101 protein-coding genes and 14 pseudogenes (2 of these 115 only partly in view) are annotated in these 115,343 nt (G+C 33.4%); 83 read left to right on the top strand and 32 right to left on the bottom strand.

Annotated elements, in window-relative coordinates:
* A protein-coding gene (gene ligA, locus ACZZZT_RS18580; RefSeq protein WP_463461494.1) for an NAD-dependent DNA ligase LigA crosses the window boundary here: on the top strand, positions 1 to 1,516 show its 3' portion. The gene continues 491 nt to the left of window position 1, outside the view; the window shows 1,516 of its 2,007 coding nt (coding positions 492–2,007); its start codon lies beyond the left edge, outside the window; it ends in the stop codon at positions 1,514 to 1,516.
* An 87-nt stretch (positions 1,517 to 1,603) separates the two neighbouring features.
* Positions 1,604 to 2,197, top strand: a complete 594-nt coding sequence (locus ACZZZT_RS18575; protein WP_463462465.1) for a lysoplasmalogenase family protein — start codon at positions 1,604 to 1,606, stop codon at positions 2,195 to 2,197.
* Here ACZZZT_RS18575 and ACZZZT_RS18570 read toward each other — a convergent pair.
* Both ACZZZT_RS18570 and ACZZZT_RS18565 read right to left on the bottom strand, forming a co-directional pair.
* Entirely contained in the window at positions 2,183 to 3,094 is a 912-nt protein-coding gene (locus ACZZZT_RS18570) for a bifunctional metallophosphatase/5'-nucleotidase (protein WP_463461493.1), read from the bottom strand. The two genes, ACZZZT_RS18575 and ACZZZT_RS18570, sit on opposite strands and share 15 nt — an antisense overlap.
* Positions 3,095 to 3,201: 107 nt before the next feature.
* A pseudogene (locus ACZZZT_RS18565) lies at positions 3,202 to 3,980 on the bottom strand (5'-nucleotidase C-terminal domain-containing protein).
* A gap of 46 nt (positions 3,981 to 4,026) precedes the next feature.
* On the opposite strand from ACZZZT_RS18565, the gene ACZZZT_RS18560 reads away from it, so the two are divergent.
* The 17 genes and pseudogenes from ACZZZT_RS18560 (at position 4,027) to ACZZZT_RS18480 (ending at position 20,394) form a co-directional block, all read left to right on the top strand.
* Positions 4,027 to 4,539: a DUF6913 domain-containing protein gene (locus tag ACZZZT_RS18560; protein ID WP_463461492.1), complete on the top strand. Its 513-nt coding sequence runs from the start codon at positions 4,027 to 4,029 to the stop codon at positions 4,537 to 4,539.
* A 14-nt stretch (positions 4,540 to 4,553) separates the two neighbouring features.
* Positions 4,554 to 5,447, top strand: coding sequence for a 4-hydroxy-tetrahydrodipicolinate synthase (gene dapA / locus ACZZZT_RS18555; RefSeq protein ID WP_073393722.1), 894 nt, complete (start codon positions 4,554 to 4,556; stop codon positions 5,445 to 5,447).
* 124 nt (positions 5,448 to 5,571) lie between these two features.
* Complete coding sequence (locus ACZZZT_RS18550) at positions 5,572 to 6,366, top strand: outer membrane protein assembly factor BamD (protein ID WP_463461491.1); 795 nt, start codon at positions 5,572 to 5,574, stop codon at positions 6,364 to 6,366.
* Between the two features lie 9 nt (positions 6,367 to 6,375).
* Positions 6,376 to 6,693: a DNA-directed RNA polymerase subunit omega gene (locus tag ACZZZT_RS18545; RefSeq protein ID WP_007807938.1), complete on the top strand. Its 318-nt coding sequence runs from the start codon at positions 6,376 to 6,378 to the stop codon at positions 6,691 to 6,693.
* Positions 6,694 to 6,702: 9 nt separating this feature from the next.
* Positions 6,703 to 7,909, top strand: a pseudogene (coaBC, locus tag ACZZZT_RS18540) (bifunctional phosphopantothenoylcysteine decarboxylase/phosphopantothenate--cysteine ligase CoaBC).
* Positions 7,910 to 7,985: 76 nt separating this feature from the next.
* Positions 7,986 to 8,873: a type IX secretion system protein PorD gene (porD, locus tag ACZZZT_RS18535; protein WP_073393724.1), complete on the top strand. Its 888-nt coding sequence runs from the start codon at positions 7,986 to 7,988 to the stop codon at positions 8,871 to 8,873.
* A gap of 54 nt (positions 8,874 to 8,927) precedes the next feature.
* On the top strand, positions 8,928 to 10,580 hold the full coding sequence (gene recN, locus ACZZZT_RS18530; protein ID WP_463461490.1) for a DNA repair protein RecN: 1,653 nt from the start codon (positions 8,928 to 8,930) through the stop codon (positions 10,578 to 10,580).
* A 16-nt stretch (positions 10,581 to 10,596) separates the two neighbouring features.
* Positions 10,597 to 11,118, top strand: a complete 522-nt coding sequence (locus ACZZZT_RS18525; RefSeq protein WP_463461489.1) for a hypothetical protein — start codon at positions 10,597 to 10,599, stop codon at positions 11,116 to 11,118.
* Positions 11,119 to 11,136: 18 nt separating this feature from the next.
* Positions 11,137 to 12,326: pseudogene (gene fabV / locus ACZZZT_RS18520) on the top strand (enoyl-ACP reductase FabV).
* A gap of 126 nt (positions 12,327 to 12,452) precedes the next feature.
* Positions 12,453 to 13,451: a glycosyltransferase family 2 protein gene (locus tag ACZZZT_RS18515; RefSeq protein WP_073393728.1), complete on the top strand. Its 999-nt coding sequence runs from the start codon at positions 12,453 to 12,455 to the stop codon at positions 13,449 to 13,451.
* 1 nt (position 13,452) lies between these two features.
* Positions 13,453 to 14,049 (top strand): dephospho-CoA kinase, encoded by a 597-nt coding sequence (coaE, locus tag ACZZZT_RS18510; protein WP_073393729.1) that lies wholly within the window; start codon positions 13,453 to 13,455, stop codon positions 14,047 to 14,049.
* Positions 14,050 to 14,108: 59 nt separating this feature from the next.
* Positions 14,109 to 15,694: pseudogene (locus tag ACZZZT_RS18505) on the top strand (sensor histidine kinase).
* A gap of 3 nt (positions 15,695 to 15,697) precedes the next feature.
* Positions 15,698 to 16,414 (top strand): response regulator transcription factor, encoded by a 717-nt coding sequence (locus ACZZZT_RS18500; RefSeq protein ID WP_042564360.1) that lies wholly within the window; start codon positions 15,698 to 15,700, stop codon positions 16,412 to 16,414.
* A gap of 613 nt (positions 16,415 to 17,027) precedes the next feature.
* On the top strand, positions 17,028 to 17,789 hold the full coding sequence (locus ACZZZT_RS18495; RefSeq protein ID WP_073393730.1) for a hypothetical protein: 762 nt from the start codon (positions 17,028 to 17,030) through the stop codon (positions 17,787 to 17,789).
* Positions 17,779 to 19,168, top strand: a pseudogene (locus tag ACZZZT_RS18490) (RtcB family protein). The gene ACZZZT_RS18495 and the pseudogene ACZZZT_RS18490 overlap by 11 nt, the downstream one beginning before the upstream one ends.
* A 13-nt stretch (positions 19,169 to 19,181) precedes the next feature.
* On the top strand, positions 19,182 to 19,871 hold the full coding sequence (gene prfH / locus ACZZZT_RS18485; RefSeq protein WP_463461488.1) for a peptide chain release factor H: 690 nt from the start codon (positions 19,182 to 19,184) through the stop codon (positions 19,869 to 19,871).
* The gene (locus tag ACZZZT_RS18480) at positions 19,858 to 20,394 is read left to right on the top strand and encodes a hypothetical protein (RefSeq protein WP_463461487.1); all 537 of its coding nucleotides are present in this window, start codon (positions 19,858 to 19,860) and stop codon (positions 20,392 to 20,394) included. The genes prfH and ACZZZT_RS18480 overlap by 14 nt, the downstream gene beginning before the upstream one ends.
* Positions 20,395 to 20,676: 282 nt before the next feature.
* On the opposite strand, the gene ACZZZT_RS18475 is transcribed toward ACZZZT_RS18480, so the two are convergent.
* The 7 genes and pseudogenes from ACZZZT_RS18475 to ACZZZT_RS18445 form a co-directional block, all read right to left on the bottom strand.
* Entirely contained in the window at positions 20,677 to 21,423 is a 747-nt protein-coding gene (locus ACZZZT_RS18475; RefSeq protein WP_463461486.1) for an acyl-[acyl-carrier-protein] thioesterase, read from the bottom strand.
* Positions 21,424 to 21,483: 60 nt separating this feature from the next.
* Positions 21,484 to 22,404, bottom strand: coding sequence for a tRNA (adenosine(37)-N6)-dimethylallyltransferase MiaA (gene miaA / locus ACZZZT_RS18470; protein WP_463461485.1), 921 nt, complete (start codon positions 22,402 to 22,404; stop codon positions 21,484 to 21,486).
* A 152-nt stretch (positions 22,405 to 22,556) separates the two neighbouring features.
* The gene (locus ACZZZT_RS18465; RefSeq protein ID WP_042564367.1) at positions 22,557 to 23,399 is read right to left on the bottom strand and encodes an ion transporter; all 843 of its coding nucleotides are present in this window, start codon (positions 23,397 to 23,399) and stop codon (positions 22,557 to 22,559) included.
* 31 nt (positions 23,400 to 23,430) lie between these two features.
* Positions 23,431 to 24,791, bottom strand: a pseudogene (locus tag ACZZZT_RS18460) (exonuclease domain-containing protein).
* An 84-nt stretch (positions 24,792 to 24,875) separates the two neighbouring features.
* The gene (locus tag ACZZZT_RS18455) at positions 24,876 to 25,532 is read right to left on the bottom strand and encodes a YggS family pyridoxal phosphate-dependent enzyme (RefSeq protein WP_463461484.1); all 657 of its coding nucleotides are present in this window, start codon (positions 25,530 to 25,532) and stop codon (positions 24,876 to 24,878) included.
* 12 nt (positions 25,533 to 25,544) lie between these two features.
* On the bottom strand, positions 25,545 to 26,438 hold the full coding sequence (locus tag ACZZZT_RS18450) for a 3-hydroxyacyl-CoA dehydrogenase family protein (RefSeq protein ID WP_042564370.1): 894 nt from the start codon (positions 26,436 to 26,438) through the stop codon (positions 25,545 to 25,547).
* Positions 26,439 to 26,526: 88 nt separating this feature from the next.
* The gene (locus ACZZZT_RS18445; protein ID WP_463461483.1) at positions 26,527 to 27,492 is read right to left on the bottom strand and encodes a Gfo/Idh/MocA family protein; all 966 of its coding nucleotides are present in this window, start codon (positions 27,490 to 27,492) and stop codon (positions 26,527 to 26,529) included.
* Between the two features lie 143 nt (positions 27,493 to 27,635).
* Between ACZZZT_RS18445 and ACZZZT_RS18440 the strand changes: the two are divergent.
* Positions 27,636 to 28,276 (top strand): annotated as a pseudogene (locus ACZZZT_RS18440) (protein-L-isoaspartate(D-aspartate) O-methyltransferase).
* A gap of 28 nt (positions 28,277 to 28,304) precedes the next feature.
* Here ACZZZT_RS18440 and ACZZZT_RS18435 read toward each other — a convergent pair.
* The 3 genes from ACZZZT_RS18435 to smpB all read right to left on the bottom strand — a co-directional run bounded on the left by ACZZZT_RS18435 (position 28,305) and on the right by smpB (position 30,562).
* Positions 28,305 to 29,309 (bottom strand): helix-turn-helix domain-containing protein, encoded by a 1,005-nt coding sequence (locus tag ACZZZT_RS18435; RefSeq protein ID WP_463461482.1) that lies wholly within the window; start codon positions 29,307 to 29,309, stop codon positions 28,305 to 28,307.
* A gap of 84 nt (positions 29,310 to 29,393) precedes the next feature.
* A complete protein-coding gene (locus tag ACZZZT_RS18430; RefSeq protein WP_042564374.1) occupies positions 29,394 to 30,032 on the bottom strand; it encodes a DUF4136 domain-containing protein in 639 nt (212 codons plus the stop codon).
* 74 nt (positions 30,033 to 30,106) lie between these two features.
* Positions 30,107 to 30,562, bottom strand: a complete 456-nt coding sequence (gene smpB / locus ACZZZT_RS18425; RefSeq protein ID WP_042564375.1) for an SsrA-binding protein SmpB — start codon at positions 30,560 to 30,562, stop codon at positions 30,107 to 30,109.
* A 160-nt stretch (positions 30,563 to 30,722) separates the two neighbouring features.
* On the opposite strand from smpB, the gene ACZZZT_RS18420 reads away from it, so the two are divergent.
* Positions 30,723 to 31,361: a hypothetical protein gene (locus ACZZZT_RS18420; RefSeq protein WP_463461481.1), complete on the top strand. Its 639-nt coding sequence runs from the start codon at positions 30,723 to 30,725 to the stop codon at positions 31,359 to 31,361.
* Positions 31,362 to 31,461: 100 nt separating this feature from the next.
* Complete coding sequence (locus tag ACZZZT_RS18415; protein WP_463461480.1) at positions 31,462 to 31,689, top strand: VF530 family protein; 228 nt, start codon at positions 31,462 to 31,464, stop codon at positions 31,687 to 31,689.
* Here ACZZZT_RS18415 and ACZZZT_RS18410 read toward each other — a convergent pair whose 3' ends face one another.
* The 3 genes from ACZZZT_RS18410 to ACZZZT_RS18400 form a co-directional block, all read right to left on the bottom strand.
* Complete coding sequence (locus ACZZZT_RS18410; RefSeq protein ID WP_463461479.1) at positions 31,690 to 32,244, bottom strand: DUF3575 domain-containing protein; 555 nt, start codon at positions 32,242 to 32,244, stop codon at positions 31,690 to 31,692.
* Between the two features lie 134 nt (positions 32,245 to 32,378).
* Positions 32,379 to 32,927 (bottom strand): GNAT family N-acetyltransferase, encoded by a 549-nt coding sequence (locus tag ACZZZT_RS18405; RefSeq protein ID WP_463461478.1) that lies wholly within the window; start codon positions 32,925 to 32,927, stop codon positions 32,379 to 32,381.
* 10 nt (positions 32,928 to 32,937) lie between these two features.
* Positions 32,938 to 33,789: an aldose 1-epimerase family protein gene (locus ACZZZT_RS18400; RefSeq protein WP_463461477.1), complete on the bottom strand. Its 852-nt coding sequence runs from the start codon at positions 33,787 to 33,789 to the stop codon at positions 32,938 to 32,940.
* Positions 33,790 to 33,973: 184 nt separating this feature from the next.
* On the opposite strand from ACZZZT_RS18400, the gene ACZZZT_RS18395 reads away from it, so the two are divergent.
* From ACZZZT_RS18395 to ACZZZT_RS18320, 16 genes and pseudogenes are all read left to right on the top strand, one after another.
* On the top strand, positions 33,974 to 36,241 hold the full coding sequence (locus ACZZZT_RS18395) for a M1 family metallopeptidase (protein ID WP_463461476.1): 2,268 nt from the start codon (positions 33,974 to 33,976) through the stop codon (positions 36,239 to 36,241).
* Positions 36,242 to 36,792: 551 nt separating this feature from the next.
* Entirely contained in the window at positions 36,793 to 37,434 is a 642-nt protein-coding gene (locus ACZZZT_RS18390) for a GNAT family N-acetyltransferase (protein ID WP_042564381.1), read from the top strand.
* A gap of 64 nt (positions 37,435 to 37,498) precedes the next feature.
* The gene (locus ACZZZT_RS18385; RefSeq protein ID WP_042564382.1) at positions 37,499 to 38,692 is read left to right on the top strand and encodes an argininosuccinate synthase; all 1,194 of its coding nucleotides are present in this window, start codon (positions 37,499 to 37,501) and stop codon (positions 38,690 to 38,692) included.
* Complete coding sequence (argC, locus tag ACZZZT_RS18380; protein WP_463461475.1) at positions 38,685 to 39,662, top strand: N-acetyl-gamma-glutamyl-phosphate reductase; 978 nt, start codon at positions 38,685 to 38,687, stop codon at positions 39,660 to 39,662. Before ACZZZT_RS18385 ends, argC begins: the two co-directional genes overlap by 8 nt.
* A 151-nt stretch (positions 39,663 to 39,813) precedes the next feature.
* A complete protein-coding gene (locus ACZZZT_RS18375) occupies positions 39,814 to 40,953 on the top strand; it encodes an aspartate aminotransferase family protein (RefSeq protein ID WP_463461474.1) in 1,140 nt (379 codons plus the stop codon).
* 85 nt (positions 40,954 to 41,038) lie between these two features.
* Positions 41,039 to 42,232: a glutamate-5-semialdehyde dehydrogenase gene (locus tag ACZZZT_RS18370; protein ID WP_463461473.1), complete on the top strand. Its 1,194-nt coding sequence runs from the start codon at positions 41,039 to 41,041 to the stop codon at positions 42,230 to 42,232.
* Between the two features lie 201 nt (positions 42,233 to 42,433).
* Positions 42,434 to 43,195, top strand: coding sequence for a glutamate 5-kinase (proB, locus tag ACZZZT_RS18365; protein ID WP_463461472.1), 762 nt, complete (start codon positions 42,434 to 42,436; stop codon positions 43,193 to 43,195).
* Between the two features lie 107 nt (positions 43,196 to 43,302).
* The gene (locus ACZZZT_RS18360; protein WP_073393751.1) at positions 43,303 to 43,704 is read left to right on the top strand and encodes a GxxExxY protein; all 402 of its coding nucleotides are present in this window, start codon (positions 43,303 to 43,305) and stop codon (positions 43,702 to 43,704) included.
* A 75-nt stretch (positions 43,705 to 43,779) separates the two neighbouring features.
* Positions 43,780 to 44,727: an N-acetylornithine carbamoyltransferase gene (locus ACZZZT_RS18355; protein ID WP_456312620.1), complete on the top strand. Its 948-nt coding sequence runs from the start codon at positions 43,780 to 43,782 to the stop codon at positions 44,725 to 44,727.
* A 95-nt stretch (positions 44,728 to 44,822) separates the two neighbouring features.
* On the top strand, positions 44,823 to 45,599 hold the full coding sequence (gene argB / locus ACZZZT_RS18350) for an acetylglutamate kinase (protein WP_463461471.1): 777 nt from the start codon (positions 44,823 to 44,825) through the stop codon (positions 45,597 to 45,599).
* A 215-nt stretch (positions 45,600 to 45,814) separates the two neighbouring features.
* The gene (locus ACZZZT_RS18345; RefSeq protein ID WP_463461470.1) at positions 45,815 to 46,885 is read left to right on the top strand and encodes a M20 family metallo-hydrolase; all 1,071 of its coding nucleotides are present in this window, start codon (positions 45,815 to 45,817) and stop codon (positions 46,883 to 46,885) included.
* An 85-nt stretch (positions 46,886 to 46,970) separates the two neighbouring features.
* A pseudogene (gene argH / locus ACZZZT_RS18340) lies at positions 46,971 to 48,250 on the top strand (argininosuccinate lyase).
* 332 nt (positions 48,251 to 48,582) lie between these two features.
* Positions 48,583 to 49,158 carry a hypothetical protein gene (locus ACZZZT_RS18335; protein WP_302095618.1) on the top strand — a complete coding sequence of 192 codons (576 nt, stop codon included), beginning with the start codon at positions 48,583 to 48,585 and terminating at the stop codon, positions 49,156 to 49,158.
* 144 nt (positions 49,159 to 49,302) lie between these two features.
* Positions 49,303 to 50,304, top strand: coding sequence for a DUF2157 domain-containing protein (locus ACZZZT_RS18330; protein WP_463461469.1), 1,002 nt, complete (start codon positions 49,303 to 49,305; stop codon positions 50,302 to 50,304).
* Positions 50,305 to 50,494: 190 nt separating this feature from the next.
* A complete protein-coding gene (locus ACZZZT_RS18325; RefSeq protein ID WP_463461468.1) occupies positions 50,495 to 50,902 on the top strand; it encodes a hypothetical protein in 408 nt (135 codons plus the stop codon).
* Positions 50,903 to 50,991: 89 nt separating this feature from the next.
* Positions 50,992 to 51,462 carry a hypothetical protein gene (locus ACZZZT_RS18320; RefSeq protein ID WP_463461467.1) on the top strand — a complete coding sequence of 157 codons (471 nt, stop codon included), beginning with the start codon at positions 50,992 to 50,994 and terminating at the stop codon, positions 51,460 to 51,462.
* Between the two features lie 85 nt (positions 51,463 to 51,547).
* Here the strand turns inward: ACZZZT_RS18320 and ytxJ are convergent, their stop codons facing one another.
* Positions 51,548 to 51,937: a bacillithiol system redox-active protein YtxJ gene (ytxJ, locus tag ACZZZT_RS18315; RefSeq protein ID WP_042564394.1), complete on the bottom strand. Its 390-nt coding sequence runs from the start codon at positions 51,935 to 51,937 to the stop codon at positions 51,548 to 51,550.
* A gap of 209 nt (positions 51,938 to 52,146) precedes the next feature.
* Here ytxJ and clpB point away from each other — a divergent pair, with 209 nt between their 5' ends.
* The 7 genes from clpB to ACZZZT_RS18280 all read left to right on the top strand — a co-directional run bounded on the left by clpB (position 52,147) and on the right by ACZZZT_RS18280 (position 59,368).
* Positions 52,147 to 54,750, top strand: coding sequence for an ATP-dependent chaperone ClpB (gene clpB / locus ACZZZT_RS18310; RefSeq protein WP_073393759.1), 2,604 nt, complete (start codon positions 52,147 to 52,149; stop codon positions 54,748 to 54,750).
* A gap of 330 nt (positions 54,751 to 55,080) precedes the next feature.
* Complete coding sequence (locus ACZZZT_RS18305; protein ID WP_463461466.1) at positions 55,081 to 55,389, top strand: T9SS type A sorting domain-containing protein; 309 nt, start codon at positions 55,081 to 55,083, stop codon at positions 55,387 to 55,389.
* A 21-nt stretch (positions 55,390 to 55,410) separates the two neighbouring features.
* Positions 55,411 to 56,451 carry a hypothetical protein gene (locus ACZZZT_RS18300; RefSeq protein WP_463461465.1) on the top strand — a complete coding sequence of 347 codons (1,041 nt, stop codon included), beginning with the start codon at positions 55,411 to 55,413 and terminating at the stop codon, positions 56,449 to 56,451.
* Between the two features lie 156 nt (positions 56,452 to 56,607).
* Positions 56,608 to 56,730: a hypothetical protein gene (locus ACZZZT_RS18295; protein WP_042564396.1), complete on the top strand. Its 123-nt coding sequence runs from the start codon at positions 56,608 to 56,610 to the stop codon at positions 56,728 to 56,730.
* Between the two features lie 54 nt (positions 56,731 to 56,784).
* Positions 56,785 to 57,675, top strand: coding sequence for a DUF808 domain-containing protein (locus ACZZZT_RS18290; protein ID WP_463461464.1), 891 nt, complete (start codon positions 56,785 to 56,787; stop codon positions 57,673 to 57,675).
* A gap of 123 nt (positions 57,676 to 57,798) precedes the next feature.
* Positions 57,799 to 58,212 (top strand): hypothetical protein, encoded by a 414-nt coding sequence (locus ACZZZT_RS18285; protein WP_463461463.1) that lies wholly within the window; start codon positions 57,799 to 57,801, stop codon positions 58,210 to 58,212.
* Between the two features lie 265 nt (positions 58,213 to 58,477).
* The gene (locus ACZZZT_RS18280; RefSeq protein ID WP_042564399.1) at positions 58,478 to 59,368 is read left to right on the top strand and encodes a carbon-nitrogen hydrolase; all 891 of its coding nucleotides are present in this window, start codon (positions 58,478 to 58,480) and stop codon (positions 59,366 to 59,368) included.
* A gap of 122 nt (positions 59,369 to 59,490) precedes the next feature.
* Here the strand turns inward: ACZZZT_RS18280 and ACZZZT_RS18275 are convergent, their stop codons facing one another.
* Together ACZZZT_RS18275 and ACZZZT_RS18270 are read right to left on the bottom strand one after the other, a co-directional pair.
* Positions 59,491 to 60,756: an OmpA family protein gene (locus ACZZZT_RS18275; RefSeq protein WP_463461462.1), complete on the bottom strand. Its 1,266-nt coding sequence runs from the start codon at positions 60,754 to 60,756 to the stop codon at positions 59,491 to 59,493.
* Between the two features lie 225 nt (positions 60,757 to 60,981).
* Complete coding sequence (locus ACZZZT_RS18270; RefSeq protein WP_463461461.1) at positions 60,982 to 62,505, bottom strand: choice-of-anchor I family protein; 1,524 nt, start codon at positions 62,503 to 62,505, stop codon at positions 60,982 to 60,984.
* 187 nt (positions 62,506 to 62,692) lie between these two features.
* Between ACZZZT_RS18270 and ACZZZT_RS18265 the strand changes: the two genes are divergently transcribed.
* Positions 62,693 to 63,733: an agmatine deiminase family protein gene (locus ACZZZT_RS18265; protein WP_463461460.1), complete on the top strand. Its 1,041-nt coding sequence runs from the start codon at positions 62,693 to 62,695 to the stop codon at positions 63,731 to 63,733.
* A 232-nt stretch (positions 63,734 to 63,965) separates the two neighbouring features.
* Complete coding sequence (locus ACZZZT_RS18260; protein ID WP_463461459.1) at positions 63,966 to 65,144, top strand: endonuclease/exonuclease/phosphatase family protein; 1,179 nt, start codon at positions 63,966 to 63,968, stop codon at positions 65,142 to 65,144.
* A gap of 90 nt (positions 65,145 to 65,234) precedes the next feature.
* Here ACZZZT_RS18260 and fahA read toward each other — a convergent pair.
* A pseudogene (gene fahA / locus ACZZZT_RS18255) lies at positions 65,235 to 66,517 on the bottom strand (fumarylacetoacetase).
* Positions 66,518 to 66,625: 108 nt separating this feature from the next.
* On the opposite strand from fahA, the gene glyA reads away from it, so the two are divergent.
* From glyA to ACZZZT_RS18225, 6 genes and pseudogenes are all read left to right on the top strand, one after another.
* Positions 66,626 to 67,900 carry a serine hydroxymethyltransferase gene (glyA, locus tag ACZZZT_RS18250; RefSeq protein ID WP_073393767.1) on the top strand — a complete coding sequence of 425 codons (1,275 nt, stop codon included), beginning with the start codon at positions 66,626 to 66,628 and terminating at the stop codon, positions 67,898 to 67,900.
* 153 nt (positions 67,901 to 68,053) lie between these two features.
* The gene (locus ACZZZT_RS18245) at positions 68,054 to 68,647 is read left to right on the top strand and encodes a MiaE family protein (RefSeq protein WP_073393768.1); all 594 of its coding nucleotides are present in this window, start codon (positions 68,054 to 68,056) and stop codon (positions 68,645 to 68,647) included.
* 238 nt (positions 68,648 to 68,885) lie between these two features.
* A pseudogene (locus ACZZZT_RS18240) lies at positions 68,886 to 69,925 on the top strand (GMP reductase).
* Positions 69,926 to 69,944: 19 nt separating this feature from the next.
* Complete coding sequence (locus ACZZZT_RS18235; RefSeq protein WP_463461458.1) at positions 69,945 to 70,445, top strand: GNAT family N-acetyltransferase; 501 nt, start codon at positions 69,945 to 69,947, stop codon at positions 70,443 to 70,445.
* Between the two features lie 84 nt (positions 70,446 to 70,529).
* Complete coding sequence (locus tag ACZZZT_RS18230) at positions 70,530 to 71,096, top strand: TetR/AcrR family transcriptional regulator (protein WP_463461457.1); 567 nt, start codon at positions 70,530 to 70,532, stop codon at positions 71,094 to 71,096.
* Between the two features lie 38 nt (positions 71,097 to 71,134).
* Positions 71,135 to 72,555, top strand: a pseudogene (locus tag ACZZZT_RS18225) (MFS transporter).
* A gap of 7 nt (positions 72,556 to 72,562) precedes the next feature.
* Here the strand turns inward: ACZZZT_RS18225 and ACZZZT_RS18220 are convergent.
* Positions 72,563 to 73,141 (bottom strand): pentapeptide repeat-containing protein, encoded by a 579-nt coding sequence (locus ACZZZT_RS18220; RefSeq protein ID WP_463461456.1) that lies wholly within the window; start codon positions 73,139 to 73,141, stop codon positions 72,563 to 72,565.
* A gap of 441 nt (positions 73,142 to 73,582) precedes the next feature.
* On the opposite strand from ACZZZT_RS18220, the gene ACZZZT_RS18215 reads away from it, so the two are divergent.
* The 5 genes and pseudogenes from ACZZZT_RS18215 to ACZZZT_RS18195 all read left to right on the top strand — a co-directional run bounded on the left by ACZZZT_RS18215 (position 73,583) and on the right by ACZZZT_RS18195 (position 78,839).
* On the top strand, positions 73,583 to 74,626 hold the full coding sequence (locus ACZZZT_RS18215; RefSeq protein ID WP_463461455.1) for a BamA/TamA family outer membrane protein: 1,044 nt from the start codon (positions 73,583 to 73,585) through the stop codon (positions 74,624 to 74,626).
* Positions 74,627 to 74,959: 333 nt separating this feature from the next.
* A pseudogene (locus tag ACZZZT_RS18210) lies at positions 74,960 to 75,633 on the top strand (response regulator transcription factor).
* A 411-nt stretch (positions 75,634 to 76,044) separates the two neighbouring features.
* Positions 76,045 to 77,046, top strand: coding sequence for a HAMP domain-containing sensor histidine kinase (locus ACZZZT_RS18205; protein WP_463461454.1), 1,002 nt, complete (start codon positions 76,045 to 76,047; stop codon positions 77,044 to 77,046).
* Positions 77,047 to 77,123: 77 nt separating this feature from the next.
* The gene (locus tag ACZZZT_RS18200; protein ID WP_463461453.1) at positions 77,124 to 77,846 is read left to right on the top strand and encodes a hypothetical protein; all 723 of its coding nucleotides are present in this window, start codon (positions 77,124 to 77,126) and stop codon (positions 77,844 to 77,846) included.
* Positions 77,847 to 77,891: 45 nt separating this feature from the next.
* Positions 77,892 to 78,839, top strand: a complete 948-nt coding sequence (locus tag ACZZZT_RS18195) for a bestrophin family protein (RefSeq protein WP_042564414.1) — start codon at positions 77,892 to 77,894, stop codon at positions 78,837 to 78,839.
* A 344-nt stretch (positions 78,840 to 79,183) separates the two neighbouring features.
* Here the strand turns inward: ACZZZT_RS18195 and ACZZZT_RS18190 are convergent.
* Positions 79,184 to 80,600 (bottom strand): annotated as a pseudogene (locus ACZZZT_RS18190) (aminotransferase-like domain-containing protein).
* A 102-nt stretch (positions 80,601 to 80,702) separates the two neighbouring features.
* On the opposite strand from ACZZZT_RS18190, the gene ACZZZT_RS18185 reads away from it, so the two are divergent.
* Both ACZZZT_RS18185 and ACZZZT_RS18180 read left to right on the top strand, forming a co-directional pair.
* Positions 80,703 to 81,617, top strand: coding sequence for an EamA family transporter (locus tag ACZZZT_RS18185; protein ID WP_463461452.1), 915 nt, complete (start codon positions 80,703 to 80,705; stop codon positions 81,615 to 81,617).
* Between the two features lie 403 nt (positions 81,618 to 82,020).
* Positions 82,021 to 84,282, top strand: coding sequence for an acyl-CoA dehydrogenase family protein (locus ACZZZT_RS18180; protein ID WP_463461451.1), 2,262 nt, complete (start codon positions 82,021 to 82,023; stop codon positions 84,280 to 84,282).
* 386 nt (positions 84,283 to 84,668) lie between these two features.
* Here ACZZZT_RS18180 and ACZZZT_RS18175 read toward each other — a convergent pair whose 3' ends face one another.
* Positions 84,669 to 85,415: an NUDIX hydrolase gene (locus ACZZZT_RS18175; protein ID WP_463461450.1), complete on the bottom strand. Its 747-nt coding sequence runs from the start codon at positions 85,413 to 85,415 to the stop codon at positions 84,669 to 84,671.
* Between the two features lie 305 nt (positions 85,416 to 85,720).
* On the opposite strand from ACZZZT_RS18175, the gene ACZZZT_RS18170 reads away from it, so the two are divergent.
* Together ACZZZT_RS18170 and ACZZZT_RS18165 are read left to right on the top strand one after the other, a co-directional pair.
* Positions 85,721 to 86,782: a glycoside hydrolase family 3 protein gene (locus ACZZZT_RS18170; RefSeq protein ID WP_463461449.1), complete on the top strand. Its 1,062-nt coding sequence runs from the start codon at positions 85,721 to 85,723 to the stop codon at positions 86,780 to 86,782.
* 32 nt (positions 86,783 to 86,814) lie between these two features.
* On the top strand, positions 86,815 to 88,170 hold the full coding sequence (locus ACZZZT_RS18165) for a glycoside hydrolase family 3 C-terminal domain-containing protein (protein WP_463461448.1): 1,356 nt from the start codon (positions 86,815 to 86,817) through the stop codon (positions 88,168 to 88,170).
* 151 nt (positions 88,171 to 88,321) lie between these two features.
* On the opposite strand, the gene ACZZZT_RS18160 is transcribed toward ACZZZT_RS18165, so the two are convergent.
* Entirely contained in the window at positions 88,322 to 88,666 is a 345-nt protein-coding gene (locus ACZZZT_RS18160; protein ID WP_463461447.1) for a 5-carboxymethyl-2-hydroxymuconate Delta-isomerase, read from the bottom strand.
* 201 nt (positions 88,667 to 88,867) lie between these two features.
* On the opposite strand from ACZZZT_RS18160, the gene ACZZZT_RS18155 reads away from it, so the two are divergent.
* The 5 genes from ACZZZT_RS18155 to ACZZZT_RS18135 all read left to right on the top strand — a co-directional run bounded on the left by ACZZZT_RS18155 (position 88,868) and on the right by ACZZZT_RS18135 (position 94,797).
* Entirely contained in the window at positions 88,868 to 89,044 is a 177-nt protein-coding gene (locus tag ACZZZT_RS18155) for a hypothetical protein (protein ID WP_463461446.1), read from the top strand.
* 149 nt (positions 89,045 to 89,193) lie between these two features.
* Positions 89,194 to 90,510 carry a DUF6377 domain-containing protein gene (locus ACZZZT_RS18150; RefSeq protein WP_463461445.1) on the top strand — a complete coding sequence of 439 codons (1,317 nt, stop codon included), beginning with the start codon at positions 89,194 to 89,196 and terminating at the stop codon, positions 90,508 to 90,510.
* 206 nt (positions 90,511 to 90,716) lie between these two features.
* Positions 90,717 to 92,933 (top strand): glycoside hydrolase family 3 C-terminal domain-containing protein, encoded by a 2,217-nt coding sequence (locus ACZZZT_RS18145; protein ID WP_463461444.1) that lies wholly within the window; start codon positions 90,717 to 90,719, stop codon positions 92,931 to 92,933.
* A gap of 363 nt (positions 92,934 to 93,296) precedes the next feature.
* Positions 93,297 to 94,427 (top strand): acyltransferase family protein, encoded by a 1,131-nt coding sequence (locus ACZZZT_RS18140; RefSeq protein ID WP_463461443.1) that lies wholly within the window; start codon positions 93,297 to 93,299, stop codon positions 94,425 to 94,427.
* A complete protein-coding gene (locus ACZZZT_RS18135; protein WP_463462502.1) occupies positions 94,378 to 94,797 on the top strand; it encodes a hypothetical protein in 420 nt (139 codons plus the stop codon). Before ACZZZT_RS18140 ends, ACZZZT_RS18135 begins: the two co-directional genes overlap by 50 nt.
* 15 nt (positions 94,798 to 94,812) lie before the next feature.
* Here the strand turns inward: ACZZZT_RS18135 and ACZZZT_RS18130 are convergent.
* Both ACZZZT_RS18130 and ACZZZT_RS18125 read right to left on the bottom strand, forming a co-directional pair.
* Positions 94,813 to 95,915, bottom strand: a pseudogene (locus ACZZZT_RS18130) (NADH:flavin oxidoreductase).
* Between the two features lie 6 nt (positions 95,916 to 95,921).
* Positions 95,922 to 96,224, bottom strand: a complete 303-nt coding sequence (locus tag ACZZZT_RS18125; RefSeq protein WP_041518777.1) for an ArsR/SmtB family transcription factor — start codon at positions 96,222 to 96,224, stop codon at positions 95,922 to 95,924.
* Positions 96,225 to 96,523: 299 nt separating this feature from the next.
* Between ACZZZT_RS18125 and ACZZZT_RS18120 the strand changes: the two genes are divergently transcribed.
* Both ACZZZT_RS18120 and ACZZZT_RS18115 read left to right on the top strand, forming a co-directional pair.
* Complete coding sequence (locus tag ACZZZT_RS18120; protein ID WP_463461442.1) at positions 96,524 to 97,015, top strand: TlpA family protein disulfide reductase; 492 nt, start codon at positions 96,524 to 96,526, stop codon at positions 97,013 to 97,015.
* Positions 97,016 to 97,267: 252 nt separating this feature from the next.
* Complete coding sequence (locus ACZZZT_RS18115; RefSeq protein ID WP_463461441.1) at positions 97,268 to 97,741, top strand: hypothetical protein; 474 nt, start codon at positions 97,268 to 97,270, stop codon at positions 97,739 to 97,741.
* 8 nt (positions 97,742 to 97,749) lie between these two features.
* On the opposite strand, the gene ACZZZT_RS18110 is transcribed toward ACZZZT_RS18115, so the two are convergent.
* The 3 genes from ACZZZT_RS18110 to ACZZZT_RS18100 are packed head-to-tail and all read right to left on the bottom strand — an operon-like array spanning position 97,750 to position 98,888.
* A complete protein-coding gene (locus ACZZZT_RS18110; RefSeq protein WP_463462464.1) occupies positions 97,750 to 98,028 on the bottom strand; it encodes a helix-turn-helix domain-containing protein in 279 nt (92 codons plus the stop codon).
* Between the two features lie 53 nt (positions 98,029 to 98,081).
* A complete protein-coding gene (locus ACZZZT_RS18105) occupies positions 98,082 to 98,615 on the bottom strand; it encodes a chromate resistance protein ChrB domain-containing protein (protein ID WP_463461440.1) in 534 nt (177 codons plus the stop codon).
* Between the two features lie 18 nt (positions 98,616 to 98,633).
* Positions 98,634 to 98,888, bottom strand: coding sequence for a hypothetical protein (locus ACZZZT_RS18100; RefSeq protein ID WP_463461439.1), 255 nt, complete (start codon positions 98,886 to 98,888; stop codon positions 98,634 to 98,636).
* Positions 98,889 to 99,236: 348 nt separating this feature from the next.
* Here ACZZZT_RS18100 and ACZZZT_RS18095 point away from each other — a divergent pair, with 348 nt between their 5' ends.
* From ACZZZT_RS18095 to ACZZZT_RS18085, 3 genes are all read left to right on the top strand, one after another.
* Complete coding sequence (locus ACZZZT_RS18095; protein ID WP_463461438.1) at positions 99,237 to 99,650, top strand: hypothetical protein; 414 nt, start codon at positions 99,237 to 99,239, stop codon at positions 99,648 to 99,650.
* Positions 99,593 to 102,052, top strand: a complete 2,460-nt coding sequence (galA, locus tag ACZZZT_RS18090) for a beta-galactosidase GalA (RefSeq protein ID WP_463462463.1) — start codon at positions 99,593 to 99,595, stop codon at positions 102,050 to 102,052. The genes ACZZZT_RS18095 and galA overlap by 58 nt, the downstream gene beginning before the upstream one ends.
* Before the next feature lie 329 nt (positions 102,053 to 102,381).
* Positions 102,382 to 103,956 carry a Na+/H+ antiporter gene (locus tag ACZZZT_RS18085; protein WP_463461437.1) on the top strand — a complete coding sequence of 525 codons (1,575 nt, stop codon included), beginning with the start codon at positions 102,382 to 102,384 and terminating at the stop codon, positions 103,954 to 103,956.
* A gap of 279 nt (positions 103,957 to 104,235) precedes the next feature.
* Here ACZZZT_RS18085 and ACZZZT_RS18080 read toward each other — a convergent pair whose 3' ends face one another.
* A complete protein-coding gene (locus ACZZZT_RS18080; protein WP_463461436.1) occupies positions 104,236 to 105,258 on the bottom strand; it encodes an MBL fold metallo-hydrolase in 1,023 nt (340 codons plus the stop codon).
* Positions 105,259 to 105,360: 102 nt separating this feature from the next.
* Entirely contained in the window at positions 105,361 to 105,948 is a 588-nt protein-coding gene (locus ACZZZT_RS18075; protein WP_463461435.1) for a Crp/Fnr family transcriptional regulator, read from the bottom strand.
* A gap of 194 nt (positions 105,949 to 106,142) precedes the next feature.
* On the opposite strand from ACZZZT_RS18075, the gene ACZZZT_RS18070 reads away from it, so the two are divergent.
* The 4 genes from ACZZZT_RS18070 to ACZZZT_RS18055 all read left to right on the top strand — a co-directional run bounded on the left by ACZZZT_RS18070 (position 106,143) and on the right by ACZZZT_RS18055 (position 109,208).
* Positions 106,143 to 107,015: a helix-turn-helix domain-containing protein gene (locus tag ACZZZT_RS18070; RefSeq protein WP_463461434.1), complete on the top strand. Its 873-nt coding sequence runs from the start codon at positions 106,143 to 106,145 to the stop codon at positions 107,013 to 107,015.
* A gap of 184 nt (positions 107,016 to 107,199) precedes the next feature.
* Positions 107,200 to 107,610 carry a (R)-mandelonitrile lyase gene (locus ACZZZT_RS18065; RefSeq protein WP_463461433.1) on the top strand — a complete coding sequence of 137 codons (411 nt, stop codon included), beginning with the start codon at positions 107,200 to 107,202 and terminating at the stop codon, positions 107,608 to 107,610.
* A gap of 24 nt (positions 107,611 to 107,634) precedes the next feature.
* A complete protein-coding gene (locus ACZZZT_RS18060; protein WP_042564436.1) occupies positions 107,635 to 108,042 on the top strand; it encodes a cupin domain-containing protein in 408 nt (135 codons plus the stop codon).
* 113 nt (positions 108,043 to 108,155) lie between these two features.
* The gene (locus ACZZZT_RS18055; RefSeq protein WP_463461432.1) at positions 108,156 to 109,208 is read left to right on the top strand and encodes an NAD(P)-dependent alcohol dehydrogenase; all 1,053 of its coding nucleotides are present in this window, start codon (positions 108,156 to 108,158) and stop codon (positions 109,206 to 109,208) included.
* Positions 109,209 to 109,348: 140 nt separating this feature from the next.
* Here ACZZZT_RS18055 and ACZZZT_RS18050 read toward each other — a convergent pair whose 3' ends face one another.
* A complete protein-coding gene (locus ACZZZT_RS18050) occupies positions 109,349 to 109,936 on the bottom strand; it encodes a DUF4142 domain-containing protein (protein WP_463461431.1) in 588 nt (195 codons plus the stop codon).
* Between the two features lie 185 nt (positions 109,937 to 110,121).
* Here ACZZZT_RS18050 and ACZZZT_RS18045 point away from each other — a divergent pair, with 185 nt between their 5' ends.
* From ACZZZT_RS18045 to ACZZZT_RS18015, 7 genes are all read left to right on the top strand, one after another.
* Entirely contained in the window at positions 110,122 to 110,766 is a 645-nt protein-coding gene (locus ACZZZT_RS18045) for a hypothetical protein (protein WP_463461430.1), read from the top strand.
* 206 nt (positions 110,767 to 110,972) lie between these two features.
* Positions 110,973 to 111,467: a hypothetical protein gene (locus ACZZZT_RS18040; protein WP_463461429.1), complete on the top strand. Its 495-nt coding sequence runs from the start codon at positions 110,973 to 110,975 to the stop codon at positions 111,465 to 111,467.
* Positions 111,468 to 111,513: 46 nt separating this feature from the next.
* Positions 111,514 to 111,915, top strand: coding sequence for a hypothetical protein (locus ACZZZT_RS18035; RefSeq protein WP_463461428.1), 402 nt, complete (start codon positions 111,514 to 111,516; stop codon positions 111,913 to 111,915).
* A gap of 34 nt (positions 111,916 to 111,949) precedes the next feature.
* Positions 111,950 to 112,399: a DoxX family protein gene (locus tag ACZZZT_RS18030; RefSeq protein ID WP_463461427.1), complete on the top strand. Its 450-nt coding sequence runs from the start codon at positions 111,950 to 111,952 to the stop codon at positions 112,397 to 112,399.
* Positions 112,400 to 112,623: 224 nt separating this feature from the next.
* Positions 112,624 to 112,860, top strand: coding sequence for a Rho termination factor (locus ACZZZT_RS18025; RefSeq protein WP_463461426.1), 237 nt, complete (start codon positions 112,624 to 112,626; stop codon positions 112,858 to 112,860).
* 28 nt (positions 112,861 to 112,888) lie between these two features.
* Complete coding sequence (locus tag ACZZZT_RS18020; RefSeq protein ID WP_302095662.1) at positions 112,889 to 113,974, top strand: DNA topoisomerase IB; 1,086 nt, start codon at positions 112,889 to 112,891, stop codon at positions 113,972 to 113,974.
* Positions 113,975 to 114,131: 157 nt separating this feature from the next.
* Complete coding sequence (locus ACZZZT_RS18015) at positions 114,132 to 114,779, top strand: DUF5661 family protein (RefSeq protein ID WP_463461425.1); 648 nt, start codon at positions 114,132 to 114,134, stop codon at positions 114,777 to 114,779.
* A gap of 71 nt (positions 114,780 to 114,850) precedes the next feature.
* On the opposite strand, the gene ACZZZT_RS18010 is transcribed toward ACZZZT_RS18015, so the two are convergent.
* Positions 114,851 to 115,343: the 3' portion of a hypothetical protein gene (locus tag ACZZZT_RS18010; protein ID WP_463461424.1), read on the bottom strand. Its footprint extends 149 nt past the window's final position; the window shows 493 of its 642 coding nt (coding positions 150–642); the start codon falls outside the window, past its right edge; the stop codon is at positions 114,851 to 114,853.

Here is a 115,343-nt window from a genome sequence, read left to right as displayed (position 1 = left end):
ATTCGATATTCGTGGCGAAATTATTTTGCCATATAAAGGTTTCGAAAAAATGAATCAGGAATTAATCGAAATTGGCGAGACTCCTTATTCAAATCCAAGAAATACAGCATCGGGAAGTTTAAAATTACAAGACAGTGCTGAGGTTGCAAAACGGCCTTTAGAATGTTTATTATATACAGTAACCAGCAACAATTTGCCCTTTTCAACACAGTTTGAAGGATTAGAATCTGCAAAAAAATGGGGTTTTAAAGTGCCAAGCGAAGCAAAATTGGTAAATAACCTTCAGGAAGTTTTCGATTTTATTGATTATTGGGATGTACACCGTCACAAATTACCATATGAAACCGATGGAGTTGTAGTAAAAGTAAACAGCATTCAGCATCAGCAGGAATTAGGTTATACTGCAAAATCACCACGCTGGGCAATTGCTTATAAATTTAAGTCAGAACAAGTTTCGACCAAATTAAATTCTATTACGTATCAGGTTGGCCGTACCGGAGCCATAACGCCCGTTGCTAATTTAGTGCCGGTTCAATTGGCAGGAACCATTGTAAAAAGAGCATCTTTACACAATGCAGATCAAATTGAGAAATTAGATATCAGAATAAATGATACCGTTTTTGTTGAAAAAGGAGGTGAAATTATTCCGAAAATCATTGCAGTAGATTTAGAAAAACGTCCTGAGAATTCAGAGCCAACACAATACATTACATATTGTCCCGAATGTCATACCGAGTTGGTTAGAAATGTTGGGGAAGCCAATCATTATTGCCCTAATTTTTACGGTTGTCCTCCGCAGATTATTGGACGAATCCAACATTATATTTCAAGAAAAGCAATGGATATTGAAGGTCTTGGCGGCGAAACTGTTGCCTTGCTTTTCAAAAATGGCTTAGTTCATAATTATGCCGATTTATACGAATTAAAAGTAAATGATATTTTGCACTTAGAAAGAATGGCGCAAAAATCAGCCGAGAATTTGGTAAACGGCGTTGAGAAATCAAAAGAAATTCCGTTTCAAAGTGTTCTTTTTGCGCTCGGAATTCGATTTGTTGGAGAAACCGTAGCCAAAAAACTAGCCAAACATTATAAAAATATCTATGCGCTAAGCAAAGCTACTTTAATGGATTTAATTTTAGTTGATGAAATAGGGGAAAGAATTGCCAGAAGTGTAGTTGAATTTTTTGAAAATGATGAAAACCAAATAATAATTGAACGCTTAAAAAGTTACGGAGTTCAATTTGAAATTGTTGAAAATATAAATCCGGATGCAACAGAAAAATTCATTGGAAAAACATTTGTCGTTTCAGGTGTTTTCGAGCAGTTTTCAAGAGATGATTTAAAGAAAACAATCGAGGACAACGGGGGAAAAGTGGGAAGTTCAATTTCTGCAAAAACAGATTTTGTAGTTGCCGGAGATAATATGGGGCCAGCCAAATTAGAAAAAGCCACTAAATTAAATATACCTATATTATCTGAACAGGATTTTATAAATAAACTAAATGAAAGCGAATAAACCGTCGTTAATTTTATATTTTTTAGCACTGCTGTTTACAATTATTTTTAATTGTATGCAGCATGATGTTATGGCAGTTTACGCTAAATCTATTGTGTTGCCTGCTATTTTTTTTACTTTTTAATCAGTAGTGATTATAAAATAGGAAAAACCGAAGCACTAGTTTTCTTATTTTGTTTTATTGGCCAGGTTTTCGAATTGATGGATGTAGAAATTTCAGAAATTGGCGGTGTATTAAGTTTTCTGATTGTTTATATATTGCTTTTAAGAATTTTCATTACCAGACACGAAAGAATAAAATTCAGGAAAAGAGATATTTTGCCAATATCAATAGTAGTAATTTTTATTGTTTATTTATTGATTTCTGTCCTGAGTTTGCAATCAGACAATATGAAAAAGTTTAACTGGCTTTATACTTTTTACGGAATAATTCTAAGTCTTTTATGTTATTATGCATTTGTAAATTACATCACAAAAGGTACTTATATAGCTTTTTTAATGAGCCTGATGGCTATTAGCTATATGTTGTCGGATATGTTTTTTATTTTCTGCGAATACTTCTCGTACTCCATTGTACTTATTTTAATTCGTGATATAACCCAAATTCTGGCATACTATTTTATGGTTGCCTATTTTCTTAAAAAAGCAAAATCGCATAAAAAAATGTTATACGATAATTGATTTCCCTTGGTTTGTATGTGCTTTATTCTTATCAAAATAAAAGTCAATTCGGCCTAAATTTATTCCGTAACAGCCCACTTGGTTGACTAATACATTTTCGCCCGCTTTGTTTTTTACGATCGTTGGTTTATCTAAAAAAGTATGCGTATGTCCGCCAATAATCAAATCAATATCCTGAGTTAACGCTGCGAATTTTAAATCAGAAATTTTAGATTCATCTTCTTTGTAGTTATAACCTAAATGCGAAAGACAAATTACCAAATCACATTTTTCTTCCTTCTTTAATAATTGTGTCATATCCTGTGCAATTTCTACAGGATTATTATATACAGTTTCCTTATACATTTGTTTGTCTACCAAACCTGCAAGCTCAATTCCCACACCAAAAACGCCTACTTTAATTCCGTTTTTATTGAAAACTTTGTACGGTTTTACAAGCCCGTTCATTACCGTATTCTTAAAGTCGTAGTTTGAATTGATAAACTCAAAAGTTGCATGAGGCATTTGTGCATACAAACCATCAAGACCATTGTCAAAATCATGATTCCCAATAGTTGAGGCATCATATTTCATCATACTCATTAATTTAAACTCCAATTCTCCACCATAATAATTAAAGTACGGAGTTCCCTGAAAAATATCGCCCGCATCCAATAAAAGCACATTTGGGTTTTCTCTGCGAATAGTTTCAATAAGTGCCGCACGACGAGAAACACCGCCTTTATTCGGATTAAGAGGATCATCAGCCGGAAAAGGATCAATATGACTGTGAACATCATTTGTGTGTAAAACAGTTAAATGCTTAATATCGTTAGTTTCAAAACTGCTTAATGATAAACCTAAACTTAATAAGGCAGTACTTGCAGCTGTTTTTTCGATAAATTCTCTTCTTTTCATTGTATATATATTTTCAGGAAAGATCTTGTAGCTTGTTTTTTTGCCACAAATTGCACGAATTGGTACTAATTTTTTTAAAATAATTCGTGAATTCGTGGCTAATTTTTTTATTCTTCAGTAATTCGAATATCTCTAGGAACCGGAATTGTATCAATTTCCTTAAAATAATCAATAAATACATTTCGAATTTTATAATTTAAATCAAATTTTTGAACACTTTTAGCAAAGAAAACCATGCTGTCACCGCCATTAGCCAAATAGTCATTTGTGACAACATAATAAATTTTATTAAGGTCAAGAGGTTTTCCCTGAATTAAAATGTTTTTTGCAGTCTTGTCTTTTGCAATTGTAAAAGTCATTCCAGACAATGGCTGTGCTTTTTGTACCTTAATAATATAAGAAGTTATTTCAAGAATCTGTTCTCCTTTTAACGCCATTACGACCAGACTGTTTTCAAAAGGCATAATTTCAAAAGCAGTTCTGCTAGTCACATTTCCTTTAGGTAAAACCGCTCTTATTCCGCCATGATTCAGTAAACATAAATCGATACTTTTTTTCTCACGGGCTGTAAAAACAAGATTTCCTCTTTCTATACAAACATCAGCCATTAAATTACCAATCGTAGTTTGCCATTTTCCCGTACTTTTATCCAAAGTTTCAGGACAATATGCCAGAACACTGTCCAGATCTTTATTAATATGATCTCTATATGGTTTTATGAAATTCTCAATTTCAGGGGTTTCGGCCTGTTTTTCGGTAACTGGAAGCTGCTTCCCTTCGATTTTTGTTAAGTTGTAGTTTTTGTTACTGCAGGAAACTATAAAAAAAGTGTTAAGAATATAACAAAAAGTTTTAAAACTCCGTTATACTTTTTTAGATTTACCATCTTAAATGCGACTTAAATAATTAATTTTGTAATTTGTAAAAGTACTATGTTTTTAAATTATATAAAGGAATTTTTTGTAAAAAAATCATTAAAAAATAACTTACATAAAGTAAAAAACGAAGTATTTACAAGTAATATACAAACAATTGGATTGCTGGTTGATGAAAGTAAAATTCGATATTCTAAAGAGTTAATTAACGAATTAATCTTAAAAGGAATTAAACCGGAGAACATAAAAATTGTTCAGTATAGAGGCAAATTAAAGAAGAAAAAAACGTATTCAGAAACTACTTTTGGTAAAAAACATATCAATTGGAAAGGCAGAATTACGGTAGATTTCTTAAATGAATTTGTCGAGACAGAATTTGACCTTTTGATTAGTTATTATGAAGTTGAAAAACCAATTTTGATGATGATAACCAGCAAATCAAAAGCGAAGTTTAAAGTCGGGTTTGTATCAGTCGATGAAAAATTAAATCGATGGATGATAAATACTGATTTAGAGAATTATAAACTTTTCATTTCCGAATTGTTTAAGTATTTAAAAAGTATAAAATAAATTATAAATAGAATATGCAATCATTAATAGGAACAGGCGTTGCACTTGTAACACCATTTAAAAAAGATTTCTCAATTGATTTTGAAGCGTTACAGCGAATAGTAAATTTTTCGATTGATGGAGGAGTTGAATATCTTGTAGTAATGGGAACAACGGCAGAAAATGCTACCCTGACACAAGACGAAAAAGAACAGGTAATTAATGCGGTAATTGATATCAATAAGGGAAGATTGCCAATTGTACTTGGTGTTGGAGGAAACAATACTATGCAGGTTGTAGAAGAATTAAAAACAAGAGATTTTTCTGCTTTTGAAGCTATTCTGTCTGTTTCACCATATTATAATAAACCAACTCAGGAAGGTATTTATCAGCATTTTAAGGCTGTTGCCGAAGCGTCTCCAATTCCGGTAATTTTATATAATGTACCAGGAAGAACGTCAAGTAATATGCTGCCATCGACAGTAGTACGTCTTGCCAAAGATTTTGACAATGTAGTGGCTATAAAAGAAGCTGCCGGAGATGTTGTGCAGGCAATGCAATTAATAAAAAATGCGCCAAAAGATTTTCTTGTGATTTCAGGAGATGATATGATCGCTTTACCAATTGTTTTAGCGGGTGGAGCAGGTGTAATTTCCGTAATCGGGCAAGGTTTTCCTAAAGAATTTTCAGAAATGATTCGTTTAGGACTTAATAAAAAAGTAAATGAAGCGTTTAAAACACAATACTTTTTATCAGATTGTATTGATATGATTTTCGAACAGGGAAATCCTGCAGGAATCAAACAAGTGTTTCAAGCCCTTGGTATTGCTGAGAACACAGTACGTTTGCCATTAGTTTCTGTAGACGATTCGTTGGCAAACAGATTAAACGAATTTGTAAAACACAGTATCAAAGTAGAGCAGGATTAAGGGTATTTTAATATACCAAAAAATATTTTGTAGTAGCTAAATTAATAACTAAATTTGCCACCGGAACTTCGGTGTGATTTTGCTTTGGCACAATTGTCTAAGAAATCATAATAAAAGTAAGAAAATGAAAAAAATAGTATCTCTATTAATTGTTGTTGTCCTTTTTTGTTCTTGTAGTGATTACCAAAAAGCATTGAAAAATGAAGATGTTGCGGCAAAATTTGAAATAGCAACAAAAATGTATGAGGCAGGTAAATATAATAAAGCTATTCGTCTTTTTGAGCAACTAGCGCCAACTTATAGAGGTAAACCTCAGGCAGAGAAATTGTTTTATATGTTTTCTCAGTCGTATTATAAAACAAAACAATATTATTTGGCCGGTTATCAGTTTGAAAGTTTTGTTTCTGGGTATCCACGAAGCGAAAAAGTTCAGGAAGCAGCATTTTTAGGAGCTTTCAGCTATTCAAAATTATCACCAATTTATAGCCTGGATCAAACAGATACAGTAAAAGCGTTAGAAAAATTACAGGCTTTTATAGACAATTATCCAAATTCAGAATATCTTCCTCAGGCAAATGCAGCCGTACAGATTTTGAACGGTAAACTTGAGAAAAAAGCATACGAAAATGCAAAAGGGTATAATACGATTTCAGATTATAAATCGGCATTAATTGCGTTTGATAATTTTATCGCTGATTTTCCCGGAACACCTTTTAAAGAAGATGCATTGTTTTACAAATACGATTCAGCATACCAATTAGCAATAAATAGTGTTCCTTCAAAAATGCAGGAACGTTTAAATGTTGCCAAAGCAGCTTACAATAACTTAATTAAGTTTAACAGCGCTACAAAATACATAAAACAGGCAGACGAAATGAATGCCAGAGTTGAAACTGATTTACAAAAATTTACTAAATAAAATAAAGTCATGGATTTAAAAAAGACGAATGCTCCTGTAAATACAATAACATACAATAAAACAGTTATTGAAGAGCCAACAGGAAATGTGTATGAAGCAATTACCATTATGGCTAAAAGAGCAAACCAAATTAATTCTGAAATTAAAAAAGAATTAACTGAGAAATTAGAAGAGTTTGCTACTTATAATGACAGTCTTGAAGAAGTTTTTGAAAATAAAGAACAAATCGAAGTTTCTAAATTTTACGAAAAATTGCCTAAACCACACGCTTTAGCTGTTCAGGAATGGTTAGACGGTAAAACTTACCACAGAGGTTCAAACAAATAATATAGTATAATGTCAGTTTTAAACGGAAAAAAATTTTACTGGGAGTTTCTGGTGGAATTGCAGCGTATAAAACAGCCACATTAGTACGACTCTTTATAAAAGCAGGTGCACATGTCCAAGTGATAATGACACCTGCTTCTAAGGATTTTGTAACTCCACTTACGTTATCTACGTTATCAAAAAATCCTGTACACTCTACCTTTTTTAATGAGGATGATCAGGATGCAGTTTGGAACAATCATGTTGAATTAGGTCTTTGGGCTGATTTAATGATAGTTGCTCCCGCAACTGCCAATACATTATCTAAGATGGCAACAGGAAACTGTGATAATCTTTTAATTGCTACTTATTTATCGGCTAAGTGTCCTGTTTATTTTGCTCCGGCAATGGATCTGGATATGTACAAACATCCTTCAACACTATCAAGTTTTAAGGCTTTAAAGCAATTTGGTAATGTCATGATTCCTGCAGAAAATGGCGAATTGGCCAGCGGTTTATCCGGAGAGGGAAGAATGGCAGAGCCTGAAAATATCATTGCTTTTCTTGAAGCTGATCTGGAAAGTAAGTTGCCATTAAAAGGAAAAAAATACTAATAACAGCCGGCCCAACATATGAAGCAATAGATCCTGTACGTTTTATAGGTAATCATTCTTCTGGAAAAATGGGTTTTGATATTGCAAATGCCGCAGCCAATTTGGGTGCCCAGGTTATTTTAGTTTCGGGACCAACACATTTTAAGGCAAAAAACACTTTAATTAAAGTAGTAAATGTAATTTCTGCACAAGAAATGTACGATGCCTGTCATGCACATTACAACGATGCAGATGTTGCGATTGCTGCTGCTGCCGTTGCTGATTATAAACCTAAAACAGTTGCTCTTCAAAAGATTAAGAAAGCTGCTAATGAGTTTTCGATTGAACTCGAAAAAACAAAAGATATTCTGCAATCATTGGGAGCCATTAAAAAAAATCAGTTTTTAATTGGATTTGCTTTAGAGACCGAAAATGAAATTGAAAATGCTAAGTTGAAAATTCAGAAAAAAAACTTAGATTTGATAGTTCTTAATTCTTTGCAGGATGAAGGTGCAGGTTTTAAAAAAGAAACCAATAAAGTTACCTTTATTGATAAAGATTTTAAAATTGAACCAATGGAATTAAAAACAAAAGAATCGGTTGCGGTTGATATTTTAAATAAAGTAATTTTACATTTTTCTTAAATACCACAGATTTTTTAATCAAAAAACGGAATAAGAATAGCTAAATCGAATTTCGATAAAGCAAACATTACCTTGTATGAACAATAGAATAGTTACTCTTTTAGTATTTTTAATATTTGGCTTTGCCCAGGCGCAACAGCTAAATTGTACTGTAACTATAAATACTGAAAGACTCCCAAACCCTAATCAACAGGTTTTTAAAACACTTCAGACCTCATTATCTGAATTTGTAAATAAAACAGACTGGACAGGAGCGCTTTTAAAACAAAATGAAAGAATTAATTGCTCAATGTATATTACACTTTCGTCAAATAGTTCAGACCAGTTTACAGGTACAATTCAGGTGCAATCTTCCAGATTAATTTATAATTCGACATATTCTTCGCCTGTCTTAAATTATAATGATAAAGACTTTAATTTTACTTATACAGAGTATCAGCCTTTATTGTTTAATCCAACTACATTTGAATCAAATTTAGTATCTGTTATCTCTTTTTATAGCTATATAATTTTGGGATTAGATGCCGATACTTTTCAAATGGGTGCCGGAAGTCCGTATTTTGAAACTGCTCAGAATATTGCAAACGTTGCGCAGCAAGGAGGTTCTAAAGGCTGGAGTCAGACTGATGGACTTCAAAATCGTTATTATTTAATAAATGATTTAGTTTCACCAACATATAGTGATTTGCGTCAAACCAGTTTTTTATATCACACAGGATTGGATAATATGACTGTTGATTTAAAAACATCAAAAGAAAAAGTGAAATCGTCTATAGCATTAATAGGGAAATTAAACTCAGTTAAGCCAAATGCTTTTTTAACCCGGGTATTTTTTGATGCTAAATCAGATGAAATTGTTTCTATTTTTTCTGGTGGGCCAAGTATTTCGGTTACAGATTTAACAGACGTTTTGAATAAGGTTTCGCCATTAAATTCTACTAAATGGTCACAAATTAAATTTTAATTGACTTTTCAATTTTAACTTTATTCATTAATTTTATTTTCACATATTTATCCTATGATAACTTCGCTGTCGATTAAAAACTACGCCCTGATTGAAAAATTGTCTATTGATTTTTCAAAAGGTTTTTCTATAATTACAGGTGAAACAGGAGCTGGTAAATCTATTATATTAGGTGCTTTAGGATTGGTTTTAGGAAAAAGAGCCGATTTGACTTCCTTAAAAAATAAAGAAGAAAAATGCGTAATTGAAGCTCATTTTGAAATTTCAAAATATAACTTAAAAGAATTTTTTGAAGCAAATGATCTTGATTATGAGGATGACACTATAATCAGACGTGAAATTTTGCCTTCGGGAAAATCACGTGCTTTTATAAACGATAGTCCTGTAAATCTTCAGGAATTGCAAGACTTAAGTTTGTTTTTGATTGATATACATTCGCAGCAGCAAACTCAGGAATTATCAGATGAAAGTGTTCAGTTTAAAATAATTGATGCCATTGCTAATAATTTTGATACAATTTCAGCTTATCAAAAATTATTAAAAACATATAAATCAGATAAATCTAAATTAAACGCTTTATTAAAAAAGCAAAGTGATTCTGGCAAAGAACAGGAATACAATACTTTTTTATTGAATGAATTGGTTGCCGCCAAATTAAAATCAGGTGAACAAGAAGAATTAGAAGCCGATTTTGAGAAGCTTAATAATGTTGAAATTATTAAAGAATCAATTGATAAATCATTAGTAATTGCAAACGAAGAGCAATTTGGTGTTTTTCATAATCTGAATGAAATCAAGGCTTCTTTGCAGAAAATCACACCATTTTCGGTAGAGTATCAAAATTTATTTGAAAGAATTACAAGCATAACAATTGAATTTGATGACGTTTCAAGAGAATTGCAAAATGCTTCTGAGAAATTATTAAATGATCCTGAAAAATTAGAATTAACCAACCAAAAATTGCAGTTAATTTATAATTTACAGAAAAAACATCAGGCAAATACTGTTGGTGAATTATTGGAAATTCAGGCAAATCTTGAAAATGCAGTTATTGAATTGGGTAATATAGAAGAAGAAATTGAAATTCTTTCGAAAGCAATTGAGCAAAAAGGGCAGGAATTAGATGTTTTTTCAGAAACAATTCGCCAAAACAGACTAAATTCAATTCCGGTATTATCAAGCCAGTTAATTTCTATTTTAGAAACATTGGGAATGGCAAATGTTCGATTTAAAATGGAACTTTTGCCATCTGAAACGTATTTTCAAAATGGTAAAGACGAATTGCAATTTTTATTTTCTGCGAATAAAGGAACTGATTTTGGTTTACTGAAAAAAGTAGCCTCAGGCGGAGAAATGTCTCGTATTATGCTGGCTGTAAAAGCAATTTTGGCACAGTATTCAAAATTGCCAACTTTAATTTTTGATGAAATTGATACTGGAGTTTCTGGAGAAATTGCCATTCGAATGGGCGAAATCATGAAAGAAATGAGTGCAAAGATGCAGATATTTGCCATTACGCATTTACCGCAAATTGCAGCAAAAGGTGATTCTCATTTTAAAGTGTTCAAATCTACTGTTGCAGATGATACACAATCAGAATTAAAACTTTTATTGCCGGATGAGCGTATTACAGAAATTGCACAAATGCTGTCGGGAGCCAATATTTCTGATTCGGCATTAAATCATGCAAAAGAATTATTAAATTAAGATATAAGGTATAGGTATGGAAAGTTTAAGCTTTTACGAAAATCAATTTATTAAGGCAGATTCATTAATATCTGAAGGAAATATTGCCGACGGAAAAGAGATGCTGGAAGAAATATTATCTCAATATCCTGATTTTGGAAAAGCCCACAATCATTTAGGATGGATTTATTATAATAAGTTAAGTAATTATGATAAAGGGATTTATCATTATAAACTGGCGATGAAATTTGAGCAAAAATATCCTGCCCCTTATTTAAACTACACTTATTTGTTAATAGATATTGGCCGATATGCAGAAGCAAAAGAGCATATTGATTTTACATTTAATAATCTTGAAAATGTAGATTATTCTTCATTTAACAGTGAATTAGGAAGGATGGCAGAGTACGAAAGCGATTATATTGCGGCATATAATTTCTATAAATTAGCGAAGAAAAATGCTTTAAATCCAAATTTTATAGACAATATGAATGCCAACATGAAAAGGGTTAAGGATAAAATGTCTATTTTTGAAAAATTAAAACTGAAATTGAATTAATACAATAAATAATACAAGATGATTATAGAACCTAGAATGCGAGGATTTATTTGTTTGACTGCACACCCAAAAGGAAGCGAGCAAAATGTAAAAAATCAAATAGAATATATAAAATCAAAAGGTCCAATTAACGGAGCAAAAAAAGTACTGGTTATCGGTGCTTCAACAGGTTTCGGATTGGCTTCAAGAATCACAAGTGCTTTCGGGTCTGATGCAGCTACAATTGGAGTGTTTTTGAAAAACCGCCAGTTGAAGGTAAAACGGCTTCTCCGGGTTGGTATAATTCAGCAGCTTTTGAAACTGAAGCTCACAAAGCAGGTTTATATGCAAAAAGTATCAATGGAGATGCTTTTTCAAATGAAATCAAAAGAGAAACTTTAGATTTAATAAAAGCAGATTTAGGACAAGTTGATCTTGTAATTTATAGTTTGGCTTCGCCAGTTCGTGTGCATCCAACTACAGGAGTGACGCATCGTTCTGTTCTAAAACCAATCGGACAAACATTTACAAATAAAACAGTTGATTTTCACACAGGAAACGTTACAGAGGTTTCAATAGCTCCTGCAAATGAGGAAGATATTGAAAATACTGTAGCAGTAATGGGAGGTGAAGACTGGGCTATGTGGATTGATGCTTTAAAGGCTGAAAATTTACTGGCTGAAGGAGCTACAACAGTTGCTTATTCTTACATTGGGCCATCATTGACAGAAGCTGTATACAGAAAAGGTACAATTGGTCGTGCAAAAGACCATTTAGAAGCTACTGCATTCTCTATTACAGATAGTTTGGCATCAATAGGAGGTAAGGCTTATGTTTCTGTAAATAAAGCATTAGTTACCCAGGCAAGTTCTGCAATTCCGGTTATTCCATTGTATATTTCTCTTTTGTATAAAATTATGAAAGAAGAAGGAATACATGAAGGTTGCATCGAGCAAATCCAGCGTTTGTTTAAAGACAGATTATACTCAGGATCAGAAGTTCCTGTAGATGAAAAAGGAAGAATCAGAATCGATGATTGGGAAATGCGTGATGATGTTCAGGCAAAAGTAGCTAAACTTTGGTTAGAAGCAACGACTGAAACTTTACCTGCAATTGGTGATTTGGCAGGATATAGAAATGATTTCTTAAATCTATTTGGTTTTGAATTTGCAGGAGTTGATTATAAAGCCGAAGCAAATGAAGTTGTAAATATTGAAAGCATAAAATAAGTACAAATTAGTACTACATATAAGAAACCATTCGTTGCGGCGAATGGTTTTTTTGTTAATATAACATATCTTTGCTGAAATTTTGAAATTTAAAACAATCGCCACTTTAATAACGCATATTCCATTATGATTTTTTCTTTAATTATACCCGTGTATAATCGTCCGGATGAAGTTGATGAACTTTTAGAAAGCCTAACCAAATCTGATTATAGTGAAGCTTTTGAAATTGTTCTGATAGAAGATGGTTCTTCCATTCCCTGCAAAGATGTTGTGATGACATATCAGGGAAAGCTAAATATTTCTTATTATTTTAAAGAGAATTCAGGGCCGGGAGATTCAAGAAATTTTGGTATGCAAAAAGCCAGAGGTGATTATTTTATCATTTTTGACTCAGATTGTATTATTCCACCAAATTACTTAACCGAAGTTCATAAAGAGTTAGATAAAAATTATGTAGATTGTTTCGGTGGACCAGACAGGGCATTAGCCAGTTTCTCAGATATTCAGAAAGCCATTAACTTTGCAATGACTTCGTTTCTTACAACAGGTGGAATTCGTGGAGGATCTGAAAAAATCAATAAATTTCAGCCTCGCAGCTTTAATATGGGGATTTCTAAGAAAGCATTTGAGGCTTCAAAAGGTTTTGGAAACATTCATCCTGGCGAAGATCCCGACTTATCTATTCGTTTATGGAACCTTGGCTTTCAAACCAGACTGTTTCCTGAGGCTTTTGTGTACCATAAACGCAGAATTGACTGGGAAAAATTTGCTGTTCAGGTAAACAAATTTGGCAAGGCAAGACCAATATTAAATAGTTGGTATCCAGAACATAATAAGCTTACCTTCTTCTTTCCGACCGTGTTTATATTAGGTTTATTATTAGCTTTTTTACTGTTAATTTTTAATATTGATATTTTATTACAATTATATTTCGTATATTTCGTTATAATATTTCTTACAGCAAGTATTCAGAATAAAAGTATCAAAATTGGATATTTATCTGTTATTGCTGTCTGGAAACAATTTTACGGATACGGAACAGGCTTTTTAGAATCTTTTATTAAAATTATCCTTTTAAAGAAAAAACCACAAGAAGCTTTTCCTCGTATGTTTTTTAAAGTATAGTATGACAAAAGTTATTGGTTTGACAGGAGGAATTGGTAGTGGTAAAACAACCATTGCAAATTACTTTAATGAAATGGGAGTTCCAGTTTATATCGCAGATGATGGTGCAAGAAATGTAATGAAATCTGAAGATATTATTGATCAGATAAAAAGATCATTTGGTGAAACCTTATTTGAAAATAACATTTTGAACCGTGCTAAACTTGCTGAAATTGTATTCAATGATAAAGATAAGCTGGCTGAATTAAACGCAATAGTACATCCTGCTGTAAAAAAAGATTTTGAGGTATGGTTATTGCAACATAAAAGTTACCAATATGTAATTTATGAAGCTGCTATATTATTTGAAAGCGGGCGTTATAAAGAATGTGATTTAATTATAACAGTTACTGCGCCCGAAGAAATTAGAATTGAAAGGGTCTTAAAACGCGACAATACCACAAGAGAACAAGTTTTAAGCCGAATGAAAATGCAATGGAATGATGAAAATCGAATTTCCAGAAGCAATTTTGTTATTAATAACGATAATCTTAAAAATGCTAAAGAAGAAGTTGTTAAAATTCTTAAAATTTTAGATATTAAACAAAATCAGTCTTAAATGTTAATATTTGGTTAATGTATTATTTAGTATATTGTTAAAATATTAATTTTGTTTCGATGAATAAATTATTTTTTAGAATACTTGTTTTATTGATGAGTTTGTCCTTAATAGGGATAATTCTGGTTCAGGTATTTTGGTTCAACTCTTCGTTTAAAAATAACGACGAACAATTTAAATACCACGTTACCCAAGTGATTGGGAGTGTTGCTGATAAACTTGAACAGCAGGAAGAGTATAGTTTTTACGACAAATACAATCGCATAAAAGACAGTACAGGTAAAATCCCAAAGAAAGAAGATTTACTGGAAGTTCTTTACGTTCAAAGAAACACAAAAACAAATAAAACAATTGTTTATTCGAATACACTTACGTCTGAAGATTACGACATAAGCGGATCGCTTTTTAATAAAAAGTTTAGCAGCGAAAGATTTAAAAATTTTAGCTCTAAAAGAGTAACTGAAATTTATAATAACAATAACAATATCGATAATAATGCTTTAGGACAAAGTATTATTCCGGATTTAAAGATTGAAAAATCAGGAAGTCTTGATATTTTAAATAAAGTTCAGCAACAGATTCAATATAAAGATATTGCTTCTCTAACTCCAATCGAAGGAAGAATTACAAAGGATAAGCTGCAAAAACTATTAAAAAAGGAACTGGAAGAATACGGCGTAAAAACCAAATTTGAATTTGGAGTTCTTAATAGTGGTTTAGCAACAAAAATAAAATCTGATGGTTTTCATTATGATAAAGATGCGAGCTATCATATACCAATATATACTGATAATGAAGGAAATAGTAAATATGAACTATTTATAACTTTTCCTCACAAAAAGAAATTTTTATTATCAGAATTATTGAGTATCACAATATTGTCAATCGTTTTTACGCTGATAATAATTGTAGCTTATACGAGTGCATTGAATCAATTGTTACGTCAAAAGCATATTTCTGAAATCAAAACCGATTTTATAAATAATATGACGCATGAGTTTAAAACTCCAATTGCAACAATAAACTTAGCGCTTGATGCGATAAGAAACCCCAAAATTATTGAAGATAAAGAAAAAGTTTTTCGCTATCTTCAAATGATCAGAGACGAAAATAAAAGAATGCATGCTCAGGTTGAAAATGTTCTCCGAATTTCTAAATTAGAAAAAAGAGAACTTGATATCACCAAAGAGCCAACTGCTATTCATGATATAATTGATGATGCAATTGAACACGTGAATCTAATATTAGAAGATCGACACGGAACAGTTGTGAAACATCTAAATGCCGCGAGAACAACATGTTTGGTAAATGAAGTTCATTTTACAAACGTCTTGGTAAATATTTTAGAAAATGCAATAAAATATTCTCCGGATATTCCGGAAATTGAAATTTTTACAGAAAATGTTAAAGACATGATTCTGATAAAAGTTAAAGATAATGGACTTGGTATGAGTAAAATAGCTCAAAAAGAGTTTTTGAGAAGTTTTACAGGGAGCATACCGGAGATTTACATAATGTAAAAGGACACGGTCTAGGTCTGGCTTATGTAAAAAGAATAGTTGAGGATCACAATGGTCAAGTATATGTTGAAAGCGAAAAAGGAAAAGGTAGCACCTTTATAATAAAAATACCATTAATAAATTAAAATATGGAAAATAATAACAAAAGAATACTTTTAGTAGAAGATGACCTTAATTTTGGGGCAGTTCTTAAAGATTATCTAATGTTAAATGACTTTGAAGTTACTTTAGCTAAAAACGGTATGGAAGGTTTCGAGAAATTCAAGAAGGACGTATATGACTTATGTATTCTTGACGTAATGATGCCTTATAAAGATGGTTATACTTTAGCCAAAGAGATTAGAGAGAAAAATAGCGAAGTGCCAATTATATTTTTAACTGCAAAATCTATGAAAGAAGATGTGTTAAAAGGGTATAAAGCAGGAGCTGATGATTATTTAAATAAACCTTTTGATTCAGAAGTTTTATTAATGAAAATCAAAGCTATCATTCAAAGAAAATCGGCAGATACAAAAGCAGAGCAAGTTCAGTTTGAGTTTAATATTGGTAAATTCCATTTAAATTCTAAACTTAGATTTTTAACTTTCGAAAACGAAGAGCCAATAAAACTATCTCCAAAAGAAAACGAATTACTTAAAATGTTAATTCTTCATGAAAATGATTTAATGCCAAGAGAATTAGCATTAACGAAAATCTGGAGAGATGACAACTATTTTACTTCAAGAAGTATGGACGTGTACATCGCTAAATTGAGAAAATACCTAAAATCTGATGAAGATGTTGAAATTCTTAACATTCACGGAGAAGGTTTCAGATTAGTTGTTAAAAGCAAAGTATCTGAATAAGTTATAGAATAACAAACTAGTTCATCCAAAAAAAGAAAGCTCTGAGAAATCAGGGCTTTTTTTATGCTCAAATTTTAGTTTACTGCTTAAAGATTTCACGTCAATAATACTTTTTTGAGCATCGTTTGTCCTAGAATTGAAGTGATAAACGTTGCGAAAATTGGAATTTGGAATTTATTTTTGAAATTTAATATTAAGGTATAGTAGTTTGTTTTCCAGATACATAATTCTGTTTTTACATTTTTTAAAATTACCTTAATTATTTTTAAAGAGATTTTTCTTAAAATAAATTTGGAAAAACAAAAAACAATTCTGAATATTTGCAAACGAAAAAATAATAATAACCCTTTAAAAACGAAGAAAAATGTTTGTACTTACATCAGCATCTCAAAGCTTCACACCAAACGAATTTGGTGAAGCGCTTCTTCGTGGCTTATTTCAATCTTAGAAAGTAATTTTTAGATATATAAAAAAGCCCGAAGACATTTAGTTTCGGGCTTTTTTTATTCTAGACACTTCAAATTTTCCCGAATAATCGATTTTTATTATTTATCCGTATGGATAAAATGCCGTAGCCAGTTTGGTTACTAATTTAATACGTTATAATTTTTTTATGGAAAATTATACAGTAGAGGAGTATGCTTTATCCTCTCGCTTTAAAACTAAAAGGAGAAAGAAAAGAGCAGTAAAAGAAGATTTTGAAAAACAATTAATTCAGTTAAGAAAGCTTGAAGATCAACTCTGGAAAAAACGTAGAGATTTACCACTAGTTCTATTAAAAAGTCCTTATCAAAAAGGTTGGCAACGCAATTTTGTATTAAGAGATGATATTAAAAGATCAAATGAATCTTCTTTTTACCAAATTTTACTGGAGAAGATTAATACGGTTCAGTATTCTTCTGAAAAATCTTTTAAGAAAAAGAAAAAGAGGAAAAGAAAACATGTATATGTTGAAAAACTTCAAACAGTAAAAGAGTTTTCTGAATCAGAATGGAGAAGTCCAAAATTAGCATTGACAGAAAAAGAGAAAATGCATTTTTATAAGAGGGAACGATGGTGTCCTAATTGTAAACGTTATAAAATTCATTATGTATTTAATGAACCATGGCGTTATGTATTTAGCGTTAGGCCCAACATGATAACGCATACTAAAATGGTTGATGAACTCTTGGAAAGTGAAATTCGAATTTTAGACAATTATATTGTAAATCATAATTTACGACACAAAATAAACAAATTAGTTCTGGGGAAAGCTCGTTTTTCGGGGTATTATCAATATGAAAACCCGAAAGAGAAAAACCCAATTAAAAATAAAAGCCTGCATGTATTGTATCAACAATATGCAGATGAAAATGATATAAATCATGGGAAATAAATTATCCGGAAAAGACCTGATTAAGTTAGGCTTTCCAAAAAACAATTCAATAAATATTGCTCTTGGGCAAATAAACAGATATAGAAAAAGAGAAAAAAGAATCCATTTTAGCAGAAGCCAAAGAAGTTTTGCTTTATCCTGAAAAATTTGAGGGAAATGGGACATGGGGAAAAGTAGCTGAAGGTTTAATCAAGCCGGTTCAGGTTCGAATGCACCAGCTTAAAATAACACGTGCTCCTTTTACCATTTTTGGTGAAAATGAAATTGATCAACAGGCAAAATTCCAGTTGTATGATTCGTTAAAACTGCCAATTTCAGTTGCGGGAGCTTTAATGCCGGATGCACATTCAGGGTACGGATTACCAATTGGCGGAGTTTTGGCAACAGATAATGCCGTTATTCCTTATGGAGTTGGAGTTGATATTGGCTGTCGAATGAGTTTGTCAATTTTTGACTTACCAGCGTCGCATTTTAAAGGAAAAGAGCATCAGTTAGAAGCAATTTTAAAAGACAATACCAAGTTTGGAATGAACGAAACACATGCCACAAAAGCTGATCATGATGTATTTTACAAAAGTGAATTTCAGGATATTCCGTTATTAAAGAATCTTTTACCAAAAGCGTATAAGCAATTGGGAAGCTCAGGCGGAGGAAATCATTTTGTAGAATTTGGAATTGCAAAGATTGACAATCCGGAAAACGAATGGAAGTTAGGAGCTGGTGAATATTTCGCCGTTCTTTCGCATAGCGGATCGCGTGGTTTAGGTGCTAATATTGCAAAACATTACACGTATTTGGCAACGAAACAATGTCCGTTACCAAAAAATGTACAGCATTTGGCCTGGCTTGATTTAAACACACATGACGGTCAGGAATATTGGCTGGCGATGAATCTGGCAGGAGAATATGCAAAAGCCTGTCACGATGATATTCATAGAAGAATCGCCAAAGCCATTGGAAAAAGGGTAGTGGTAACCATCGAAAACCATCACAATTTTGCCTGGAAAGAAATGGTAAACGGACAAGAATGTATTGTGCATAGAAAAGGAGCAACTCCTGCCGCTGAAGGGCAATTGGGAATTATTCCGGGATCGATGACGGCTCCGGGTTATATTGTGAAAGGGAAAGGAAATGTTGAGAGTTTAAATTCAGCCTCGCATGGTGCAGGGCGTTTATTTTCTAGAGCTAAATGCAAAAGTACTTTCACACAAAGTGAAATTAAAAAGGTTTTGAAGGCAAACGATGTCACCTTGATTGGTGGGAATATTGACGAGGCTCCGATGGCGTACAAAGACATTACAAAAGTAATGGCTAATCAAACGGATTTAGTTGAAGTTCTGGGAACTTTTACGCCTAAAATCGTTAGAATGGACCGCTAAAAAGAAATTAAAAATGGAAAAAATAATTCAGATAACGGCGGGTCGCGGACCTGCTGAATGCACTTGGGTAGTTGCCCAAGTGCTTAAAAAAGTGTTGGAAGAAGCTCAGGAGCAGCAATTGGAAACGACATTATTACAAAGAGAAGTTGGTTCTGAAAATGGAACTGTTGAAACGGCAACAATTGCTGTGAAAGGAAAAAATGCAGCAACATTTGTAAATTCCTGGGTTGGAACGATTCAATGGATTGGACAAAGTCAGTTTCGTAAAATGCACAAACGCAAGAATTGGTTTATAGGTGTTTTTGAGATTGAACCGGAAAAAAATGCGTCAATTTCGGAAAATGATATTCAATATCAGGCCATGCGAAGTTCTGGTGCCGGCGGACAACACGTTAATAAAGTAAGTTCGGCGGTTAGAGCAACGCATATTCCGACAGGAATTGCGGTTGTAGCAATGGACAGCCGTTCACAGCACCAAAACAAAAAACTGGCAACAGAAAGATTATTAAAAAAATTAGAAGACGAAACTTTGCAACAACTTAAAAGTTATGTTGGAAAACAATGGGAGAACCAACTGAATGTTCAGCGTGGGAATCCGGTTAGAACTTTTACAGGAAGTGATTTTAAGAAAAATAAAGTGCTTAAAAGTTACAAAGGAATTCGACAGAAATTAAAAACAGATTTAAGAAATGAAAACAATTGATAAATACCTTTTTCAGGCTTTGGATAATTACCCGTATTCGCTTGAAGAAACGATTGAATCTTTAGATTACGCTTTTTCGTATGATGCAAAAAATACGATGGTTTTGTGTTTGTACGGAAGAATTCAGGCAGAGCAATTATGGAATTATGAAGAAGCTAAAAACTATTTTCAGGAAGCTTTGGCTATTAATATTCATGCTCTTGAAGTATATCCTTATTATTTACATGTTTTAATTTTGAATGAAGATTACGAAGAAGCGCAAAAGCTGATTGATTTCGCTTTGACTATAAAAGGAATAAATAAATCTGAAATTTTTGTAAAGAAAGCAATTCTTCTTGAAGCTCAACAAGAGTTTAAAAAGGCTTTAAAGGAGATTAAAAATGCTAAACTTACAACTTTACAATTTGCTTTTGATTCTGATATTACTGACGTAGAGAAAAGAATTAAAGGTAAAATTGAGTTGCTTGAAAAGAAAAAGAAGCCAAAGAAATCGAAGAAAGATTCAAAAAAGAAATCAAAATGATTTTTGATTTAAAAACAGAAAAACGATGCAATATATTTAATTGCATCGTTTTTTTATTATACTGTTTTAATTAATATGTAGTCCCTACGGGACATTTTGCTTGTCGGTATCAATTTTTTCTACCAATATTTAACTCCTAGCGGAGTATGATCAGCAATTTCTATAATAAGGTTTATTTGACTTCCAAAAAATATCTCGTAGAGATTATATGTTGGTAGAAATAATTGACAAACGATACATGATGTCCCGTAGGGACTACACAATCTTTACTATTGAAATTTATTATTTCCAATGTAATTCTAAAGCAAAACATGTCTTTTCCCCTTTTGTAATGCTAAATGTCGCGGTTGTATGGTCATCATCTTCGCTTTCGTGAATTACGACATTATCTTTAAGCGAAAGCTCTTTCATGAAGTTCATTTCAAAGCTTTTTACTTGTTGTTTTAAAATTCTTTTTTCATCAACGTGATCAAGGCACCACTCTAAATATTTCACGTTATTAACGTGATTTACAATGTCTAAATCTGATAAATAAACTGTTTTTTCAAAAATAGCTCCTTTTTCGTGATTGATATTGATTTTTGAAAAACCTTCAGTTGTAGCCCGATTTTCAGGAAACAATTCAAAATGTTCATAAGGCAGAGCCAAGGCTTCCGGACGGCGCAATTGTGTATTGAAAACTGCCCAATACGTTTCACAGCCTACTATTTTTTTGCCATTTACATACATTTCTAAGGCACGAACGGAACGAGAATTTTCTAAACTATTGATCCATGTTTTTACTGTAACTATGTCCTGCCATTTTGGTAAAGCGCTAATTTCAACACGCATTCTGCTTAAAACCCAGGCCTGATGAAATTCCTGCATATCAAAAAAGCTGATGCCGCCAACTTCGGAATGTGCTGCAGCGGTTAACTGCAAAATATTACACAAATCGGTGTATTTTAAGAAACCGTTTGGCGTACATTGTGTAAAATTGATTTCCCAGTCTTTGCTTAAAACTGATGTAAAATTTGGAGATATTGGCATTTTGTAATTTTAGATTTATTTTAGAGAATAGAATAAAGAGTAAAAAAAAGACTTTCGATTTTACTTTATAAGATTTTCTATATAATTGATTATATTTTTTCTGTCTGTCACGTAATCAAACCATTTAGTGTTTTCATTTCGTTTAAACCAGGTTAATTGTCTTTTGGAGAACCTACGGGTGTTTTTTTTGATTTCATCTACAGCAAATGGCAGGGTGAATTCTCCGTCAAAATAACTAAATAATTCTCTATAACCCACTGTTTGTAATGCATTTAATACTTTATTAGGATACAAAGTTTTTGCTTCTTCTAATAAACCTTCGTTCATCATAATGTCGACACGTTGATTAATTCGATCGTAAATCACTTGTCTTTCGGCTTCTAAACCAATTAAAACAGGAGTGAAGTTTCTATTGTTTTTCTTTTGATTTAGAAAAGAGGAGTATGGTTTTTGTGTTCCAATGCAAACTTCTACAAAACGCATCATTCGTTGTGGATTTTGTAAAGTTTGTGGATTTTCTAAATTTATTTTTTGAAAATATTCCGGATCTAAAAGTTGTAATTGTTCCTGTAAATAATTGATTCCGAGTTTTTCGTAATTAGAATTAACTTCTGCCCTTACGGAAGGATTAATTTCAGGAAATTCATCAAATCCTTTTAAAATTGCATCAACATATAAGCCTGAGCCACCAATTAAAATTGCAAATTCGTTTGTTTGAAATAATTCTTCTAATTTTAAAAGTGCTTCTTTTTCGTAATCACCAACAGTATAATTTTCGAAAATAGATTTATTTTGAATGAAATGATGTGTGGCAGATTGTAATTCTTCCTGATTTGGAACTGCTGTACCAATTGTCATTTCTTTAAAAAACTGACGGCTGTCACAAGAGATTATTTCGCAGTTAAAATGTTTTGCCAAAGCAATACTTAAGGCTGTTTTGCCTATAGCTGTTGGTCCGACAATGGTAATTAAGTATTTCATATTTTTTAGCCCAGATGGAAATGGAAACCCCGGACTTATGTTTGTTCGTTTTTTTTGGGATAAAAGAGCGACTTTAGAAGCTCCTTTTATGCCTTAAAAAAACAACAAAGATAAGGAGGAGTTGCAATGTACAGCTGGATTAGCTTCTTAAATTAATTATTTGGCAATTCTGTTCCACATTCGTAACAGTATTTTGCGTTATCAAAATGTACTTGTGAATTGCATTTTCTGCATGTTTTTTTTCCACTGACGCTATTACTGTTTTTTAAACTGCTTTTTGCAAATTCAGCTGTAACGATTCCGGTTGGTACGGCTATGATTCCGTAACCCAAAATCATTACTAAGGCTGCAATGAATTGTCCTAAAGGGGTTTGTGGAGAAATGTCACCATAACCAACAGTTGTTAATGTTACAATTGTCCAGTAAATACTCATCGGAATGCTTGTAAAACCAGATTCTTTTCCTTCTACTAAATACATTATTGAACCGATTATTATGGTGCTTATCAGAACAAAATAAATGAAAACAAGAATTTTTTCTTTGCTGGCGTCAATAGCTTCCCGAAGCTGAATTGATTGATGCGATATCTGCGGAATATGTAATATTTTGAATAATCGGAAGAAACGTAAAGCTCTCACGATAGAAAGTATGCTCGCTCCCGGAAAAAATATTGACAAATACATGGGTAGAACGGCGAGTAAATCTATAATTCCGTAAAAGCTAAAAATATATTTTACAGGTTTTTGAATCGAAATTATTCTTAAAATATATTCAATAGTAAAAAATACCGTAATGATCCATTCGCAAATAATAAGTTGTGTGTGGTATTTTTGATTGATTCCCTGAACGGTTTCCATCATTATCAAAAGAACACTTAACAATATCAATCCCAAAAGCACTAAATCAAACATTCGCCCTAAAATGGTGTTTGTGCCATAGAGAACAATCTTGATTTTTTCTCTGAATTGTTCGTATTTTGATTTCATTTTTTTCATAAACCACAAATATAATGAAAGTTTTTATTTGTTAAAAATGAAGTATTTTGACTGATTTGCTTTTACGAACGTAATTTTGAATTATGTTTTTTACGTCGCGATTGTTTTGCATTGGAATTAAAATATTTTTCAAGATGTCGATATTCATAATCTGATAATTCAAATCATAATAAGCATAGCCTTTATATTGCCCGTTTTCGATTAATACCGCACTTCTTTCGTTAACATTTCGTCCTCTGTCAATGATAATCATGCTTTTGTTCTCAAAACTGTGTTCTGATATAAATTGTTGTACACGACTATTATATTCTTCTGCACTAATTTCGCCAATACAGGCACCGTCGCATTCTTTTATTTTATATTGAAAACATTCTTTTTTGGATTGATATAAACCTGTCAATTTTTGGCATAAATGATATTTCGCAGTGAATTTAAACAGTATATTTTTACCTTCCTGTAAAGAAATAAAGGATGTAATTTCTTTTTTACGTCCATCAGCTTTTTGAAGTTTTAGATTCAGATATCCGTTCGAATCTTTTTCGGCATATAAGGCAAAGGGGAAAAAGTCTTTTTCTGTGATCGATTATGTCTTGGTCGGTTTACTTTTATTTCTTCACTTTCTTTCAATAAAGCAATTAATTCGCTTCCGGTTTCATCATAAGTAATGGTAAAAACTTCTGCCTGAATCTTTTTGCTTTTGGTTGTGATTCCGGTAAAATGCTGATTTACTCTTTTTCGAATGTTTTGGCTTTTGCCGATATAAATTAATGTACCGCCTTCATTATAAATATAATAAATACCGGTTTTAGAAGGCATTTGTCCCACTAAATCCATTAATTTTGGAGATATTCCTTTTTCGACTTCGAGTTTTATAAAATCTTTTACGATTGTTTTTTCGAGATCTTTTTCAAGAAGCATTTTGAATAGCTTTGTTGTTGCCATTGCATCTCCGCTGGCGCGATGCCTGTCTGCCATCGGGATTCCGAGTGCGCGAACCAATTTTCCTAAACTATAAGAAGGCTGTTCCGGAATTAATTTTTTGGCAAGTTCAACGGTACAAAGGGTTTTGGCTTCAAAATCATAGCCTAAACGTCTGAATTCTGTACGTAAAATTCGGTAGTCAAAAGAAGCGTTATGAGCAACAATAATACAATCTGAAGTGATTTCTATAATTCGTTTAGCAACTTCAAAAAACTTAGGGGCAGATCGCAACATGGCATTATTAATCCCAGTTAATTTTACCACAAAGGGCTGAATCGGAATTTCGGGATTTACAAGACTAATGAATTGGTCAACTACTTCGTGTCCATCAAATTTATAAATGGCGATTTCGGTAATTCCTTCTTCATTAAACTGTCCTCCAGTTGTTTCTATGTCTAGTATTGCGTACAAATTTAGTTTTCGGTATTCAGGTATCAGTATTCAGTTTTGTTGTAGAGGCGCACAGCAGTGCGTCTAACGATAGTGGATTTTTGATTAGCGACCTCCAAAAATGCTGCTTCCAATGCGCACCATTGTGCTGCCACATTCTATAGCAAGTTGGTAATCGCCGGACATTCCCATTGATATTGTAGATGCTTCTTGTAATGCATCTTTTTCTTTTATGGAATCAAAAATCGATTTTAAATGTTGAAATTCTTTTTTAATTTGGTTTTGATCTTCTGTAAATGTTGCCATTCCCATTAAACCTAAGGTACGAATATTTTTGAGTTCTTTGAACTCAGATGAAGAAATAAGTTCATTTAATTCGTTTTCGTCTAAACCAAATTTAGTTTCTTCTTCGGCAATATGTATTTGAAGCAAACAATCAATAATTCTATTATTTTTTAAAGCTTGTTTGTTGATTTCCTGCAATAATTTTAAACTGTCAACACCATGAATCAAACTCACAAACGGTGCCATAAATTTAACTTTATTCGTTTGGACATGACCAATCATATGCCATTGAATATCCTTTGGCATTTCTTCCCATTTATCAGCCATTTCCTGGATTTTGTTTTCTCCAAAAATACGCTGACCGGCTTCGTAGGCTTGCATTAAGTCTGAAACGGGTTTGGTTTTAGAAACTGCAACTAATGTTACATGTTCAGGTAAACTTACTTTAATGCTATTTAAATTCGATGCTATTGACATTGTATTTATTTTTTATGAAAGGATAAACTGCTTAGAAATTTTCTCAGCCTTTTTACTTTCACTGTAATCATAAAAACCTTCTCCGGATTTCACGCCTAATTTCCCTGCTCTCACCATATTTACCAATAATGGGCAAGGAGCATATTTCGGGTTTTTAAAACCTTCGTACATAACGTTTAAAATCGCAAGACAAACATCAAGACCAATAAAATCAGCTAATTGAAGCGGTCCCATTGGGTGTCCCATTCCTAATTTCATTACCGTATCAATTTCGTAAACGCCGGCAACTTTATTATATAACGTTTCAATGGCTTCGTTTAGCATAGGCATCAAAATTCTGTTTGCTACAAAACCAGGATAATCGTTTACTTCAACAGGAGTTTTTCCTAATTTTACAGATAAATCCATGATAATTTTAGTGACTTCATCACTGGTATTGTATCCGCGAATGATTTCAACTAATTTCATAATTGGCACTGGATTCATAAAATGCATTCCGATAACGCGTTCAGGATGTGCAACTACAGCTCCAATTTGTGTAATGGATATTGAAGAAGTATTCGTCGCTAAAATTGTATTATGAGAACAAGCTTCGTTTAATTGTTTGAAGATATTTAGTTTTAACTCTACATTTTCTGTAGCGGCTTCAACAACCAAATCAACACCAACAACTCCGTCTTTAATATCAGTATACGTAATAATATTGGTGATCGTTTTTGCAACATCTTCCTGAGTAATGGTTCCTTTAGACAACATTCTGTCTAAATTAGCGGCAATAGTCGCCATTCCTTTATCTAAGGATTTTTCAGAAACATCAATAAGTTTTACGGTAAAACCACTTTGTGCAAAACTATGAGCAATTCCGTTACCCATTGTTCCTGCACCAATTACAGCTATAGTTTTCATTTTATATATTGGTATTATATTTATGATTTAGCCACGAATTCACCAATTAAGTAGTGAATTCGTGGCTATTTTTATTTTTAAAATTATATTATTTATCGAAACAATCAATAATCTGATACGCAACTCTTAAAGCATCTGTAGCTTGTTCTAATGTAACTACAGGTGTTGTATTTGTATTGATAGCGTTTGCAAATGATTCTAATTCATCTAGAATTGCATTATTTTGCTCAACATCAGGATTTGTAAAATAGATTTGTTTTTTTACACCTTCGGCATTTTGCAGGATCATATCAAAATCTCCGGGAATTTCCGGCGCATCTTTCATACGAACTACTTCGCACTTTTTCTCTAAAAAGTCAACAGAAATGTAAGCATCTTTTTGAAAGAAACGTGTTTTACGCATGTTTTTCATTGAGATTCTACTCGCTGTTAAATTGGCAACACAGCCGTTTTCAAATTCAATTCTTGCATTGGCAATATCCGGAGTATCACTAATTACAGAAACGCCGCTGGCGTGAATATCTTTTACTTTTGAATGTACAACGCTCAAAATAGCATCAATATCGTGAATCATTAAATCTAAAACCACAGGAACGTCTGTACCACGCGGATTAAACTCGGCCAAACGATGTGTTTCTATAAACATTGGATTTTCGATCATGTTTTTTGTTGCAATAAACGCGGGATTAAAGCGCTCAACATGACCAACTTGTCCTTTTACGTTGTATTCTTTTGCTAAAGCTATAATTTCTTCAGCTTCTTCAACAGTATTGGCAATTGGTTTTTCTATAAAGATATGTTTTCCTGATTTGATGGCCACTTTTGCACATTTATAATGAGAAAGTGTTGGCGTTACAATATCGATTACATCCACAGCGTGGATTAATTTTGCAATTGTGCTGAAGTTTTTATAGCCAAATTCTTTTGAAATTCTTTCGGCATTTTCCTGATTTTCGTCGTAAAATCCAACTAATTCGTATTTGTCAGATTGTTGTAATAAGCGTAAATGTATTTTACCAAGATGACCAGCACCTAAAACTCCTACTTTTAACATGAGAATGTATTTTAAACAAAAATATAATTTATTTGTTGAACGTGAAAATGAATGTAGTAAAGATTTAGCGATTTAATAATTAAAAATCAATATTTGATTTAGTATTTAGTTTATTAATTTTACCAAAATAAAATAAACCTATTTTGAAAGACACTGCCAAACATCAAGGACTTCGTAATCAATTAGTAAGCACTTTAGAACAAAAGGGCATTACTGATAAAGCAGTTTTGGATGCGATAAAAAAAATCCCAAGACACCTTTTTTAAATTCAAGTTTTGAAGATTATGCTTATCAGGATAAGGCATTTCCTATAGGAGCGGGGCAAACTATTTCGCAGCCGTATACAGTTGCATTTCAATCGCAATTATTAGAAGTAAAAAAGGATCATAAAATTCTGGAAATTGGCACCGGATCTGGCTACCAAACCGCTGTTTTGTTTATGCTTGGTGCTAAAGTTTATAGTATAGAAAGACAAAATGAATTGTTTAAAGCAACTTCAAACCTGTTTCCAAAGTTAAATATTCGTCCAAAACATCTTTCGTTTGGAGACGGTTATAAAGGTTTGCCAAATCATGCTCCGTTTGATAGTATTATCGTTACGGCGGGTGCACCTTTTATTCCCCAGGCTTTAATGGCACAATTAAAAATAGGAGGAAGGCTTGTTATTCCGTTAGGTGAAGACGTGCAGATTATGACATTATTAATTCGTAAAAATGAAACGCAATTCGAAAAACATGAATTTGGAGAGTTTCGATTTGTTCCTTTATTAGAAGATAGAAATTAAAGAGAAAGCCCATTTAGTAGGGCTTTTTTTATTGCGTTATTATTTGTAAAGCCCGGTTTAGGCTTTCTTTTTCAATTCTGAGTATATAATTTATGAAAATAGATTTATCATTCTTGGCTTGACTTTCTTCCAAAATAGATAAATATTCATTTTTGCTGTTTTGATCTTCTTCAATTGACGCAAACGCATAATTATTTTGAAGTAAAATCCAATTTAAAATCAAATTCGCCATTTGAAGATTTCCTTTTTCAAATGGATTTGTTTCCAGTATTTTTAAATACACTTCACATGCAAAAATTGTGGGATGAAAATTGTTTTTATTTGTTTCACACCAATTAAAGAGCAAATTCATTTCGCGTGTAATCAATGGATCATCTTTGTACTTTCCTGTTTCAGATTCAATTCCTTTCAAGATCAAGTTATGAATGATTAGAAAATCTTTTTCGTTTAAATGTGTTTTCTTTTGGCTTAAATCTTTAATGTATAAGGTAGCTTCTTGAAAGTTAATAGCTTCAAGATGATTTTGTATGCTTTTTCCAGCAATAGTTAATCCATCGTTTATAACAAATTTAGTTTCTTCCAGTGAGAGAGAATTTCCATTTAAGGAAATACTTTTAAAGATAAATTCTAATTCTAAAGTCTTAGAAATTTGTCGTAATTCAAAATGATTAAAGGATTGTAGTTTATTTTTTAATACTTCAATTTCATCTAAAATTGTTTGTACAGAAGATATAATTATAGCGTTTATTTCTTTTTTAGTGTTTTGAATTTCCTGTTCTGCTAAAATCAAAGCCTTCAAAGCAAACTCTTCATCGCCAATTTCATAAAGAATTTTTTCTTTAAGCCACGCAATCATTAAAGTTTCATAGTCAATTTCTAAAAGCTGAGAAAGTTTTATGATTTGATCTTTGGTTGGTTTTCTCGTTCCGGATTCAAATTTACTTATCAATGCCTGATCAATACCAAGAAGTTGTGCAACTTCGCGAGTCTTTAATCGTTTTTCTTCCCGTGCAATTTTTAAAAGTGATTTCATTTTGATGAAAATTTAAGTCTTGACAAGTTTAGTCATTTTTAAATGTACAAAAAAAGCAATATTTTATTATTGCTTTGTGTAATTTTATTTTGGAGGCAAAGAACCGTCTTTTCTCATTTCAGCAACAACTGCTTGCATAATAGCATCAACAGTTTGTCCTAAATCTGTCACATATTCTGATTTTGTTGTTCCTGTCCAGATCAGTTTATTTTCTTTTAATGAAAAAATATTGGTTTCGACCATATACGATGTGGTTTCCTGATAATATCCCGGATCATAAAAACTAGGAGAATACATTCCGTACCAATTTCCGAAACCGTAACCATAGACATTTGTATACATTCCGTCAAAACCCCCGTAATACATTCCGGTATAAGTTCCCGGAACATAATTGGTTTCTTTTTCCGTGCTTACTAAACGCATTGTAATCACTCCGTCGAAATTCTCATCTTGCAGGATTTTTAATTTTTGCTCTTTAGTAAGTTGAGAAGTACTTTCGTTTAGATATTGATATGAAGTTTTAAAAATTTCATTACTGGCAGCAATTCTATTTTCTGCCGTTCTTCTAGAAGCTTCATCTTTTACCAGAACAACGACCAAAACTTTTTTAAAATGTTCCTGTGCCACAGTAATTTTAGGATCTCTCCAACTACTTACAATAGAAGTATTACTGCCACAACCTGAAAGTATAATAGCAGCCAATAGAATTAAGTACTTTTTCATATTTTACTAATTAGAGTTATTGTAGTAAAAATAAGATAAAATATTTAAAAATTACTCTTTTATAGTAATTAGATTTAGTTGTAAGCTTTTTTAATTCTGTCTAAATCTCTTTTCGTGTCTTGTTCTTTAAGAGATTCACGTTTGTCGTAGTTTTTCTTTCCTTTACAAAGACCAATTTGCAGTTTAGCTAGACCTTTTTCGTTGGTAAATAATTTTAACGGAACGATAGTTAATCCTTTTGCCTGAACACTTTTATGAAGACTTTTTAATTCTTTTTTATTTAAAAGCAATTTTCGCTCACTTCGGGATTTATGATTGAATTGATTTCCAAACGTATATTCTTCGATATAAGTATTAATGGCAAAAAGTTCCAGGTTACTAAATTCGCAAAAACTCTCTGTGATATTGGCTTTTCCTAATCGTATAGATTTAATTTCTGTACCGGATAAAACTATTCCGGCAGTATAAGTGTCGATTATCTCATAATCAAATCGAGCTCTTTTATTAAGTATATTGACTGTTTTTAACATAGTGTGCAAATGTAAAACAAAATTGAAAACTTTAGTAGTCCTAAGTTAATTAAAAATGGGAATATAAGATAATTAAAGATTTTTTTAATCTATGATTTTAATCATTTTTAAGGAAATGCCTTCCTGCTAAGTTTGTTAAATAATTTAACTAAACTTTAAAATGAAAAAAATTGTAACATTAATTAGTATTGTATTAGTAGGTTTAACCGCAAAAGCTCAGGAAACAGGCCAAGGATTAAAAGGTGCCTGGTTTGCAACATCTCAATTTGGTTATCAGCAAACTAAAACCGCAGATAACAAAAACACAAATTTATCTGTTTTACCAATTGTAGGTACATTTGTAACCCCTTCGGTAGCTGTTGGAGCAGCTTTTGGATATATTAATATTAAAGCTGATTCAGAGGGTAAAACTGCAGCAAAAACAGATTTAATTGTAATTGAGCCATTAGTAAGAAAATATTGGAATGTAGCTGGTTCATTGTATTTCTTTGGTCAATTGGCTTTGCCTGTTATTACTGGGAAAGAAAAGGAAAGTGACTTAAAAGTAAATCAATTTGGTTTGTCTCTTTCAGGAGGATTTGATTATTTCGTAACGAAAAACTTTTCAGTCGAGTTCTCTTATGATTTAGCTAATTTTACTTCTACAACCCTTGATCCTAAAATTGGTGAAAAAACTACAGTTACTAATTTTGGATTAGCGCATGTGGCAAATGTAGACCCATTTTATAATACAGCATTGGCAGGAAGTAATCCAAATCTAACTTCTCCACTTTCTGTCGGATTTAAATTTATATTCTAATAGTAGTCGATTGAATTAAGTTTGAAATCATTAATTTTGTAAAATGAAAAGACCATACTTTTTGGAGTATGGTCTTTTTTAATATTATAAAAGTAAAAAAATGCAAAATCAATCTAAAGATCCCTTACACGGAGTTACTCTTCAAAAAATAGTAGAAACATTAGTAGAATATTATGGTTTTGATACCTTATCAGAATTAATTCCTATAAAATGTTTTATTTCCAATCCGAGTATAAAATCCAGTTTAACCTTTTTAAGAAAAACGGATTGGGCACGCAAAAAAGTAGAAGATTTATATCTAAAAACGCTGCCTAAATTGGCAAAGTAATTATAATTTATACGAAATCATTACTCCGCCACGATACGGCAACCATTCACCGCTTTTGTTCCAATTCGCTGCCTTTTCATATCTTCCCGGAGTTCCATCATTGTAATATCCATGATAAAATCCTTGGTGCCAGCCACCTCCGGCAAAAATATCTATAAGAAATTTATCATTTAGTTTGATGTTGTACCCAACTGAAACACCCAGTCGGTAACCAAAGCCATGCTCATATTTATTTGAGTCAAAATAATTCCATTTTTGTATTTCATAAATATCGGGTCCGGCATGTCCGCCAACATAAAATCCGTTATATTTTTCTTTAAAATGATAACGAAGTTCAGGTGTCAAAGTATAAAACTTCATTGGGCTATGACCGTTGAAGGATTCCCAAAAAGAAGCCATAATATCCACACTAAAAGTAAGTTTTTCTCCAACGCTTGTTTCAACTCCAATATTAGGTATGCCTACTATAGCCGTGGCGGCATTGAATTTAATATAAGTCTGACTTTGTGATTGAATAGAAAAGAAAAGAACAAACAGAACAAGTAATTTTTTCATAAACAAGATTTTCATAGTGATAAATAAGTTTTTTAAACTTATTTCGGGTGCAAATATAACGCAACAAATACTTGCTGTATGTTAAAAAAAACAGAGTATTTCATTATATTTTTTGAAATAAAATCTTTAAAAGTTTACTTGTCTAACAATGAGTAAATTACTTTGTCCAGAAAGCGACCTTCATAAAATTCAGATTCTTTAAAATGAGCTTCTTTAACAAAACCGCATTTTTGCAAAACTTTTTCTGACGCAAAGTTTTCCGGATCGATAACAGCTTCTATAGAGTGCAATTTTAAATCATCAAAACCATATCTGTTTAGCCTGTTTACGGCTTCAGGAATAATTCCTTTTCCGTGAAATTCAGGTAATAACATATAGCCAATTTCAGCGCGATAATTTTCTGGCTGCATCCTGTAAAAACCAATGATTCCTAATAGTTTAGGGCTTTCTTTTAAAGTAATTGCCCAATTGATTCCAACATTGGTTTCAATTTTTTCTTCGATCATGGCAATATGTGCGAGTGCATCTTCGGTATTTTTTACCAAAGGTCTCGGAATGTATTTCATAGTTTCCGGATTCGAGCGCAATTCAAAAATTTCGTTTGCATCGTCATTCGTAATTCTTCTTAAAAGTAAACGTTCGGTTTCTATAGTTGGAAATGGAGAAAAGTTAAAATCCAGCATTTTTTTATTTTTATAATATTTGTATACTAAATTTTGAGTTAAATGTTTGTTTGGCATCTAAAATCAAAATCCCTTCTTTTTCGAATAAATCACCTGAATTTTCGGACGTGTCTGAATAACCAAACCACGGTTCAATACATACAAACGGAGCCTGATCTTTTGTCCATATTCCTAAACTAGGGAAATCTGCAAAATCAACTTTTATATAAGGTTTTGAATTTTCCAAGATGGTAAGCGAATTAGATTCTAAAGTTTTAAAAACCAACGCATCATTTTCAAACAATTTATAATTCAGCGGAACCAGATTTTCAATAGTTTGCAAACTTTCTGTTTTGTTGGAAATCAGATCATTTTCTAAAAGAGAATATTTTAAATCTTCTTCTTTCTCAAATTTAAAAGAATAATTCTCAAAATTTTCAGGTAAAGCAATCGCCGGATGTGCGCCTATAGAAAAAGGCATTTTGGTTTCACCTTTATTAATTACTTTATATGCAATGTCTAAAGTGGTTTCATTCAGCGTATAAATCAGTTGCAATTCAAAATCAAAAGGATATTTTTTCAGTGTTTCACTATTGGACTGTAATGAAAAAACGGCATTGTTTTCGGTTTTATCAATTAATTGAAATTCCATATCACGCGCAAACCCATGTCTTGGCAATTGATATTCTTTTCCATTAATAATATAAGTATTGTTTTTTAAAGTTCCGACAATCGGAAAAAGAACAGGAGAATGTTTTCCCCAAAAAGCAGGGTTTCCTTCCCAGATATATTCTTGGTTTTGATTGTCTTTTAAGGAAAACAATTCAGCTCCGGCATGTTTGATAGAAGCTTTAAGCGTTGAATTTGATATAGTTGTATTCAAAATAGTATAATTGAAAGAAATTAGTTTTAAAAGTGATGTAAATATATTTTATAAAATTTAGTTTTTTAAGAAAATCGCTTAAATTATTTTTTTGATAAATTTTTGCTAAACTTTAATTTAAGGTTAAATTTTTCTCTGTAAATAGCTTTTTTTCATTAATTTGCTACATAAACAGCTAAAAAATATGAAAAAACAATTCTCAAAAGCCTTATTAACCATGGCTTTGTTTGTAGGGATTTCTTCTGTTTCGGCGCAACAAACGCCAGCTACAACAGCAGTTACCCCTGTTAATAATTACAATTACCACGATGCTTTTGCACCACATTTTTACACTAAAAATGGTACGCCAACGCGTTCTGCCAGCGGTCAGCCGGGAGTTGAATATTGGCAAAACAGAGCCGATTATCAAATAACGGCAAGATTAAATGCTACATCAAATGAAATTAGTGGTACAGATGAAATCACGTATACTAATAATAGTCCTGATAAATTATCATTTGTCTGGTTAAATCTAGATCAAAATTTATTTAAAGAAGACTCAAGAGGAAATGCTGTTGTGCCTTTAACAGGAAGCCGTAACGGAGCGCAGGGTCAGGTTTTTGAGGGAGGAAATAAAATTAAATCGGTGAAGGTAATTTCTGGAAAGAAAAAAACAGAAACTGATGTAAAATATGTAGTTACAGATACAAGAATGCAAATTTTTCTTCCGGAAGAATTAGCTTCAAAAGGAGGATCTATAAAAATTAAAATCGAGTTTTCATTCATTGCACCTTTTGAAGGATCAGACAGAATGGGAGTTTTAGAAACTAAAAACGGAAAAATCTTCACAATTGCACAATGGTACCCGCGTATGTGTGTGTATGATGATGTAAGAGGCTGGAATACTGCACCCTATTTAGGAGCTTCTGAGTTTTATTTAGAGTATGGTGATTTTGATGTAAAAATCACAACTCCTGCCAATCATTATGTTGTAGGTTCTGGTGAATTATTAAATGGATCAGAAGTATTTTCTGCTGAACAATTTAAGCGTTATGGAGAGGCCAAACAAAGTGATAAAACAGTTGTAATTCGTTCTGCAGATGAAGTTGCTGCAACCGCAAATGCAAATGCAACCGCTGAAAAAACATGGCATTATCAAATTAAAAATGCACGTGATTTTTCATGGGCATCGTCTCCGGCCTTTATTTTAGACGGAGCAAAAATAAACTTGCCAAGTGGTAAAAAAGCATTGGCTTTATCGGCTTATCCGGTAGAAAGTTCAGGAAATGATGCATGGGGACGTTCTACGGAATATACAAAAGCATCTATCGAGAATTACTCAAAAAGATGGTTCGAATATCCTTATCCTGCAGCTACAAACGTAGCAGGAAATGAAGGTGGAATGGAATATCCCGGAATTGTTTTTTGCGGATGGAAATCTAAAGGAGATGATTTATGGGGAGTTACAGATCACGAATTTGGACACATTTGGTTTCCGATGATTGTAGGTTCAAACGAGCGTTATTTTGCCTGGATGGATGAAGGTTTTAATACTTTTATCAACTCAGTAAGTTCTTACGATTTTAATAATGGAGAGTACAAACAGCCAGCTTCAAACTTACATGAAGATGCAGAATATTATACAAGTCCAAAATTAGAAACTATTATGAGCTCTCCTGATAATATGAAGGAAGCAAATATTGGTGTATTATGTTATGCAAAACCAAGCGCAGGATTGGTAATTTTAAGAGAGCAGGTTTTAGGAGAAGAGCGTTTTGATAAAGCATTACGTACTTATGTAGAGCGTTGGGCTTACAAACATCCAACTCCGGATGATTTTTTTAGAACAATTGAAAATGTTGCCGGAGAAGATTTAAGCTGGTTCTGGAGAAGCTGGTTCGTAAACAACTGGAGATTCGATCAGGGAATCAACTCTATTAAATATGTAAAAAATGATCCTGCAAAAGGAGTTGTAATTACAGTTGAGAATTTCGACAAAATGCCAATGCCAATTGTTTTGGATGTAAAAACAAAAAGCGGAAAAGTAACCAGAGTTAAATTACCTGTAGAAATCTGGCAGCGTAACAACGATTGGTCTTTCAAACATAATTCTACAGAAGAAATTGAAAGCATCACTTTAGATCCTGATCATGCTTTTCCTGATTATAATGAAAGCAATAATGTTTGGAAAGTGGGAAACGGTAAAATTGAAAAAGATATTATCCTAGATGGTTATTTAGGAAATTATGTTACTACTAAATCGCCTTTGACAATTGAAATGACAGAGAAAAACAGCGTTTTAAGCGCAGAACTTCCAAACTATCCAAAATTTAGTTTATCTCCTGTTGCAAATGAAAAAGATACATTCGAATCAAAAAGAGCAGGTTTAAAATTCAAATTTAACGAAGCAAAAACAGGTTTTGATATGATTGTTTTAGGTAACGGACAAGTAATTCCGTTTACTAAAAAATAAAATCACAAAATCTTAAAATATTCAAAACCCGATAGTTATTGTAGCTATCGGGTTTTGTTTTTTAGTTTGAGGTTTCAAGTTTCAGGTTTCAGAAAAAAACTCAGTCCCGAGGCTTCGGGATAGAATCTTAGCAACTCAGAACCTTAGAAAAAACCAACATTCCATTAAAAAAATGTTAGAATTTTATTTTTTTGTTTTGTAAATTAAAAAATAGTGTACTTTTGCACCGATGAATAAAATAAGTTTACATATAACTTCTTTGTCACGGACAAACTCACCTGTAACTTCTCCCGAAGTACGGATACTATCTCTATAGTATTCACAGAGTTTTTCGCCGCGTATTTATTTATATTCATTTTTCATTTTGAAATCACATAATTTGTCCATTGGACAAACATATCCTAAAAGTATATCTTATTTTAATTATTTTCTAAATCAACTTTTTGATTTTGAGAATGTTACTTCTATTTTGTCTATTTTTATTGGATTGATTTCGAGATTTCAAACTAAACAATACGTTTTAATTTTTAACTCTAACTTCAACTATTGAAATGAAAATCTCTATTGTTGTAACTCAGGAAGAACACTTCAAATTCGCACAGGAAATTTGCGATACGATAGAATCATCTGCCTTATTAAGAGGTACAGGGATTGCTAAAAGAACTCCTGAATACATTCAGAAAAAAATGTCGAACGGTGATGCAATGATTGCTTTGGCAGATGGAAAATTTGCAGGTTTTTGTTATATCGAAAGTTGGGAACATGGAAAATTCGTGGCACATTCTGGATTAATTGTGCACCCGGACTACAGAAACTTAGGTTTAGCAAAACAAATAAAATCAAAGGTTTTTGATTATTCGCTGCAAAAATATCCAGACGCAAAAATATTTGGTATTACAACTGGTTTGGCAGTAATGAAAATCAACTCTGATTTGGGTTACAAACCAGTGCCGTTTTCAGAACTTACAACAGATCCGAGTTTTTGGGCAGGTTGTAAAACCTGTACCAATTTTCAAATCCTACAAAGCAAAGAAAACAAAATGTGTCTGTGTACAGGAATGCTTTATGATCCAAAAGACAAGCCAAAAGGTCCGCCGAGACATCCTTTTAACGAAGCTGTTTTGAGCAGATTAAAGAAAATAAAACAAGCCTTATTCTTAAATAAACTATTGTCGTTTATTTTTTTAACCTAAGAATAAAACAAAAAAGAAATCTCAAACTTGCTAAATACGAAAGTATTAGCCTAAATTATAAAAAATGAAAAAAGTTGTATTAGCTTATAGTGGAGGATTAGATACCTCGTATTGTTTGAAATATTTAAAAAATGAAAAAGGATACGAAGTTCATACCGTACTTGTAGATACAGGAGGATTTAGTGAAGAAGAATTAACAGCGATCGAAAAAAGAGCTTATGAATTAGGAAGTGCGCAACATGCCAACCTAACCATCATAGACAAATATTATGATAAAGCTATAAAATATTTGATTTTTGGAAATGTATTAAAAAACAACACATATCCATTGTCAGTAAGTGCAGAGCGTGTTTTTCAGGCAATTGAAGCCATTAAATATGCTAAAAAAGTAGGAGCAAGCGCCATCGCACACGGAAGTACAGGTGCAGGAAATGACCAGATTCGTTTTGATTTAATTTTTCAGACAATTGCGCCTGAAATTGAAATCATCACACCAATTAGAGATTTAAAATTGTCAAGACAAGAAGAAGTTGATTATTTGGCTAAAAACGGCGTTCACTATTCTTGGGAAAAAGCACAATATTCGATCAATAAAGGGCTTTGGGGAACCAGCGTAGGAGGAAAAGAAACTTTAACTTCGAGCCAGCCTTTGCCAAGTGAAGCTTATCCTTCGCAATTACAAAAAGAAGGGGAAGAAAAAGTGACTTTACACTTTGAACAGGGAGAATTAGTTGCTTTAAACGGTAAAAAAGATGTCCCTGAAAATAATATTGTAAAGCTTGAAAAACTGGCAAATGCTTATGCAATCGGCAGAGATATTCACGTAGGTGATACTATTATCGGAATTAAAGGAAGAGTTGGTTTTGAAGCTGCTGCACCTTTAATTATCATCAAAGCACACCATTTATTAGAGAAACACACGCTTGGTAAATGGCAGCAATACTGGAAAGAACAACTAGGAAACTGGTACGGAATGTTATTTCACGAAGGTCAATTTTTAGATCCTGTAATGCGTAACATTGAGACATTCCTGCAAGACACACAAAAAACAGTGAACGGAACTGTAACGGTTTCATTAAAACCATATCATTTCTCGCTTGACGGAATCGAATCTAAAAATGATTTGATGAACACAGGTTTTGGTCAATACGGAGAAATGAACAACGCCTGGACATCTGACGATGCAAAAGGATTTATTAAGATTTTAGGAAATGCACAAAACATATTTTCATCTGTAAACCATTTAACTCATGATTAATATCGGAATAATTGGTGGTTCGGGCTACACGGCCGGAGAACTTATCAGAATATTAATGTATCATCCCAATGTAAACATCGATTTTGTTTATAGTACTACAAATTCGGGTAAGCCGCTTTCTGTAGCGCACCACGATTTGATGGGAGATATTGAAATGAATTTTACTGATAAAATAAATCCGGATGTAAATGTTGTTTTCTTATGTCTTGGACATGGAAAATCGATTTCATTTTTGCAGGAAAATCAATTTGCAAGTCATACAAAAATCATCGATTTAGGAAACGATTTCAGACTGAACAAAGACGCTCATTTTGAAGGAAAAGATTTTATTTACGGTTTACCCGAATTGAATAAAGCAGAGATCAAAAAAGCGAATTATATTGCAAATCCGGGTTGTTTTGCGACAGCTATTCAGTTGGCTTTGTTGCCTTTGGCGAAAGCTAATTTGCTAAATAATGACGTTCATATTAATGCCACAACCGGAAGTACCGGCGCAGGAGTTGGACTTTCAGAAACGTCACATTTCAGCTGGAGAAACAATAATATGTCGCATTATAAAGCTTTTGAACACCAGCATTTAGGAGAAATTTCAGAAAGCCTGGTTCAGTTGCAGGATGATTTTGAAAGCGAGTTGCTTTTTATTCCAAACAGAGGAGATTTTCCAAGAGGAATTTTCGCAACTTTATACACAACATCCGACGAAAGTCTGGAACAAACCGTTGCCAAATACGAAGTTTTTTATAAAAATGAACCGTTTGTAACCGTTACAACGACAAATATCAATATGAAACAAGTTGTTCAAACCAACAAATGCATCATCAGTTTAATGAAAAAAGGAAACCGGATTTTGATTACCTCAATCATTGACAATTTAACCAAAGGTGCTTCAGGACAAGCGATCCAAAACATGAATTTGATGTTTGGACTGGAAGAAACCACTGGTTTGCATTTGAAACCAAGCGGATTTTAGAAAAAAATTGTTTCAGGTTTAAAGTTTCAAGTTCCACGTTATGTGCATAACTTGAACAGAAATACTGAAACTTAAATCAGTTTCAAGTTTAAAATTTCACGTTCTACACAACTTGAAACATGAAACTTGAAACAAAAAAACAAAAATTAAGATGAATTTATTTAATGTATACCCACTTTACGACATAACACCTGTAAAAGCATTAGATTGCACAATTACAGACAATAATGGGGTGGAATATTTAGACTTATATAGCGGACACGGTGTGATTTCGATTGGCCATACGCAGCCAGATTATGTTGAAAAACTTAAAAATCAATTAGATCATTTAGGATTTTATTCGAATGCCATTCAGAATCCTTTGCAGGTAGAATTGGCTCAGAAATTAGGAAAACTTTCAGGATTAGAAGATTATGAATTGTTTTTATGCAGTTCCGGAGCTGAAGCAAACGAAAATGCATTAAAATTAGCTTCTTTCCATAATGCAAAATCAAGAGTTGTGGCTTTTCATAATTCTTTCCACGGAAGAACTTCTGCAGCTGTTGCTGTTACAGACAATAAAAAAATTGTTGCGCCAATCAATGCACAGCAAGTTGTTACTTTTTTACCATTAAACCAAATCGAATTAGTTGAAGTAGAATTAGCTAAAGGTGATGTTTCTGCCGTAATTATTGAAGGAATTCAAGGAGTTGGAGGTTTAGACCAAGGAACAACAGAATTTTTTCAGGCTTTAGAAAAAGCATGTAAAAAACACGATGTGGTTTTGATTTTAGATGAAGTGCAATCAGGATACGGAAGAAGTGGAAAATTCTTCGCATTCCAACATCACGGAATCAACGCTGATATTATATCAGTAGCAAAAGGAATGGGGAATGGATTTCCGGTTGGAGCCATTTTAATTTCACCAAAATTTGAAGCTAGTTTCGGATTATTAGGAACCACTTTCGGCGGAAGTCATTTGTCTTGCGCAGCAGGAATCGCTGTTCTTGATGTAATGGAAAAACTGAAATTACAAGATAATGTAAATGAAGTTTCGGCTTATTTCTCAGAACAAATTAAACAAGTTCCTGGAATTAAACAAGTAAAAGGAAAAGGTTTAATGCTTGGAGTTGAATTCGATTTTGATGTTTCTGCTTTAAGAAAAAAACTAATTATCGAGAAACATATTTTTACAGGAAGCGCGAACAACAAAAATCTGTTAAGAATTTTGCCACCGTTAACAGTTAAAAAATCAGATATAGATACTTTTATTGTAGCTTTAAAAGAGAGTTTGGAAGAGCTTCAAAATTAGTTTGCCATATACTATTAATTCGTTTAATCGTTTAATTGGTTAATCGATTAAACGAATTAACGATTAACCAATTAAACCAAAATAAATGAACCCATTATCAATCGAAAAACGCAATCTCGTTTTGCACTCTATGGCAAAGCTGGTCGAGCAGGAGCGGAGTCAGATAATTCTAACCAATCAGGAAGATTTATTAGCTTACGATGGTTCAGATTTAGCGATGGAAGAGCGCCTGAAAGTAGATAATAAAAAAGTCGACGAGATGATTTTATCCTTAAATCAATTGGCTTCACAGGAAGATCCGGTTGGAGTTGAGCGTTTTCATTTTGTTCATGATAATGGAATCAAAGTAGTCAATAAAACCGCAGCATTCGGAACCATATTAATTATTTACGAATCTCGTCCAGACGTTACAATCGAAGCGGGTGGAATTGCTTTTAAATCCGGAAATAAGATTTTATTAAAAGGAGGAAAAGAATCTTTAAAATCAAACTTAAAGATTGTTGATTTATGGCATAAAGCTCTGGAAGAAAATGGAGTTTCGAAAGATTGGGTGGAGTATCTAAATTATAATCGTGCAGAAACGCAGGCCTTTTTGGAAAAACCAACTCAAAAAGTTGATTTAATTGTTCCGAGAGGAGGAGAAAAACTAATTGAGTTTGTGAAACAACACGCCACTTGCCCTGTAATTGTAAGCGGTCGCGGAAATAATTTTGTTTACGTTCATCAAAATGCAGATACCGATTTGGCTTTAAAAGTAATTTTGAATGCTAAAACGTCTAAAATCTCAGCCTGTAATGCTTTAGATAAAGTTTTAATCGATTCTAGATTACCTAATTTTGAAGGTTTTGTTGCCACGTTAATCGAAGCTTTGGTTGAATCTAAAGTTGAAGTAATCGTTGATAAATCATTGGAAAATTTCGAAAATACCCAAACACTTCAAAACGAAGATATCTGGTACGAAGAATTTCTGGATTATAAAATCGTCATCGGAACAATTGATTCTGAAGAACATGCAATCGAAAAAATCAATAAATATTGTGGCGGACATTCGGCAGCAATAATTACAAGAGATGAAAATGTTGCAAAACAATTCATGGAATCTATTGATGCAGCTGCAGTTTATCACAACGCATCAACCCGTTTTACAGATGGCGGACAATTTGGTCTGGGTGGAGAATTAGCCATAAGCACCGATAAATTACATCAACGCGGACCAATTGGTTTACAGCATCTTGTAACCAATAAATGGTACGTTTACGGAGAAGGACAAATCAGGTAATTGAGATAATTAGGCAATTAGATAATTAGATAATTTTAGATTGAGGATTTTAGGTAGAGGATTAAAACGATAATGATTTCAGATTTTAAAATTGGAATTTGGAATTTAAATTTTGGAATTTATTAAAGATAAACCTTTGCGCCCTTTGCGATAAAAATAAAACTTAGTGTCTTTGAGCCTTCGTGGCAAAACCAAAACAAAATGAGCAAAAAACGGATTTTATTAAAAATAGGAAGTAATACTTTAACCAAAGAAACTAATCATATTTCGCGGGGAAAGATTGAAGATATTGGTATGCAGATCGCCGCTTTAAACAAAGATTACGAATTTGTAATCGTGAGTTCAGGAGCAATTGCAGCCGCAAAACAGTTTGTAAAACTCGAAAGCAAAGGCAAAGAGATTGCATTGAAACAAGCTTTGGCTTCGATTGGACAACCCCATTTAATGCGGATTTTCCATGAGAATTTCAGCGATTTAGGCTTGTTGACATCACAATGTTTATTGTCTTATTCAGATTTCGAAAAAGATCAGTCGAAAGTCAATATTGTCAATACCATTAATGTTTTGGTCGAGAACAATTACATTCCGATTATTAATGAAAACGATACCGTTGCCACAGATGAGATTCGGTTTGGAGATAATGATAAATTAGCGGCATTAACAGCAGTGCTGCTAAATGTTGATATTCTGATTATTGCAACAAATACAAACGGAATTTACACGAAAGATTCTATTCATGATGAAAATCCTGAAACGATAAAATTGGTAAACGATCTAAAAGTATTAGAAAAAGAAATCGGAGAATCAAAATCATCACACGGAACAGGCGGAATGCAGTCAAAAATCGAAGCAGCCGGAATCGCAAAAGCAGCCAGCATCGAAACCTGGATCGTAAACGGGCTAAATGATAATTTTATTTTAAAGGCGTTGAAGGATGAAATTTCGTTTACTAGGATTGTGTGATATTGAACGCGGATTAAACGGATTCGCTATCGCGAAGACGCTGATTTAAACGGATTTTATATATTATTTTAATTTTTATATAGTATATTTCGTTCAAAATTGGAAAAATGAAATTATTGCATGAAGAGTTAACTGATGTCATTATTAAAACTTTTTATGAAGTGTATAATGAACTGGGATATGGTTTTTTAGAAAGAGTTTATCAAAATTCGTTATACTTAGAATTAAAAAGTAAAGGCTTAAAGGTTGAAGCTCAAAAGAAAATAGAAGTTTATTATAAAGGAATTGAAGTTGGACAATATTATGCCGACTTGATAGTAGAAGATTTAATTATATTAGAACTAAAAGCAGCAGATGGTATAGTGAAAGAATTCGAAAATCAAATTTTAAATTATTTAAAAGGAACAAATTGCGAAGTAGGTTTGCTTTTAAATTTTGGAACAAAACCAGAATTTAAACGAAAGATTTTCGAAAATAATAGAAAATTAAGAATAGAGAAATCCGTATAAATCAGCGTCTTTGCGATAGCGAATCTGTTTAATCAGCGTCTAATTTTAGACACCAACTAACAAAACAAAAAAACAATGAATTATATTTCAATACAAGATATCGACTCATTATCAAAATGGGTAAAAAGCGCGTTAAAAATCAAGAAGAACCCGCTTAAAAATCAAAAATTAGGCAAGAATAAAACCTTAGGAATGTTATTCTTCAACCCCAGTTTAAGAACGCGTTTGAGTACTCAAAAAGCGGCTTTAAATTTAGGAATGAACGTAATGGTAATGAACTTTACCAACGAAGGCTGGACATTAGAATTTGAAGACGGAGCTGTAATGAATTCCGGTGCTTCAGAACATATTAAAGAAGCGGCGGAAGTAGTTTCACAATATTGTGATATTATCGCCATTCGTGCTTTTGCTGGTTTAGTTGATAAAGAAAAAGATTATGCTGAAACTGTTATTTCAGGATTTTTGAAACACGCAACAGTGCCAATTGTAAACATGGAAAGTGCCGTTCGTCACCCGATGCAATCTTTGGCAGATGCCATCACGATGGAAGAATACAAGACTAAACATAAACCAAAAGTGGTTTTATCTTGGGCGCCGCATCCAAAAGCTTTACCTCAGGCAGTTGCAAATTCATTTGTAGAAATGATGCAAATGCAAAAAGACATGGATTTTGTAATCACACATCCTGAAGGTTACGAATTGAGCCCAGAAATTACAAAAGACTGCAAAATAGAATACGATCAAAACAAAGCTTTCGAAAATGCTGATTTTGTTTACGTAAAAAACTGGAGCAACTTCAACGATTACGGGAAAGTAACCAATACAGACTCAAACTGGACCGTTACGGCCGAAAAAATGGCTTTAACCAATAACGGAAAATTCATGCATTGCCTTCCGGTTCGTCGTAATGTAATTGTAAGCGACGAAGTTATTGATAGCGAGAATTCAATCGTAATTCAACAAGCGAATAACAGAACGTATTCAGCACAATTAGTTTTACAAAAGATTTTGAAGAAGTTATAAATAAAGTTGCAAAGGCACAAAGTTGCAAAGGTTCAGAGGTTTTTACAAACTGAATCTAAACTTTGTTCCTTTGTTCCTCTGAACCTTTGAACCTCATGAATAAAGTTAAAGTAATAAAAATAGGCGGAAACATCATCGATAATCCAACCGAATTAGAACAGTTTTTAACTGATTTTTCTAAAATAGAAGGATATAAAGTTTTAGTTCACGGTGGAGGAAAATCGGCTACAAAAATGGCCCAAAGTATTGGTTTGGTACCTCAAATGATTGAAGGGCGCCGTATTACAGATGCTCCAATGCTTGATGTTGTCGTGATGATCTATGCCGGACAAATCAATAAAGATATTGTCGCACAGTTGCAGGCAAAAAACAACAATGCAATGGGATTTTCGGGAGCTGACGGAAATTTAATTCAGTCAATAAAAAGAAATCACCCAACAATTGACTACGGTTTTGTAGGCGATGTAAAAAAAGTAAATACAGCTTTGTTGAAAACGTTGCTTGAAGCTGGAATAGTTCCTGTTTTCTGCGCCATTACACACGATAAAAACGGACAACTTTTAAATACTAATGCAGATACCATTGCGAGTGAATTATCAATTGCATTATCAGAGGTTTTTGATGTTACACTAACGTATTGTTTTGAAAAACAAGGAGTTTTGCAAGATTCAGAAGACGATTCATCTGTGATTACAGCAATAAACGAAGAATTATACAATAAACTAAAAACAGAAAAAGTAATCCATTCCGGTATGATTCCGAAACTGGATAATTGCTTTAATAGTTTGTCAAGAGGTGTTCAGAAAATCAAAATCGGACATCACAAAATGCTTCAAAATCCAGATGTATTGCATACAACAATTACGTTATAAAAGATATAGCCACGAATTGCACAAATTTTTACGACTTAAAATTTAAAAAAATTAGCGAAAATTTGTGTAATTCGTGGCAAAAAAAGATAGCTGCGGAAGTTGTTTTAAATATTAATTTTAGAAATTTGCGCAAATTAAAAATGTCACAGATTTAATTAAAAACATTGTGACTTCGTCCCGATAGCTTTCGGGATCGTGGCAGAGAACCTACACCTATGAAAAATATAGCAACGCTTACCAAAGAGGCAATTAACTTATTGAAAAATCTAATTGAAACCCCTTCATTTTCAAGTGAAGAAGATCAAACAGCACTTTTAATAGAAAATTGGTTCAATCAAAACGAAATTCCTTTTAAAAGAGAAAACAATAATGTGTGGGCTTTCAATAAATATTTCGACGAGAATAAACCAACACTTTTACTGAATTCACATCATGATACCGTAAAACCAAACCAAGCCTATACAAACGATCCGTTTAAAGCCATTGAAAAAGATGGAAAACTATTCGGATTAGGAAGTAATGATGCCGGAGGATGTCTGGTTTCGTTATTGGCAACCTTTGTTCATTTTTACGAAAATCAAAATTTGTCACATAATATCGTAATTGTGGCTTCCGCCGAAGAAGAAAGCAGCGGAAAAAACGGTTTAAACAGTGTTTTAAAACATTTACCAGAGTTAGATTGCGCCATTGTTGGTGAGCCAACTTTAATGCAACTAGCTGTAGCAGAGAAAGGTTTGTTAGTTTTGGACGTAAAAGTAAAAGGAACTGCAAGTCACGCCGCGCATCAAAACGACGATAATTCATTATACAAATCAATTCCGGTAATGGAATGGTTTAAAAACTATAAATTCGACAAAATCTCTGATGTTCTGGGTCCTGTAAAAATGACCGTAACGCAAATCAGTGCCGGAAAACAGCACAATGTTGTGCCGTCAGAATGCGATATGGTTGTCGATATTCGCGTAACAGATCGTTATTCAAATACCGAAATTTTGGAGGTTGTAAAAGCCAATGTAAATGCCGAAGTTACGCCCAGATCAATGCATTTAAACGCATCGTCTATTCCGGTTGCGCATGGTTTAGTACAAGCCGGAATTGCTTTAGGCAGAACAACATACGGCTCACCAACGCTTTCAGATCAATCGGTTTTAAGCTGTCAGTCTTTAAAATTGGGACCAGGAGAAACGCTGCGGTCACATTCAGCAGATGAATTTATTTTCATTAACGAAATTGAAGAAGGAGTCGATTTGTACGTTAAAATACTAACAGATTTCTTTAAATTATAAGAAAAGAAAAACCGCCACGAATTCACGAATTATTTTTGATAATCTTTGAAGATATAAATTCGTGAATTCGTGGCGAAAAAAATCTATGAAACTTTGGGAAAAAGGAATACCAACAGATAAACAAATCGAACATTTCACAGTAGGAAATGACCGTGAACTTGATTTAGTGTTGGCAAAATACGATGCTTTAGGTTCTATTGCACACGCCAAAATGCTTGGGCAAATTGGTTTATTAACTCAGGAAGAAACTACTTCTTTGGTTGATGCCTTAAACGATATCATTGCAGATATTGTCGTTGGAAATTTTGAAATCGAAGATAGTTTTGAAGACGTACATTCTAAAATAGAATATTTATTAACGGTAAAACTTGGCGATGCAGGAAAAAAATCCACACCGCGCGTTCTCGTAACGATCAGGTTTTAGTTGATGTTCATTTGTATTTAAAAGACGAATTAAAAGCTTTAAAAGAACAAGTAAAAACATTGTTTGACTTGTTAATGGAATCGGCAGAAAAGCACCAAAATGTTTTATTGCCAGGTTATACACATTTGCAAATCGCAATGCCATCATCATTCGGAATGTGGTTTTCTGCTTATGCAGAAAGTTTAATCGATGATGTAACGATGTTGAATGCGGCTTCAAAAATTGTAGATCAGAATCCGTTAGGTTCTGCAGCAGGTTACGGAAGTTCGTTTCCAATTAACAGAACGTTTACCACTCAGGAATTGGGTTTTGAAACCTTAAAATTCAATGCTGTTGCTGCACAAATGAGTCGCGGAAAAGCAGAGAAAACTGTTGCTTTTGCCATGAGTAGCGTTGCAGCAACTTTATCAAAGTTTGCAATGGACGTTTGTTTGTATATGAGCCAGAACTTTGATTTTATCAGTTTGCCGGCACATCTTACAACGGGTTCGAGCATTATGCCTCACAAGAAAAACCCTGATGTTTTTGAATTAATCAGAGGAAAATGCAACAAAATTCAGGCACTTCCATACGAAATCACTTTAATTACCAATAATTTACCAAGCGGTTATCACAGAGATTTACAGCTTTTGAAAGAAGGTTTGTTTCCGGCACTTCAAAACTTAAAAGCCTGTTTGGATATTGCTATTTTTTCGGTAAAAGATATTACGGTAAAAGACAATATTTTAAAAGACAAAAAATACGATTATCTTTTCACGGTTGATACTCTAAATGAAATGGTTGTAGCCGGAATTCCATTTAGAGATGCATACAAAGCCGTTGCAGAACAATTGGAAGCAGGAACATATCAATCTCCAAAAGAGACAAAACACACGCACGAAGGCAGTATTAATAATCTGTGTCTGGATGCTATTAAAGATAAAATGAAAGCCGCTTTTTAAAAGTATTTCATTCATAAAAAAGGCCGATTTGTATTTGCAAATCGGCTTTTTTATATAAGTTAAAGTTAGTTAACTGTCTAGCTTATTTACAGTTTAATCGGATTTGCGTAGTAAAATACACATGATATTTTTAAATTCAGGAATTCTATTACAACTAAAAAAATATTTTTCTAAAAATTAATAAAAAGCAAAAGGTTTAAAGTACTTATTTTCTGATAGTTAATGTTTTTTTTAATTCTGACTGCTCAAATTGGCGGTTTTTTCTGTTAAAATATTATTAAAATTTTTCAATTTTCAGATTATATTCGCACCAAATTTAAAAATTTATGAAAATGAACATTACAAAAAAATTTGCAGTAGTATTATTTATTTGCGCATCAATCTTCACTGGTTGTTCGAGTGATGATGACAAAAATGAAACTGAAGTTGTTGATACAGCAACTTTAAAAACTTTTAAAGATGTAACTTTTTCTTTAGATTATTCTGAAGGATTTGATGCAGGACGTTTCTTCTCAACAGAAACTGGTAAATCTTATAAAAAGAGCCAAATTGACGCTGCTACTTTGCCAAAGGTTGATATAGCTTTTTACGGAGGTAGTTCTTCTTTGAATTTTTTCGTTAGCCCTAATGATTCAGAAGATGGTCTTGGTAGTACGGCAACAAATACTGATTTCATTAATTATGTTACAAATCAGTATACTATTGACCAATTCAATAAATTGGAAAAAGGAGAAGATTTAAATAGTTTAACTATTACTGATGATGGTGAAGCATTTCCAGATAGTAAATTGCCACTTGTAGTTTTGTTTAAAAATGCTGCTGGTAAAAAAGGAGTTATCTACGTTAAATCTGTAACTAGAGTGGGTTCTAATCCTAGAATTGTTGTAGATATTAAAATCCAAAAGTAATTAAGAATCATATCTAAATTATAATATTTAAATGCGCCAGTAGTTTCTGGCGCATTTTTTTGAATAAATCAGTTCTCAATTTTAAATAGAAAAATTCAGGCGAAATACATACATTTGAATAATTAGTTATCTTAAATTTATACTATGATAAAATTTGAAGAGCAGGCAACACAAAAACTTTTAGATAAAAATCTAATTACTGAAAATCAATATCAGGAAATTACAACTTACCGCGGTCTGAATATTTTTTCGCTTAATGCCGAATTAAAATTTTTTCTCTATTTATCTGTTTTACTTTTTACTTCGGGAATTGGAGTCTTAATCTATAAAAACATTGACAGTATTGGGCATATCGCTATTCTTTCGATTCTCTTTGTACTTATTTGCGTTTGCTTTTATTATTGTTTTAAAAATTCAAAAGGATTTCAAAAAGCAGAAACGGTTTTCGAAAATCCTGTTTTAGAATACTTGGTTTTGGCCGGCAATATTTTGACTTGTATTTTTATAGGATATCTACAGTTTCAGTATGAGGCATTTGGTACGCATTATGGTTTGGCAACTTTAATTCCAACAATAGTCAGTTTTTCCTGTGCTTATTATTTTGATAACAAAAGCGTTTTAGCCATTGCAATAACTGGTTTGGCAGCTTATATTGGGCTTTCGGTAACACCTCAGGATTTATTAAAAAACATTAATTTTTATGAAGACCAAACTTTAAGCTATTCAGCAATAATGTTAGGCGTGTTACTGATTTTATGGACAGTTTATAGTTCAAGAATCCAGTTAAAAACACATTTTAATATTATTTATCTAACTTTTGCTTTGCATATTATAAGCATTGCAGCAATTAGTAGTCTGATCAATTATTTTGAAGATATAGTCTGGTTGTTTTTTGTGATTGCTTTGGCCGGGTCTTCTTATTATTTCTATAAAATCAGCTATGAATATAAGGCAATTTCGCTATATGTCTTTATGATTATTTACGCTTACATCGGGATAAACATATTCATTTTCAGAGTTTTAGAATTTATGGATTTTCGAGATTTATGGATATTTATTATTATAGCACTTCCAATATATTTTATTGGTTCTATAATATTGTTTATTAAACTAATTAAAAATTTCAATAAAGAAATTGCAGCATGATAGTATACGATAAAAATTTATTAGATAATTTAAGCCTTGTCGAAGAGGCAAAGTCTTTACAATCGGCTGGTTTTATTAGTAAAGAACAAAAAGATTTAATCAAAAAAGAATTACCGGCTTTTAAAAGGCAAAGTAATATTTTGGTGCGATTAGGATTCTTTCTTTTAGGAGCATTTTTATACATTTCAATTTGCGGTGTAATTTCATTAGTGGGTTTAAGCGGCGAGAGGATTTTTTTGAAATTTGCTGCTATATTTTTGCTGTAGTTGGTTTTGCTGTCGCAGAGTTTCTGGCAAATCAAAATTATTATGAACATGGTTTAGATGATGCTTTTATTTTAGGAGCGCTCTTAAATGTAGGTTTTGCTATTGGTATTACGACTGAAGGCTATGAAATAGTAATTGCTTTTTTTGTTGCAATCGCTTCATTTATGATGTATAAAAGATATTTGCATTTAGTGTCAATGCTTATTTTCTGTATTGCTGTTTCTGCACTTTTATTTTACGGAATGTTTGAGTTTGGTGCCATCGGAAAAGCAATACTACCATTTATTGCTATGCTATTTGCCGCAGGTTTTTACTTTTTACTAAAAACTTAATCAATAAACTAACTGAAAGTTATCATTATAAAGGTCTTTTGTGGGCAAATACTTTCTGTTTAATTTTGTTTTATCTTTCTTGTAATTATTTGGTAGTAAGAGAACTTTCAGCAGAACTTTTAGGAAATGAAGTTCTTCCCGGACAGGATATTCCGTTTTCTTATTTCTTCTATGCTTTTACGTTTATTGTTCCGGCTATTTATTTGGTACAAGCTATAAGGACCAAAGACAGAATTATGCTTTGGATTAGTTTTTTAGCCATCGCTTTTTCAATTTACACAATACGATTTTATTATTCTGTTTTGCCAATAGAAGTGGCGCTAACACTAGGCGGAATGATTTTATTTACGGTAGCTTATTTTTCAATAAGAAAATTAAAAAATAATGAAGTTGGAGTGACTTTTAAACCGGACAGAATTAATAACTCAAATGCTTTATTGAATGCCGAAGCTTTAATTGTAGCGTCGACTTTCGGTTTAAAACCAGAAGTAAAAACAGAATCTCCAATGGAATTTGGAGGGGGAGGTTTTAGCGGAGGAGGCTCCGACGGAAGTTTTTAATTGTTTTACCATTAAGAGATTAAGAAAATAAAGTTTAGTCTTAATGAATCTTAATCTCTTAATGGTGAGAAATTTAAATTTAATGTTAAACTTTACTTTTCAATGCTTCTGCATCAATATCGCTGTGTGAGACATCATAAACCGCTTTTCCGTTTTTGATTAAAATCAATTGAGGAGATTCGTGATATACATTAAATTTTTGCGCAATTTCATTCGAAATATCACGGTGTGCAATTAAATCAAGAAAGTAAGCATCAACGGTATCATTTAATTCAAATTCACGTTCAAATTGTTTTAAAGCCATTCGGCTAATACTGCATCTTGTGCTATGTTTGAAAATAACAACAGGCTTTTCATTAGAAATAGCTTCAATTTCCTGTAGCTGTAATACATCAGTCAATTCTGTCCAGTTTACATTGCTTTTAGGAGAATCTGTATTCTCTGAATTTCCGAAGATTGAATTTAAAAAACTCATATTTGACTTGTTTTATGACTTTTTGACGTTAATAATTAGCTAAAAAGCTATTTTAAGTGCCATTTTGTCTGTAATTTTAGTATGGAATGTATTTTGAAATATAGAAGCAAAGTTAGCTTATTTAAAGTTTAAAACTTAATGCAATAAATTCTAATTTTAATTTAATCGAATATCAAAAATAAAAAAATCAATCATAAATCGTAAAAAATATGAACATAAATAAATTTACAACTAAATCGCAGGAAGCCATTCAGCTTTCACAGCAACTCGCACAACGCAACGGGCAGCAACAAATAGAAAACGAACACATTTTTAAGGCTATTTTTGAAGTAGATGAAAATGTAGCGCCTTTTATTTTGAAGAAGCTCAACGTAAATGTGCCTTTGTTTTTGCAAATTTTAGATTCAACAATTCAGAGTTTTCCAAAAGTTTCAGGAGGAGATATCATGCTTTCCAGAGACGCCAATAAAGCTTTGAATGAAGCTGAAATTATCGCGCAAAAAATGAACGATGAATATGTTTCGATCGAACATTTAATTCTGGCAATTTTCGATTCGAAAAGTAAAGTAGCCCAAATTTTAAAAGATCAGGGCGTAACCGGAAAAGCCTTAAAAGCTACAATAGAAGAACTTAGAAAAGGCGAAAGAGTAACTTCAGCATCTGCAGAAGAAACCTATAATGCCTTAAATAAATATGCTAAAAACCTAAACGAATTAGCAAAAACAGGAAAACTGGATCCCGTTATTGGGCGTGACGAAGAAATTCGTCGTGTATTGCAGATTCTAACCCGCAGAACAAAAAATAACCCAATGTTAGTGGGTGAACCCGGAGTTGGTAAAACTGCTATTGCAGAAGGTTTGGCGCACAGAATTGTAGATGGCGACGTGCCTGAAAACTTAAAAAACAAAATTGTTTTCTCACTAGATATGGGAGCGCTTATTGCAGGTGCAAAATACAAAGGAGAATTCGAAGAACGTTTAAAATCAGTTGTAAAAGAAGTTACCGCTGCCGAGGGAGATATTGTTTTGTTTATTGATGAGATTCACACGCTTGTAGGCGCAGGTGGAGGTGAAGGCGCAATGGATGCGGCAAACATCTTAAAACCGGCTTTGGCTCGTGGAGAATTAAGAGCAATTGGGGCTACGACTTTAGATGAATATCAAAAATATTTTGAAAAAGATAAAGCCTTAGAGCGTCGTTTTCAAAAGGTTTTGGTTGATGAACCGGATACTGAAAGCGCGATTTCAATTTTACGTGGAATCAAGGAAAAATACGAAACGCATCATAAAGTTCAGATTAAAGATGAGGCAATTATTGCGGCCGTAGAACTTTCGCAGCGTTATATTACAAATCGTTTTTTACCGGATAAAGCAATCGATTTGATGGACGAAGCAGCTTCTAAATTGCGTATGGAAATCAATTCTAAACCAGAAGAACTAGATGTTTTAGATCGTAAAATCATGCAGTTGGAAATTGAGATCGAAGCCATTAAACGTGAAAAAGAAGAAAGCAAGCTGAAAATCCTTCACATGGATTTGGCAAATCTGAAAGAAGAACGCAACGAAATTTATACGAAATGGAAATCTGAAAAAGATGTTGTAGACGGAATTCAGGCTGTAAAATTAGAAATTGAAGATTTTAAATACGAAGCAGAACGCGCAGAGCGTGACGGAGATTACGGAAAAGTAGCCGAAATTCGTTACGGAAAAATAAAGGAAGCACAAGAGCGTCTTGATGTTTTACAAAAACAATTACAGGAATATCAATCTGGTAATTCATTAATTAAAGAAGAAGTTACCCGCGAAGATATTGCCGAAGTTGTTGCAAAATGGACAGGAATTCCGGTAATGAAAATGCTTCAGACAGAGAGAGAAAAGCTGCTTCATCTTGAAGAAGAATTGCACAGAAGAGTTGTAGGTCAGGAAGAGGCAATCGAAGCTGTGAGTGATGCCGTTCGTAGAAGTCGCGCGGGTTTGCAGGATATGAAAAAACCAGTTGGAACATTCTTATTTTTAGGAACAACCGGAGTTGGTAAAACCGAATTGGCTAAAGCATTGGCAGAATATCTTTTTGACGATGAAAATGCCATGACGCGTATTGATATGAGCGAATACCAGGAACGCCACAGTGTGAGCCGTTTGGTTGGTGCTCCTCCGGGATATGTGGGTTATGATGAAGGTGGACAGTTGACAGAAGCTGTTCGTAGAAAACCATATTCAGTGATTTTATTAGACGAAATAGAAAAAGCACATCCGGATACTTTCAATATCTTATTGCAGGTTCTTGATGAAGGCCGATTGACAGATAACAAAGGTCGTTTAGCCGATTTTAAAAATACGATTATCATCATGACATCTAACATGGGAAGTCAGATTATACAAGAAAAATTTGAAAATCTAAAAGGAAGTGTCGAAGCTGCAACAGAAGCTGCAAAAGTGGAAGTTTTAGGATTATTGAAACAAACTGTTCGCCCGGAATTTATAAACCGTATCGACGAAATCGTAATGTTTACGCCGTTAACAGTTGATAATATTTCAAGAATTGTGAGTCTACAACTGAAGAGCGTTAGCAAAATGCTGGCTTTACAAGGCATTACAATGGATGCAACTCCAGAGGGAATCAAATATCTTTCAGACAAAGGTTATGATCCTGAATTTGGTGCAAGACCGGTAAAACGTGTGATTCAGAGAGAAGTTTTGAATCAATTATCAAAAGAAATTCTCGCGGGAAATATTACAACAGACAGTATTATTTTAATTGACGCTTTTGATGGTAAATTGGTTTTTAGAAATCAAACACAATCTGTTGAGTAATTTTTTTGTTAAAAGATAATGAAAAACACCAGTCGTAAAGATTGGTGTTTTTTTTGCGTATTTTTTATGATTCTTTACATCGTAACAATATTTTCCGTAAGAAATTAATATATATTTGAAGGAAATAAGTAACTATCAATCCAATTATATGAAAAGAAACCAACAGACTTTTTTATTTTATTTATTACCAGTATTTCGTTTATTACCAGTAGTTATTCACAACAAAGTGTAGTAGTTGCCGGAGGAAAAGCTGAAGGTTCGGGAGGAACATCGAGTTATTCGATAGGGCAAATTGTCTATACAAGTTTATCAGGTACAGATCAATATGTTGTGCAGGGTATTCAACAGCCTTATGAAATAACTACATTGGGAAATGAGGAATTTACCGGAATCAATCTTGCCCTGACTGCATATCCAAATCCTACTGTTGACGTGCTTAATTTAGTGGTAACAACAGATAAATGGGATAATCTATCTTATAATTTATTTGATATAAATGGAAAAACAGTCTCCAAAAATTCACCCATTACAACCTCTGAAACAACTGTTCCTATGCAGGGATTAAATCAGGGAATTTATTTTCTGGCAGTAAATAGTAGCAACAAAACAATCAAAACTTTTAAGATTATAAAAAAATAACATTTTAATCAGCAGAAAAACATGAAAAAAATTACTCTCGCATTACTATTATTAAGTTCTTTTACAATTTTATTTGCACAGGCTCCGCAAAAAATGAGTTACCAATCTGTTATTCGTAAAACAGACGGATCATTGGTTATAAATACTTTAGTAAGTATAAAAAGCAGCATTTTATTAGGTTCGGCAAGCGGTACGGCCTCTTATGTAGAAACACAAACTACAACCACTAACAATAATGGATTAGCAACAATAGAAATAGGAGGCGGAACACCAGTTACGGGAACTTTTGCAGCCATAGATTGGGGTGCAGGATCACATTTTATAAAAACTGAAATTGATCCGGCAGGGGGAAGCAATTATAGCATTAGTGGTACAAGTCAGCTTTTGAGTGTGCCATATGCATTATACGCGGGAAGTAGCCAAAATAAAGGGAAAACGAGTATCGTAATTACAGGTGATATTACAGATGAGCAGGCAACAGCCAAAATAGTGGCTGAATTTGGACCAAATACAGAAAATGTTTATGTTAATGGTACAACAAATTTGACAACTTTAAATTTAAGTGTAATAAAAAATTTAATAGAATTAAATATAAGCGATAATTTAAAATTAGCAACCATAAATTTAAACAGTCTTACTGAAGTTTATAATGATTTTAGAATAGGTAATAACGAAAAACTTACTTCAATTTTAATTCCTGTTTTAAAAACGATACACGGATTTGATAATGATATTGTGGGGAATTCATCTTTAACATCTATTTCCTTACCAATGTTAACTAATGTAAAGGGAATTTATTTTAGTAGTAACCCTATTCTTAGTTCTATTGATTTACCATTATTATCTTCAGTTTACGCCAGACAAGGAAGTCTTAATTTTAATAATAATGCACTTCCAAGTTCTCAGATAAATTTGATTTTAAATAGAATCTTAAATATTTCTCCATCTTCAGGAAAATATATCCAATTGCAAGATCAAAACCCACCTGCCTCACCTACAGGACAGGGGATTATAGATAAAGCAACTTTGATAAATACAGGTAATAGCGTTTCAACAAATTAAATTTTTGAATCATTTTGATTTAAACAAAAACATCAGCCAGGCTGGTGTTTTTTTGTTCATAATAAAATCCGTGAATCATGAAACTTTTTTCAAAATTCATATAAAATAATTTTCTTTTTGAATTCTGATATTTACTATAACTTAAAATCAAACGTTATGAATAACTTATTTAGAGGATTATTGGCTGGTTACGGCGCAAAAAAATTAGGAGGCGGATGCTTCGGAACTATTTTTGTATTTATTATTATTTGGGTGCTTTTAGGGCAATGCAGTCATTAATTTGTAGAAATTAATTAATTTAAAAGTATTAAATTCGCAAAAAATAAAAATAAAATGGCATCAGGTTTTTTCGTACTATTAGATGATATCGCAGCAATTATGGATGATGTTGCAGTAATGAGCAAAATTGCAGCAAAAAAAACTGCCGGTATTTTGGGAGATGATTTAGCTGTAAATGCCGAAAAAGCTTCAGGATTTGCATCATCAAGAGAGCTTCCGGTGTTGTGGGCAATTAGTAAAGGTTCACTTCTTAACAAAATTATCATTTTGCCAATTGCATTTTTATTAAGTGCATTTTTACCCGTTGCAATCATTGTAATCCTTGTACTTGGAGGATTATTTCTGGCATACGAAGGAGCAGAAAAAATATACGAATTTATTTTTCCCCACAAGCACGAAGAATCAGAAGGAATAACAGAAGAAGTTTTAACAGAAGAAGAAATTCTGGTTGTTGAAAAAGGTAAAATAAAGTCAGCAATTGTAACCGATTTTATATTATCTGTCGAAATTGTAATTATCGCTTTAGGAACAGTAATCGATGAGCCTTTGATGCAACAAATCGTGGTAACATCAATAATTGCCGTAATTGCAACAGTTGGAGTTTACGGTATTGTCGCTCTGATTGTAAGAATGGATGAAGCGGGTTATAAACTTATTAAATTTAGTAAAAGAGAAAAAAGTATCTCAAAATTTATAGGTAACATATTGGTAAAAGCGCTTCCATTGATTATTAAAAGTTTAACCGTAATTGGTACAATTGCATTGCTTTTAGTTGCCGGAGGTATCTTCGTTCATTATATTCCATTCTTCCATCATGTAGTGCCTGCAATTAAACTGCCTTCTATTTTAAAAGAATTTGTAATCGGTCTGGCATTAGGATTTGTCGTTTTAGGAATTGTAAATCTTTTCAAAATGATATTTAAAAAGAAAGAAGTGGCAAAATAATTGATAGTATAAAACGTTGATTTGTTGTTGATTATTTTTAAAAATTCAATTTTAACAATTTTTTCAAGCAACCAAAACAACTTATTAGTATCTATGTAAAAAATAAGAATAAACAATCACCCTATGAAAAAATTTAAATTACAATCCATTGCACTTATAATGTTATTCGTAACTGTGTTAACTTCATGCAGCAGTGATAATGATACGGCTGAAGATCCAAAAGTTATTTATAAAACAGCTTATGCGACATCTGTTGTAGGTCCTACAACTGGAAAAGTAGGTCAGGAACTTAGTTATGATATAGAGTTTACGTCGGAAAATGGGTGTGGAGAATTTCACCAATTAGTAGAAGTAGAATATAATAAAGTTCTGGTTTATCAGGTAGAAGCTCAGTATCCTATAGCTACTTGCGCAAAAACAACTCCTGAAAGAAGAGTAACAGTATATAAAATTACTCCACAAACTAAAGGAACTTTTTATTTAAGACTTGCCAAATCAGAAACAGAATACATTTCAACAACAGTTGTTATTGAATAATTTATTTTAATAAATTAATATTTTAAAACCGTTTTATAATTCATTTTATAGAACGGTTTTTTTATTTTTTGAAGCAGAAGAATTGTTTTCAAAAGAACATCAGTCCCGCTATTCGCTATATCTTTTTCTGTCCGCCGCGGCGGACAGAAAAAGGATATCGCTGCTATCGGGGCTATAAGAGACGTTTAGTTTTCATAAGACCGTATTAACTCCCTTTGCCATTCCTCTAAAAATTACTATTTTTGCACTTCTAAAATTTTATGTCATGCCGAAAAGAAAATATAAAATAGCCGTTGTTCAGTTGAATCTTAACGACGTAGCCGAAAATAATCTTAAAAAATGTATCAGCTGGGTAAAAGATGCAGCCAATAAAGGTGCCGAAGTGATCTTATTACCTGAATTATATAGCAGTCATTATTTTTGCCAAAGCGAAGATGTAGACAATTTTGCATTGGCAGAACCACTTTACAGTACTTCATTTATTGCTTTTAGCGAATTGGCAAAAGAATTAGGAGTTGTAATTATTGTTCCTTTCTTCGAAAAAAGAATGGCCGGAATTTATCACAACAGTGCTTATATTATAGATACAGACGGAACAGAAGCTGGTTTATACCGTAAAATGCACATTCCGGACGATCCTCATTTCTATGAAAAATTCTATTTTACTCCGGGAGATTTAGGATTTCAGGCAATTGAAACCAAAAAAGGAAAAATTGGAACACTAATTTGTTGGGATCAATGGTATCCTGAAGCAGCTCGTATTACAGCTTTAAAAGGAGCAGAAGTTTTATTTTATCCAACAGCAATTGGATGGCATCCAAAAGAAAAAGAGCAATACGGAGAAAATCAATATGGCGCATGGATGAATGTTATGAAAGGTCACGCTGTTGCTAATGGAGTTTTTGTTGCCGCTGCAAACCGAATAGGTCTAGAGCAATATATTGATGGAACTGACGGAATTCAGTTTTGGGGAGCTTCATTTATAGCCGGTCCTCAAGGAGAAATTTTAGCTCAGGCATCTCACGATAAAGAAGAAATTTTAATTGCCGAAGTTGATTTGGATTTACAGGAAAATGTGCGTCAGAACTGGCCATTTTTCAGAGACAGAAGAATTGATGCTTTTGGGGATATTACAAAAAGAGCGATAGATAAATAATATGTTTTAGATAAATAAAAAAAGGACAAAATGAAAATTTTGTCCTTTTTCTTTGCAAAGAAAAAGGCGGTTTCAACTATTTGAAACCGCCTTTTTTTGAAATTAATATAGATTCTGATTTATTATTTCACTTGAAAAGTAACTCTTCTAACGATTTGACGTGCTTCTTTAGAATTTTTATTCACAGAAGTATCTTCACCATTAGCGATTACATTAAGTCTCGAAGCATCGATTCCGGCATTTGTTGCCACTTTTTTCACGGCTTCAGCTCTTTTTCTTGATAATTCGGTATTGTAACTTGAATTTCCAATTTCGTCAGCATATCCAATGATATCTGCAGATTTTCCAGGATTGTTTTTCAAGTATTTCACTAAGAAATCAACACCAGATAAAGACGCATTCGTTGGTTTAGAAGAGTTAAAGTCGAAGTATACATTTACGTATCCACCGTTAATTAATTCTTCTACAGTATTGTTTGTTAGATTATTATCGCCTTTTTTAGCATAAGTTTTGTCTAAATAGCTTTCTAATTCATCAGGAACACCATTTTGGTTGGTATCGATAGATTGTCCTTTTGTATTTACAGCAACACCAGTAATACTATTTGGTTCTAAATCGTATAAATCAGCAACGCCATCTTTATCAGTATCTAAAAGTCCATTTTCGATAAGGCCAACTCTGTCTTCTAATTTATTTAATCTATCATTTTCTTCCGCATACCAGTCAGCATGTTTTTCATTTTTACCTAAGTAAAAAGTCAAACCAACAGATGCGTTTAATAATATACCATCTAATGATCCTGTTCTTGCTTGTCCCATTCCGTCAAAGTTCCAGTTTTGTCTTCCATTTACAATTCCGGTTAAATCTCCTGTTAAGGCAACTCTGTTACTTAATTTAATTTGTCCTGTTAATCCCAAAATCCCATGTCCCATGTAATCTTGTCCGCCATACCCGGTTTCAGTGCTAATTTGTGAAACACCAACACCACCATGTGCTAATATGCCTATTGTATTTGTCCAAGTCTCAAAATTTAAAGCTCTACCAAGGTTTATTACACCTTGTAAACTTGTTCTAACATATCTGCTTTCAAAGTTTGGTGTGTCATCACGTTCCTGGAATTGATCATATCCCACGTCTAATTTCATACCAAAAGTTGGACTAAACATATATCTTACCCCAAGGTCTGCGTGGAAAGGGTTAAGTGTAGCGGTAGAGTAACCAGGAGTCATAGCTCTCAATGGTTTTCCGACACCGCCATTCAATTCAATAGACCATTTGTTATATGCAGGTATTTCAACAGAAGGTTGATTAGATGTTGTTGCCACATTTTGAGCTCCAGCCGCAAATGATAATAGTAAAATTGATATGGAAGCTAATTTCTTTTTCATGATTCGTTTAATTTTAAATTTGTTTTGGTGAGGTATTTCTAAACTCACCACAAATTTAGAATATGAATTTCAGAATCAGCTTCTATATATTTAATGTCAATATTATATAATTTCCACCTTTTAATTTGTTTTTGTGAGAATATGTTAAATAAATCTAAAAACAGGGGAAAAAGCAAAAAGCGAACAAAGTATTTTGTCCGCTTTTTTTATTAACTAAGTATAAATTTACTTTAAATCAGGCTGATAAATTTTAATAGTTCCATCACCTTCGCTGCTTACAACAAGTAAACTTCTTTTAGTTGGACTTTTTGAAGCAGGAATAAATAAAACTCCTTCTGGTGCATCGCCAGTTTTTACGGTTTGCAAATATTGTGGAGATGCAGGATTGGTAACATCATAAGTCATAAAAGCATCAGATCTTTCAAGACCAACAAACAATATATTTTGATTTCCCATTTTTGCAACAACAACAGCTTCCGGCTCAGAGCCTTTATCATCACTACGTTTATCATCATAAGTTCCTAATTCATTTGTTTTTTTGTCGACATCATTTTTACTGTCATAAACGATTTTCCCGGTATTTCCATTCCATATTGTAAAAGAACGTGTACCAAAAGCAACCATTTCATCCAGATCTCCATCTCCGTCAGTATCGCCCATATCGGCAATAAGGTTTAATCTTCCTAAATTAGTTTCTAATTTTAAAGTAGCAGCATCAGGAAAAACAGTAGCGTCTAATGTCATGTCTTTCATTCTCTTGATATCTGTGTTTGCAGTGTATTCTCTCGCATCACCTTCATTAACAGTAACAAAATAAGGAACATTGTTTGCAGAAAAATGACTAATAGCATCAGGCATAAACATACCTTTTACTTTCCACGGATTAAAAGCAATTTTATCATCTTTATCGCTTACGTCAATCGCATTGTCTGCCGTATTAAAATCTTTAAAACCTAGCGGATAAATTGCTGTAATAGTTTTTGAAGTTAAATCAACTTTTGCAACACCATTATTTTCCTGCAAGGTTATCCATGCCGTTTTAGAATCATCAGAAATCGTTACATATTCCGGCTCAATATCCTGAGCAAAACTTTTAGCAACTTTTGAAATTCTGAATCCGTCTTTTTTCAAAGTTTCGGCCTGACCGCTAAAAGAAGCGAAATCAAGAGTTGTAACGGCATAATTATTAGCTACTTCTATAATGGAAATTGTTCCGTTTGGATCCTGAGAATAATCAGTATTTGGTTCACCTTCATTTGCAGTCATGATATATTTTCCGTCTGGCGAAAAAGTAATCATATCAGGTAAAGCACCCACAGTAACTTGCTTTATTAAACTATAATCGGTCGTGTTAAAAACAACAACTTTTCCGTTTCCTTGTTTATTAATGGTTGATTCCAGTGCAACAGCCAGTTTCCCGTCATAAACAGAAACACTATTTGAAGCACCTTCATAAGAAGTTAAATCAATTTTACCAATCTTAATCGGTTTTGTCGGGTCAGTGATATCAATTACATCAATTTGATTTGTTCCGCTATTGTTTACCGTAAATAATCTTTTCGTTTTTTCATCATAAGCCGAAATTTCTGCAGCAGCTTCTCCGCCAATCGTTATAGAACCAATTTCTTTAAAGGTTGCAGGATTTTCATTTACAACAACTTCCGGTTCTTCGTTGTTAGAATTCTCGTCATTATTACAGCTTGCAAAAATGGTTATTAATGCTAATAATGAAAGACTTACTTTTTTCATATTACTTTAGTTTTTAGTTTTGCCAAAAGTAATTAGCGATTGTAGCGTGTATATTAAGGCTTCATTATTTAATCTTTAACTTAATTTTTAGACGATAATGCTACAAATATAGATTTGAAGTCTTTTAAGCTATTTTATAATCCTTACGAATGATTATCTTTGTACTCTTTAATTTAGAAACTTTTTTATGACCACAAATAATAGAAGATTTCCGGCAGAATGGGAAAAACAACAAGGAATTGTATTGTGTTTTCCGCATAACGGAAATGATTGGCCGGGAAAATATGAAGCAGTTCAATGGGCTTTTGTAGAATTTATTAAAAAAGTAGCCACTTTTGAAACCGTTTTTTTGGTCGTAGCCGATGAAAAATTAAAAGAGAAAGTAGCAGGAATGCTTGAAAGCGCTCGTGTAAACCTTGTAAATATTTCGTATATCATTCATAAAACAAACAGAAGCTGGATGCGTGATTCCGGACCAATTGTTGTAAAAAATGGTTCGAAAAGAGAAGCATTAAATTTCAATTTTAATGGTTGGGCGAAATATAAAAATTACCAGTTAGATAAATTTGTTCCGAGTAAAATTGCTGATTTTATTGAAGTTCCGCTTACACAAGTAATGTATAAAGGAAAACCGGTTATTGTTGAAGGTGGTGCAATTGATGTAAATGGGAAAGGAACACTATTAACTTCTGAAGAATGCTTGATGCATCCATCAATTCAGGTTAGAAATAAAAACTTTACCAAAGAAGATTACGAAGCTGTTTTTAAAGAATATCTTGGCGTAACAAACGTAATTTGGTTAGGAGACGGAATTGAAGGCGATGATACGCACGGACATATCGACGATTTATGCCGATTTGTAAATGAAGATACCATCGTAACAATCGTTGAAACAGACAAAAATGATTCAAATTACAAACCTTTACAGGATAATTTGAAACGTTTGCAAAACGCAAAATTAGAAGACGGAAAATCGCCAACAATTGTAGCGTTGCCAATGCCAAAACGTGTTGATTTTGAAGATCTAAGATTACCGGCAAGTTATGCTAATTTCTTAATTCTCAATAATTGTGTTTTAGTGCCAACATTCAACGACAGCAACGATCGTGTGGCTTTAAATATACTTTCAGAATGTTTTCCGGATAGGGAAGTAATTGGAATTAGCTGTATCGATTTCATTTGGGGATTCGGGACTTTGCATTGTTTGAGTCAGCAGATTCCTGCTTAATTTTTTGCTCCCCAAAGCACAAAGACACTAAGTTTTTTAAGTTTAAATTTATTCAATAACTTCAAGTTTTTAACTGGAAGGAAAAATAACCTTTCTTAATATTATTTGGGCTGTCACTTTTATTGGCAGCCTTTTTATTGACATATACTTAACATACTGGCTGGCGAACGTCCCAATAACATTCTTATATTCGTGTATTCAATAAATGCAGAAATGCAGATTCAATTTTTTTATGAATAAAATATTTTTTATCTTTTCCATGCTTTTTGCAGGAACTCTTTTTCCACAGACTGCTCCACAAAAAGAACTTACATTTGCTACCTATAATGTGAGTATGGAATCTGAGAATTATTTTCCAAGAGGCACAAAGGGAAATTCAGAACAGGTATTGATCAATCAGCTTCATTCAGGAAATAATGTTCAAATCAGAAATATAGCCCAGATTATTCAGACCGTAAGACCGGATGTTATTCTGCTAAACGAGTTTGACTACATTAAAAATCCTAAACTTGGTGTAAAGGCATTTATTAAAAACTATTTAAAAGTGAGTCAAGGCGGAGCAAAGGCTATTGATTATCCGTATTACTATTACTCAACCGTGAATACCGGTCAGTCAAGTCCTTACGATTTGAACAATGACGGAAAGTTGGAAAATTTCGGAAATGATGCCTGGGGATTTGGTATGTATCCAGGTCAATATGCGATGATGCTTTTGTCAAAATATCCTATTGATGTTAAGGCAGTCCGCACTTTTCAAAATTTCAAATGGAAAGATATGCCAGGGGCATTGCTTATCAAAAAGCCGGATGGATCGGATTGGTATAGCAAGGAGGCATGGGAGCTTTTTCCATTATCTTCCAAATCTCATTGGGACGTTCCTGTTAAGATTAACAAAAAAACGGTTCATATTTTAGCCAGCCATCCCACTCCTCCTTCTTTTGATGGTGCTGAAGATCGTAATGGGAAAAGAAATCATGATGAAATCAGATTTTGGAGAGACTATATTTCAGACAATTCTGCTTCGTACATTTATGATGATAGAGGCGTAAAAGGCGGTTTGCCTGCGAATTCTCAATTTGTTATAATGGGTGATCAAAATGCTTCGCCGGTTGAAGGTAACGCTATTACTGAAGGTATAAAGTCATTACTTGCTCATCCGAAAATTAATAGCGAGTTTACACCTGCCAGTAAAGGTGGTGCTGAATACAGTCCTGAAAATCCTTTTGGTGTTAACCATACAGCCTTTTGGAGAATGCGCGCTGATTATGTGTTACCTTCTAAATTTGGTTTTAAGGTTATCAACAGCGGTGTGTTCTGGCCTGCAAAAGTTGAACTAATGTCAGAATTGGTTGAAAAACGTGAATCAAGTTCAGATCATCGTTTAGTTTGGGTGAAGGTTCTTTTGGAGTAAATAACTCTTTCTTGTATCAAACATAAAAAAACCTTGGTTCTCACCAAGGTTTTTCTATTTTTATATTTCTTCAGATTTTTTATCTGCTCTTCAAGGTCTGATAAAAGGAGGCAATAGTTGACTGCAAACTTCACCAAAACCAATTCTAACTTCGGCATTTTCGCAGAAACCTCTAATGATTACCGTATCATTATCTTCGATAAATTTACGTTCGCTACCATCTTTTAATTTAAGTGGATTTTTTCCGCCCCAGGTTAATTCTAACATTGAACCAAAACTATCCGGAGTTGGACCAGAAATAGTTCCTGAACCCATCATATCGCCAGAATTTACACGACACCCATTGGAAGTATGATGCGCCAATTGCTGTGCCATAGACCAGTATAAATATTTGAAATTTGATTTAGAAACAACAGTTTCTTCCTGATCTTCAGGTTGTATTGAAACTTCTAAATGAATATCAAAAGCTTTTTTTCCTTTAGTTTGTAAATAAGGAAGCGGCGACGGATCTTGTTTAGGACCTTTAGTTCTAAAAGGTTCCAAAGCATCCATAGTAACAATCCACGGAGAAATTGACGTCGCGAAGTTTTTAGCTAAGAATGGTCCAAGAGGCACATATTCCCATTTCTGGATATCGCGCGCGCTCCAGTCATTCAATAAAACCATTCCGAAAATATAATCTTCGGCTTCATATGTAGGGATATTTTCCCCCATTATATTAACGTCAGTTGTTATAAAGGCAGTTTCCAATTCAAAATCTACTAAACGAGACGGGCCAAAAACAGGGTATTTTTCGCCTGCAGGCAAAGTTTGTCCCATTGGTCTGTGAACCGGAATTCCAGAGGGAACAATAGTTGAACTTCTTCCGTGGTATCCTACAGGAATGTGTAACCAGTTTGGCAACAATGCATTTTCAGGATCACGAAACATTTTACCTACGTTTGTAGCATGTTCTTTACTGGAGTAAAAATCAGTATAATCACCAATTAAAACAGGCAATTGCATCTCGACATCGTCGATTTTAAAAATAACAATATCTCTGTCTTTTGTTGAATCCCTAAGTTTTGGATTTGTTTCGTCGAAAATTTCAGCGATACGGTTTCGAACCAAACGCCATGTTTTTTTCCATCAGAAATAAAATCATTTAGCGTGTCCTGCATGAACATATCATCGGTTAAATCTATTCCTTCAAAATAGTTTAATTGTTGTAAAGCCCCTAAATCTATAGCGAAATCGCCAATTCGAGTTCCTACTGTAACGACATTTTCTTTAGTAAGAAATACACCGAAAGGAATATTTTGAATAGGGAAGTCACTATTTTCTGGTACTTCTAACCATGATTTTCTTTTGGTATCGTTGGCGGTTATTGGCATGTGAATGTTAATTATTTGTTGAAAAATTCTATGTCAAATATATCATAATCTAACAGTTTGACAAACGTTTTTTTGTATTTTTGCAGGAAATTAACGAAAAACGAAAAAATGCAACGCGACGAACAAATTTTTGACCTTATACTAGAGGAACAAGACAGACAAATTCACGGATTAGAACTTATCGCTTCTGAGAATTTTGTAAGTGATGAAGTAATGGAAGCAGCTGGTTCTGTTTTAACTAATAAATATGCTGAGGGGTATCCTGGCAAAAGATACTACGGCGGTTGCGAAGTAGTTGACGTTATTGAGCAAATTGCTATTGACAGAGCAAAAGAATTATTTGGTGCTGAATATGCAAACGTACAGCCTCACTCAGGTTCACAGGCAAATACAGCAGTTTATCACGCTTGTTTAAATCCTGGTGATACTATTTTAGGTTTTGATTTATCTCACGGTGGTCACTTAACTCACGGTTCTCCGGTAAACTTTTCAGGTCGTTTGTACCGTCCGGTTTTTTACGGCGTAGATGCAGAAACTGGCCGTTTAGATTATGATAAAATTCAGGAAATTGCAACAAAAGAACAGCCAAAACTAATCATCGCAGGAGCTTCGGCTTATTCTCGTGATATGGATTTTGAGCGTTTCAGAAAAATTGCTGACAGCGTAGGAGCAATCTTATTTGCTGATATTTCTCACCCGGCAGGTTTAATTGCTAAGGGATTAATGAATGACCCAATTCCACATTGTCATATCGTTTCTACAACAACACACAAAACATTGCGTGGACCACGTGGAGGTTTGATCTTAATGGGGAAAGATTTTGAAAACCCACAAGGATTAAAAACTCCAAAAGGAGAAATCAGAATGATGTCATCTTTATTAGATCTTGCAGTTTTCCCTGGAAATCAAGGCGGACCTTTAATGCACATTATTGCTGCTAAAGCGGTTGCTTTTGGTGAAGCGCTTAAAGATGAGTTTTTTACATATGCTATGCAATTACAAAAAAATGCAAACGCTATGGCAGATGCTTTTGTAAAAAGAGGATACAAAATTATTTCTGGCGGAACTGATAACCACATGATGCTTATTGATTTAAGAAATAAAAATATTTCTGGTAAAGAAGCTGAAAACGCATTAGTAAAAGCAGAAATCACAGTAAATAAAAACATGGTTCCGTTTGATGATAAATCACCATTTATCACGTCTGGAATTCGTGTAGGAACAGCTGCAATCACAACTCGTGGTTTAGTTGAAGAAGATATGGAAACTATCGTAGCTTTAATCGACAGAGTACTTGCTGACCACACAAACGAAGCAGTTATCGAAGAAGTAGCAAACGAAGTAAACGAAATGATGAGCGAAAGACCGATTTTCGTATACTAATTAAAAAGGTTGAAACTTAATTGTTTCAAGTTTCAGGTTTCAAGTTTAAAGTTTTGTGACGCGTAATAAATACGTAAACAAAACTTTAAACTTTTTTCGTTCCTAAAAGAACTTGAAACAAAGAAAACTTGAAACAAAATAAACAAAAATATTATGGGTGTATTAAGATTACAATTGCCAACAGACCCAAGATGGGTAAATATTGTAGAAAAAAACATTGAAGAAATCCTGACAGATCACGCTTGGTGCGAGCAAAAAGCAGCAACAAACGCTATAACCATTATTACCAATAACTCTGAACATCAGGATTTGGTTAAAGATTTATTGGCTTTGGCCAAAGAAGAAATTGATCATTTTGAGCAGGTTCATAATATAATTATCAAAAGAGGATTAAAACTAGGCCGCGAACGCAAAGACGATTATGTAAATGAATTGTATTTATATATGAAAAAAAGCGGAGACGGAAGTCGTGTTTCTGGTCTTGTAGAAAGATTATTATTCTCAGCCATGATCGAAGCCAGAAGCTGCGAACGTTTCAAAGTTTTATCTGAAAATATTCAGGACGAAGAATTGGCCGTTTTCTACAGAGATTTAATGGAAAGTGAAGCCGGACATTACGTTACATTCATCACATACGCAAGAAAATATGGCGTTGGAATTGACGTAGAAAAACGTTGGAGAGAATGGTTAGCTTATGAAGAATCGATCATTACCAACTACGGAAAAGGCGAAACGATTCATGGATAAATTTATTAAAATTCCAATTTTTTAAATTCCAAATTCCAAAATTGAAGAAACTTTGTGAATCTCTGAGACACTTAGTGTATCTCTGCGAAATTTCTAAAATAAAAAATCCGCATAAATCCGCGTCTTCGCTTAGCGAACCTGCGTCATCCGCGTGCCATTTTAATTCCAAATTTACCACAAAGTTTGGCAATCTAAAATCAAAAATTCTTACATTTGAAAGTAACCAAACTCCAAACTCATGAGAATAGAAACTGATCTCAAATTAGGATTTAAAGATGTAATGATCAGACCAAAAAGATCAACACTAAAAAGCAGATCTGAAGTCTCTTTAGAACGAAATTTTAAATTTTTGCACAGCACCACAAATTGGACAGGAATTCCGATTATGGCAGCGAACATGGATACAGTTGGAACCTTTGAAATGGCAGAAGTTTTGGCGAAAGAAAAACTTTTTACAGCCATTCACAAACATTATTCACCAGAAGAATGGAAGACTTTTTATCGAAAGTTACACTGGATTTCTACGATTATATCGCTATTAGTACCGGAACCGGAAAAGAGGATTTTGCTAAAATTGGTCAGATCATTACAGAAAATCCTTTGCTTAAATTTATTTGTATAGATGTAGCAAACGGATATTCAGAACATTTTGTTCAGTTTTTAAAACAAACCCGAAAACAATATCCTGATAAAGTTATTATTGCCGGAAATGTCGTTACCGGCGAAATGGTCGAAGAATTATTATTGGCTGGAGCCGATATCGTAAAAGTCGGAATTGGACCTGGATCTGTTTGCACAACGCGTGTAAAAACCGGAGTTGGATATCCTCAGCTTTCCGCAATTATAGAATGTGCCGATGCTGCTCACGGTTTAGGTGGACATATTATAAGCGACGGCGGTTGCAGTACACCGGGCGATGTAGCCAAAGCTTTTGGAGCAGGATCCGATTTTGTAATGCTGGGCGGAATGTTAGCCGGACACATAGAAAGCGGAGGAGAGCTGATCGAAATTAATGGCGAAAAGTTCAAGCAATTTTACGGAATGAGCTCAACAACAGCAATGGACAAACATGTTGGCGGAGTAGCAGAATATAGAGCAAGTGAAGGAAAAACAGTTAAAGTTCCTTTTAGAGGAAAAGTCATAAATACAGTTTTAGACATTTTAGGCGGATTAAGAAGCACCTGCACTTATGTTGGTGCTTCAAGATTGAAAGAATTAACAAAACGAACGACTTTCATCCGCGTAAGCGAACAGGAAAATCAAATTTTCACCAAATAATAAAAGCATTTTATATAATATGATTACAATTACAGAAGCAACTATAAGCGATATTAAACAAATTCAGAATATAGTACATATAACATGGCCAATTACTTACGGTGAAATTTTATCTAATGAACAATTAGATTATATGTTGGATCTTTTTTATTCTGATGAAGCTTTAACTCTTCAATACAATAAAAAAGAACAATTATTTTATATGATTTATGAAGATCAAACTGATAATATAGGATTTATCGGAATTGAACATAATTATAACGGAGAAGCTGTAACCAAAATTCATAAAATATATCTTTTACCAGAAACTCAAGGAAAAGGAATTGGTAAAAAAGTGATTGATGAAATTGGAATATTAGCCTTAAAAAATAATTCAAAAACGTTATTATTAAATGTAAACCGATTTAATTCGGCTTTAGGTTTTTATAAAAAAATAGGTTTTGAAGTTATTGATGAAGTAAATATTGAAATTGGAAATGGTTATTTGATGGAAGATTATGTGATGGAAAAGCCATTGTGATTATTCTCAATGATTGCATTTATTCTTTTTATAGATTAAAATAGATAACTCTATCTATTTTTATATCTTTGACGAAAAAAGAAAATGAAACAGAAAAGCAGTGTAAAAGAACGAATCCTTGATACAGCATCCCATCTGTTTTATCACCAAGGATATAACAGTACAGGAATTAATCAGATAATTTCTGAGGCGGGTATTGCGATAGGTTCACTTTACAAACATTTTCAATCTAAAACCGATTTGTTGTATCATTACCTTGAGCAACAGGAAATGGAGTATTTTGCTAATCTCGACGATTATTTGAAAGAGGAAAAGCAACCACTAAAAAAACTTCTAAAACTAATCGATTATCGTGTAAAAATGCAGGAAGTAGCAAACTGTTCAGGATGTCATTTTATAAAAATTAATGCTGAAATTGGACGAGAGGATAAGAAAATAGAGCATCTTATTGCAAACCATAAACAGCGTCAACGAGATTACATTGCGTCTTTAATTAATGAAATTAGCGCCATACAAAAGCTTCCAATGGAAAAAAATATTCTGGAAAATAGTATCTTTTTAATGATAGAAGGCGCCGCAGTATCGGCAAGTATATATGGAAATACTAATGATTTTAAAGCTGTAAAAAAAACTATTAATCAACTTTTCTAATTTTTTTAATTAAAAATAGATAGACTGTTCTATATATTATGAAAAATAAAAAATACATTTCATTGCTTATATTGCTATTGGCACATTTGCTTACTATTTTGGATATTTTTATTGTAAATATCGCTATTCCGTCTATTCAACAGGGACTTGGCTCAAGTAATGGAAAAATCCAATTGGTTGTTGCAATGTATATGGTTGGGTTTGCCTCTTTCCTAATAATTGGTGCCAAAACAGGAGATTACTTTGGGCGAAAAAGAATTTTTATTTTAGGCATAATTCTATTTATGCTTACTTCTGCAGGATGCGGCTTTGCCGCTACAACAGATCAGCTTATTGTATTGAGGTTTTTTCAAGGAATAAGTGCCGGCTTAATGTCTCCACAAGTGCTTTCTTATATACAGGTTCTTTTTATAGATCATAAAGAGCGTACGTATGCTATTGGATGGTACGGAATTGCAATTGGTATTGGCACCATGTCAGGACAGTTTTTAGGTGGTTTTCTTGTAGAATTAAAACCATTTTTGATTGACCAATCTTGGAGATATATCTTTCTTATTAATGTTCCTGTTTGTGCATTATCTATTGTACTTGCCATTCGCTATCTTCATGAGTCTAAAGATTATTCTTCTACAAAAATGGATTATTTAAGTGCCTTTGTATTATGTATAGGACTCGTGTTATTAATTTTTTCCATTGCTGTCGGATTGGAACAAAGCGATTTGGTTACCATTACTTTTCCTATATCAATAGTATTTCTTACGGCTTTTCTATACAGACAAATGAGAAGAAAATCAATGAAAAAAGAACCATTATTAAACATGGAACTTTTTACTAACAAGAGTTTTAATATGGCAGTTTCGGCGGCGGCACTTTTTATGATTATGCTTGATGCTTATTTTTTTGTGCTTGCGATTTTTTTACAGGATGGGCTTCGACTGTCTCCAATGCAGGCAGGATATTTTATTGTATTTCAGGGAAGTGGTTTTATTTTCGCCTCTTTTTTTCTGCCAAATTGGTGCTGCGTTTTGGTAAAGCTGTACTAATTTTTGGAGTTTTGCTTCTTATGATTGCCCTGATTTTACAGCTGGTATTATTTTACTATCAAATAATTGATTTTAAAGGATATGTAGTGATGTTACTGCATGGCTGCGGTGTTGCATTAGTTTTGCCTTCATTTGCCAATATCGCGCTAAAAAACTTACCCCAAAATATGATTGGAAATGCCTCTGGTGTTTATTCTACCTTACAGCAATTGTTTGGTGCTTTGGGAATTACAATAACAGGAAGTGTATTTCTTTATTTCAAAAAAAGAAACACAGATTTTGAACATTTTTATAATGCTTTTTATTATGGAACTTTTATCCATTTGTCTTGTTTAACAAGCGTATTGCTGATTTTATTTTTTTTACCAGAATCAATTCTTCCAAAACATAAAAATAATAATAAAAATCAGTTATAACTTCTCCTTAACTCACCACAATATCATGCTTAAACAGCAACCCTTTCACGTCTTTCAAAGCAAAAACAGCTTTCTTTAATTTAGTTTTCGATGGATCAATAGTGTAATTGTAACTCGTTTTAAAATCGGCTTTGTTGGCGATAGCTTTGTCGAATTCGGATCGGTATAAATCACAATTCTCGAACAAAACACTTGTAAGGTCGGTTGCCATAAAATCTACGGCAATTAAACTGCAATTGGTAAACGTCGTTCCTTTAATTTTTAAAGTATAAAACTTCGAAAAATCCAAAATGCAATCGTGAAAATGGACTTCGAAAATAAGTTTGTCGCACATCGCAAAATTCACTTCTTTAATTTCACAGCGATTAAATGTAGCAGTTCTGAAAGCTACATAATTGATTTTGGCTTCATTAAAAATACAATCATTAAAAACACAGTCAATAAAAGTGACTGCGAGAAAAGTACAGGCAGAAAAATTACAATTATTAAAAATACAGCATTCAAAATCCTTAAAATTAAGATCGTCCTTACCATAAGTAATGGTATTATATTCTTTATCAAGGAAATATTCTGATTCTTTTTTCAATGCTGGCTTGCTGATTATTTTAAAGCGAAATTATAATAATTAAATCAGATAATTGATTTCTTTTAATACTTCTCTTTTATAATGTTTACTTGAGACATCGATTTAATTTGTAAGTATATTAGTGTAAGATGTTGAAAATAAGACTTATATTTACGGTAAGGTTAATTATTATTCCAAAAAATTAAAGCTTTCAAATGGTAAAATTTTTAAAAAATAATCTCTTTCAGAAAAAATATAAAATCTTCGGATTGTTATTTTTCATTTCTTTTACCTTATTTGCTCAAAACGATTCTATCAGTAAAGAACTTTGCCCGCCAAAAACAATATTAGAAATCTTTAAAAAGAGAGATTCTGTGTATGTTGTTAAACCCGTAAAAAACAGTTTCTTTTTAATTATTCCGGCAATCGGCACGCAACCTGCAACAGGCTTTTTTTGGTGGTGTGGCTCAGTATACTTTCAAAGGAAAGCAAAAAGCAGATAAATATTCAATAGCAAATCTCGGTATCACCTATACCGTAAAAAATCAATGGCTGGTAAACGTCAAGAATAATATTTTATTAAAAAATAACAGAATTTTTTTAAGCGGAGATTATCGAATATATCTTTTTTCACAGCCTAATTACGGATTAGGAACTAACATCATTCCGCGAAAGCGTAATCAGGATCCAGGATTCAGTCTTGATTCTCTCGCACAGCCAATGGATTATAATTATTTCAAATTTCATCAGACTGCCTCATTCGAAGTAAAGAAGAATTTTTATGTTGGAGGAGGTATCAATATCGATTGGTATTCTAAAATTTCAGATAAGGAATTAGATGTTGAAAACGGAAAATTTACGTATCATTACGATTATAACCAAAAGTATGGTTTTAATAACTCAGAGTATTTCTTGACAGGCGTGAGTCTAAATTTGGTATATGATTCGAGAGATAATCAGGTTAATTCGACTCGTGGCTGGTTTGCCAATATTAATTATCGGTTCAATCCTGTATTTTTTGATAATCAGCGCTATAGTAATGTTTTGTATACCGAATACCGTAATTTTATTCCCCTTTCGCAGAAAAACGAACGCTATATTTTGGCCATTTGGACTTACGGGCAATTTGTAACCAGAGGAAAATTGCCTTATTTAAATTTACCTGCAATTGGCTGGGATCAGCGCAGCAGGAGTGGAGAAGGCTACACACAAGGATTGTTTAGAGGAACGAATTTAGTTTATCTGGCAACAGAATTTAGATTCCCAATAACCTGCAATCAAATGTTTAGCGGAACCGTATTTACAAACTTCGTAACTACAAGTAATCCGGATACCAATACAAAACTCTTTAGCTCAATTCAACCTGCAGCTGGTATTGGATTACGAATTTTAATTGATAAAAGCACCAGGACTAATCTAATTGTTGATTACGCTTGGGGAAACCAGTCAAAAGGCTTTTATCTGAATGCGGGAGAAACTTTTAAAAACATTGCTTCAAACTGTTGATTGTAATTTTTTTAACCACATAGAAATATAGCTTATAGAAATGAATAAAGACGTTTCACTTGTATTAATCCCGATAGCTATCGGGACTATGTGTGAGAAACTAGTTTATTTTTATAATCTTTTATAAGCAAAGGAAATCTATGTTTCTATGTGTTTAATTAAATTTATTTAAATTCAGGAAACAGATTACTCAATGATTTTACTAACTTTAATAATGAGAAGTTCATTTTTATCACCTAAAAATTGATTTCTTCACAATAAATTCATAATTCTAAATTATTGTGATTTATATTTTAAACTCAATTGTTATTTTTGTTAATAATACCTCTATCAATGAAATTACTTATAGTCGAAGACGAACCAAATCTACTCTCCATTTTACGCAAAGGTTTCGCTGAAAACAACAATGATGTCAGCGTGGCTCTTGATGGTAAAACGGCTTTGGAAATGATTCAAAACTATACTTTTGATGTAGTAATTTTAGATGTGATGTTACCCGACATTAACGGAATCGAGATTTGCAGAAGATTACGGGCTGATAAAAATTTCGTACCAATTTTGCTTTTAACAGCGCTTGGAACTTCAGAAAATATTGTGACCGGACTCAACGCCGGAGCCGATGATTATTTGGTAAAACCCTTTAAGTTTGGCGAACTCGATGCAAGGGTAAATGCCTTAAACCGAAGAGCTCATCAGGAAACTGAAAAAGCAGATACCATAATAATTGGAGATTTAGAAATAAACAGCCAGGCAAAAACAGTAAAACGCGAAGGAGAACCGATTGTTTTAACCGCCAAAGAATTCAAATTATTGTATTATCTGGCCAAAAATACGGGCAGAATTGTATCCAGAGACCAGATTTTAGATAATGTCTGGGACATTAATTTTGATATGAATACCAATGTTGTGGATGTTTATATCAATTATTTAAGAAAAAAATAGACAAACCTTTTACAACCAAACTTATTCATACCATGAAAGGTTTAGGTTACGTTATACAAGAATAAAATGGATATAAGAAAAAAATTACTTTTACTTATGTTGCACTTTCTACATTTAGTACACTGTTACTGTGTGTTGTAGTTTTTGTATTATTTCGTGAAAACAACAGATATCATTTTTTAAAAAGATTAGAAGACAGGGCAAAAATCGTAGCTTCAATTCATTTTCAGGACGATCCCGAAAAAATAAAATATTACAGTAATCTTAAAAAAAACGGACTGGAAGAACTTATTGAAGAAGAAGAATATGTTCTTAAAATTAACAGTGCCAATAGTTTTGATTATAACACAAAATTAAATTTACCCAATTCATTTTATTCTACTATTCTCGAAACTGGAAAAGACTATTTTGAAATAAACAGTAAGTATTATTTAGGTCAGGTTTTTACCGAAAACAATCAGAAATATATTGTAATAGTGGGCGCCAGAGACCGACGCGGAAAAACTACAACCGTTTACATTATAAAAATATTGGTTTTTGGCGGTTTTGCTTTTATAATTCTGGCTTTCTTTTTAGGCCGTCTGCTGGCCAAACGCGTGATTAATCCTGTGGCGAGAATTACGAGAGAAGTAAATAGAATTAGTGCTTCAAATTTACATAACAGGTTGCCTGAAGTGAAGAACTCTGATGAAATTTCAGATCTTACCCATACCTTTAATGATATGCTGGACAGATTGGAAACTTCTTTCGAAATTCAGGCAAACTTCATTAATAATGCTTCTCACGAATTAAAAACGCCAATAACAACGATTATTGCCGAGTCTGAAATTATGCTTTTGAAAGAAAGAGAAGTTTCAGAATATATCGAATCATTGCAAAATATTTACAGCCAGGCTTCAAGATTAGGAAATCTAACCGAAAGTTTATTAAAACTTACTCAAACAGGTTACGATGGCAAAAAACAAGTTTTGGATATCGCGAGAATCGATGAATTGTTAATGGATGTAAAATCAGATTTGGATAAAATTTATCCGGATAACCGTGTAAGTATAAAAATGAATTTTGTGCCTAAAGATTCTAATTTGTTTTTAATTCCCTGCAATAAACCGCTTTTAGAACTGGCAATCAATAATATTATTACAAACGGTGTAAAATACTCCGATAATAATGAAGTTTTTGTTACACTTTCGGCTAATACAGAATGGATTAAAATTTCGATTAACGATATCGGAATCGGAATTCCGCCAGAAGATATTCCGCACTTATACGAACCTTTCTTTAGAGGAAAAATTGCTGCCAAATATATTGGCTACGGTTTAGGACTTCCTTTGGCATCCAAAATTATCCGAATGCACGATGGCGAAATTCAGGTACAATCCGAACAAAACAAAGGGACAATCGTAACCATTACTTTTAAGAAAAATATCAAAAAAAACATCAAGAAAACCAACATTAAAAATTCTAATGTTGAATCTTAGGAAATTCTAATTTTAGATTAATACCCTTCTAATTTACACGATGTTATTTTGTATGTATAAACTAAACGATTATACATATGAAAAATTTCCTTATACCTACCACATTAGAACAAGATACTATCAGCGCTGTAAAATCAGCAGTTAATCAGGCAAAAAACACCAATTGTGAGATTATATTAATGATGGTTTCTGATACTCCGGATACTTTCTCATCTTCACAATTCTTGCGTGAAATGAAAACAAGCCTAACCACAAGCCAGGAAGAAGTTCTTGAAACGTGCCGTTACATTATCTCACACACAGATAATTGCAAAATAAAAGTGCACAACCAATACGGACTTTCGGCACCTATTTTTAAAGGAATTATCGATGCCTTTGCCATAAAACTGGTGATTCTGACACATTCTTATAAGCAAGAAACAAAACGTATTCATCAATATGCAGTAAAATTGGCAGGGAATCAAAAATGCCCAATTTTACATCTAGGTGCAGAATCCCTTAAAAACGATTTCAATAAAGCACTTTACATCGAAAATGCAAAAGCAAACATGCATGTAAAAGATGTTCAGCAGTTTTTAAGCAAAAATTTCTCTTATGAAATTGTAAGCCAAACGGCCAATTTTGATGACAATTACGAACAATTTGCACCTTATTTGTCTGAAGCCATTTCAAAATATGATATTGATTTATTGGTAGAAACCCGTAAAGGAGAAAAAATCAAATTCAAAAAAACAAAAAAAGAAAGTAGCACAGATAAATTAGGGCTTCCTGTTTTATCGCTATACGAAGAGCTAGCTTAATAGCTTCTTTTTCAATAAAATAAAGTTTAACTTAAAACTAAAGATATGTTATTAAAGAAAAGAATTCCAATGAGGTACGTTCTCGGAAAAATTAAAGTGGAATTAGGTCTTGTAGTGGCTTATACCATATTATTTGAAGTTTTTCACCATTATTTCATCAATATTTCTGTAGATATTCCGATTGCAATACCAACGATGGTTGGTACCATTATATCCTTATTATTAGCCTTTAAATCCAATCAGGCTTATGACAGGTGGTGGGAAGCAAGAATTATCTGGGGATCAATCGTAAATGAATCCAGAACGTTGATTAGACAAGTATTAACGTTTTATAAAGACCCTGATTTTTCTGTTGAAGCCAATGATTTCAAGGAGAATTTCACTAAAAGACAAATAGCCTGGTGTTATAGTTTAGGACAGGCTTTGCGAAATAAAGATGCCATAAAGCCCATCAAAAATTTGATAAGTGAAGAAGAGTTAAGTTTTGTAAAAAATCATCAAAACGTTCCAAACGCGATCTTGTTACTGCATGCTAGAGATTTGCGTAATGCCAGAAAAGACAAGCGTTTCAACACTTATCAGCAAGTAGAAATAGATAATACATTAACAAGATTATGTGATGCGATGGGTAAATGTGAAAGAATAAAAAACACGATTTTCCCAACCACATATAGTATGTACATCAGAATGACATTGTGTTTGTTTATTATTTTATTACCTTTTGGATTAATTGATTTATTAAGCTGGTTCGCAATACCCTTAATTACAATTATTGCAGGAACTTTCTTTTTGATCGAAAAAATGGCAATTCACTTGCAGGATCCTTTCGAAAACAGACCAACAGATACGCCCGTAACGGCTATTTCTCAGGCAATCGAAAAGAATTTAATGCAAATGCTAAATGAGTTTCAGGTTGAGTTTGACATCATTAAAGAATTTGATCTCAAACCAGAACCTGCAAAACTTACCGGAAACGAGTACTTTGTTCTTTAATTATATTAGTCTATTTAATTGTAAACCAGACAATGCTTTTGTGTTGTCTGGTTTTTTTATTTTTAGAATTGGAATTTGGAATTTAATATTTGAAGTTTAATTTAAAATTTGGAATTTGGAATTTCAAAATTGGAATTTAAATTTTTAGAGCTAATCCCGCTATCCGTTTCAATCTTTTGTGGCGAACCCCGCCACAAAAGGATTTCCACTACTATCGGGGCTAGGGCACTCGTTTTCATAAGAAATATTCTTGTTGAGTTTCGAAATGACAAACTCAACACACATCAAACCCGACAGGTTTTTAAAACCTGTCGGGTTTATCTCGATTAGCAAAAAAAAGTGTTTTAAGTTTTAAGCAATTTTCCCAAAGTCTGTATCGAATGTCGTAATTCATTTGTCCAGGGCAAACCAAAACTCAAACGCATACAATTCGAAAACTGATCCTGAAAAGAAAAAATTCTTCCCGGTGCAAAACTGATATTATGTTTCATCGCCAAATGATAAAAAGCCGCCGTATCGATGCTTTTATCCAATTCAATCCAAAGAAAAAACCACCCTGAGGCTGACTCACTTTTGTCCCTTCCGGAAAAGATTCTAAAACCGTATTAATATAATTATTGCAATTTTGATGCAAGATTTGGCGTATTTTACGAAGGTGATTTTCATAACGTCCGTTTTTCAAAAAATCACCCACAACTTCGTGCGTAATAGTAGGCGAGGAGAGCGTGTGATAAATTTTATTTCGCAGAATCTGCTTTTTGAATTTCCCCGGCGAAACCCAGCCCACACGATAACCCGGCGCCAAAGTTTTAGAAACCGAACTGCAGCAAAGCACAATCCCGCTTTCGTCGTAGGTTTTGCAATTCGTTGGTCGGCTTGAGCCAAAGTACAAATCGCCGTGAATATCATCTTCAATTAGCGGAATATCATAAAATTCCATTAGCTTCACCACTTCTTTTTTATGTTCTGCAGGCATCATACTTCCAGACGGATTGCTAAAATTACTCATCAGCAAACAAAGCTTTACTTTTTTTGTAGCAAGCGCCTTTTTTAAAGCGTCCAGTTCAATTCCCGTTGTCATATTTGTCGGCAATTCCATAATATACAAACCGAGTGATTTAGCCAATTGCAAAATCCCAAAATAGGCCGGACTTTCTGTAATAATAGTATCGCCAGGTTTCGTTAAAGTCATTAAACAATGTGATATAGCACTTGTACAGCCTGGCATTGTAATAATATCATTTTCGGTCAAAGAACCACCCCAAGTAAAAGACCAGCGTGCAATTTCTCTCCTTAAATTAAGATTTCCTGCACTTCCTCATAACTCGTTCCGCTATTTGCGAGCTGACGCGTAGCCTGAATAATTCCCTTGTTCAATTTCGCAATTGGTAAAAGCTCATTCGACGGAAAACCCAAAGAAAGCATAGTAATACTTTTATCCGTCATATTGCGGTAAACCTGATCTATTAAGTCCTCACGATCAATGTTCAGGCATTTCAAAACCGGACTGCTCGGCGAAGGTTCCGTAATAATTCTGGCCGAAGTATTACTCACATAATAACCCGATTGTGGTCTGGACTCAATCAAAGATCGGCTCTCCACTTCATAATAAGCCTTGCTTACCGTACTCATGCTGTAACCCGTTTCGGCTACAACTTCACGAATAGAAGGCAGTTTATCGCCAACACATAAAACCCCCGATTTTATTTGCTTTTCAATTCGGTCGGCAAACTGCAGATATAAGTAATTAGAATTTCTCATAAAAAAAACTGTTATGGTGCAATTTACAAAAACTGTATCTGTATTGCTTATTTATTTTTAAGAAATTTGTTTCATCACAAAACAAACCAAAAACAATAATCCGTGAAAACAACAAAATACTACATCGCAGCCATAACGGCGTACACCATTTGGGGATTTTTTAGCCTTGTGCTAAAACCAATTCACGAATATGCCTCTTTGGATATTCTGTTCTTTCGTGTTTTTAGCTGTAGTATTTTAATGTTGCTGATTTCTTTTGCTTTCAAACGAAAAAAAGTAAAAGAAACCATCGAAATCTTCAAAGCATTACCAAGAGCAGAAAAACGAAAAGCACTTTTATTAAACATTGGCGGAAGTGTTTTCCTGATGTTAAACTGGTTTACATTCATTTATGTAATGAACCATGTTAGCGTAAAAGCAACTTCGTTGGCCTATTTGGTTTGTCCAATTTTAACAACTCTATTGGCGTATTTTCTTTTGCATGAAAAACTAAGCAAAACCCAATGGATTTCTGTCGGATTAAGTATTTCCGGTTGTTTACTTTTGTCTTATGCCGATATTATGGATATGTTTTTCAGCATCATAATAGGTTTTACATACGCTTGTTATTTAGTAAGTCAGCGTGTCAATAAAGGTTTTGATAAGTTTATTATTTTAACCTTTCATATCACATTGGCAGCCTTGATATTATTGCCTTTTTATCCGGCGTACAGCGGTCCGGTTCCAACAGAATTTAAGTTTTATTTCTGTATCGAAACCATTGCCATTTTGTTTACTATTTTCCCGTTGTTCCTGAATTTATATGCACTTTCCGGCATTAATTCATCAACAGTTGGCATGTTGTTAAACATAAACCCAATGATTGCTTTTGGGTTGGCAACTTTTGTCTATCACGAAAACATAACCGTATTACAAATCACAGCTTACAGCATTATTTTTATAGCTGTTATAGTCTTTAACTCGCATCATCTTTTTGCGCTAAAACAAAGATATACACCAGCTTCAAAAAGCGCTTAAACTTTTTGCCACAAACTTCACGGACCTGAAAACTCCAAATTGACATAGTCAAATTTCATGAATAATGACATTTGATGAACATTCGTGAAGTTGTGGCTAATTTTATAAATTAATTTAGAAGTTTAAGTTCAATAAATTTTCCGCCACGAATTCACGAATTTAGTTTATAATAATTCGTGAATTCGTGGCGATTATTTTTGAAGATGTAATTCATAAAATTACCAGAATCTTAACAGGATATTTAAACAGGAATGAGTATTTTTCATTTCTGTTTTTTTATGCGATAATGCGTGAAAAAAGTTGCCACGAATTACACAAATATTCACGAATTAAAATTTAAAAAAAATTAGCGAAAATTAGTGTAATTCGTGGCAAAAAAACAAAATAACCAGATTCAAATTTTATGAAAAATACCAAATTGCAAGCCTTCATTCCGTTATTTTATTTAGTATGGTCAGACGATCTTTTAACACAAAAAGAGTTTGCTACCATTCAGACATTTATAAATGATTTAACCTGGCTTTCGCCGGAAGAAAAACAACAGCTTCTTTCTAAAGTTGATATTTCAAATCCGCCTACGCGAAATGAACTCACACAATGGAAATTGGATATTGAAAAAAGTATAAAAGGTAAATACTCCATAAAATCAGTTTTTGATATTGCCGAAGCACTTTCAGAAAAAGACATAGATATTTCGAAGTTAAGACCGGAATTTTTAAAACTCGAAAATGATTTGGGTGTTTTGGGAGAAGAAGTAATTCAGAACTTTAAAACAAAAGCAGAATCCTTTACAGCGACTTCACAAACGACTTCTAATTTTGATATTCAGAAAATAACAGATCTTTTAGACGGAAAAGAAGCTGCGATTATAAAAAAGGTAAAATCAGTAATTTCAAGACCTGAATTTGCCTATGAAACTTCCACAGATATTAACGTTTATCGTCAAACTGTTTACAATTGGTGTAAAATTTTAGCCGAAGAAAATCTAGGAAATATGGCATATCCAAAGCGATACGGCGGAGGAGAAAACATAGCAGATTATTTTGCGATTATGGAAACGTTGAGTTACCATGATTTAAGTTTGGTGATAAAATTCGGCGTTCAATTTGGATTGTGGGGAATGAGCGTACAATCTTTAGGAACCGAAAAGCATTATGCTAAATATTTAAATGATATTGGTTCGCTAAAAATCCCGGGCTGTTTTGCCATGACCGAAACACATCACGGTTCTAACGTAAAAGGATTAGAAACCACCGCAACGTACAATCATAACGATCAAACGTTTACGATTCATACACCGCATGAAAAAGCGCAAAAAGAATATATTGGCAACGCAGCCGTACACGGACAAATGGCTACTGTTTTTGCTAAGTTAATTATTAACGATCACGATTATGGCGTAAATGCTTTTGTGGTTCCGTTGCGTGATACAAACGGAAATACCTTAAACGGAATTACCATTGGCGATTGTGGGCATAAAATGGGATTAAATGGCGTTGATAACGGAACAATTCGTTTCAATCAGGTTGTGATTCCAAAAGAAAATATGCTGGACAGATTTGCTTCAGTAAACGAAAAAGGAGAATTCGAAAGCCCGATTCCGAGTGATAACAGACGTTTCTTTACGATGCTAGGTACTTTGGTTGGTGGCCGAATCGGAATTCCGCGCTCAGCTTTGGCAGCAGCCAAATCAGCATTAACAATTGCCATTCGATACAGCGATCAACGTCGACAATTTGGTCCCGAAGGCGGATCTGAAGTTCCAATTTTGAATTACAGAATGCACCAACGAAGATTGCTTCCGCATTTAGCAAAAACCTATGCGGTTCATTTTGCATTGCAATATCTTACGAAGCGTTTCCTGAATAAAACCGAAGCCGAAATGCAGGAAATTGAAGCTCTTGCAGCCGGAATGAAATCGTATTCAACCTGGAGTACCAGAGATATTTTGCAAGAATGTCGTGAAGCTATTGGAGGAAAAGGATATTTATCTGAAAACAGAATCGACGATTTAAAAAACGACACTGAAATTTACACCACTTTTGAAGGTGATAATACTGTTTTGATGCAATTGGTTGCTAAAAATCGTTTGGCTGAATTCAGAAAAGCATTTGGAGAAATGGGGTCATTGGGAATCATCAATTATGTGTATGAAAATGCAAAAGTGGCGATTTCTGAGAAAAACCCAATCGCGACCAGAAGAACAGATGATGAACATTTATTAGATTCAGAATTTCATTTGCAGGCCTTTATCCATAGAGAAAAAACAATTTTGGCCTCTGCAGCCCGACGTATCAAAAAATTGGTCGATGGCGGTTTAGAACCTTACGATGCGTTTAATGTCGTTCAACATCAAATGATCGATGTCGCTCAGGCCTATTTGGAAAGAATTGTTTTAGAGCAATTTCAGGAAGCCATAAAAACGGTTGAAGATGAAAAATCAAAAGAAATATTGACGAAATTATACCAATTATATGCGCTTTCGCAAATAGAAAAAAACAAAGCATGGTATCTTGAAGACGGTTATATGGAAGCTGTTAAAACAAAAGCAGTTCGTAAAATAGTCAACCAGCTTTGTTGGGATATTCGTCCCGATGCAGTTGCATTGGTAAACGCTTTCGATATTCCGGAGAGTTGTTTGGCAGCGCCAATTGCTGTTAATTGAGAATATAGAATATAGAATATAGAGTAAAGAAAATAGACTTTTTTAAGCGCTTTGTCAAAGTTTTAAACTTTGACAAAGCTTTTTTTTAGCCACGAATTTACGAATGATCATCAAAAAAAGTTCGTGAATTGGTAGCGAAAATTTTACCGCAGAGAACACAGAGGTTTTTCGCAGAGTTCATTAAGATTTAAGTTGTGTTTGCACAATCTAAGTCCGCAAAGCTTTGTGAACTTTGTGTTTTTATTAAACTGAGCATATTTAAAATACTTTGTGATCTCCGTGGTAACTTTTTTCTTCTCCACAGGTTTTCAGTATTATTAATTGATCTATTGCAATAAAACAGCTTAAAATTAAATGAACTTATATAACTTATATGTTTAAAAAAACTACCAGCTTCCCTTCAAACCTTCTTTAAGGGCGCTGTTGTATTTCTCCAAATCAAAACTGTACAAATCGGGTGCTTTGTGGGCGCCGCCTTTGCGTGATTCGTCTAATTTGGTTAGAATATCATAACGAAGTATTTTGCGATAGAAATTCCCGCGGTTCAATTTTTTTCCTAAAATAGCTTCATATAATTTTTGAAGTTCCGGCATCGTAAACTTATCCGAAAGAAGATTATAACCAATAGGATGATTATTTAATTGTTCACGAAGTGTCGAAAGTGCTTTATCTAAAATGGTTCTATGATCCATCATAAACAATGGAAGATTTTCAATAGAATGCCATTGCACATTTGTAGAATATTCGTCAATAACTAAATTTACTTTTGAATGTTCAGCCAAAGCATAATATCCAATAGAAACAAAGCGCTGTTTGTTCCAAATCGTGTCATGGTAGTCTGCAAAAGCATCTTCAGAGCGATGCAGGTTTCCAAAAGTATAAAACTGCTGGAGATAAATATTTTCGGTTCCGGTTCTGTCTTTTAAAATGCGAACTGCCGCATCATCTACGTTTTCCTCTTTTTTTACATATCCTCCGGGAAGTCCCCAAAATTCCTGATCCTTCATTTTTACAGTCAAAACATGAAGCGAATTTTCATGAAAGCTAAAAATAGCACAGTCAATAGAAAGCGTCGGAATATATTTTTTAAACGCTTCTTCAGATTGTTGTTCAAGTAATTTCTTAAATTCCATTGTATTGATTTGTTTTCAAATTTACTCTTTTTGAAAATTATAAATCCGTGTAATACTGCAAAATTTCAAAAATTTCCTTTAAAATCAATCCTTTTAACTCTTTTTTTATTCTGATTAATTTTTAATTAAATATTTATTCGACTAAGAATATATTAATTTTTATGGTTTCCATTTGTGATAAATGAAAATTTAAGGGATTTTATTTGTTGATATGAAAAAAGTAATTAATATTGCTTCATAATGAAGCAATGAAATTTAAAATACTACAACTTTACTATTTTCAACCACTTTCTAAATTTCCAATTATGAAAAAAACAATTATAAAAACAGCGCGATTATCACTTTTAACCGCGTTAGTACTTTCTAATTTATCATGGAATACCATCCCAAATGATGAAACGAATCCGCCGCTTATAACTATTAAAGGATTTACGTTTGCCGATTTTAACCGAAACGGGAAATTGGACCCGTGGGAAGATACACGCCTTTCTGTTAATCAAAGAATTGATGAAATTATCAAAGCTATGACCAATGCAGAAAAAGCAGAACTGCTTATTGGTACCGGAATGCCCGGAATTGAAGTTTTAACGGGTCCCGTTGGAGATTCTAAACAAGGTTTGGTTCCCGGTGCTGCGGGCGGAACTGCTGCTTTTGAAAGATTCGGAATTCCCGCAACGGTCGTAGCCGATGGTCCAGCCGGTTTAAGAATCGAGCCAACGAGAGAAAATGATACAAAAACGTATTATGCAACGGCATTTCCGGTTGGTACCGCTTTGGCTTCGACCTGGAACAAAGCGCTTTTGGAAGAAGTTGGAAAAGCAATGGGAAATGAGGTAAAAGAATATGGTGTTGATGTTTTATTAGCTCCGGCTTTAAACATTCACAGAAATCCTCTGAACGGAAGAAATTTCGAATATTATTCTGAAGATCCGTTGATTTCCGGAAAAACCGCCGCCGCAATTGTAAACGGAATTCAGTCGCAAGGCGTTGGAACTTCTATCAAACATTTTGCTGTGAATAACGAAGAAACCAACCGTTTAACGATTAACGCGCACGTTTCTGAAAGAGCAATTAGAGAAATTTACTTAAAAGGTTTCGAAATCACGGTAAAAGAATCACAGCCGTGGACTGTAATGTCTTCATATAATAAACTGAATGGCGAATATACATCTGCCAGAAAAGATTTGATTACCGAAGTTTTAAGAAACGAATGGGGTTTTAAAGGCATTGTAATGACGGATTGGTTCGGAGGTTTTCCGGGTTTTGAAAGTATACAAAAAGGCTTAAGCTCTGATGTTGCATTACAAATGAATGCCGGAAACGACCTTTTGATGCCGGGAATTCCGGTTCAGAAAAAGCATTATTAGAAGCTTTAAATTCTGGTAAATTATCTCAGGAAGTGGCCAATGCAAATGCGAAACGAATTTTAGAATATATTTTTCGTACCCCAACTTTTGCAAAATACAAATACAGCGATAAACCAAACTTAACTAAAAATGCCGACGTAACCAGAAATGCTGCAGCAGAAGGAATGGTTTTGCTTAAAAACACAAATAATGCATTGCCTTTTGCCAACAAACAAAAAGAAGTTGCGCTATTTGGTGTTACTTCTTATGCCTGGATTACAGGCGGAACAGGAAGCGGAAGTGTAAACAATAAGCACACCGTTTCTCTTTTAGAAGGTTTAAATGCAGGAGGTTACAAACTAGACAAAGAACTGGTTGATTTGTATACGCTGCACGCTGAAAAAGAACTTGCAGCTGAAAAAGACAGAAGAAAAGCAAGAGGAATTTTGGCTTTGCCTGAAAGACTTCATGAACTAAAAATGGACGATGCTTTTATGGCTAAAAAAGCAGCAAGTTCTGAAATTGCATTTGTGACTTTAGGAAGAAATTCAGGAGAAGGCGGAGACAGAGTTGTGGATAATGATTTCAACTTGGCGAATGAAGAAATTGAAATGCTGGATAAAATTTCAAATGCTTTTCATGCCAAAGGAAAAAAAGTAGTCGTTATTTTAAATATCGGTGGCGTAATTGAAACGGCTTCGTGGAAAGATAAAGTTGATGCTATTTTACTAGCCTGGCAGCCAGGTCAGGAAGGTGGACATTCTGTTGCAGATGTGGTTTCAGGTAAAATAAATCCGTCTGGAAAACTGACGATGACTTTCCCTGTGAAATATACGGATACACCTTCGGCAAAAAACTTTCCGGGACTTCCGGTTGATAATCCAAAAGAAGTAACTTATCAGGAAGGTGTTTATGTTGGATACCGTTATTTCAATACATTCAACATTAAACCATCTTATGAATTTGGTTTCGGAACTTCTTATACAAATTTTGATTATACAGATGTAAAATTAAGTTCTCCTATTTTTACCGATAAACTAACGGTTTCTGTTACCGTTAAAAACACCGGAAAAGTGTCTGGAAAAGAAGTGGTTGAAGTGTATCTTTCGGCTCCATCAAAAACTATTGATAAACCAAAAGAAGAATTAAAAGCTTTTGGTAAAACCAAAGAATTAAAACCGGGCGAAAGCCAAACGTTGCAATTGACTTTATCTCCAAAAGATCTGGCTTCGTTTTTAGAAAATAAAAGCGCCTGGATTGCAGAAGCCGGAACGTATAAAGTTTTGGTTGGAGCTTCATCTGAAGATATTAAAAAAACAGCTGAATTTTCGGTACCGAACGAACTTACAGTTGAAAAAGTAAAAAAAGCTTTTGAAGCAGATGCTAAGTTTACAGAGCTTAAACCTTAATTACGAGTATATTTTTGGTTAGATAAAAATGGATTAAGGCTACAAATTCCGCTTGAATATTCAGATTTGAATAAACAAGTGGAATTATTTTTTTATAACAAAATGGTAATGAAATTAATTTAATAATATCGTTGTATTGTGATTTTAGGTTTTAAATCATGGTTTTATTAAAATAACTGGCTTTTTCAAAATCTTTGATATTGATTGAAATTACCGGAACTTCAGAAAGAATTTCATTCAGTTTAGTTACAATTGCTTTTGATAATTTTGATTTTTGATCTGTATTTCGACCTTCCATAATATATCCAAAGACGTGAATAAAATCGTCTAAACTATTTCCGTTATTATAATAGCTAAATGGATTTATGCGGACCTTAATTTCAGAAGCAATAAAAAGATCCGTAGACAAAGCGGCATCAAAAACTTCCTGCATTATTTCATCAGCAGATCTCATTCGGATTACGTTTTCGGAACAATCAATAATAAAATGTGGCATGTTGATATTAGTTTTAAGTGTAGAAATTCAGTTTAAAACAAAATTAGGAAAACATTAGTTGGAATTATTTAAAAATGACTTTTTATAAAACGTTTTTATTCTATTTTTTGTTACTAAATTCAAATTTTACGACTTACTAAATAATTCATTTTTGTTTGCGCACTTTCTTATATTTGTAAGTCTCATTATATCTTAATTGGTTTGAAAAATTATCTGTTGTTTTGTTTGTTCGTTCTTTTAGGAAATCCTGTTTTTGCATCGGATAGTACAGATACTATTTTGAAGAAACTAAACGACGCCTTAAAAAACAAACAGCGATATGTAGAGCTTAAAGAAGAGCGCATTTTAAATTTCAAAAAATCAAATCGGCAGATTTAAGCAAGGAACAGGAATACAATTACAACAAAACTTTATATACAGAATACCAAAAATTCAATTCAGATTCGGCTATTTTTTATGTAAAAAAGAACCTGAAAATTGCCGAAGAACTTCAAAACAAAGAGCTTTCAGATTTAGCCAGCATTCAATTGGTTACACTTTTCTCTTCTTCGGGAAAATACCGCGAATCTGAAGCCATTTTAAAAAGCATCAACAAAAAAACATTATCAAAAACATTGCTTCCTAATTATTACGTGGCGTATCGCGAATTTTTTGAACATTATGCCGCCAATAGCTATGATATAAAATACATCGAGCAAATACGAAAATACCGTGATTCGTTGCTAATGGTTTTAGATCCCAGTACTTTAAACTATCAGATTAATAAAATTCAGCAGCGAATGTCTGAGGAAAAAATAGACATTTCGCGAAAACAATTACTGGATTTATTGAAAAATACCAAAGAAGATAATCCGCAATATGCCATGATTACTTATCTTTTAGGCAGTATTTATGAGGGAACACATCAATTAGAATTACGAAAAAAATACTACGCACTTTCTGCCACTGCAGATATTAAAAATGCCAATAAAGACAATGCATCGCTTCAGGAACTGGCTTTGGTTTTTTATGAAGTTGGCGATGTAGATATGGCGTACAAGCTTACACAATCAGCAATTGAAGACGCGTTGTATTGCAATGTACAATTCCGAACACTTTTAATGTCAGAAGTGTATTCGATCATCAATACGGTTTATTTAGAAAAAGAAGCCAAAAGAAAAACAGAATTGCAATTGTATCTTTTATGTATCAGTTTGCTTTCTTTATTCTTGATTGTAGCGGTTATTTACGTTTACAAACAAATGAAAAAAGTTTCGAAAATCCGTGGAGAATTATACGAAACAAGTCAAAAACTGGCAGAATTAAACAAAAATATTACCGAAACCAACAATCAGTTGCAGGAACGTAATTCGCAATTATCAGAATCGAATCATGTTAAGGAAGAATATATAGCGCATTTTTTCAATCTTTGTTCGGCTTACATCAATAAATTAGAAAACTATCGCATTATTCTAAACAAAAAAGCGACGGCAAAACAGTTTGATGAAATTTATAAAATGCTAAAATCAACCACTTTGGTCGATAATGAATTGGAAGAATTATATAAAAACTTCGATATTATATTTCTGAATTTATATCCCACTTTCGTGAAAGACTTTAACGAATTGCTGATTAAAGAAGAACAAATCGTTTTGAAACAAGGCGAATTGCTAAATACTGAACTTAGAATTTTTGCTTTAATCCGACTTGGAATTACAGACAGCGTAAAAATTGCTGCCTTTCTTCGTTACTCTTTAAGCACAATTTACAACTATAGAACCAGAGCTCGAAATAAAGCCGCAGTTTCGCGAAATGATTTTGAAGAAATGGTCATGAAAATAGGTTTAATTTCGCTGAAAGTGTAACGTTTTGTTTTAAAACCACTACTTTTTTTGGGCTTTAAAGTTTATTAAATATTTGTAAATCAATATTTTAAATTTTTATTTCACTACTTTTTTTCGTTTAAAAATCTCATGCATACTATAACGTTTTAGCTTTACAATATTATTATAGGGTACTTTTGACACAAAGCTATCTTATATATAAATTAATGCTTTAATAAATTATAGTTATGTTTAAAAACGTTAAAACAATTGTTGTTTTACTTTTGTTGGCTTCGATTGGGATAAATGCCCAAAACAAAGTTCCGGTTTATCTTGATGATAAAAAGTCGATTGAAGAGCGTGTCGCAGATGCACTTTCAAAAATGACAACCGACGAAAAAATTGCCATGATTCACGCACAATCTAAATTTAGTTCGCCGGGTGTTCCGCGTTTGGGAATTCCGGAAAACTGGATGACCGACGGACCACACGGAATTCGTACCGAAGTTAAATGGGACGAATGGGATCAGGCAGGCTGGACAAACGATTCATGTATTGCTTTTCCTGCTCTTACAGCGCTTTCTGCAACCTGGAACAAAGAAATGGCTTCTTTATACGGAAAATCAATTGGTGAAGAAGCACGTTACCGTAACAAAAATGTATTATTAGGACCTGGAGTTAATATTTACAGAACACCATTGAACGGTCGTAATTTCGAATATATGGGTGAAGATCCTTTCCTGACTTCAAAAATGGTGGTTCCTTATATTAAAGGAGTTCAGTCTAACGGAGTTGCGGCTTGTGTAAAACATTTTGCCTTAAACAATCAGGAAACCAATCGTAACTCAGTAAACGTAATTGTGGACGACAGAGCGTTATACGAAATTTATCTTCCGGCTTTTAAAGCTGCAGTACAAGAAGGCGATGCTTGGGCCATTATGGGATCCTACAATAAATATAAAGGACAGCAATGTTGCCACAATGAATTTTTGTTAAACGATATTCTTCGTGGAGAATGGGGTTTCAAAGGAGTTGTAGTTTCAGATTGGGGTGGCGTTAATGATACCAAACAAGCGATTCATAACGGTTTGGATATGGAATTTGGCTCCTGGACAAACGGACTTTCATGGGGAACAAGCAATGCTTATGACAACTACTTTTTGGCAAAACCATATTCGATTATGATTGCCAGAGGCGAAGTAGGAACGAAAGAATTAGACGAGAAAGTAAGCCGTATTTTACGTTTATCTTTCCTGACAACGATGAATAAAAACAGACCTTTTGGATCTTTCGGAACAGAAGAACATGCAAAAGCAGGTTTGAAAATTGCTGAAGAAGGAATTGTTTTGCTTCAAAACAACAATAATATTTTGCCAATCAATCTTTCTAAAACTAAAAAGATAGCTGTAATTGGTGAAAATGCCATTAAAATGATGACTGTTGGTGGAGGAAGTTCTTCATTAAAAGCAAGATATGAAATCACACCACTTGAAGGTTTAAAGAAAAGAATTGGCAATCAGGCTGAAATTGTTTACGCTCGTGGTTATGTGGGAGATCCAACAAGTAATTATAACGGTGTTATCGCAAAAGTAAGTTTAGAAGACAAACGTTCTGTTGCTGAACTAACCGCAGAAGCTTTAAAAGTAGCTAAAGATGCTGATATTGTGCTTTTTATTGGAGGTTTAAACAAAAGCGACAATCAGGATGCAGAAGGCCACGACCGTAAAGGATTAGAACTTTCGTATGGTCAGGATAAATTAATCAGCGAATTGACGAAAGTAAATAAAAATATAGTTTTTGTAAATATTTCAGGAAATGCTGTGGCAATGCCGTGGGTAAAAGAAGTTCCGGGAATTGTGCAAGGCTGGTTTTTAGGTACGGAAGCAGGAAATGCTTTGGCAGCCGTTTTAGTTGGAGATGTAAATCCGTCTGGAAAATTGACTTTTACTTTCCCAGTAAAATTGTCTGACAATGGTGCTCACGCTTTAGGAGAATTTCCTGGTGGTGATGAAGTTAAATACAATGAAAGCATTTTTGTAGGATATCGCTATGCCGACAAACAAAAAGCAAAACCATTATTTTCTTTTGGTCACGGATTAAGTTACACGACTTTTGAATACGGAAAAGTGACAGCTGATAAAAAACAAGTTTCTGTTGATGGTAAAATTACGTTTTCTGTAAAAGTAAAAAATACAGGAACTCGTGAAGGTTCAGAAGTTGTTCAGCTTTATATCAGTGATTTAAAATCTTCATTAGTTCGTCCGATAAAAGAATTAAAAGGTTTTGAGAAAATTTCGCTTAAAGCGGGAGAAGAAAAAACAGTGACATTTACAATTGATAAAACAGCTTTGAGCTTTTTTGATGATAAAAAACACGACTGGGTTGCAGAACCGGGCGCTTTTGAAGCAATCGTTGGTGCATCTTCAACAGATATAAAATCTAAAGTGGGATTCTCACTTCAATAGTTTCATTATTTCTAAATTGGTTGGTTGTAAAGCTGCAATTGTAAAAAAATTGCGGCTTTGCTTTTAGAATTATTTTACGTTAAAATAATTTTTACCATTAAGATATTAAGTTAATTAAGCGTTGTAGTTAAAGAACTAAAAAAATTAAGTTCAACAAGCTTAATTAACTTAATCTCTTAATGGTTCAAAAAATAAAAACTTTATTGTTTTAAAATTAATTATATAATTGAGATAATTTGAAAATTAGATAATTGTGTAGCTTTGCGAACTTTTTACAAGTTTTCAAAAATTTTCATTGAGATCTTTGCTGTTAAATTACCAATCAAAAAAACTAACCATCAACCATTAACAATTAACCATTTTATGAGTTCAACTTCTATTGAAATTCAACCAAAAAAGCATTACGAAATCCTGGACGGTTTACGTGGAGTAGCGGCTATTTTAGTTGTAGCTTTCCATATTTTTGAAGCTTTTGGCGGCGGAAATCGTTTTATACAAATTATCAATCACGGTTATCTTGCCGTTGATTTCTTTTTCCTCTTATCAGGATTTGTTGTTGCTTATGCGTATGATGATCGCTGGGTAAAAATGTCGCAATGGGAATTTTACAAACGTCGTTTAATACGTTTACAGCCCATGGTAATTATGGGTATGATCATTGGAGCTATTTTCTATTATTTTCAGGCGTCGGATATTTTGTTTCCGATGATTGCCGGAATGGAAGCCTGGAAAGTGATTCTGACCATGGTTATTGGATTTACATTATTGCCAATTCCGCCATCATTAGAAATCAGAGGCTGGGGAGAAATGCACCCGTTAAATGGACCTGCATGGTCATTATTCTTCGAATACATTGCAAATATTTTATACGCCTTAATCTTCCGTAAGTTCTCCAATAAAGTTTTGGGCTTTTTTGTTCTGATATTTGCCGGATTACTTATTAATTATACCGTTTTTGGACCAAAAGGAGATGTTATTGGCGGATGGTCGTTAAATCTGGAACAAATGAATGTTGGTTTCACTCGTTTATTGTATCCGTTTTTTGCCGGAATTTTGCTTTCTCGTTTAGGGAAATTAATTCACATAAAAGGCGCTTTCTGGGTTTGCAGTATTTTAATCACAATTGTGCTTGCCCTACCAAGATTTGGTGACGAAAATAGTTTATGGATGAACGGTTTATATGAATCTATCTGTATCATTTTAGTTTTTCCTCTTATTGTTGCGATTGGTGCGGGCGGAGAAATTAAAAGTGCTTTTTCGACTAAAATATGCAAGCTTTTAGGAGATATTTCATATCCAATTTATATCACACATTATCCGCTAATTTATTGGTTTACAGCTTGGGTTGTAGATAATAAAGTTTCAATTGGAGATGGTTATGGTGTTGGAATTGGAGTTTTGATTGCCAGTATTGTAATGGCGTATTTATGTTTGAAATTGTATGATGAACCGGTTAGAAATTGGCTTCTTAGAAGGAGCAAAGGTTCAAAGTAACAAAGGTTCAGAGGCTCAAAGGCTCAAAGGTTCAAAGGCTCAAAGGCTCAAAGGCTCAAAGGCTCAAAGGCTCAAAGGTAATAGAGTAAACATCAAATTTTACACATTCCAAATCGTAGAGATGCACAGTAGTGCATCTACGCACAGGATATCGACAAAGAATGTAAATGATGAAGATGATGATTTTAAAAAAGGGATGAAACATTTTTATATGTTTCATCCCTTTTTGTCTATTTTCTTTGTGGATATGCATTGTGTAGACGCACTGCTATGCGTCTCTACGATTATGCATGTCTCTACAATTGTAAACGTAAAAAAACAACAAAGGTTCAAAGGAAAACTTTGTCCCTTTGAACCTTTGCATCTTTGAACATTTAAAAAAAACTTATTCAATAACCAATGCTCCTAAAGCTTCTTTACTAAAACCTTTCAATTGATCTGTTTTTCCGGCTTTGATTTTGGCAACCCAATTAGGATCAGATAATAATGGTCTTCCCACAGCAACTAAATCAAAATCGCCACGGTCGAAACGTCTGTTTAATTCTTCTAAAGAAGTTGGCTCAGAACTTTCTCCTGCAAAAGCACCGAAGAAATCACCAGAAAGACCAACAGAACCTACAGTAATTGTTGGTGCGCCTGTTACTTTTTTAGCCCATCCTGCAAAGTTCAAATCAGAATCTTCGAATTCAGGTTCCCAGAAACGACGTTGAGAACAATGTAAAATATCAACACCAGCATCAACAAGAGGATTAAGCCACGCTTCTAATTCCTGTGGATTTTTAGCCAGTTTATAATTATAATCAGAAGGTTTAAATTGAGAAAAACGCATGATAACAGCGAAGTCATTTCCAACTTGTTTTCTGATTTCTTTTACCACTTCAATAGCAAAACGATTACGTTCCGGCAATGTTTTTCCACCGTAAATATCAGTACGCAAATTCGTTTCGGCTCTAAAAACTGATCGATTAAATAACCGTGCGCACCGTGAATTTCAATGGTATCAAAACCTAATTTTTTGGCATCAGCGGCAGCTTTACCAAAAGCAATAATAGTATCTTCAATATCTTTCTCAGTCATTGTGTTTCCGTTGCTGAAATCTGGTCTGTTTAATCCTGAAGGACCTTCAAAAGGAACCGGAGGAACCCATCCTGAATGGTGATTATCCATAATTCCCATATGCCAGATTTGTGGTCCCATTGCACCGCCTGCAGCGTGAACTTCTTTAATTACTTTTTCCCAGCCGTTTAAAGCTTCACCATAAAAATGAGGTACATTTCCGTCATTAGATGATGAAGGTCTGTCGATTACAGTTCCTTCAGATAATATTAAACCAACTTCACCCTCAGCTCTTTTTTGATAATAAGCGGCTACTTCATCAGTTGGAATTCCGTTTGGAGAAAATGAACGCGTCATTGGCGCCATTACGATTCGGTTTTTAAGATTTAACGTTTTTAAGTTAAATGGAGAAAACAGGTTGTTTGTACTCATAGTAATTTACAAATTAGATTGAATTAATTTACTGAGTGCTTCAAAGGCACCTTCGTTGCGTTTATAGTAAGTCCATTGTCCTACGCGTTTGGATTCTATGAATCCGGCGCGTTGTAAAATAGACAGGTATTCTGAAACTGTTGATTGCGTTAAACCGGCTTTGGCCTGAATTTGTCCCACACAAACGCCGTGTTCAAATCCGGCGTGCTGAAGCTGATCCGGAAAGTTTATTTCGGGTTCCTTGAGCCATTCCAGCATTTGCAATCTGGACTTATTAGATAATGCTTTAAAGATTTCTATATTTTCCATGGTGCAAATATATCGACTTTTCCCGATATACCAATTTAAAGATTTTTTTTAGGATAATTTTAAGAAGGAGAGGAGAAAGTTTATATTTGTTTTGTGGATTAATATTGCAAAGTCGCGAAGTTAGTTTCACGCAGATTTAAAAAGATTTAAGCAGATAGTATTTATATTTTTTTAAATTAAATCTGCCCTAATCAGCTGAATCTGCGTGAAAAAATCTTTTAAGCATTTATTTGAAGCATAAAAAAACGATGCGACTTTGTGAGAATTGAAACGAACCCCAATAAATAACTTAATCGATTATGAAAAAAACTTTACTTATTTTAGGATTATTATTCTGTGTATTAACAAGTTCGAAAGCTCAGGTTATTGGAACTGATATTGGAGATATTGCACCAGAAATAGATCTTCCGGATCCAAAAGGAAACAACGTTGTGCTTTCTTCTTTAAGGGGAGATTTGGTTTTGGTTGATTTCTGGGCATCATGGTGCGGGCCTTGTACGAAAGAACATCCTGAACTTATAAAATTATACAATACTTATCAGGGAAAATTTTCGATTTACAGCGTATCTATGGATACTAAAAAACCTTTATGGCTGGCAGCAATTGCCAAACAAAAATTACCATGGACTCAAGTAAGCGATTTAAAATACTGGACTTCACCAGTTGTCGGCGATTATATGCTGCAATCAGTTCCGCTAAATTTTTTAATTGACAAAAACGGAATTATCGTTGCGAAAAACATTCATGGAAATGCATTGAATGAAATGGTGAAGAGTATTTTAGGGCAGTAGCATTTTTTTGTTTTAGGTTTCAAGGTTCAGGTTTTGGATTGCGAAACTTTGTCTATATACTAAAGTTTACACAAAGCGGATAAACGTTAAACCCGACAGTCCCGAAGCCTCGGGATAAAACCTGTCGGGTTTAATCGCTTTACGGAGAAAAACTTATTTTGAACGAATTGCCGATCTTTGTCAAAGTTTAAAACTTTGACAAAGATTCTCCTAAAACCTGAAACAAAACAAAACCAGAAACAAATCAATTTTATGCAATCAAACCTCAGTTTGTCTGAATTTCGTAGAAGATTGACCGATAATACAGAAATTGGTTCTCCAAAAGCAGCATTGGGGCAGGTTAGAGTTTTTCCTTTATCTGGTGCAGTAAAGCCTTTTTATGGATTTTTTGATGATAACAGTTTTAGTCTGACTGTAAATTCATTAAAAGCATCAACATATTATATAATAAATGGAAAGTATAAAATAGTTAATGATAGAGTCACAGTAGATTATATTGTGGAATCGGGCAATAAATACCAGCAATTTTGGTCACACTATTCTCCAATAATTTTGATTGTGGCCATTAATATATTTTTTCTCTTTTTCGCAAGAGGACTAAGACGAGCGTCTACAATTGTGAATTTGTTTTTACTTTTTTTGGCTTTCTATTCGAGATGGTATGAAGAGCGGAAGAGACAAAAATTAGAAAAAAAGTTTATCAGTGTTTTTGAAATAAAAAGATAAGTACAATGTTATTGACTTTTTACATCTGAATTACTTTTCAGCGCATTTTTTCTATACGAAGAAGGATTTTTCCCTGTATGTAATTTGAATATTCTCGTAAAATGGCTTTGATCTGAAAAGCCTGTCATGTAAGCGATTTCAGTAAGCGTGTAAGTTGAATTCTGAATAAGATTTATGGCTTTTTCGATTCTTAATTTTCGAACATATTCACCAAAATTTAAATCTTCAAAGTATTTAGAAAACTCCCGTGATAAATAAGAAGGATTGAGTTCTAAATCATTTGATATTTTTTTAAGATCGAAAGTAAATTGTGCGTCAATTTGATCCTGAATTATTTCTTTTAAATCTTTAACCCAGGAAGGCGTTTTTTTACCTGCTTTTTTTCGTTTAAAAATTTATTATAGACTTCATGAAGCAAATTTTCAAAAGGGCTATTTTGCAGATGATTTTGTTTGTAAAGATGCGTAGCCCAACTGTAAAGTGCATCGTAGAGAATCATTCCGTTTTTTAGCAATTCTAAATCGTCTGTGATATTATGAGAAAGTCCGGCAGAAATTGCCCAAAGGCCAGCCGATTCTTTTGCAATTTCATGTCGGTCTGTATCCGCGCCACGAACAATTTTTGCCATAATTAAAACCGCAGGATCCTTAATTTGATATTTTTTAATGATGTAATCAAAAGTGCATTCTTCATTATAATGCGTAAATTCGACATCAGGAATATCAAAAGGAATTGCGTTTAATTCTTTTGCTTTGGTAATAACTTCATTAAAAGGAACATAAAAAAAATCAGCTTCGGGATCAACAAATTTTTGAATCAGCCATGGACAAGCAATTCTGTCAATCTTTGGCCTTTCGCGTGTGATCCACTTCATTTTTTATATTGCTTTAAATTAATTCAGCCCATCAATAATACTTCTAACGCCTCCAAAATTGGTTTTTAGCATTTCTCTTACCTGAAATTGTGTTTTATTTCGGGTCACGCTATCCCATTCTTTAAAATCATAAACGTGAATATTTTTCGCATACGGATTGGTAACGAAAGAAAGTCTTGCGATTGAATATTTAAAATATTTTAATTGATGCGAAATATGTCGGTTGGGAACAACGATAAGAATGGTTTCAAAATCCAGATAATTTTTAGGCACATCGTCACGTTCGGTCAGCCCGAGATGCTCAAAAAAGCGATTATTTTTTGATCATTAAGTTTGTCAATTTCATGGTCTATACGCTTAATAGTGCTAAGAAGCGTATCTTCATCTTTAATAACACTCATGGTACTACTATTTTTGTTGAATTTCTATCTAAAATTACGCCAAAAGAACAAATTTGACTCAAAAACTGCTAGTAGAATGATTCTAAATTTTTAAACCCTAATTCTCAGGGGGCATTTCAGTACAAATAAGCATGATTTGATAAAATACTATTATTTTAATCAAATTAAAAACAATATTTTTATCGCTATTTTACAACCATTATCCGTTAACCACGTTTTTATGAAAGCTATTTTTTCAAAAGGAATTCTGTTCTGTATTATTTTTTTGATTTTCTATTCTGCTTCGGCACAAAATAAATCAGAAAGAGATTTGACTCTGATCGATAAAGATTGGCGATTTTCATTTGGACATTTATTTGATACCGGGAAAGATTTTGGTCATGCAACGGGATATTTTTCCTATTTAACCAAAACGGGATTTGGAGACGGTCCGGCGTCGGGCAATTTTGATGACAGGGCATGGAGAAAACTAGATCTTCCGCACGATTGGGCGGTTGAACAATCCTTTAGCGAAAAAGCGAGTTTTAGTCATGGTTTTAAAACTGCGGGAAAAGGTTTTCCTGAAAAAAGCATTGGCTGGTACCGAAAAAAATCAGTATCCTGGAAAGTGATAAAGGCAAAATTATTTCGCTAAAATTTGATGGCGTTTTTAGAAATTCGAAAGTGTTTTTTAATGGCTATTTCCTTGGAACAGAAGAAAGCGGTTATAATGGTTTTGAATATGATGTAACGGCGTATGTGAATTATGGTGGAGAAAATACCATCGTAGTACGTGTAGATACCTCGATGGAAGAAGGCTGGTTTTATGAAGGTGCGGGAATTTACAGACATGTTTATTTGAAGAAGACGAATCCGCTTCATGTGGCGCAAAACGGAACTTATGTAACTTCTGAAATAAAAGAAAATAAAGCAGAGGTTTCAGCTGAAACTTCTATCGAAAACAAAGGAAATTATAAAGGAGCAATTGAAATTGTTCAGACGATTTTGGATGCTCAGGGAAAACAAATTGCAACGGCTTCTGAAAATGGAACTGCTCCAAATTTTTATAAAACAACAAATTATATTTCAAAATTAACGGTCAATAATCCATTATTATGGGATATTGAAAATCCGAATTTATATCGTTTAATAACTGAAATTAAGCAGGAAGGAAAAATTATAGACCGTTATGAAACTTCGTTCGGAATTAGAACCATAAAGTTTGATGCTGAGAAAGGTTTTTTCCTTAACGGAAAATCGGTAAAATTAAAAGGGACAAATAATCATCAGGATCATGCAGGAATTGGAACGGCGCTGCCGGATGAACTACAATATTTCAGAATTAAAAAACTGAAAGAAATGGGTTCGAATGCTTATCGCTGTTCGCATCATCCGCCAACGCCGGAACTTCTTGAAGCCTGCGATAAACTGGGAATGCTGGTTATTGATGAAACCCGTTTGATGGGAATTAACGATTATCATTTGAATGATTTGGAGCGAATGATTAAACGCGATCGAAACCATCCGAGTATTTTTTGCTGGTCGGTTGGAAATGAAGAATGGAATATTGAAGGTAATATTACAGGTGAACGTATTACGAATGTGATGCAGGAATTTACGAAAGGTATCGACGCTACAAGACCTGTAACGGTGGGAATTAGCAGCGGTTTTAAAAGCGGAATTTCATCGGTTGTAGAAATTATGGGATATAATTACATGGGCAACGGCGATATTGATGCACACAGAAATCAGTTTAAAGAACAACCGGGAATGGGGACAGAGGAAGGTTCGACTTTTGCAACACGAGGTGTTTATTTTACAGATGATGCCAAACATTACCAAAGTGCTTACGATAAAAAACCGCGCCCAAGTTTTTTTAGTATTGAAGAAGGCTGGAAATTTTATGCTGAAAGACCATATTTAGCAGGAATGTTTATCTGGACGGGTTTTGATTATCGCGGAGAGCCAACGCCTTACGGCTGGCCATCGGTTACTTCGTATTTTGGGATGATGGATGTTTGCGGTTTCCCGAAAGACAATGTTTTCTATTTGAAATCGTGGTGGGGAACTGAACCTGTTTTGCACATTATGCCTCATTGGAACTGGAGTACAGGAAAAGAAATCGATGTTTGGGTACATTCTAATTGTGATGAAGTAGAGCTTTTTCTGAATAAAGAAAGTCTTGGTAAAAAGAAAATGGAACAAAACGGACATTTAGAATGGAAGGTAAAATATGTTCCGGGGACGCTTGAAGCGGTTGGTTATAAAAACGGAAAAAAGGTGCTTTCGGACATTCAGAAAACTACAGAGAATGCTCAAAATATAAAACTTTCTGTTGATAAAGAAAACATTTCTAATGCAAACGTTGTGGTTATTACAGCTGAAACAACAGATGAAAAAGGCGCACATGTACCAACTGCAAATCACGAAATGACTTTTTCTATAAAAGGCGGAAAGATTCTTGGAGTAGGAAACGGAAACCCAACTTCATTAGAAAGAGATAAATTTATTGATAACATTGAGCTTCTTGCTATAACTAATTTTGAGGAGAAGAAATTGGCTTCGGCTACTATTCCTAACCAAATTACTGTTGAAGCAGATAATAACTGGAAAGAAGCTTTTAAAGACAGAGATTATAAAAATCAGGCTCCTGCGTATGTGTATCGCGGAAAATTTGATTTAAAGAACAATATTAAAACCAATACAGTTACTTTCTTTTACAAAAAAATCGGAATAAACGCAGTCGTTTTTGTGAACGGAAATAAAATTCCGGCAAGTACAGATGATGATCAAAAATATATTTTGAATGCGGCTGTTTTAAAACAAGGTTTAAACACAATTCAAATTATTGCGCCGCCTTTGCAAAAAAATAAAGACTGGGATGTTATGAATACAGATCCGGGAATTATTCAGGTAATTACACCTGCAGAACAATGGAAACGAAAATTATTTAACGGATATTCTCAAATCATTATTCAGAAAGACGAAAATGCAGCCGAAGTTATTTTATCGGCTACAGCCAAAGGATTAAAAACGGGAACTGTTAGTGTGAAATAATTTTTTTAATTAAAAATTGAGAATTAAAAATTAACTTGAAGTTAGTTTTAGAAAATCAAGGTTTTTTCACCTGCATTTGAACTAAGTGAAACGCCTTTTTAAACGCAAAGATTCTATGTTTCTATGTGTTTAAATGCGCATAACATAGTATTGTGAATCTTAGAATTATTTTAATTTTTAATTCTCAATTTTTAATTTAAAATAAAAAGCTATGTTTCTATGTGTTTAAATAAAACGCACCCAATTGAAATTACTTTATCCAAAAAATATTTCCTAATATTGATATTTCAAAAGATTATAGCTTTATAAATTTTTAATAAAATTCTCAAATGTTAGATAATCTCGCGTTTTATATAGGTATCGTCATTGTTATTCTTTTCCTGATTATGGCGAGCAACAAAATAAAAGTTGCTTATCCGGTTTTATTGGTTTTGGCGGGACTGGCGATTAGTTTTATTCCCGGAATTCCAAAATTACGTATCGATCCCGAACTTATTTTTTTCATATTCCTTCCGCCATTATTGTATGAAGCTTCATGGAAAATCTCATGGAAAGAACTCTGGCGCTGGCGACGCATTATAACCAGTTTTGCTTTTTTGGTTGTATTTTTTACAGCACTTTCTGTTGCACTTTTTTCGAATTATTTTATACCGGGATTTTCACTCGCATTAGGTTTTTTGCTTGGCGGAATTGTTTCACCTCCTGATGCCGTAAGTGTGGGCGCTATTTTGAAATTTGTAAAAGTACCCCGCCGACTGTCTTCTATTTTAGAAGGTGAAAGTTTGTTGAATGACGCCTCATCGCTGATTATTTTTCGCTTTGCGCTAATAACCGCAGGAACGGGACAATTTGTTTGGTATAATGCTGTAACGAGTTTTGGCTGGATGGTAATTGCGGGAGTTGGAGTTGGCGTAGCAATTGGTTTTATTTTCATGAAACTGCATAAATATTTGCCCACAGATGCCAATATAGATATCGTATTTTCTATCGTAACGCCTTATGTTATTTATCTCGTTGCCGAGGAAATTCACAGTTCTGGTGTTCTTGCCGTTGTAAGTGGCGGATTATTATTATCGAATAACCGGCTTTCGTTTTTAAGCAGCACATCGCGATTGCGCGGTGTTAATGTCTGGGAAAGTTTCTGCTTTATCCTCAACGGATTAATTTTTATGTTTATTGGTCTTGACTTACCCGAAATTACTTCGGGATTGGGAGATGTGAGTCTTTCCTCAGCGATTGGTTATGGTCTTTTGATTACATTGGTTTTGATCATTGCGAGATTAATATCTGCTTATGCGGCTGTAATTGTAACTTTGATAGCCCGAAATTTTATAACAGTTGCAGATTCCAGACATCCGGGTTACAAAGGAATTGTAATTATTGGCTGGTCAGGTATGCGAGGTGTTGTATCGTTGGCAGTGGCGTTGTCGATTCCGGTTTATGCGCAGGGCGGAGCAGAATTTCCGCAAAGAAATTTGATTCTCTTTATCACCTTTGTCGTTATATTGACCACATTGCTTTTACAAGGACTTACGTTGCCGTGGCTTATTAAAAAACTTAATATGCCGGATCCTGATTTAATTATGCCCGATGATGAAATGTATAATAAGTTAAGGCGAATGCTTTCTCAACAGGCTCTGAATCATTTAAAAACGAACTACAGCCAACATCTTGAAACTGAAAAAGTACTACAACAACTGGCTACAAAATGGGAAGATGCAAGTGTTTCTAACAACGAAGATATTTTAATGACCGAAGAGGCCAAAAAAGTTTACAGAGAAATATTAAACCTGCAAAGACAATGGCTTACCGATAAAAACAAAGATCACCGAATTGATGAAGAAATTGTACGCAAGCATATTTTGCATTTAGATCTTGAGGAAGAGAAATTGCATTTCCTTTAAAATTTGTTTCAGGTTCAGGTTTGTTTTGTTTCAAGTTTCAAGTTTCAAGTTTCAAACTTTGTCTATAAACTAAAGTTTACACATAGTTTTGTCATCTCGACGGAGGAGAGATCACACGCGTAACTCTACAAAGATTGGCGATTTTGATTGCGGAGTTTCAAGTGTGATCTCTCCTCCGTCGAGATGACAAACTGAGCGTAAATTAGTAACGTATATCAAACCCGACAGGTTTTTAAAACCTGTCGGGTTTATTACGCAAACCTGAAACCTGAAACAAGACTATTTAATCTCTTTCTTAACCATTTTCCAACTTCCTTTTTCTTTAGAATAAGTCTCAGTTATAAAAACATTTTTAGCCTCTTTTCCTTCAAGTTTAATTGCTTCGATATAAGTTAGTACAGCCATATTTTCATCAGAAGAAATAATTCTGAAATCTTCGGTATTTAAAGATTCATTTTGCTGTGATAAAAGTCGCAACAAAGGTTCTTCTTTAATGTATTTTGTTAGTTCAGAAGTAGAAACAGGTCCATTGTGAGTGGGGTAAATTGTTTTTACTTTATTATCTAATGCAATTTTCTCGATTAGTTTTAAATTTTGATCGGCGAGTTGTCTGTTTTCATGATAGAAATGTTCTCTTACATGGTGACCGTCAGGTGCTAAACCTCCGCCTTGCGCTTTAAATGTGCCTACGAAAGCATCTCCAACAAAAAGATTATCGCCAATTAAAATCAATAAATCTCCGGGAGTGTGTCCGCCTTTTATTGGAATTATTTTTCCATCAAAACCAAATTTTTTAAGATCGATATTGGCATTTTCGACAATAATATCAGGCGTAAAAGCGGGATAATCTAAGTCGGAATACTGGCGAAGTCTTGTTCCCCAAATGCTCACGTCTTCAGATTTTGATAATTCGGTTTTGCCTGAAGTAAATTTGTTTAAATCGGCTTTGCTTCCGGCAATTTTGGTTTTGAAATTTTGCTGAAGAAATCTCGCATTTCCTGCATGATCGCCGTGTCCGTGTGTAACAATGGCAAGAGCAATATTTTCGGGTTTAAAACCTAATTTTTTGATAGCACTTATCAAACTATCCTGATATCCTGCAACGGGAACTCCGGTATCGATTAAAATTAGTTTTTCTGAATTTCCTTTTACCAGATAAGCCTCAGTAAAATAGTTCTGAATATGGAAAATCTGAACTTTACTATTGTCTTTGTTTTGTGCCGTAATGCTGAAAGTGATAAATAAAAACCATAGTAATAATGAAAATATTCTCGTATGGTTTGGGTAAATCGTCTTTTTCATTTTTATTTGAATTAAATTATTTTGTCGGTATTGACAATGCAAATTTGAGACAGAATAAAACGAATAAAAATGAACTGGTTTAGGAAATAAGGTTGAACTGGTTTAACTTTTTGAAGTTTTTCTGTTGCGAATTTTACTTAAATATTCCGTACTAAAACCAAGATAAGAAGCCAAAGCATATTGCGGAACGCGCTTTGCAATTGCCGAATATTTGCTCATGAATTCGTCGTAGCGTTCTTCGGCCGTTTTGGTAAAATTAGATAAAAGTCGTTTTTGGTGAAAAGCCAATGAGCGCTGGGTAATAATGCGTTCGAATTTTTCGAGTTTCGGAATTTCCTGCAAAAATTTCTGTTCGTCTTCGTATTCAATTTGAATTAAAACAGAATCTTCCAAAGCTTCTACAAATAAAGTTGCAGGTTCCTGATAAATCAAACTGCTGTAATCAGAAATCCACCAATCTTCGATAGCAAACGAAAGTGTGTGTTCTTTTCCTTCATTATCGACCAAATAACCTCTAAATGCGCCTTTTACAACATAACTTTTGTGTTTGCATACAAAACCCGGCTGCACGATAAATTGTCTTTTTTTGACTTTGGTAATCTTCAAAAAAGTCGCCAGATGCGTTTTTTCAGCGTCTGTCAAATCAACGTATCTTGATATATAGTCTATTACGGGTTGTACTTCTTTCATGTAACAAAGATAAAAAAGAAAAGGGTTTGTTTTGTTTCAGGTTCCAGGTTTCAATCTTTGTGGACAAACTAAGAACAAAAACCCGACAGGTTTTAAAAACCTGTCGGGTTTATTGAGCAAAGTGAAAACTTGAAACCTGAAACCTGAAACAAAAAAACTTCTTGACTTTTATTTGATTTTCATAACTTTGCAAAATGAAAGAGCAAAGCGCATGTCAGGCAACAGAACTCGGAATTAACGATTTAAAGTTAAAAGGGTTTAAGGTTTATGAGATAAATGGTGATGTAAGTAAAATTCCAACCTATAACCGCAGGGATTATTACAAAATTTGTATTAATACCAGCAAAAGCCTTATTCATTATGCAGATAGAGGAATCGAAACTGACGGAACTATTTTGTTTTTTGGAAATCCGCATATTCCATATTCGTGGGATACACTTTCACCTACTTATGAAGGATACGCCTGTGTTTTTACCGAAGATTTTTTAAAGGTAAACGACCGCTCTGAGAGTCTTCATGAATCGCCTTTGTTTAAAATAGGCGGAACTCCAATTTTCTCATTATCAGCAGAACAGAAAGTTTTTGTAGACTCGTTATTTCAAAAAATGATAGAGGAACAAGAAACAGATTATGTTTTTAAAGATGATTTAATGCGCAATTATATCAATTTGATTTTGCATGAATCGATGAAAATGCAGCCGTCAGAAAATTTCTTTAAACATAAAAATGCTTCTTCACGAATAACTTCTTTATTTCTGGAATTGCTGGAAAGACAATTTCCCGTTGAAACTAAAGATCAGCCACTTGTTTTAAAAACTCCACAAGATTATGCTCAAAGTCTTGCCGTACATGTAAACCACTTAAATCGTTCGGTTAAAGAAGTGACCGGAAAACCTACTACAGCACATATTACTGAACGAATTATTGGCGAAGCCAAAGCCTTGTTACAACACACAGATTGGAGTATTGCCGACATCGGTTATTCACTTGGATTTGAATATCCGAGCTATTTTAATAATTACTTTAAAAGACTTACCGGAACAATTCCGAAATCGTTAAGAATGTAAATTGTTTCATATTCTTAATTTTTTGTTTGATTATTGTTATCTCGGGTTCGCTTTACTAAAGTAATTTTGCGTCGAAATAATTAGTATTAATCCTTTATCGGTTTTCTGCGAACTAAATAAAACTTCTTAAAGCACATTCTTGCTTTGCTGATTTAGTTTTCCCGATAGTAAAAAACAAATAATTATGAAAACTACAGAAAATCAATTAAATGAAATTTTTCCTAAAGGCGATTTGGCTTCGGCAGATTACTTTACGGGAAAAGCCTGGGTTAAAATGCTGGTGCCAAACGACCCAATTTTAAATACTGCAGTTGGTAATGTCGTTTTCGAACCCGGTGCAAGAAACAATTGGCACACACATCCCGGAGGACAAATTTTGATTGTAACGCACGGAACAGGTTACTATCAGGAAATTGGAAAACCAATTCAATTGCTAAAGGAAGGTGATGTGGTAAATATTAAACCCGAAGTTAAACATTGGCACGGAGCATCTCCAGAAAGCGAATTTACCCATATTGCCATCAGTACAAATACTCAACTGGGAATTGTAGACTGGCTTGAGCCTGTAACTGATGAACAATATAATAGTTTTTAATAACCAAACTCAAAACCAATTATTATGTCAACAACTTATTCTACCGTTATCGAAGAAGGGAAAGTTCCCAATACTTATATGACTGGTGATGTTTCCTATAAAAAACAAACCAGCGATATTCACCCTGAAAATACAATGATCAAAGAAGTAACTTTTGAGCCTGGCGCAAGAAGCAACTGGCACGTAAATGCAAGTTTGCAATTGCTTATCGCGACAAATGGAATTGGTTATTTTCAGGAAAAAGGCCAAGCAATACGATTACTTCATAAAGACGAAGTGGTTACTATTTTACCGGGAATAGAACATTGGTACGGTGCAACGCCATTTAGTAAATTCTCTTACATCATCATCATCACAGAAGTTGATAAAGGCTCAGGAAGCTGGTTACAAAGCGTAACCGATGAAGAGTATTTTAGTTACGGAGTGAAATAAGATTCTAAGATGCTGAGTTGCTAAGGTCCTAAGTTTTAATCTTTGCGACCTAGCGCCTTTGTGGCTATAAAAAGCAACCTGAAACAATGAAAACAAAACTTAAACCCCTTAAAATGGAAACAAAAAACATAAAAGCCTTTGGTACAGAAGCCGCTGAAGCACCGTTACAAACATTAGACATCAAACGAAGAGGCGTATTGGCACATGATGTTGAAATCGAGATTTTATATTGCGGAATTTGCCATTCTGATTTGCATTCTGCCCGTAATGAGTGGCACGGAACTATTTATCCAATTGTTCCCGGACACGAAATTGTGGGAAGAGTTACAAAAGTTGGCGAGCATGTAAAAAACTTCAAAGTGGGTCAATTAGCCGGAGTAGGTTGTATGGTTGATTCTTGCCGAGAATGCGAACATTGTAAAGAAGGTTTAGAGCAATTTTGTGAGCCTGGAAATACATTGACATTCAACTCTCCTGATGCTCATTTGGGCGGACAAACTTTTGGAGGTTATTCTGAAAGTATTGTTGTTGATGAAAATTATGTATTGCATATTTCGGATAAATTAGATCTTGCCGGAGTTGCACCTTTACTTTGTGCCGGAATCACAACTTATTCTCCGTTAAAACACTGGAAAGTAGGTCCTGGACAAAGAGTAGGAGTTGTGGGTATTGGTGGTTTAGGACATATGGGAATCAAATTAGCGAAAGCTATGGGCGCTCATGTTGTTGTTTTTACGACTTCATTATCTAAAACCGAAGATGCAAAACGTTTAGGCGCAGATGAAGTTGTTTTATCTACAGATCCTGAACAAATGGCAAAATATGCCAGAAGTTTACACTTTATTTTAGATTGCGTTTCGGCTCAGCATAATATAGATGAATACCTGAATTTACTAAAAGTAGACGGAAATATGGTTTTGGTTGGAGCGCCAATGGAACCACTTCCTGTAACGTCTTTCAGCCTTTTAATGGGAAGAAGAAGCTTCGCCGGATCAAACATTGGTGGAATCGCTGAAACTCAGGAAATGCTGGATTTCTGCGCCCAACACAACATCACCGCAGATATTGAATTAATTGGAGTAAACGATGTAAACAATGCTTACGAAAGATTACTTAAAGGAGATATTAAATATCGTTTTGTGATTGATATGGCTTCTTTAAAGTAGCTAAGGTTCTAAGTTCCTAAGATGCTAAGAAAAAAACTTAGTTACTCAGAATCTTAGCAACTTAGTATCTTAAAAAAAATAACCCCTTAAGCAATTCAACTCTTAAGGGGTTTCTCAAAAAAATACCAGTACCAATTATTTTATTTTTTGTCCAGTTTTTGTTTTAGCATTTTGGCATGTTCTAAATGTGCTGTTAAACCAGCGATATTATTAGAAGCCCAAAGTCTAATATCTGCATCTTTTGCGTTTTCAGAAGCTTTTTTAAGCTTATCAATTGCTTTTTCATGACCATCAATCATCATGTCAGCAAATTTTTTGTCGAAATCAACACCAGTTTTTTCGTTTAGTTTGTTGTATTCTTCCTGACCATCTTCAGTTAACGAAGTTGGTAACGTAAAGTTTTTTGTTTTAGCCAAAGCACTTACTTCAGATGCTGATTTAGTGTGCTCATCAACAAGCATTTTACCAAAACTTTTTACCTCTGCATTTGTACTTTTAGTTTGTGCCAATTTTCCAATTTCGATTTCAGCTAGGTTAATTTCAGCCTGATCTACTAAAAATTCAGAATCATCTTCTTTGCTGTCGATAGAGTCAAATTTAGCTTCGTTAGCATCTTCAGCAACCTCTTTTGGATCTTCTTGTTTAGTTTCGTTTTTGCAAGAATTTAAAAATATAATGATTAGTCCGGCGCCTAAAATAACTTTTCCTGCTAATAGTAACTTTTTCATGATTTTATGGTTTAAATGTTATGATGTAAAATTATATAGGATGTAGATGGAATGTTTTACAGCATTTTTAGATAATGTTATATTATTTAGATGCCTGCTTATAACTCATAAGTAATTAACCGCCACTATTTTTTGTATGAATATATTTTATATTTTGGTACCCATAAAAACAAATAAATATTCTAATGATAACTGCCATTTCAATTAAAACAAATAAGACTTTCGCGCATAATTTTATTTTATCTCTGTTGCTTTTCTGCTGTAGCCTTGTTGCATCTTCTGCATCAGCCCAACAGATCACTTTTAATCCAAAGAAAACAGACAACGGATTAATTTTTGGTTCACTTACGTTTCCAAAAGAGAAAGCAAAATTTAATGGTTACTTTTTACAGATAAGTTATAAATCTACTGATCCAAAGTTGGCTAGAAAAAACTTTAAAGAAATACGATTTAGTCCGGCACAAATTATTAGAATGAAGCATAAAGGAAATTTAGATAATGGATTAACTTACCTTTTTACTATTGAAAGACCGGCAGGGGATTATGAAATTAGTGGTATTCGACTTTTTTCGAATAGTGGTTTTGCAGTCTTGCAAAGAAATGATAATATAGGTGGGTTTTCAATTCCGTTTACAGTAAACAAAGGAGAAATTTTGTACGTTGGAAACATACAATTTAATGAATATGCTGCAGAAAATGAAACAGTATTTAGTTATCAAAATAATTTTGAAAAAGATCTTTCCGGGATTAAGGAAATACAGCCTTTTGTTTACTGGGATGCTGCAAAGAAAGATGATTTAATAAATATTGTATATCATAAAGAGAAATAACGATCAATCAATCCTTCGCTAGCGCGCGAGTCTTTTAAAATTATAGTTTGTGTTCACGAGCGGGACGCTCTAGCAACAGACTTTGCGAACAAGGCTTTAGAATTAGATTAAAAGAATAAATAACAAATGGATCATTGAAGAAGTAGAGAGAACGTGGATTGCTTAATTTCCATTTTTTTTAATATCTTTTATTAAATAAACAAACATTGAAAATAAATTACACTTTAGATCGGGAAGATTATAAAAAAGCAGGAACAGAATTAATTACGAAAAGATACATATATCTGATAACTTGCTTTTCTCTAATTTCAGTTATAATTAGTTATGTATTAATATACAAAAACTTTAATTGGACAGAATTTTTATTTATTTCAGCTATTTTTTTCTTTTTTGCCTTGATTGTCATTAGTATTATTCCTGATTTAATAAAACATTCAAAAATCAAAAAACTAATAGATTCACAACCTGATTTATTAGGGGAAAAGTCTTTAGAAATAAAACCAGATGGAATAGAATTTAATAATTTTTATAACAATGTTGTCAAAGTGTATAAGTGGCATACTGTTAAAAAGACATATATCACGAAAAATTACAGTTTTATAACTTTAAAAAATAGGACTTCATTTATCATTAAAAATGAAGATTTAAAAGAATCTGATTTTATTAAAGAATTAAAATCAAAAATTAAAACTTCTTTTTAAAAATTATATTCTTTACGTTCTCGCAACAGCAGAAAACCGAATCAAAATGAAAAACCTACTTAGATTATTGTTATTAATTTTCTTCTCGAATGTTCTGATAAGCTGTGATCCTTCGCAGCATATTTCATTTATAAACAAAACAGATTCTGATATAAAGATTAAAATTAATTTAGATCGTAAAGTAAAAGATATTCAACTTTATCAAAATGCAGAACATGATTCGATTGTTTATAATTTAAAGAAAAGTGACACCGCTACAATTTATTGTGGAATTGGAACCTGGTCAACTAACGAAACTGTAAAATTTGCCAATTCGATAAATAATCTTGAAATTGAAACAAAAGACACTAAAACTATTTACAAGTCTAAAAAAGCCATAAAGGATATTTTAGATAAAAACATAAAAGGTATTTTGGTAAAAAGTCTTATAGAGATTAATATTGAATAAAGAGATACTAGTAAAAAACAAACAAATAGAAACCATGCCATCAATAATAAATCAAAAATCAGTCAAAATATTTCTACGTTTGGCACTTTCAATCTGTTTTCTTTCGGCAGTTGCAGATCGATTCGGACTTTGGAGTAAACAGGTTTCAGCTTGGGGAAATTGGGAAAACTTCGTAGCATATACCAAAGTATTAAATCCGTTAATTCCTGAAAGTTTGATTAATCCGGTTGGAATTATTGCTACAGCAGCAGAAATTATTTTTCCTGTCTTTCTGCTTTTAGGTTTTAAAACAGAATTGTTTGCCAGACTTAGCGGATATTTATTATTGCTTTTTGCATTATCCATGACATTTTCAACAGGAATAAAAGGCGCTTTTGATTATTCTGTTTTTACATCTGCAGCAGCGGCTTTTGCTTTGAGTTTAATGAAAGAGAAATATCTTGAAGTTGATGTTATCTTGATAAAAACAAATTCCAAATTTTAAAATCCCAAATCCAAAACGCATAACCCATAGAGAATGACTCATAACTCATAACTTCAAAACAAAAAATCCCAATTCGCAAGAATTTGGGATTTTTTGTTTTTAAACCCTTTGATGTATAGTTAATTATGAAAGTATAGGAAAGAATTATATAACGAATTTCGGGCTGTTTTTAAAGAACTTTGGTAGTATATTTTACTGAATAATAACCACAAAATTTAATCGTCATGCAAAATTCAGGAATTAAGAACAAAGAACATTACGAGACTCTTATACACAAAGTTTTAAGTAACGAAAAATATGGACAAACTGCTAATTCTTCTAACGCTGGAGAAAACGTAAGAACAAAACCATATGAAGAATGGACCAAAGAAGAATTGTATCAGCAAGCCAGAAAAGTGGGTATAGAAGGCCGTTCTTATATGAACAAAAGAAACTTAATCAAATCATTACGCAATAACTAGAAAACGAAATTTATTTCTACCACATATTATGAATGCCAAACTCTCTCAGGAAAAATTAATGAAGCAATTGATACAGTCACCTCAATTGGTTCTCGAAAAATTAGATTTAGTTTACGTAAGCGATCATGTACTTACCATAGAACGCTGTAGAGAAGGCGAGAGTTTTATCTATAAAAAAAATGGAAGATGCGTGAAACAAAAAAGCGAATTAAAACGCTTTAGCAGTCTTGTGCTTCCGCCAGCGTGGGAAAACGTACGAATTGCAGATTTATCAAACGGCCATCTTCAGGCTGTTGGAACCGATGTTAAAAACAGAAAACAATATCGTTACCATCCGAAATGGAATCTCATCAGAAATCAGACTAAATTTTATAAAATAGCCGAATTTGGAAAATACCTCCCAAAAATAAGAGAACAGGTTGATCAGGATCTTGCTCAGAAAGAGTGGTGTAAAAACAAAGTTACAGCACTTGTAATTCGCTTAATGGAAGAAACGCATATCAGAATCGGAAATGAAAAATATGCAAAAGACAACAAATCGTACGGACTTTCGACATTAAGAAAAAAGCACATTAACATTGACAAAAATACGCTACGTTTTGAATTCGTTGGAAAAAAAGGCGTAAAACATACTATAACAACCAGAAACAAACAACTGGTTAAACTGGTAGGGCGATGTGAAGAAATTCCGGGTATGGAAGTTTTTAAATATTATGATGAAAATGGCGAACGCAAAGTTTTAGATAGTCATATGGTGAATTCTTATCTGCATGATATTACAGGGAAATATTTTAGTGCCAAGGACTTTAGAACCTGGGCTGCTTCTTTAATATTTTTTGAAACTTTAATGGAAATCGGAACAACGACTGACGAGAAAGAAATTAAAAAGAATATTCTGGACGCTTTTGAAACTACAGCCGAGGCTTTGGGAAATACCAAAAATGTATGTAAAAATTATTATGTGCATCCGCTCATTGTGGCGAGTTATGAAGATGGATCAATTCAGCAATATTTTGATCGCGCAAAAAAATGCCGAAGCAATCAGCCGCATTTTTCGCACTCAGAAATTGCTTTTTCAGAATTAATAGGCAATTTTCAACCCGAATTTTCATAATAAAACGGATTGAGCTAATAATTGAACGTTTTGAGTTAACAGTTTCCTTTTTTATGTAGCAACTTTGAGAAATATAAAAGGATTCAAGTTGGGGACAAAACGACACATTACCATTGGTACATGTGTCGTTTTAATTTAAACTAATAATCTAAATAAAATGGGAACAAAAAGTGGCGCTTATCAGGATGTTTATATCAAAAGAGATGACAAAATGGTAAGCTTAAAAAATGATGTAACAGATTTTTGTGAGAAATATATAAAACCTGTTCATCCTGAAAATTGGGATTGGTCGGTAAGAGATTTTGAAAATCCTGAAAATGATCCAACAATCGATGAAGCGCGTGCTATTGCGGCTGTCGTTTACAGAGATTTAAGCGAAGATAAAGATACAGATGTTGATCTTTCGACTATGGATAATGTTGAAGCTATTAAGGCTTATTTGAATCCAAAAAGCAAGCACGAACGATTTAATATGGAAGAGTTTGCCTTTGCCTTAAAAGTAGAACTTGAACATGGCAGGGTAAGAGACGTAAATGTAACCAACAATCATCCGTTTTTAACCGCTATGATTGCGCTTGCACACATGACAGAAAGTTTAACGTACTATAAAAGGCTGGCCGTTATGGAAGCACAAGGCGAAATTTTTGAGATTATGCGTAAAATCGAAAAATCTGAAACGGGAAAAGAAGAATGGTATAGAGAATTGGGCAAAGCCGAAATTGAATTAACAGAGGCGCGATTAGGTCTTGCAGAACGTTTGGAGAGAATGGACGATATCCCAACTTTAACTAAAATTGGGGACTAAAAAAACTGCTTAAGGCAAAAAAACGCCGTTACTAATTTTAGTAACGGCGTTTTTTTAATCTATATTTTCGATTAGAATTTTCTAGGATCGTTATCATTATAATCATCTCCAGAATCTTCTTCCTCGATTTCTCCCGGTTCCAAATCGTCTTCTAAATCATCATCGTCATCATCAGGATCTAATTCCTGTAAATCCTCATCTGATTCTGTTAATTCTTCAGAGTCTGAAGGATTGTCGAATTCATCGTTAAGGTTATCTGCATTTTCATCATAAAGAAGATCTCCTGTAGTGTGCGTGTGATCGTCAAGTTCTTCTTCTTCTTCTTCTCTGTCATCTTCATATTCTTCCTCATCTTCCTCATCAAATTCATCTGCAGAATTGGTAAAATCATCATTTACATTATCTGATGGATTATCAAATTCATCATTTAAATCATCTGCATCATCTACAAGATCGCCCGGTTGATGAAAATCGTCATCCAAATCGTCTAAATCATCTTCATTTGTAATACGTTCCTGATCCGGAATGGCTTTATTAGGATCATATCCATTTATAGTAAAACCA

This window comes from Flavobacterium sp. AC274, from assembly GCF_979258275.1.
The sequence above is the reverse complement of the archived record's forward strand: the minus strand, read 5'-3'. Positions and strand labels throughout refer to the sequence as shown.

Coding starts and splice junctions, on each gene's coding strand:
- ACZZZT_RS18570 (WP_463461493.1), bottom strand. CDS start 3,094: ATGAAAAGAAGAGAATTTATCGAAAAAACAGCTGCAAGTACTGCCTTA.
- ACZZZT_RS18560 (WP_463461492.1), top strand. CDS start 4,027: ATGTTTTTAAATTATATAAAGGAATTTTTTGTAAAAAAATCATTAAAA.
- dapA (WP_073393722.1), top strand. CDS start 4,554: ATGCAATCATTAATAGGAACAGGCGTTGCACTTGTAACACCATTTAAA.
- ACZZZT_RS18550 (WP_463461491.1), top strand. CDS start 5,572: ATGAAAAAAATAGTATCTCTATTAATTGTTGTTGTCCTTTTTTGTTCT.
- ACZZZT_RS18545 (WP_007807938.1), top strand. CDS start 6,376: ATGGATTTAAAAAAGACGAATGCTCCTGTAAATACAATAACATACAAT.
- porD (WP_073393724.1), top strand. CDS start 7,986: ATGAACAATAGAATAGTTACTCTTTTAGTATTTTTAATATTTGGCTTT.
- recN (WP_463461490.1), top strand. CDS start 8,928: ATGATAACTTCGCTGTCGATTAAAAACTACGCCCTGATTGAAAAATTG.
- ACZZZT_RS18525 (WP_463461489.1), top strand. CDS start 10,597: ATGGAAAGTTTAAGCTTTTACGAAAATCAATTTATTAAGGCAGATTCA.
- ACZZZT_RS18515 (WP_073393728.1), top strand. CDS start 12,453: ATGATTTTTTCTTTAATTATACCCGTGTATAATCGTCCGGATGAAGTT.
- coaE (WP_073393729.1), top strand. CDS start 13,453: ATGACAAAAGTTATTGGTTTGACAGGAGGAATTGGTAGTGGTAAAACA.
- ACZZZT_RS18500 (WP_042564360.1), top strand. CDS start 15,698: ATGGAAAATAATAACAAAAGAATACTTTTAGTAGAAGATGACCTTAAT.
- ACZZZT_RS18495 (WP_073393730.1), top strand. CDS start 17,028: ATGGAAAATTATACAGTAGAGGAGTATGCTTTATCCTCTCGCTTTAAA.
- prfH (WP_463461488.1), top strand. CDS start 19,182: ATGGAAAAAATAATTCAGATAACGGCGGGTCGCGGACCTGCTGAATGC.
- ACZZZT_RS18480 (WP_463461487.1), top strand. CDS start 19,858: ATGAAAACAATTGATAAATACCTTTTTCAGGCTTTGGATAATTACCCG.
- ACZZZT_RS18475 (WP_463461486.1), bottom strand. CDS start 21,423: ATGCCAATATCTCCAAATTTTACATCAGTTTTAAGCAAAGACTGGGAA.
- miaA (WP_463461485.1), bottom strand. CDS start 22,404: ATGAAATACTTAATTACCATTGTCGGACCAACAGCTATAGGCAAAACA.
- ACZZZT_RS18465 (WP_042564367.1), bottom strand. CDS start 23,399: ATGAAAAAAATGAAATCAAAATACGAACAATTCAGAGAAAAAATCAAG.
- ACZZZT_RS18455 (WP_463461484.1), bottom strand. CDS start 25,532: ATGTCAATAGCATCGAATTTAAATAGCATTAAAGTAAGTTTACCTGAA.
- ACZZZT_RS18450 (WP_042564370.1), bottom strand. CDS start 26,438: ATGAAAACTATAGCTGTAATTGGTGCAGGAACAATGGGTAACGGAATT.
- ACZZZT_RS18445 (WP_463461483.1), bottom strand. CDS start 27,492: ATGTTAAAAGTAGGAGTTTTAGGTGCTGGTCATCTTGGTAAAATACAT.
- ACZZZT_RS18435 (WP_463461482.1), bottom strand. CDS start 29,309: ATGAAATCACTTTTAAAAATTGCACGGGAAGAAAAACGATTAAAGACT.
- ACZZZT_RS18430 (WP_042564374.1), bottom strand. CDS start 30,032: ATGAAAAAGTACTTAATTCTATTGGCTGCTATTATACTTTCAGGTTGT.
- smpB (WP_042564375.1), bottom strand. CDS start 30,562: ATGTTAAAAACAGTCAATATACTTAATAAAAGAGCTCGATTTGATTAT.
- ACZZZT_RS18420 (WP_463461481.1), top strand. CDS start 30,723: ATGAAAAAAATTGTAACATTAATTAGTATTGTATTAGTAGGTTTAACC.
- ACZZZT_RS18415 (WP_463461480.1), top strand. CDS start 31,462: ATGCAAAATCAATCTAAAGATCCCTTACACGGAGTTACTCTTCAAAAA.
- ACZZZT_RS18410 (WP_463461479.1), bottom strand. CDS start 32,244: ATGAAAAAATTACTTGTTCTGTTTGTTCTTTTCTTTTCTATTCAATCA.
- ACZZZT_RS18405 (WP_463461478.1), bottom strand. CDS start 32,927: ATGCTGGATTTTAACTTTTCTCCATTTCCAACTATAGAAACCGAACGT.
- ACZZZT_RS18395 (WP_463461476.1), top strand. CDS start 33,974: ATGAAAAAACAATTCTCAAAAGCCTTATTAACCATGGCTTTGTTTGTA.
- ACZZZT_RS18390 (WP_042564381.1), top strand. CDS start 36,793: ATGAAAATCTCTATTGTTGTAACTCAGGAAGAACACTTCAAATTCGCA.
- ACZZZT_RS18385 (WP_042564382.1), top strand. CDS start 37,499: ATGAAAAAAGTTGTATTAGCTTATAGTGGAGGATTAGATACCTCGTAT.
- argC (WP_463461475.1), top strand. CDS start 38,685: ATGATTAATATCGGAATAATTGGTGGTTCGGGCTACACGGCCGGAGAA.
- ACZZZT_RS18375 (WP_463461474.1), top strand. CDS start 39,814: ATGAATTTATTTAATGTATACCCACTTTACGACATAACACCTGTAAAA.
- ACZZZT_RS18370 (WP_463461473.1), top strand. CDS start 41,039: ATGAACCCATTATCAATCGAAAAACGCAATCTCGTTTTGCACTCTATG.
- proB (WP_463461472.1), top strand. CDS start 42,434: ATGAGCAAAAAACGGATTTTATTAAAAATAGGAAGTAATACTTTAACC.
- ACZZZT_RS18360 (WP_073393751.1), top strand. CDS start 43,303: ATGAAATTATTGCATGAAGAGTTAACTGATGTCATTATTAAAACTTTT.
- ACZZZT_RS18355 (WP_456312620.1), top strand. CDS start 43,780: ATGAATTATATTTCAATACAAGATATCGACTCATTATCAAAATGGGTA.
- argB (WP_463461471.1), top strand. CDS start 44,823: ATGAATAAAGTTAAAGTAATAAAAATAGGCGGAAACATCATCGATAAT.
- ACZZZT_RS18345 (WP_463461470.1), top strand. CDS start 45,815: ATGAAAAATATAGCAACGCTTACCAAAGAGGCAATTAACTTATTGAAA.
- ACZZZT_RS18335 (WP_302095618.1), top strand. CDS start 48,583: ATGAACATTACAAAAAAATTTGCAGTAGTATTATTTATTTGCGCATCA.
- ACZZZT_RS18330 (WP_463461469.1), top strand. CDS start 49,303: ATGATAAAATTTGAAGAGCAGGCAACACAAAAACTTTTAGATAAAAAT.
- ytxJ (WP_042564394.1), bottom strand. CDS start 51,937: ATGAGTTTTTTAAATTCAATCTTCGGAAATTCAGAGAATACAGATTCT.
- clpB (WP_073393759.1), top strand. CDS start 52,147: ATGAACATAAATAAATTTACAACTAAATCGCAGGAAGCCATTCAGCTT.
- ACZZZT_RS18300 (WP_463461465.1), top strand. CDS start 55,411: ATGAAAAAAATTACTCTCGCATTACTATTATTAAGTTCTTTTACAATT.
- ACZZZT_RS18295 (WP_042564396.1), top strand. CDS start 56,608: ATGAATAACTTATTTAGAGGATTATTGGCTGGTTACGGCGCAAAAAAA.
- ACZZZT_RS18290 (WP_463461464.1), top strand. CDS start 56,785: ATGGCATCAGGTTTTTTCGTACTATTAGATGATATCGCAGCAATTATG.
- ACZZZT_RS18285 (WP_463461463.1), top strand. CDS start 57,799: ATGAAAAAATTTAAATTACAATCCATTGCACTTATAATGTTATTCGTA.
- ACZZZT_RS18280 (WP_042564399.1), top strand. CDS start 58,478: ATGCCGAAAAGAAAATATAAAATAGCCGTTGTTCAGTTGAATCTTAAC.
- ACZZZT_RS18275 (WP_463461462.1), bottom strand. CDS start 60,756: ATGAAAAAGAAATTAGCTTCCATATCAATTTTACTATTATCATTTGCG.
- ACZZZT_RS18270 (WP_463461461.1), bottom strand. CDS start 62,505: ATGAAAAAAGTAAGTCTTTCATTATTAGCATTAATAACCATTTTTGCA.
- ACZZZT_RS18265 (WP_463461460.1), top strand. CDS start 62,693: ATGACCACAAATAATAGAAGATTTCCGGCAGAATGGGAAAAACAACAA.
- ACZZZT_RS18260 (WP_463461459.1), top strand. CDS start 63,966: ATGAATAAAATATTTTTTATCTTTTCCATGCTTTTTGCAGGAACTCTT.
- glyA (WP_073393767.1), top strand. CDS start 66,626: ATGCAACGCGACGAACAAATTTTTGACCTTATACTAGAGGAACAAGAC.
- ACZZZT_RS18245 (WP_073393768.1), top strand. CDS start 68,054: ATGGGTGTATTAAGATTACAATTGCCAACAGACCCAAGATGGGTAAAT.
- ACZZZT_RS18235 (WP_463461458.1), top strand. CDS start 69,945: ATGATTACAATTACAGAAGCAACTATAAGCGATATTAAACAAATTCAG.
- ACZZZT_RS18230 (WP_463461457.1), top strand. CDS start 70,530: ATGAAACAGAAAAGCAGTGTAAAAGAACGAATCCTTGATACAGCATCC.
- ACZZZT_RS18200 (WP_463461453.1), top strand. CDS start 77,124: ATGAAAAATTTCCTTATACCTACCACATTAGAACAAGATACTATCAGC.
- ACZZZT_RS18195 (WP_042564414.1), top strand. CDS start 77,892: ATGTTATTAAAGAAAAGAATTCCAATGAGGTACGTTCTCGGAAAAATT.
- ACZZZT_RS18180 (WP_463461451.1), top strand. CDS start 82,021: ATGAAAAATACCAAATTGCAAGCCTTCATTCCGTTATTTTATTTAGTA.
- ACZZZT_RS18175 (WP_463461450.1), bottom strand. CDS start 85,415: ATGGAATTTAAGAAATTACTTGAACAACAATCTGAAGAAGCGTTTAAA.
- ACZZZT_RS18170 (WP_463461449.1), top strand. CDS start 85,721: ATGAAAAAAACAATTATAAAAACAGCGCGATTATCACTTTTAACCGCG.
- ACZZZT_RS18160 (WP_463461447.1), bottom strand. CDS start 88,666: ATGCCACATTTTATTATTGATTGTTCCGAAAACGTAATCCGAATGAGA.
- ACZZZT_RS18145 (WP_463461444.1), top strand. CDS start 90,717: ATGTTTAAAAACGTTAAAACAATTGTTGTTTTACTTTTGTTGGCTTCG.
- ACZZZT_RS18140 (WP_463461443.1), top strand. CDS start 93,297: ATGAGTTCAACTTCTATTGAAATTCAACCAAAAAAGCATTACGAAATC.
- ACZZZT_RS18135 (WP_463462502.1), top strand. CDS start 94,378: ATGAACCGGTTAGAAATTGGCTTCTTAGAAGGAGCAAAGGTTCAAAGT.
- ACZZZT_RS18125 (WP_041518777.1), bottom strand. CDS start 96,224: ATGGAAAATATAGAAATCTTTAAAGCATTATCTAATAAGTCCAGATTG.
- ACZZZT_RS18120 (WP_463461442.1), top strand. CDS start 96,524: ATGAAAAAAACTTTACTTATTTTAGGATTATTATTCTGTGTATTAACA.
- ACZZZT_RS18115 (WP_463461441.1), top strand. CDS start 97,268: ATGCAATCAAACCTCAGTTTGTCTGAATTTCGTAGAAGATTGACCGAT.
- ACZZZT_RS18105 (WP_463461440.1), bottom strand. CDS start 98,615: ATGAAGTGGATCACACGCGAAAGGCCAAAGATTGACAGAATTGCTTGT.
- ACZZZT_RS18095 (WP_463461438.1), top strand. CDS start 99,237: ATGAAAGCTATTTTTTCAAAAGGAATTCTGTTCTGTATTATTTTTTTG.
- ACZZZT_RS18085 (WP_463461437.1), top strand. CDS start 102,382: ATGTTAGATAATCTCGCGTTTTATATAGGTATCGTCATTGTTATTCTT.
- ACZZZT_RS18080 (WP_463461436.1), bottom strand. CDS start 105,258: ATGAAAAAGACGATTTACCCAAACCATACGAGAATATTTTCATTATTA.
- ACZZZT_RS18075 (WP_463461435.1), bottom strand. CDS start 105,948: ATGAAAGAAGTACAACCCGTAATAGACTATATATCAAGATACGTTGAT.
- ACZZZT_RS18070 (WP_463461434.1), top strand. CDS start 106,143: ATGAAAGAGCAAAGCGCATGTCAGGCAACAGAACTCGGAATTAACGAT.
- ACZZZT_RS18065 (WP_463461433.1), top strand. CDS start 107,200: ATGAAAACTACAGAAAATCAATTAAATGAAATTTTTCCTAAAGGCGAT.
- ACZZZT_RS18060 (WP_042564436.1), top strand. CDS start 107,635: ATGTCAACAACTTATTCTACCGTTATCGAAGAAGGGAAAGTTCCCAAT.
- ACZZZT_RS18055 (WP_463461432.1), top strand. CDS start 108,156: ATGGAAACAAAAAACATAAAAGCCTTTGGTACAGAAGCCGCTGAAGCA.
- ACZZZT_RS18050 (WP_463461431.1), bottom strand. CDS start 109,936: ATGAAAAAGTTACTATTAGCAGGAAAAGTTATTTTAGGCGCCGGACTA.
- ACZZZT_RS18045 (WP_463461430.1), top strand. CDS start 110,122: ATGATAACTGCCATTTCAATTAAAACAAATAAGACTTTCGCGCATAAT.
- ACZZZT_RS18035 (WP_463461428.1), top strand. CDS start 111,514: ATGAAAAACCTACTTAGATTATTGTTATTAATTTTCTTCTCGAATGTT.
- ACZZZT_RS18030 (WP_463461427.1), top strand. CDS start 111,950: ATGCCATCAATAATAAATCAAAAATCAGTCAAAATATTTCTACGTTTG.
- ACZZZT_RS18025 (WP_463461426.1), top strand. CDS start 112,624: ATGCAAAATTCAGGAATTAAGAACAAAGAACATTACGAGACTCTTATA.
- ACZZZT_RS18020 (WP_302095662.1), top strand. CDS start 112,889: ATGAATGCCAAACTCTCTCAGGAAAAATTAATGAAGCAATTGATACAG.
- ACZZZT_RS18015 (WP_463461425.1), top strand. CDS start 114,132: ATGGGAACAAAAAGTGGCGCTTATCAGGATGTTTATATCAAAAGAGAT.